General features: G+C 52.8%; 108 protein-coding genes, 1 pseudogene and 1 other annotated feature (1 of these 110 running past the window's edge). Of the genes and pseudogenes, 18 read left to right on the plus strand and 91 right to left on the minus strand.

Going from position 1 to position 115,343, the window contains the following annotated elements; all coding sequences use genetic code 11:
* Window positions 1–106: 106 nt before the first annotated feature.
* The 24 genes from cccA to KNP71_RS06620 form a co-directional block, all read right to left on the minus strand.
* Window positions 107–445, minus strand: coding sequence for a cytochrome c550 (cccA, locus tag KNP71_RS06505; RefSeq protein WP_021065699.1), 339 nt, complete (start codon window positions 443–445; stop codon window positions 107–109).
* A gap of 132 nt (window positions 446–577) precedes the next feature.
* Window positions 578–1,672, minus strand: a complete 1,095-nt coding sequence (gene rpoD / locus KNP71_RS06510; RefSeq protein ID WP_021065698.1) for an RNA polymerase sigma factor RpoD — start codon at window positions 1,670–1,672, stop codon at window positions 578–580.
* A gap of 35 nt (window positions 1,673–1,707) precedes the next feature.
* On the minus strand, window positions 1,708–3,528 hold the full coding sequence (gene dnaG / locus KNP71_RS06515) for a DNA primase (protein WP_235045158.1): 1,821 nt from the start codon (window positions 3,526–3,528) through the stop codon (window positions 1,708–1,710).
* Window positions 3,529–3,635: 107 nt separating this feature from the next.
* Window positions 3,636–4,484, minus strand: a complete 849-nt coding sequence (locus tag KNP71_RS06520; protein ID WP_051627707.1) for a pyruvate, water dikinase regulatory protein — start codon at window positions 4,482–4,484, stop codon at window positions 3,636–3,638.
* Window positions 4,471–5,100 (minus strand): transcriptional regulator CcpN, encoded by a 630-nt coding sequence (ccpN, locus tag KNP71_RS06525; RefSeq protein WP_021065695.1) that lies wholly within the window; start codon window positions 5,098–5,100, stop codon window positions 4,471–4,473. Before ccpN ends, KNP71_RS06520 begins: the two co-directional genes overlap by 14 nt.
* Before the next feature lie 21 nt (window positions 5,101–5,121).
* Window positions 5,122–7,176, minus strand: a complete 2,055-nt coding sequence (gene glyS / locus KNP71_RS06530) for a glycine--tRNA ligase subunit beta (RefSeq protein WP_021065694.1) — start codon at window positions 7,174–7,176, stop codon at window positions 5,122–5,124.
* Window positions 7,169–8,062 carry a glycine--tRNA ligase subunit alpha gene (glyQ, locus tag KNP71_RS06535; protein WP_370447070.1) on the minus strand — a complete coding sequence of 298 codons (894 nt, stop codon included), beginning with the start codon at window positions 8,060–8,062 and terminating at the stop codon, window positions 7,169–7,171. The genes glyS and glyQ overlap by 8 nt, the downstream gene beginning before the upstream one ends.
* 288 nt (window positions 8,063–8,350) lie before the next feature.
* Entirely contained in the window at window positions 8,351–9,100 is a 750-nt protein-coding gene (gene recO, locus KNP71_RS06540; RefSeq protein ID WP_214830376.1) for a DNA repair protein RecO, read from the minus strand.
* Window positions 9,101–9,103: 3 nt separating this feature from the next.
* Window positions 9,104–10,012, minus strand: a complete 909-nt coding sequence (era, locus tag KNP71_RS06545) for a GTPase Era (RefSeq protein WP_029595225.1) — start codon at window positions 10,010–10,012, stop codon at window positions 9,104–9,106.
* 35 nt (window positions 10,013–10,047) lie between these two features.
* On the minus strand, window positions 10,048–10,398 hold the full coding sequence (locus tag KNP71_RS06550; RefSeq protein WP_131471277.1) for a diacylglycerol kinase family protein: 351 nt from the start codon (window positions 10,396–10,398) through the stop codon (window positions 10,048–10,050).
* Complete coding sequence (gene ybeY / locus KNP71_RS06555; RefSeq protein ID WP_029595223.1) at window positions 10,395–10,871, minus strand: rRNA maturation RNase YbeY; 477 nt, start codon at window positions 10,869–10,871, stop codon at window positions 10,395–10,397. Before ybeY ends, KNP71_RS06550 begins: the two co-directional genes overlap by 4 nt.
* A complete protein-coding gene (locus KNP71_RS06560; protein ID WP_021065688.1) occupies window positions 10,849–12,930 on the minus strand; it encodes an HD family phosphohydrolase in 2,082 nt (693 codons plus the stop codon). The genes ybeY and KNP71_RS06560 overlap by 23 nt, the downstream gene beginning before the upstream one ends.
* An 18-nt stretch (window positions 12,931–12,948) precedes the next feature.
* Window positions 12,949–13,905, minus strand: a complete 957-nt coding sequence (locus tag KNP71_RS06565; protein WP_029595222.1) for a PhoH family protein — start codon at window positions 13,903–13,905, stop codon at window positions 12,949–12,951.
* Window positions 13,906–14,039: 134 nt separating this feature from the next.
* Window positions 14,040–14,474, minus strand: coding sequence for a hypothetical protein (locus tag KNP71_RS06570; protein WP_029595221.1), 435 nt, complete (start codon window positions 14,472–14,474; stop codon window positions 14,040–14,042).
* Between the two features lie 5 nt (window positions 14,475–14,479).
* Window positions 14,480–15,460 (minus strand): flotillin-like protein FloA, encoded by a 981-nt coding sequence (gene floA, locus KNP71_RS06575; RefSeq protein WP_021065685.1) that lies wholly within the window; start codon window positions 15,458–15,460, stop codon window positions 14,480–14,482.
* On the minus strand, window positions 15,457–15,969 hold the full coding sequence (locus tag KNP71_RS06580; RefSeq protein WP_021065684.1) for an NfeD family protein: 513 nt from the start codon (window positions 15,967–15,969) through the stop codon (window positions 15,457–15,459). The genes floA and KNP71_RS06580 overlap by 4 nt, the downstream gene beginning before the upstream one ends.
* A 136-nt stretch (window positions 15,970–16,105) precedes the next feature.
* A complete protein-coding gene (locus KNP71_RS06585) occupies window positions 16,106–16,555 on the minus strand; it encodes a GatB/YqeY domain-containing protein (RefSeq protein ID WP_021065683.1) in 450 nt (149 codons plus the stop codon).
* Window positions 16,556–16,588: 33 nt separating this feature from the next.
* On the minus strand, window positions 16,589–16,783 hold the full coding sequence (gene rpsU / locus KNP71_RS06590; RefSeq protein ID WP_029334745.1) for a 30S ribosomal protein S21: 195 nt from the start codon (window positions 16,781–16,783) through the stop codon (window positions 16,589–16,591).
* Window positions 16,784–16,860: 77 nt separating this feature from the next.
* The gene (gene deoC, locus KNP71_RS06595) at window positions 16,861–17,526 is read right to left on the minus strand and encodes a deoxyribose-phosphate aldolase (protein ID WP_021065682.1); all 666 of its coding nucleotides are present in this window, start codon (window positions 17,524–17,526) and stop codon (window positions 16,861–16,863) included.
* A gap of 91 nt (window positions 17,527–17,617) precedes the next feature.
* A complete protein-coding gene (gene rarD / locus KNP71_RS06600; RefSeq protein ID WP_021065681.1) occupies window positions 17,618–18,496 on the minus strand; it encodes an EamA family transporter RarD in 879 nt (292 codons plus the stop codon).
* Between the two features lie 132 nt (window positions 18,497–18,628).
* Complete coding sequence (locus tag KNP71_RS06605) at window positions 18,629–19,786, minus strand: bifunctional cystathionine gamma-lyase/homocysteine desulfhydrase (protein WP_131471278.1); 1,158 nt, start codon at window positions 19,784–19,786, stop codon at window positions 18,629–18,631.
* Window positions 19,752–20,690, minus strand: coding sequence for a PLP-dependent cysteine synthase family protein (locus tag KNP71_RS06610; protein ID WP_021065679.1), 939 nt, complete (start codon window positions 20,688–20,690; stop codon window positions 19,752–19,754). Before KNP71_RS06610 ends, KNP71_RS06605 begins: the two co-directional genes overlap by 35 nt.
* Window positions 20,691–21,158 carry an S-ribosylhomocysteine lyase gene (locus KNP71_RS06615; protein ID WP_021065678.1) on the minus strand — a complete coding sequence of 156 codons (468 nt, stop codon included), beginning with the start codon at window positions 21,156–21,158 and terminating at the stop codon, window positions 20,691–20,693.
* Window positions 21,155–21,799: a class I SAM-dependent methyltransferase gene (locus tag KNP71_RS06620; protein WP_131471279.1), complete on the minus strand. Its 645-nt coding sequence runs from the start codon at window positions 21,797–21,799 to the stop codon at window positions 21,155–21,157. Before KNP71_RS06620 ends, KNP71_RS06615 begins: the two co-directional genes overlap by 4 nt.
* Window positions 21,800–22,138: 339 nt before the next feature.
* Between KNP71_RS06620 and KNP71_RS06625 the strand changes: the two genes are divergently transcribed.
* Window positions 22,139–25,798 (plus strand): S8 family serine peptidase, encoded by a 3,660-nt coding sequence (locus KNP71_RS06625; protein ID WP_131471280.1) that lies wholly within the window; start codon window positions 22,139–22,141, stop codon window positions 25,796–25,798.
* Window positions 25,799–25,885: 87 nt separating this feature from the next.
* Here the strand turns inward: KNP71_RS06625 and KNP71_RS06630 are convergent, their stop codons facing one another.
* The 6 genes from KNP71_RS06630 to hrcA all read right to left on the minus strand — a co-directional run bounded on the left by KNP71_RS06630 (window position 25,886) and on the right by hrcA (window position 32,277).
* Window positions 25,886–26,632: a 16S rRNA (uracil(1498)-N(3))-methyltransferase gene (locus KNP71_RS06630; protein WP_131471281.1), complete on the minus strand. Its 747-nt coding sequence runs from the start codon at window positions 26,630–26,632 to the stop codon at window positions 25,886–25,888.
* Window positions 26,633–26,635: 3 nt separating this feature from the next.
* Complete coding sequence (gene prmA / locus KNP71_RS06635; protein ID WP_029595213.1) at window positions 26,636–27,574, minus strand: 50S ribosomal protein L11 methyltransferase; 939 nt, start codon at window positions 27,572–27,574, stop codon at window positions 26,636–26,638.
* A gap of 18 nt (window positions 27,575–27,592) precedes the next feature.
* Entirely contained in the window at window positions 27,593–28,702 is a 1,110-nt protein-coding gene (dnaJ, locus tag KNP71_RS06640; RefSeq protein WP_131471282.1) for a molecular chaperone DnaJ, read from the minus strand.
* Between the two features lie 109 nt (window positions 28,703–28,811).
* On the minus strand, window positions 28,812–30,635 hold the full coding sequence (gene dnaK, locus KNP71_RS06645; protein WP_029595211.1) for a molecular chaperone DnaK: 1,824 nt from the start codon (window positions 30,633–30,635) through the stop codon (window positions 28,812–28,814).
* A gap of 29 nt (window positions 30,636–30,664) precedes the next feature.
* Window positions 30,665–31,237 carry a nucleotide exchange factor GrpE gene (gene grpE, locus KNP71_RS06650; RefSeq protein WP_029595210.1) on the minus strand — a complete coding sequence of 191 codons (573 nt, stop codon included), beginning with the start codon at window positions 31,235–31,237 and terminating at the stop codon, window positions 30,665–30,667.
* A 17-nt stretch (window positions 31,238–31,254) separates the two neighbouring features.
* Window positions 31,255–32,277, minus strand: a complete 1,023-nt coding sequence (gene hrcA / locus KNP71_RS06655; protein ID WP_029595209.1) for a heat-inducible transcriptional repressor HrcA — start codon at window positions 32,275–32,277, stop codon at window positions 31,255–31,257.
* Window positions 32,278–32,468: 191 nt separating this feature from the next.
* On the opposite strand from hrcA, the gene KNP71_RS06660 reads away from it, so the two are divergent.
* On the plus strand, window positions 32,469–33,074 hold the full coding sequence (locus tag KNP71_RS06660; protein ID WP_131471283.1) for a DUF1054 domain-containing protein: 606 nt from the start codon (window positions 32,469–32,471) through the stop codon (window positions 33,072–33,074).
* A gap of 38 nt (window positions 33,075–33,112) precedes the next feature.
* On the opposite strand, the gene hemW is transcribed toward KNP71_RS06660, so the two are convergent.
* From hemW to lepA, 5 genes are all read right to left on the minus strand, one after another.
* Window positions 33,113–34,282 carry a radical SAM family heme chaperone HemW gene (gene hemW / locus KNP71_RS06665; RefSeq protein ID WP_131471284.1) on the minus strand — a complete coding sequence of 390 codons (1,170 nt, stop codon included), beginning with the start codon at window positions 34,280–34,282 and terminating at the stop codon, window positions 33,113–33,115.
* Between the two features lie 65 nt (window positions 34,283–34,347).
* Window positions 34,348–35,532 (minus strand): DUF1015 domain-containing protein, encoded by a 1,185-nt coding sequence (locus KNP71_RS06670; RefSeq protein ID WP_131471285.1) that lies wholly within the window; start codon window positions 35,530–35,532, stop codon window positions 34,348–34,350.
* A 12-nt stretch (window positions 35,533–35,544) separates the two neighbouring features.
* Window positions 35,545–36,708, minus strand: coding sequence for a 3-phosphoglycerate dehydrogenase family protein (locus KNP71_RS06675; RefSeq protein ID WP_131471286.1), 1,164 nt, complete (start codon window positions 36,706–36,708; stop codon window positions 35,545–35,547).
* Window positions 36,686–37,762 (minus strand): 3-phosphoserine/phosphohydroxythreonine transaminase, encoded by a 1,077-nt coding sequence (gene serC, locus KNP71_RS06680; RefSeq protein WP_131471287.1) that lies wholly within the window; start codon window positions 37,760–37,762, stop codon window positions 36,686–36,688. Before serC ends, KNP71_RS06675 begins: the two co-directional genes overlap by 23 nt.
* A gap of 101 nt (window positions 37,763–37,863) precedes the next feature.
* Window positions 37,864–39,687 (minus strand): translation elongation factor 4, encoded by a 1,824-nt coding sequence (gene lepA, locus KNP71_RS06685; RefSeq protein WP_021065662.1) that lies wholly within the window; start codon window positions 39,685–39,687, stop codon window positions 37,864–37,866.
* Window positions 39,688–39,907: 220 nt separating this feature from the next.
* Between lepA and rpsT the strand changes: the two genes are divergently transcribed.
* Window positions 39,908–40,168 carry a 30S ribosomal protein S20 gene (gene rpsT / locus KNP71_RS06690; RefSeq protein ID WP_021065661.1) on the plus strand — a complete coding sequence of 87 codons (261 nt, stop codon included), beginning with the start codon at window positions 39,908–39,910 and terminating at the stop codon, window positions 40,166–40,168.
* Between the two features lie 30 nt (window positions 40,169–40,198).
* Here the strand turns inward: rpsT and KNP71_RS06695 are convergent, their stop codons facing one another.
* A complete protein-coding gene (locus KNP71_RS06695; RefSeq protein WP_029595202.1) occupies window positions 40,199–40,633 on the minus strand; it encodes a GNAT family N-acetyltransferase in 435 nt (144 codons plus the stop codon).
* 9 nt (window positions 40,634–40,642) lie between these two features.
* Window positions 40,643–41,653 carry a DNA polymerase III subunit delta gene (holA, locus tag KNP71_RS06700; protein WP_235045161.1) on the minus strand — a complete coding sequence of 337 codons (1,011 nt, stop codon included), beginning with the start codon at window positions 41,651–41,653 and terminating at the stop codon, window positions 40,643–40,645.
* A gap of 90 nt (window positions 41,654–41,743) precedes the next feature.
* On the opposite strand from holA, the gene KNP71_RS06705 reads away from it, so the two are divergent.
* Window positions 41,744–41,908: a YqzM family protein gene (locus KNP71_RS06705; RefSeq protein ID WP_016508105.1), complete on the plus strand. Its 165-nt coding sequence runs from the start codon at window positions 41,744–41,746 to the stop codon at window positions 41,906–41,908.
* A gap of 59 nt (window positions 41,909–41,967) precedes the next feature.
* Here the strand turns inward: KNP71_RS06705 and KNP71_RS06710 are convergent, their stop codons facing one another.
* The 7 genes from KNP71_RS06710 to KNP71_RS06740 form a co-directional block, all read right to left on the minus strand.
* Window positions 41,968–44,100, minus strand: coding sequence for a ComEC/Rec2 family competence protein (locus tag KNP71_RS06710; protein WP_131471288.1), 2,133 nt, complete (start codon window positions 44,098–44,100; stop codon window positions 41,968–41,970).
* Between the two features lies 1 nt (window position 44,101).
* Window positions 44,102–44,671, minus strand: coding sequence for a helix-hairpin-helix domain-containing protein (locus tag KNP71_RS06715; RefSeq protein WP_021065657.1), 570 nt, complete (start codon window positions 44,669–44,671; stop codon window positions 44,102–44,104).
* A 155-nt stretch (window positions 44,672–44,826) separates the two neighbouring features.
* Window positions 44,827–46,470 carry a methyl-accepting chemotaxis protein gene (locus KNP71_RS06720; RefSeq protein WP_131471289.1) on the minus strand — a complete coding sequence of 548 codons (1,644 nt, stop codon included), beginning with the start codon at window positions 46,468–46,470 and terminating at the stop codon, window positions 44,827–44,829.
* The gene (locus KNP71_RS06725) at window positions 46,467–47,438 is read right to left on the minus strand and encodes a BMP family lipoprotein (protein WP_021065655.1); all 972 of its coding nucleotides are present in this window, start codon (window positions 47,436–47,438) and stop codon (window positions 46,467–46,469) included. Before KNP71_RS06725 ends, KNP71_RS06720 begins: the two co-directional genes overlap by 4 nt.
* Window positions 47,439–47,581: 143 nt before the next feature.
* Window positions 47,582–49,096 (minus strand): flotillin lipid rafts scaffold protein FloT, encoded by a 1,515-nt coding sequence (locus KNP71_RS06730; RefSeq protein WP_021065654.1) that lies wholly within the window; start codon window positions 49,094–49,096, stop codon window positions 47,582–47,584.
* A gap of 3 nt (window positions 49,097–49,099) precedes the next feature.
* Window positions 49,100–49,621, minus strand: a complete 522-nt coding sequence (locus tag KNP71_RS06735; protein WP_021065653.1) for an NfeD family membrane protein — start codon at window positions 49,619–49,621, stop codon at window positions 49,100–49,102.
* The gene (locus KNP71_RS06740; protein WP_021065652.1) at window positions 49,621–50,022 is read right to left on the minus strand and encodes a hypothetical protein; all 402 of its coding nucleotides are present in this window, start codon (window positions 50,020–50,022) and stop codon (window positions 49,621–49,623) included. Before KNP71_RS06740 ends, KNP71_RS06735 begins: the two co-directional genes overlap by 1 nt.
* A 123-nt stretch (window positions 50,023–50,145) precedes the next feature.
* Here KNP71_RS06740 and rnhC point away from each other — a divergent pair, with 123 nt between their 5' ends.
* The 3 genes from rnhC to KNP71_RS06755 all read left to right on the plus strand — a co-directional run bounded on the left by rnhC (window position 50,146) and on the right by KNP71_RS06755 (window position 53,292).
* Window positions 50,146–51,057 carry a ribonuclease HIII gene (gene rnhC / locus KNP71_RS06745; RefSeq protein ID WP_131471290.1) on the plus strand — a complete coding sequence of 304 codons (912 nt, stop codon included), beginning with the start codon at window positions 50,146–50,148 and terminating at the stop codon, window positions 51,055–51,057.
* Between the two features lie 72 nt (window positions 51,058–51,129).
* Window positions 51,130–51,942, plus strand: coding sequence for an alpha/beta fold hydrolase (locus KNP71_RS06750; protein ID WP_021065650.1), 813 nt, complete (start codon window positions 51,130–51,132; stop codon window positions 51,940–51,942).
* 327 nt (window positions 51,943–52,269) lie between these two features.
* Entirely contained in the window at window positions 52,270–53,292 is a 1,023-nt protein-coding gene (locus KNP71_RS06755) for a PTS sugar transporter subunit IIC (protein ID WP_214756562.1), read from the plus strand.
* Window positions 53,293–53,333: 41 nt separating this feature from the next.
* On the opposite strand, the gene pheT is transcribed toward KNP71_RS06755, so the two are convergent.
* The 9 genes from pheT to infC form a co-directional block, all read right to left on the minus strand.
* Window positions 53,334–55,709: a phenylalanine--tRNA ligase subunit beta gene (pheT, locus tag KNP71_RS06760; protein WP_131471291.1), complete on the minus strand. Its 2,376-nt coding sequence runs from the start codon at window positions 55,707–55,709 to the stop codon at window positions 53,334–53,336.
* Window positions 55,710–55,721: 12 nt separating this feature from the next.
* A complete protein-coding gene (gene pheS / locus KNP71_RS06765) occupies window positions 55,722–56,744 on the minus strand; it encodes a phenylalanine--tRNA ligase subunit alpha (RefSeq protein ID WP_131471292.1) in 1,023 nt (340 codons plus the stop codon).
* Window positions 56,745–57,045: 301 nt separating this feature from the next.
* A complete protein-coding gene (locus KNP71_RS06770) occupies window positions 57,046–57,792 on the minus strand; it encodes a TrmH family RNA methyltransferase (protein ID WP_021065646.1) in 747 nt (248 codons plus the stop codon).
* Window position 57,793: 1 nt separating this feature from the next.
* Window positions 57,794–58,873, minus strand: coding sequence for a M42 family metallopeptidase (locus KNP71_RS06775; RefSeq protein WP_021065645.1), 1,080 nt, complete (start codon window positions 58,871–58,873; stop codon window positions 57,794–57,796).
* Window positions 58,874–58,896: 23 nt separating this feature from the next.
* Window positions 58,897–59,379 carry a dUTP diphosphatase gene (locus KNP71_RS06780; RefSeq protein WP_029595195.1) on the minus strand — a complete coding sequence of 161 codons (483 nt, stop codon included), beginning with the start codon at window positions 59,377–59,379 and terminating at the stop codon, window positions 58,897–58,899.
* A gap of 23 nt (window positions 59,380–59,402) precedes the next feature.
* Window positions 59,403–59,657, minus strand: a complete 255-nt coding sequence (locus KNP71_RS06785; RefSeq protein ID WP_021065643.1) for a hypothetical protein — start codon at window positions 59,655–59,657, stop codon at window positions 59,403–59,405.
* 86 nt (window positions 59,658–59,743) lie between these two features.
* Entirely contained in the window at window positions 59,744–60,103 is a 360-nt protein-coding gene (gene rplT, locus KNP71_RS06790; protein WP_021065642.1) for a 50S ribosomal protein L20, read from the minus strand.
* A gap of 28 nt (window positions 60,104–60,131) precedes the next feature.
* Window positions 60,132–60,326 (minus strand): 50S ribosomal protein L35, encoded by a 195-nt coding sequence (rpmI, locus tag KNP71_RS06795; protein WP_021065641.1) that lies wholly within the window; start codon window positions 60,324–60,326, stop codon window positions 60,132–60,134.
* A gap of 30 nt (window positions 60,327–60,356) precedes the next feature.
* The gene (gene infC, locus KNP71_RS06800) at window positions 60,357–60,887 is read right to left on the minus strand and encodes a translation initiation factor IF-3 (RefSeq protein WP_021065640.1); all 531 of its coding nucleotides are present in this window, start codon (window positions 60,885–60,887) and stop codon (window positions 60,357–60,359) included.
* 338 nt (window positions 60,888–61,225) lie between these two features.
* Between infC and KNP71_RS06805 the strand changes: the two genes are divergently transcribed.
* On the plus strand, window positions 61,226–61,435 hold the full coding sequence (locus KNP71_RS06805; protein WP_029595194.1) for a hypothetical protein: 210 nt from the start codon (window positions 61,226–61,228) through the stop codon (window positions 61,433–61,435).
* 51 nt (window positions 61,436–61,486) lie between these two features.
* Here the strand turns inward: KNP71_RS06805 and KNP71_RS06810 are convergent, their stop codons facing one another.
* From KNP71_RS06810 to KNP71_RS06845, 8 genes are all read right to left on the minus strand, one after another.
* The gene (locus KNP71_RS06810) at window positions 61,487–62,350 is read right to left on the minus strand and encodes a DUF1002 domain-containing protein (protein WP_029595193.1); all 864 of its coding nucleotides are present in this window, start codon (window positions 62,348–62,350) and stop codon (window positions 61,487–61,489) included.
* Between the two features lie 113 nt (window positions 62,351–62,463).
* Window positions 62,464–64,401 carry a threonine--tRNA ligase gene (gene thrS / locus KNP71_RS06815; RefSeq protein WP_214830378.1) on the minus strand — a complete coding sequence of 646 codons (1,938 nt, stop codon included), beginning with the start codon at window positions 64,399–64,401 and terminating at the stop codon, window positions 62,464–62,466.
* A gap of 312 nt (window positions 64,402–64,713) precedes the next feature.
* Window positions 64,714–65,628, minus strand: a complete 915-nt coding sequence (dnaI, locus tag KNP71_RS06820; RefSeq protein ID WP_029595191.1) for a primosomal protein DnaI — start codon at window positions 65,626–65,628, stop codon at window positions 64,714–64,716.
* Window positions 65,629–65,633: 5 nt separating this feature from the next.
* Window positions 65,634–66,986 (minus strand): DnaD domain protein, encoded by a 1,353-nt coding sequence (locus KNP71_RS06825; protein ID WP_029595190.1) that lies wholly within the window; start codon window positions 66,984–66,986, stop codon window positions 65,634–65,636.
* A 42-nt stretch (window positions 66,987–67,028) separates the two neighbouring features.
* Entirely contained in the window at window positions 67,029–67,496 is a 468-nt protein-coding gene (nrdR, locus tag KNP71_RS06830; protein ID WP_021065634.1) for a transcriptional regulator NrdR, read from the minus strand.
* A gap of 12 nt (window positions 67,497–67,508) precedes the next feature.
* Window positions 67,509–67,880 carry a hypothetical protein gene (locus KNP71_RS06835; RefSeq protein ID WP_029595189.1) on the minus strand — a complete coding sequence of 124 codons (372 nt, stop codon included), beginning with the start codon at window positions 67,878–67,880 and terminating at the stop codon, window positions 67,509–67,511.
* A gap of 111 nt (window positions 67,881–67,991) precedes the next feature.
* On the minus strand, window positions 67,992–68,378 hold the full coding sequence (gene speD / locus KNP71_RS06840; protein WP_029595188.1) for an adenosylmethionine decarboxylase: 387 nt from the start codon (window positions 68,376–68,378) through the stop codon (window positions 67,992–67,994).
* A gap of 231 nt (window positions 68,379–68,609) precedes the next feature.
* Complete coding sequence (locus KNP71_RS06845) at window positions 68,610–69,641, minus strand: glyceraldehyde-3-phosphate dehydrogenase (RefSeq protein WP_029595187.1); 1,032 nt, start codon at window positions 69,639–69,641, stop codon at window positions 68,610–68,612.
* 155 nt (window positions 69,642–69,796) lie between these two features.
* Here KNP71_RS06845 and KNP71_RS06850 point away from each other — a divergent pair, with 155 nt between their 5' ends.
* The gene (locus tag KNP71_RS06850) at window positions 69,797–70,279 is read left to right on the plus strand and encodes a site-2 protease family protein (protein ID WP_029595186.1); all 483 of its coding nucleotides are present in this window, start codon (window positions 69,797–69,799) and stop codon (window positions 70,277–70,279) included.
* Window positions 70,280–70,296: 17 nt separating this feature from the next.
* Here the strand turns inward: KNP71_RS06850 and coaE are convergent, their stop codons facing one another.
* From coaE to dnaE, 15 genes are all read right to left on the minus strand, one after another.
* Window positions 70,297–70,902, minus strand: coding sequence for a dephospho-CoA kinase (gene coaE, locus KNP71_RS06855; protein WP_029595185.1), 606 nt, complete (start codon window positions 70,900–70,902; stop codon window positions 70,297–70,299).
* Between the two features lie 12 nt (window positions 70,903–70,914).
* Window positions 70,915–71,739: a DNA-formamidopyrimidine glycosylase gene (gene mutM / locus KNP71_RS06860; protein WP_029595184.1), complete on the minus strand. Its 825-nt coding sequence runs from the start codon at window positions 71,737–71,739 to the stop codon at window positions 70,915–70,917.
* A gap of 20 nt (window positions 71,740–71,759) precedes the next feature.
* Window positions 71,760–74,357, minus strand: a complete 2,598-nt coding sequence (polA, locus tag KNP71_RS06865) for a DNA polymerase I (RefSeq protein ID WP_131471295.1) — start codon at window positions 74,355–74,357, stop codon at window positions 71,760–71,762.
* 207 nt (window positions 74,358–74,564) lie between these two features.
* Window positions 74,565–76,292, minus strand: a complete 1,728-nt coding sequence (gene pnpS, locus KNP71_RS06870) for a two-component system histidine kinase PnpS (RefSeq protein ID WP_021065627.1) — start codon at window positions 76,290–76,292, stop codon at window positions 74,565–74,567.
* Complete coding sequence (locus KNP71_RS06875; RefSeq protein ID WP_021065626.1) at window positions 76,289–76,993, minus strand: response regulator transcription factor; 705 nt, start codon at window positions 76,991–76,993, stop codon at window positions 76,289–76,291. Before KNP71_RS06875 ends, pnpS begins: the two co-directional genes overlap by 4 nt.
* A gap of 185 nt (window positions 76,994–77,178) precedes the next feature.
* Window positions 77,179–78,114: a malate dehydrogenase gene (mdh, locus tag KNP71_RS06880; protein ID WP_021065625.1), complete on the minus strand. Its 936-nt coding sequence runs from the start codon at window positions 78,112–78,114 to the stop codon at window positions 77,179–77,181.
* A 30-nt stretch (window positions 78,115–78,144) separates the two neighbouring features.
* Window positions 78,145–79,413 carry an NADP-dependent isocitrate dehydrogenase gene (icd, locus tag KNP71_RS06885; RefSeq protein ID WP_029595182.1) on the minus strand — a complete coding sequence of 423 codons (1,269 nt, stop codon included), beginning with the start codon at window positions 79,411–79,413 and terminating at the stop codon, window positions 78,145–78,147.
* Window positions 79,414–79,531: 118 nt separating this feature from the next.
* Window positions 79,532–80,644, minus strand: coding sequence for a citrate synthase (gene citZ / locus KNP71_RS06890; RefSeq protein WP_021065623.1), 1,113 nt, complete (start codon window positions 80,642–80,644; stop codon window positions 79,532–79,534).
* 183 nt (window positions 80,645–80,827) lie between these two features.
* Window positions 80,828–81,292 carry a DUF441 domain-containing protein gene (locus tag KNP71_RS06895; protein WP_021065622.1) on the minus strand — a complete coding sequence of 155 codons (465 nt, stop codon included), beginning with the start codon at window positions 81,290–81,292 and terminating at the stop codon, window positions 80,828–80,830.
* 67 nt (window positions 81,293–81,359) lie between these two features.
* Window positions 81,360–83,102: a pyruvate kinase gene (gene pyk / locus KNP71_RS06900; protein ID WP_021065621.1), complete on the minus strand. Its 1,743-nt coding sequence runs from the start codon at window positions 83,100–83,102 to the stop codon at window positions 81,360–81,362.
* 95 nt (window positions 83,103–83,197) lie between these two features.
* Complete coding sequence (pfkA, locus tag KNP71_RS06905; protein ID WP_029595181.1) at window positions 83,198–84,166, minus strand: 6-phosphofructokinase; 969 nt, start codon at window positions 84,164–84,166, stop codon at window positions 83,198–83,200.
* A 160-nt stretch (window positions 84,167–84,326) separates the two neighbouring features.
* Window positions 84,327–85,262 (minus strand): acetyl-CoA carboxylase carboxyltransferase subunit alpha, encoded by a 936-nt coding sequence (locus KNP71_RS06910; RefSeq protein ID WP_021065619.1) that lies wholly within the window; start codon window positions 85,260–85,262, stop codon window positions 84,327–84,329.
* Window positions 85,255–86,109, minus strand: coding sequence for an acetyl-CoA carboxylase, carboxyltransferase subunit beta (gene accD, locus KNP71_RS06915; RefSeq protein ID WP_029595180.1), 855 nt, complete (start codon window positions 86,107–86,109; stop codon window positions 85,255–85,257). Before accD ends, KNP71_RS06910 begins: the two co-directional genes overlap by 8 nt.
* A gap of 14 nt (window positions 86,110–86,123) precedes the next feature.
* Complete coding sequence (locus KNP71_RS06920) at window positions 86,124–86,678, minus strand: FadR/GntR family transcriptional regulator (RefSeq protein WP_029595179.1); 555 nt, start codon at window positions 86,676–86,678, stop codon at window positions 86,124–86,126.
* A gap of 74 nt (window positions 86,679–86,752) precedes the next feature.
* Window positions 86,753–89,923 (minus strand): DNA polymerase III subunit alpha, encoded by a 3,171-nt coding sequence (dnaE, locus tag KNP71_RS06925; protein WP_353049139.1) that lies wholly within the window; start codon window positions 89,921–89,923, stop codon window positions 86,753–86,755.
* Between the two features lie 102 nt (window positions 89,924–90,025).
* Here dnaE and KNP71_RS06930 point away from each other — a divergent pair, with 102 nt between their 5' ends.
* Entirely contained in the window at window positions 90,026–90,217 is a 192-nt protein-coding gene (locus tag KNP71_RS06930) for a YtzJ family protein (protein ID WP_021065615.1), read from the plus strand.
* An 18-nt stretch (window positions 90,218–90,235) separates the two neighbouring features.
* Here KNP71_RS06930 and KNP71_RS06935 read toward each other — a convergent pair whose 3' ends face one another.
* Window positions 90,236–91,201, minus strand: a complete 966-nt coding sequence (locus tag KNP71_RS06935) for a DHH family phosphoesterase (protein WP_031199843.1) — start codon at window positions 91,199–91,201, stop codon at window positions 90,236–90,238.
* A gap of 77 nt (window positions 91,202–91,278) precedes the next feature.
* Here KNP71_RS06935 and KNP71_RS06940 point away from each other — a divergent pair, with 77 nt between their 5' ends.
* Entirely contained in the window at window positions 91,279–91,593 is a 315-nt protein-coding gene (locus tag KNP71_RS06940; protein ID WP_235045157.1) for a YtpI family protein, read from the plus strand.
* A 44-nt stretch (window positions 91,594–91,637) separates the two neighbouring features.
* On the opposite strand, the gene KNP71_RS06945 is transcribed toward KNP71_RS06940, so the two are convergent.
* Window positions 91,638–92,948, minus strand: a complete 1,311-nt coding sequence (locus tag KNP71_RS06945; RefSeq protein WP_021065612.1) for a DRTGG domain-containing protein — start codon at window positions 92,946–92,948, stop codon at window positions 91,638–91,640.
* A gap of 161 nt (window positions 92,949–93,109) precedes the next feature.
* Between KNP71_RS06945 and KNP71_RS06950 the strand changes: the two genes are divergently transcribed.
* On the plus strand, window positions 93,110–94,207 hold the full coding sequence (locus tag KNP71_RS06950) for a M24 family metallopeptidase (protein WP_029595176.1): 1,098 nt from the start codon (window positions 93,110–93,112) through the stop codon (window positions 94,205–94,207).
* A 43-nt stretch (window positions 94,208–94,250) separates the two neighbouring features.
* Here the strand turns inward: KNP71_RS06950 and KNP71_RS06955 are convergent, their stop codons facing one another.
* Window positions 94,251–94,973, minus strand: a complete 723-nt coding sequence (locus KNP71_RS06955) for a metallophosphoesterase family protein (protein ID WP_029595175.1) — start codon at window positions 94,971–94,973, stop codon at window positions 94,251–94,253.
* Between the two features lie 12 nt (window positions 94,974–94,985).
* Window positions 94,986–95,711: an SDR family oxidoreductase gene (locus tag KNP71_RS06960; RefSeq protein ID WP_021065609.1), complete on the minus strand. Its 726-nt coding sequence runs from the start codon at window positions 95,709–95,711 to the stop codon at window positions 94,986–94,988.
* Window positions 95,712–95,894: 183 nt separating this feature from the next.
* Here KNP71_RS06960 and KNP71_RS06965 point away from each other — a divergent pair, with 183 nt between their 5' ends.
* The gene (locus KNP71_RS06965; protein ID WP_021065608.1) at window positions 95,895–96,332 is read left to right on the plus strand and encodes a universal stress protein; all 438 of its coding nucleotides are present in this window, start codon (window positions 95,895–95,897) and stop codon (window positions 96,330–96,332) included.
* A gap of 48 nt (window positions 96,333–96,380) precedes the next feature.
* Here KNP71_RS06965 and KNP71_RS06970 read toward each other — a convergent pair.
* The 6 genes and pseudogenes from KNP71_RS06970 to tpx form a co-directional block, all read right to left on the minus strand.
* A pseudogene (locus tag KNP71_RS06970) lies at window positions 96,381–96,947 on the minus strand (serine hydrolase); the annotation flags it as partial.
* Between the two features lie 136 nt (window positions 96,948–97,083).
* Window positions 97,084–98,175: an RNA-guided endonuclease TnpB family protein gene (locus KNP71_RS06975; RefSeq protein ID WP_029595174.1), complete on the minus strand. Its 1,092-nt coding sequence runs from the start codon at window positions 98,173–98,175 to the stop codon at window positions 97,084–97,086.
* Window positions 98,176–98,430: 255 nt separating this feature from the next.
* Entirely contained in the window at window positions 98,431–99,024 is a 594-nt protein-coding gene (locus KNP71_RS06980) for a 3D domain-containing protein (RefSeq protein WP_021065606.1), read from the minus strand.
* A gap of 432 nt (window positions 99,025–99,456) precedes the next feature.
* Entirely contained in the window at window positions 99,457–100,668 is a 1,212-nt protein-coding gene (locus tag KNP71_RS06985) for an acetate kinase (protein WP_021065605.1), read from the minus strand.
* Window positions 100,669–100,794: 126 nt separating this feature from the next.
* Window positions 100,795–101,682 (minus strand): class I SAM-dependent methyltransferase, encoded by an 888-nt coding sequence (locus KNP71_RS06990; RefSeq protein ID WP_029595173.1) that lies wholly within the window; start codon window positions 101,680–101,682, stop codon window positions 100,795–100,797.
* 99 nt (window positions 101,683–101,781) lie between these two features.
* Window positions 101,782–102,270: a thiol peroxidase gene (gene tpx, locus KNP71_RS06995; RefSeq protein WP_131471299.1), complete on the minus strand. Its 489-nt coding sequence runs from the start codon at window positions 102,268–102,270 to the stop codon at window positions 101,782–101,784.
* Between the two features lie 155 nt (window positions 102,271–102,425).
* On the opposite strand from tpx, the gene KNP71_RS07000 reads away from it, so the two are divergent.
* Entirely contained in the window at window positions 102,426–103,244 is an 819-nt protein-coding gene (locus tag KNP71_RS07000) for an NAD kinase (protein WP_029595171.1), read from the plus strand.
* Between the two features lie 45 nt (window positions 103,245–103,289).
* On the opposite strand, the gene KNP71_RS07005 is transcribed toward KNP71_RS07000, so the two are convergent.
* Together KNP71_RS07005 and ezrA are read right to left on the minus strand one after the other, a co-directional pair.
* A complete protein-coding gene (locus KNP71_RS07005; protein ID WP_214830383.1) occupies window positions 103,290–104,861 on the minus strand; it encodes an amidohydrolase in 1,572 nt (523 codons plus the stop codon).
* Window positions 104,862–104,935: 74 nt separating this feature from the next.
* Window positions 104,936–106,666, minus strand: a complete 1,731-nt coding sequence (gene ezrA, locus KNP71_RS07010; RefSeq protein WP_214830384.1) for a septation ring formation regulator EzrA — start codon at window positions 106,664–106,666, stop codon at window positions 104,936–104,938.
* 236 nt (window positions 106,667–106,902) lie between these two features.
* Here ezrA and KNP71_RS07015 point away from each other — a divergent pair, with 236 nt between their 5' ends.
* The gene (locus KNP71_RS07015) at window positions 106,903–107,385 is read left to right on the plus strand and encodes a GAF domain-containing protein (RefSeq protein ID WP_021065599.1); all 483 of its coding nucleotides are present in this window, start codon (window positions 106,903–106,905) and stop codon (window positions 107,383–107,385) included.
* Between the two features lie 222 nt (window positions 107,386–107,607).
* A complete protein-coding gene (gene rpsD / locus KNP71_RS07020; RefSeq protein ID WP_029595169.1) occupies window positions 107,608–108,207 on the plus strand; it encodes a 30S ribosomal protein S4 in 600 nt (199 codons plus the stop codon).
* 43 nt (window positions 108,208–108,250) lie between these two features.
* On the opposite strand, the gene KNP71_RS07025 is transcribed toward rpsD, so the two are convergent.
* Both KNP71_RS07025 and tyrS read right to left on the minus strand, forming a co-directional pair.
* Window positions 108,251–108,877 carry a GTP pyrophosphokinase gene (locus KNP71_RS07025; RefSeq protein ID WP_029595168.1) on the minus strand — a complete coding sequence of 209 codons (627 nt, stop codon included), beginning with the start codon at window positions 108,875–108,877 and terminating at the stop codon, window positions 108,251–108,253.
* Window positions 108,878–108,984: 107 nt separating this feature from the next.
* The gene (tyrS, locus tag KNP71_RS07030) at window positions 108,985–110,232 is read right to left on the minus strand and encodes a tyrosine--tRNA ligase (protein WP_029595167.1); all 1,248 of its coding nucleotides are present in this window, start codon (window positions 110,230–110,232) and stop codon (window positions 108,985–108,987) included.
* A gap of 47 nt (window positions 110,233–110,279) precedes the next feature.
* Window positions 110,280–110,477: a binding site (T-box leader), on the minus strand.
* 167 nt (window positions 110,478–110,644) lie between these two features.
* On the opposite strand from tyrS, the gene KNP71_RS07035 reads away from it, so the two are divergent.
* The gene (locus tag KNP71_RS07035) at window positions 110,645–113,146 is read left to right on the plus strand and encodes a transglycosylase domain-containing protein (protein ID WP_029595166.1); all 2,502 of its coding nucleotides are present in this window, start codon (window positions 110,645–110,647) and stop codon (window positions 113,144–113,146) included.
* A 44-nt stretch (window positions 113,147–113,190) separates the two neighbouring features.
* Here KNP71_RS07035 and acsA read toward each other — a convergent pair whose 3' ends face one another.
* Window positions 113,191–114,897: an acetate--CoA ligase gene (gene acsA, locus KNP71_RS07040; protein WP_021065594.1), complete on the minus strand. Its 1,707-nt coding sequence runs from the start codon at window positions 114,895–114,897 to the stop codon at window positions 113,191–113,193.
* Between the two features lie 155 nt (window positions 114,898–115,052).
* Between acsA and KNP71_RS07045 the strand changes: the two genes are divergently transcribed.
* Window positions 115,053–115,343, plus strand: the start of a protein-coding gene (locus KNP71_RS07045) for a GNAT family N-acetyltransferase (protein ID WP_058764004.1). Its footprint extends 339 nt past the window's final position; the window shows 291 of its 630 coding nt (coding positions 1–291); its start codon is at window positions 115,053–115,055; its stop codon lies beyond the right edge, outside the window.

Below are 115,343 nucleotides of genomic sequence, written 5' to 3' on the forward strand. Positions count from 1 at the left end.
AATTCACTCCCAATATGATTTAGTCCAGTGTACACAAAAAACCTGAGCAATAGACTTTTTTAAGTGTCTACTACTCAGGGTACAGTTTAAGGAGTACGTTTCCCTCTTATTGTTCGAGCAACCAAGTCGCGAGCACATCCGCCTCTTCGGCAGTGGCGAGGCCAGCTGGCATCGCACCTTTACCGTTGACGATGATGTTCGTGATCTCTTCAGCCGATAAACGTTCGCCGACACCAGTCAAGGCAGGACCGACGCCTCCTTCGAGATTTCCACCGTGGCAACCTGTGCAGCCTTTAGCCGCATACAAGTCTTCTGGGTTCATCTCAGTGACAGACGGACCTTCAGCAGCTTGTTGTGCTTGGTTTACGCCAAAATACGATAATGAGACCATGGCAATGATTGCGACGATCGCAATCGCTGCAAACGGTAACAATGGATTACGCATTGCATTTCCCCCTCATGTTCATTCCAAATTTCTACCCATCACTATTTTACTCAAAAAATAATAAAGAAGGAAGGAAAATCACTCATTTTCCTTCCTTTCTTCTAAAACTTCACATTTTATTCAAAAACACAATTAATCGAGGAAGTCTTTCAAGCGTTTCGAACGGCTCGGGTGACGAAGTTTCCGAAGTGCCTTCGCCTCGATTTGACGAATCCGCTCACGGGTGACGCCGAACACTTTACCGACTTCTTCAAGCGTACGCGTGCGGCCGTCATCGAGTCCGAAGCGGAGACGGAGTACGTTCTCTTCACGGTCCGTGAGCGTGTCGAGCACGTCTTCGAGTTGTTCTTTGAGCAATTCATACGCGGCGGCATCTTGTGGAGCCATCGCATCTTGGTCTTCAATGAAATCACCGAGGTGTGAATCGTCTTCTTCACCAATCGGCGTCTCAAGTGACACCGGTTCTTGAGCGATTTTCAAGATTTCACGCACCTTCTCAGGTGTGAGCTCCATCTCTTTGGCAATTTCTTCAGGCGACGGTTCGCGTCCGAGGTCTTGCAACAATTGACGTTGAACACGAATCAATTTGTTAATGGTCTCGACCATGTGAACCGGAATCCGGATAGTCCGGGCTTGGTCCGCGATGGCACGTGTGATTGCTTGACGAATCCACCACGTCGCATATGTCGAGAACTTGAACCCTTTCATATAGTCGAACTTCTCGACGGCTTTAATGAGGCCCATGTTTCCTTCTTGAATCAAGTCGAGGAAGAGCATGCCGCGCCCGACATAACGTTTCGCAATCGAGACGACGAGACGGAGATTGGCTTCGGCAAGGCGTTTCTTCGCCTCTTCATCGCCTTGTTCAATCCGCTTCGCGAGTTCAGTCTCATCTTTCGCGCTAAGAAGATCGACGCGTCCGATTTCTTTCAAGTACATGCGGACCGGGTCATTGATTTTAATGCCCGGTGGGACAGATAGGTCGTTCAAATCGACCTCTTCGTCTTCTTTTTTCGATGGCGTCTCTTCGGCATCGGCCGCATCTTCTGTGACGCGGATATCTTTACCTTCTAAATCTTCGATGAAGTTATCGATAAAGTCTGAGTCCACCTCGAAATGGCTGAGGCGATCTTGAATCTCCTGCATCGATACGACGCCTTTTTTCTTCCCTAATTTCTCAAGTTCCTCTATGGCGTTAAATAAATCCTCTTTTTTCTTCTCTGCCATCTAGCAGTTCAACTCCTTCCAAACTTCCTCCACGTTCATCGTTCACGAAGCCGACGACTCCGGGTAATCAATTCTTGTAACTTGGATGCCTGGTCTACTATACTTTCGGCATCTTGTCCGATTTCCCTTTTCGCCCGCTCGATTTGACGCTGTTCCTCATAACTGTTTATGACCTTAATGTATTCATCTAAAACCTCTTCGGTCAGTTCATCCGGTGCGGCCATGAGTCGAATCTCGGCATAACGATTCGCATAGTCCGGACGTTGGTCACAATATCGTTCCATGAACGGAGGGGCGACCTGTTCGAACTCCTCGTGTGTCATGTCCTCGGAGACGATTTCATACAATGCCGTCGCCAACATCCGGTGCACCTCGTCCTGGTAGGACAGACCGAGGCGGTCCCGGACGAAACGAACCCGTTCCGGACCACTCAACATCGCCCGCAGCAATAACTTCTCCGCTTTGACGTAGCGTGGCTCGTTTGCTTTAGACGAACGCCGGCGGACCGGCTCCGGTTCGCGGACGGGCTGTGGGACGGCTTCTTTCGAAGACGTCTTCGGCATCCGCGACAATAACGTCTCGACCGGAATCTCAAATTCGTTGGCCAGCTTCTTCACGTACAGGTCACGGCGAATCGAGTTATCCGTTTTACTAATTTCCACAAGCATAGATTCAATAAACCGTATCCGTTCTCCTTCTCGATTCATGTTTTTCCCACGCCGGAGCGTGCGGTTCATGAAATCGAGGACGGACAACCGTTCCGATTCGACCAATTTACGCCACTGTTCCGCCCCGTTCGTCCGAATGTAGTCGTCCGGGTCGGTCTTCTCAGGTAACATCAACACTTGCACGTCGAGCGGATAGCCTTCGAGCAAGCGGACGACTTTCATCGTCGCTTCCTGTCCGGCCGTATCGCCGTCGTAACAGATGATGACTTCTTCGACCATGCGGGCCAAGGCGCGGGCATGTTGGGACGAGAACGCTGTCCCGAGCGAGGCGACGACTTCTTTCGTCCCGGCTTGCGCGACTTGTAAGACGTCGACGTTTCCTTCGACGAGCAAGACACGTTTTTGTTTGCGCATCGTGGCGCGGGCCTGTGAGAACCCGAATAAGAGTTCACTCTTATTAAATAACGGAGTATCCGCCGTATTGACGTACTTTGGCTGTCGCTCATCGATCGCCCGTCCGCTAAATCCGACGATGGTGCCGTCTCGATCCGCAATCGGAAAGACGACTCTGCCTTCGAACCGGTCGAAATATTCACCGGATCTAGACTTAGAAATCAATCCCGCTTCTACCATGACCTCGAGGTCGAAACCTCTTCGTTCTAATGAATCCACGGTGAATCGGCGATGGTCGGGCGCGTAACCGATCTTATACTGACCGATCGTCGACTCCTCTAAACCGCGCTGCTGCAAATACGTCAATCCGACTTCGCCCGCCTCGGTCTTCATCAACACCTCGTGATACAAGTCGGCCACGACCCGATGCGCATCGCGCATCTGTTTACGGAGGACTTGGTCTCGCGATAATTCCTCGTCGCCCGACACGCCACCTTCGATTGCGATATTCGCTCGCGTGGCGAGGCGTTCAATCGTCTCTGGAAACGATAGTCCTTCCGTCTCCATAACGAACGTGAACACGTTCCCGCCGGCGCCGCATCCGAAACAGTGATACATCCCTTTCTCCGGGGACACGGAGAACGATGGGCTGTTCTCCGAGTGGAACGGGCAAAGCCCGACGAGACGATGTCCTTGCTTCTTCAATTCAACGCGTTCACTAATTAAATCAACGATATCTGTGGCTTGTTTTACTTCCGCAATGACTTCATCCGGTATGCGCGGCAACTTGACCACTCCCTATCCAAACTCGCAACGAAACGGAACGTTCACCACGTTCCGTTTCAATGTCATGTCAGTACTCTATTATACCGTTATCACCAGTCGATTACTAATCCGAGTGCTCAATCCTCTTTTGATTGATCGAGCATCCGCAAAATGATGCCAGCCGTCTCTTCGACGGCCTTGTTCGTCACATCGATGACCTCGCAACCGATCCGCTCGTAAATCCCACGGGCGTATTCGAGCTCCCGGTTAATCCGTTCGAGTTGGGCGTAATCGGCCTCGGGTTTTAATCCGAGCGACTTCAACCGTTCCATCCGAATCGAAATCAATTTGTCAGGGGAGATAATCAAGCCGACACACTTGTCAGGCGGCAATTCAAACAGTTCTTCCGGCGGGCGTGACTCCGGCACGAGCGGCACGTTCGCGACCTTATAGCGCTTCAGGGCCAAATACTGCGAGAGCGGTGTCTTCGATGTCCGTGAGACGCCGACGAGGACGATGTCCGCCTTTTTCAACCCGCGCGGATCACGTCCGTCATCGTACTTGACCGCGAACTCCATCGCTTCGATTTTCCGAAAATAATCTTCGTCCAAACGATAGATGAGTCCTGGTTTTTCACGCGGACTCTCACCGAGTTGACCAGCGAGCACATCGAGCAAATCCCCGAGCAAATCGACCGTCTTCACACCGTACTCTTGTCCGAGACGGACGAGCAACGACCGGTGTTCTTCATTGACCAACGTGAAGGCGATGACCGCTCCTTGGGCACGCGCTTGTGTCACGACGTCGTGAATCGTCTGTTCATCTTCGACGAACGGGATGCGGAGCGTCTCAATCGCATTCTCATGGAATTGGATGCTCGCGGCCCGGACGACGAGTTCACACGTCTCGCCGACTGAATCGCTCACGACAAATACGAGTTGTTTTTGTGTCAGTGTCAAACCAGATTCCTCCTCAGAACGACTCATCGTTAGCGAGCGCGATTAATACTTTCGTCATGTTCGTCTTCGTCATGCGACCGAGCACAATCAGCTTGCCATCCTTCTCTTCAACGACCGGCATGGCATCGATTTGCTTCTCGATCAACTTCATTCCGGCCCGAATCAACGTCTCACCCTTCTCGCATACCGTGATGTTCGGCATCCGGGTCATGATGACGTTGACCGGCAACTGATCGAGATCTTGATTACCGATGGCAGCCCGGAGTAAGTCTTTACGCGATAGGACGCCGACGAGCTCATTGTCTTTCCCGACGACAAACAGCGAGCCGACGTCTTCCAAGAACAACGTCACGACAGCGTCATACACCGTCATCTCGTTACTGACGACTTTCGCCGACGACATGAAGTCTCCGACCGTCAACGAGTCAAGCTTTTCCCGAAGCAGGGATGAGTTTCGTTTGCCGACGAACGTGTAGCCGACACGCGGTCGGGCTTCTAGTATTCCAGTCATCGTCAAAATGGCAAGGTCCGGTCGGAGCGTGGCCCGGGTGAGCGATAGCTCTTGGGCGATCTGCTCCCCCGTGATCGGTCCGTTGACCCTTACGATTTCAACGATCTTCTGTTGGCGTTCATTCAGCTGCATAGCCAACCCCCTCAAGTTTGGTCAGAGTACGAGCGCGCTAAAATCGGCGACATTCTCGATTGTCGCAGCGAGTCGTTTCATCTCGCGCAGACGGTTCTCGCGAATCGCTTCGACATCGCTCATGACCATTGTATTTTCAAAATAAGTGCTAATCGGATGTTCTAGGGCGCGCAATGATGTGATTGCTTGATGATAGTCGCCCGCCTCGACCGCGCGTTCCGTCTCCGGTAACGTCGCTTCGATGGCAGCGTGGAGATCTTTCTCCTCCGTATTTTCAAACAATGACGGATCGACGTCCCCGGCCTCGCCTTTTTTAGCGATGTTGACGACGCGTGTCAATTGTTCGATGAGCAGTTTCGCCTCGCTCGCGAGCATGGCTTGAACCGCATCCGCTCTCGCATCGAGTCGGTCGATCGCAAGGCCAGTCGTCAAGACCGCGTCAATGACGTCATAACGGACTTGTCGCTCTTGCAGACGATACTTCAAGCGAAGCATGAAGAAGTCCTCGAGTTGCGCCTTGACTTGTTCTTTATCGGCATCGTAAAGTCCTGCCTGAAGTTGCGAATCGACAACTTGTGAAAGTAATTTGTCGAGTGGCAAAGCAATCTTCCAATCCGCCAAAATTTGAACGACCCCTTGGGCTTGACGACGGAGCGCAAACGGATCTTGTGAACCGCTCGGGATCATGCCGATTCCGAAGAAGGCAGCAATCGAATCCAGTTTATCGGCGAGTGCGAGTACGGCACCCGTCGATGTCGCCGGCGAGGCATCACCAGCAAAGCGCGGCATGTAGTGCTCACGGATCGCCGCGGCCACTTCCGCGTCCTCACCTTGTTGGAGCGCATACTTCTCACCCATCACTCCTTGAAGTTCTGTGAACTCATACACCATTTGGCTGACGAGGTCGAACTTATGGATGGCACCGGCACGCGCCACTTTGGCTGCATCCGCATTGAACAATGGCGCAAGCGTTCCTGCGAGCTGTTCGACGCGACGGACCTTATCTCCCGTCGTGCCCAACTTCTCATGGAAGACGATGCGGTCGAGACGGACGAGTTGTTCGTCAATCTTCGTCTTTTGGTCTTCCTCATAGAAGAAGACGGCATCTGCCAAGCGGGCCCGGATGACCTTCTCGTTCCCTTTGGCAACGTTTTGAAGGTGTTCAGCATTTCCGTTACGGACGGTCACGAAATAGTTTTTGAGCGTTTCACCGATATAAACCGGGAAATAGCGCTGATGTTCTTTCATCGTCGTAATCAAGACTTCTTCTGGAAGTTCGAGATAACGGGCATCGAATTCACCGAATAGCGCTGTCGGCCACTCGACGAGGTTCGTCACTTCTTCGAGCAACGAGGCATCGAGCGGGACGGTCCACCCCTGTTCTGAAGCCAACTCCTCGATTTGACGTTCGATGCGCCCTTTCCGGTCTTCGTACGAAGCGACAACGAACTCGCGTTCAAGCGTCTCAGCGTAGGCAGCCGGTTCCGTGATGACGACGTCACCCTTACTCAAGAAACGGTGACCACGCGTCACGTTCCCGGTCTTCACGCCTTCGATTTCGAAATCGATTTGTTCGGCACCGAACAAGGCGACGAGCCAACGAATCGGACGCATATAGCGTAGGCTGCTCGTGCCCCACTTCATGTTTTTCGGGAACGTCATGCCACGGACGACGTCTTCGAGTGCTGGGAGCAACGTGCTCGTCGGTTGACCTGATTCATGACGGTCGGCGAAGACGTACTCGACACCTTTCTCTTCGGCGAAGTACAAGTCGTCGACCGATAGGCCGCGGCCACGGGCAAAGCCGGCGGCTGCTTTCGACCAGTTTCCTTCAGCATCTTGAGCAATCTTTTTCGCTGGTCCGCGAAGCGTCTCCGTCAAATCTTGTTGGTTCTCTTCCACGTCTTTGACGAGAACGGCGAGGCGGCGCGGTGTCGAATAAACGGTGATGGCACCGAATTGGACACGGGCTTCCGTCAAGAAGGTAGTTACGCGTTCCGCCAATTGTTTTTCTGAACGGAGGACGTATTGGGCTGGTAATTCTTCAAGTCCGATTTCTAATAAAAGGTCACGCATCAAGGGCACCTGCTTTCTGTTGGTTCAAAAGTGGGAAACCGAGACGTTCCCGCTCTTCGATAAATTTGGCGGCACATGCACGGGACATGTTACGGACGCGTTGGATGAAACCGGTCCGTTCTGTCACCGAGATGGCGCCTTTCGCATCGAGAAGGTTGAACGTATGCGAACATTTAAGGATATAGTCGTAAGCCGGGAAGACGAGGTTTTCGTCCAAGGCACGCTTCGCTTCTTTTTCATACGTATCGAACAATGTGAACAACATATCGACGTCCGAGAGCTCGAACGTATATTTTGAATGTTCGAATTCCGGCTGATAGAAGATATCGCCATATTTGAATCCGTCTGTCCAGACGAGGTCAAACACGCTTTCGACTTCTTGGATATATGACGCAAGACGTTCAAGACCGTACGTGATCTCGACGGCGATCGGATCGCACTCGATGCCACCGACTTGTTGGAAATACGTGAACTGAGTGATTTCCATCCCGTTCAACCAGACTTCCCAACCGAGTCCGGCCGCACCGAACGTCGGGTTCTCCCAGTTGTCTTCGACGAAACGGATGTCGTGCTCGAGCGGATTGATCCCGATCAACTCTAAGCTCTCTAAGTAAAGCTCTTGGATGTTGCTTGGCGACGGCTTCATGATGACTTGGAATTGGTGATGCTGATACAAGCGGTTCGGGTTTTCTCCGTACCGTCCATCCGCCGGACGACGTGATGGCTCTGTGTAACAGACGTTCCACGGCTCGGGTCCGAGACTCCGTAGGAACGTCATCGGGTTCATCGTGCCGGCCCCTTTCTCAACGTCATACGCTTGCATTGTCAAACAGCCTTTCGACGCCCAGAAATTTTGTAACGTCAAAATAATTTCTTGCACGGTCATGTGCTTCATATGTGACACCTCCAAAAGTATTGAAACGACAAAAAACGCCCCTATGTGCCATGCACATAGGGACGGGATTACCCGCGGTTCCACCCTACTTGCCTCGAGATGAGGCCACTCTTTGGATTGTGGGCGCTCTGGAATTGCCATTCACTTCAACCTGGCGTTCGGCTTCCACCTTCCCGAACTCGCTGCACCCACGGTAAAAAAGCTACTTGTTTTCCTTCATTGCGCACGCTATTTCATTTGTCTAATCGTAGATTATGGTATCGAATCTTGTCGAAAAAGTCAATCATCGTTCAAGTACAATCGCTGCATTTGGTCGAGGACCCGTTTCGTCTTCAGCCGCAGACCGCTATAGGAGTCCATATACGCATCAAACAGCTGTCGGAGCAGAATCCGTGTCTCTTTCGTGAGCGGAACGTTACTGAATTCGGACAGTTCGTGCCGGCTCATCAAATAGAGCAACTTCGCCAGACGCTCGCTCATGCGAATCGATCCTTCTTCTTGGTGCCGGGCGCAGAGGAAGCCGCCGGCCGTCACCGAGAAGTACATCGGGTCGGTCACATCGTTGCACCGGATGCAGCCGGTCAAGACCGGTGCGACCCCGAGCAAGTGCAAAATGCGCAGTTCGAAGTGATGCGTGATCACTTCCGGATCCATCCCTGCATTGAGCGCCTGCAGGGCGTCGTTCAAGATGCGATAGAGCGGACGGTTCGGGACGCGGTCCTCTACCGTCCGGTCGACGAGTTCGAGCGAATACATGGCGTATGCCATCCGCTCGACGTCTTTTCGGATTTCCGGATAAGACGTGATCACATCCGACGATTTCAATTGGCCGAGGCCACGACTCGCCGGAAAGATATATACCGCTTCGACGAACGGCTGACTCGACGAATGCAGACGGCTGCCCGGCTTTTTCGCCCCTCGTGCCATGACGGCAACTTTTCCGAGCTCTTCGGTGAACAAGGTGACGACTTTGTTCGACTCTCCGTAATTGACGGTCCGAATGACGATTCCCGTGACCTTTTGCAACATGGCTTAATACTCGTCGTCGCGGAAACCGAGGTCGCGGAGTTGGCCCATCTTGTTACGCCAATCTTTTTGCACTTTCACCCATAGGTTCAAATACACTTTCGTCCCGAGGAGCGCCTCGATGTCGTGGCGCGCTTCTGTCCCGATTTCGCGGAGCATCGCACCTTTTTTGCCGATGACGATTCCTTTTTGAGAATCACGCTCGACCATGATCACGGCCTCGACATCAATCATTTCCGAGTTTTCCCGTTTCTTGATCGATTCGATGGCGACCGCGATTGAGTGCGGCACTTCATCACGCGTCTTATGGAGCACTTTCTCGCGAATCAATTCAGAGATGATGAACCGTTCCGGGTGGTCGGTCACTTGGTCGGCCGGATAATACATCGGTCCTTCCGGGAGCAACTTTTTGATTTCTTTAAGGAGCGGTTCGACGTTGTTGCCTTGAAGTGCCGAAATCGGGACGTACGCCGCGAAATCGAGTTGATTCGTATACTGCTCGATGACAGCCGGAATCTCGTCCGGATGAATCAAGTCGATTTTGTTCATGACGAGAATGATTGGCGTGTCGAGCCCTTTCAACTTCTCGATGATGAACTCATCGCCGGCGCCGCGCGGTTCCGTGACGTTGACCATGAAGAGGATCGCGTCGACTTCACGTAGTGCGTTCGTCGCGACTTTCATCATGAAATCGCCGAGACGGTGTTTCGGCTTATGAATCCCTGGCGTGTCGATAAAGATGATTTGCGAATCATCCGTCGTATACACACCTTGGACCTTATTGCGCGTCGTCTGCGGCTTGTCTGACATGATGGCAATCTTTTGTCCGATGACCCGATTCAAGAACGTCGATTTCCCGACGTTCGGACGACCGATGATGGACACAAAACCTGATTTAAAATCTTCTTGATACATAGTGCACCTGCTTTCTAAATTTCCAATACGTTCAATCATATAACGAATTTGTCGATTATATAAGGGCCAAAAATGAATAGGGCCGTGATGGCGGCCCCGATCGCTGCGACGAGGACCGACCCGGCCGCGACGTCTTTCGCTTGCTTCGCGAGGGGGTGGATGTCTTTCGTGACGAGGTCGACCGTGCGTTCGACCGCCGTGTTCATCAGCTCGAGCGCGATGACGAGCACGACCCAGCCGATCAGAATCAAGTTCTCGAGTTTCGTCGTCGGGAGCCACCAGGCAAACACGACGACGAGCAGGCTCGATACGAGATGAATCAGCATGTTGCGTTCGGTCCGCACTGCGTGCACGATGCCGTGCACGGCGAACCAGAACGGTTTCACACTTCGCCTCGTTTCAGCTCGAAGTGAGCGAGCACTTGTTCTTGGCGCGCCGTCATCTCCGCTTCTTCCTCGGGCGTCATATGGTCATACCCGAGCAAGTGGAGGAATCCGTGAATCGCCAAGAACCCGAGTTCCCGTTCGAACGAGTGGCCATAATCGGCCGCCTGTTCGCGACAACGTTCGACCGAGATGAGCAAGTCCCCTAAGAGACGGGGCTCGTCTTCATCGAGCATGAAGTCCATCTCGTCTTCTCCCATCTCATCGAAGGCGAAACTGATGACGTCGGTCGCCGTATCTTTCCCGCGCCATTCGCGGTTGATGGCTTGAATCTCATCGTTCGTCAAGAACGTGACCGATAGCTCACTCGGTTCTTCGACGTCTTCTTCCATCGCCGCATGGACCAATATGGATTCAACGAGCTCGATTTGAGCATCCGACAATAAGCCGTGCTCATCGTTCGAAATGATTTGCATGTAAGTCTCCTTCTTTCTTCAGTTCTGGATACTCGATTCGTTCATGGAACAGGCCGGTCAGCGTCTCACACGCGCTTTCCCCGACGCGCCATACTTCTTTCGTCGTCAACTCGCAGTCTTCGAATTGCCCGTCTTGTAGCTTATCACGAATAATCGCACTGACGAGCTGACGAATCCGTTCTGGTGTCGGTTGCTTCTGTGACCGGACCGCCGCCTCGATTGAATCGACGATCATGACGACCGCCGCCTCGCGTGTCTGCGGCTTCGGTCCCGGGTAGCGGAACCGTGATTCATTGACGTCACGCGTCTCTTTCGCTTTCACATAAAAGAACTTCAAGAGCGATGTGCCGTGATGTTGCTCGGCGATATCGATAATCTCTTTTGGCAACTTATAACGACTCAACAGATCGGCCCCGTCATATGGATGGGCCATGATGATGTCGGCTGATTCCTCCGGTGTGAGCCGGTCGTGCGGGTTGACGCCGTTCTGCTGATTCTCGATGAAATGGAGCGGACGCTCGGTCTTACCGAGGTCATGATAATAACTGGCGACCCGAGCGAGCAGTCCGTCGGCACCAATCGCCTCGCACGCCGATTCGGCCAAGTTGGCGACCATCATGCTGTGATGATACGTCCCAGGAGCCTCCATCAACAACTTGCGTAACAGCGGATGCGTCGGACTCATCAATTCGATGAGGCGACCCGACGATAGGACGCCGAACCACGGTTCAAGGAACGGCAAGAAGCCGAACGTGAGCACGATGGACAACAGCGCGCTCGTGATGGCGAAACCGGATAAGTAGGCGACCATCTCCCACGTCACTTGCGTGTTGCGCAAGAACAAGAGCGCGAGCACCATGATGATATTGATAATGCCGAGCAACACACCGGACAAGAATAGTCGTTTGCGCTGAATCTTCGGTTCGACGAGGAAGACGGCCAAGAAACTTCCGGTCGCGAAATAGACGACGGTCATGAAGCTCGTGTTTTGCCCGAAACTCGCCACAATCGACCCGGCAATCATCGTGATCAACGCCGAGGCGAGCGCGACCCGTTCATCGACGAGGATACGCAGCAACAGGACGACGAATGCCGTCGGTGCGAGCACGTACGCATATGTCGTGAACTCGATACCGATATAACCGACACCAAAGAAGATGCCGAGCTGTAACAATAATAATCCATAGACAGTAATCAAGATTTTAGGGCGGAGTAACAGTTGTTGAATTTTCGAACGGATTAACATGAACAGAAAACCGATCGTCAACAGTCCGCTCAGTAAGTAAGCCCCGAACAGCGGTGCGAACGAACGATTTGGATCGATAGCCCCTGTCAATTCGAGTTTGCGGTAGATTTCGCGCGTCACGACCTCGCCTTGGTTGACGAGCAACTGGCCTTCTTGAATGATGACCGGTTCGACCGCATCGACCGCCTGCTGTTCTTTCTCACGTGTCGCTTCAGAATCGAACACGTAGTTCGGTACGATCAATTGATCGCTCAGGCTGTTAGCGATCGCCCGGAACTCGAGTGAGAGCGGTGATTGGTCGACAAGTGTCTCAGCCCGATCTCTCGCTTCTGAGATGGACTGTGAGCTCGTGTCGATGCGGTTACCCATCACTTCTTGGAGCGCCGTCACGGTGACGTCTTCGACCGTACGACGGGTGTTCTCGCTCGCCTCGAGCAGAAGGTTCAGTTCATCATCACCGAGGAATCCGTTCACCTCGGTCGAATTCAAGCGATTTTTGATGTCTGATAGCTCGGTGTCATCTTCCGTCTCTTCGAACGCTGCGAACAGTTGCTCGACTTTGGCGATCTGTTGATCGGCAAACTCGCGCCGCAACGAGAACTGACTGCCGACGCTATTGATCGCATCTTGTCGTAACCGCTCCGTCGCCGTCCGGTCTTCAATCGTGACCGGCGAGCGAATGTCCTGTTCGGCAATCCCGAGCGGCTCGACACTAATGATGGATGGGCGCACCGTAAAGTATAGAATCGCGCCTAAAATGAGAAAAAAGAGGACGGAGATTGTCGCGACCGTCCAATGACGTGCTTGCTGCATCAGTGCCCCCCCTTTTGGTTATGTGAGTTCGTTACTATAGGCGTTAATGATTTTCTTGACGAGCGGATGGCGAACGACGTCGGACGACGTGAAATGTTCAAAATGAATCCCATCGACTCCTTCAAGCAGATGTAACGCTTCTTGCAGTCCTGACGCTTTGCCTTTCGGCAAATCGACTTGCGTCAAATCACCGGTGACGACCATTTTCGAGCCGAAACCGAGTCGCGTCAAAAACATCTTCATCTGTTCTTTCGTCGTATTCTGCGCCTCGTCTAAAATGACGAACGCATCTTCAAGCGTCCGGCCGCGCATGTAAGCGAGCGGCGCGACTTCGATCGTGCCGCGTTCGAGCAATCGGTTCGTCTGTTCGACGCCATAGACGTCAAACAAGGCGTCGTACAACGGCCGTAAGTACGGGTCGACCTTCTCTTTCAAGTCGCCTGGCAAGAAGCCCAAGTTTTCACCCGCTTCGACCGCCGGACGCGTCAAAATAATTCGTTTGACTTGGCCTTCTTTCAGCGCACGCGCTGCCAAAACGACGGCCAAATATGTCTTCCCGGTCCCCGCCGGTCCGATTCCGAACACGAGGTCACGTTTTTCGATGGCCCGGACATATCGGCTCTGTCCGACCGTCTTCGCCCGAATCGGTTTCCCTTTGTTCGTCGTGAAGACGACTCGCTCATAATGCTCGAGCAACTCGTCGCCCTTGCCGACCTTGATGTGTTGAATCACACTGATGGCATCGCTTTCGTTCAAGCGAGCCCCTTTTTTAACGAGTTGTTGCAACGTCTTGATAACGGCCTTCGTCAATTCGAGCGTATCGGCCGTATCGGCCTGAATGATTAATTCTTCTCCACGAGGAGTGAGTGCGACCGCGAGTTCTGCTTCGATGGCTTGAAATACCTCGTCCTTCGGTCCGAGGAGCGCCTGCGCTTCGTTCGCATGTTCCATGACGAACGGAATTTTATCAGTCATAATCAATGGTTGTTTCTCCTCCCCATCAGTAGATTGTTCCTTCTTTACTTTAGCACTATCAAGCCGTTCGTGAAAGAAAGACCGTCCATTCCTCCAACAAAAAGAAGCAGTGACACGGAGTCACTGCCTCAGGTTTAACGACGGCGTTTCGACACCGGCGGTTGCAAAATTTCACTCCACACGACCGCTTGCCGAACTTGCTTCATCGAGATGCGCGGTTGTGGCCGCGACTCGGTCGACTCGGTAATCGGTGGAATTTTGACCGTCTGTTCGAACTGGGCACTCACGTGCGGTAGCTCTTCACGTCGACGCGGTGCATGTCGGTCTGTCGTTTCGGCCGGTGCGGCGACACGGCGACGTAGTTTCTGAGGAGCCGGTTTGTCTTGCTTGTTGCGCGGCTCATCGAACGTCGCCTCGACTTCTTTCATCATGTCACCGACCGTATCGAGATAACGTTTCAAATCCGTACTCGGTGGTCGTTCTCCAGTAGATGATGGTTTCTCCATCCGCTTCATGACCGCCGAGGCAATCCCGAAAGCGGCTAAGAGTAGTACCCAGAGTCCATCCATGTCCGTTACTCTCTATCAGATTCGACAGGATGACCGATTGCTTTACGCATTTCTGTATCGGCTTGGACGTTCAAGTAGTTGACGTAATCCATGACCCCGAGTTTGCCATTTCGAAGTGCGTCGGCCATCGCGAGCGGAACTTCCGCCTCGGCCGCGACGACTTTGGCGCGCATCTCTTCGACCGATGATTTCATCTCTTGCTCACGGGCGATTGCCATCGCGCGGCGTTCTTCCGCTTTCGCTTGCGCGATTTTCTTATCAGCTTCGGCTTGGTCGGTCTGGAGGACCGCCCCGATGTTTTTACCGATATCGATGTCGGCGATATCGATTGATAGGATTTCAAATGCGGTCCCTGAATCGAGACCTTTCGTCAATACGGTACGTGAAATCATATCAGGGTTCTCCAAGACGTGCTTATGGTTGTGTTGTGAACCGATCGTCGAGACGACCCCTTCACCGACACGGGCGATAATCGTCTCTTCCCCGGCACCCCCGACAAGACGATCGATGTTGGCGCGGACTGTGATGCGGGCTTTCGCCTTCACTTCAATCCCATCCATGGCCACACCAGCGATGAACGGCGTTTCGATGACTTTCGGGTTAACGGACATTTGAACCGCCTCTAACACGTTACGGCCAGCAAGATCGATTGCTGCGGCACGTTCAAACGATAATTCGATATCGGCACGGTGGGCCGCAATCAAGGCGTTGACGACACGGTCGACGTTACCCCCGGCCAAGAAGTGACTCTCGAGCTGGTTCGTGTTCAAGCCGATGCCGGCTTTGACCGCTTTGATGAGCGGGTTGACGATTTTCGATGGGACGACGCGACGGAGTCGCATCCCGATTAGTGTGAAGATCGAGACGTGGACGCCAGCGGCGAACGAGCTGATCCACAGCCCGACCGGTACGAACGTGAAGAATACGGCGAGCGCAATCAATCCTCCACCCGAGATGAGTAACGTGGTCAATAGTTCTGGTGTCATTCTGTTACATCCTCCTTAGGCTCTATAAAGTTGCGGACGACAACGCGTCCTGAATCGACTTTATACACCTGAATTTTCGTTTGCGAATCGAGATAGCTACCTTCTGTCACGACATCAATCCGTTCTCCGTCAATCTCAGCGGTACCCGCCGGGCGAAGCGGCGTCAACGTGACCCCGACTTTCCCGAGCAACCGTTTGCGGTCATCGTGGGACAAATACCCTTTGTCTGTTGACGTCGAATCGGTCAAAATCAACCCTTTATACATGAGCGATCGATTGGACTGTAGGCGACGATATGCCCAAAATCCGAGTCCAGCGACGATGGCCGTGGCTAAACCAAGCGACAACCACAGTTGTCCGATTGTGGCACCCGCCATAATCAAACTGGCGACGACCGCCCCAATCCCTAGCACGCCGAACAATCCAAAACCGGCAACGAACACTTCAATTCCTAGAAGGACGATCCCGACAAAAAACACCGTCAGAATCACTCCGAGACCAAATGTCATCGTATTGCAACCCCCTTCCGAGTTCACAAGCTACCTCTTATCTCTAGTGTATACGAAACAAGTTCGCTTTTGGTTTCGGAATACGCAAAAAAAGACAGAAACTTTTGGTTTGACCCAAAAATCCCTGTCTCTCTCATTAATTCGTCAATTGTTGTTTGACAATGCGGTTCACAAGACCACCGTCTGCCTTGCCTTTAACTTGAGGCATGACGACGCCCATCACCTTACCCATATCCGACGGGCCTGTAGCATTCGTTTGAGCAATAGCTGCTTTCACGATCGCCGTGACTTCATCTTCAGAAAGTTGTTCAGGCATATAGGCCTCTAGTACGACAATCTCGTCAGCTACTTTAGAAGCAAGGTCTTCACGACCAGCGCTTTCGAATTCTCGGAGGGAGTCTCTGCGCTGTTTCATCTCTCGGTTGAGCACCGTGAGTTCCTCTTCCTCAGTTAGATCTTGTCGACCAAATTTGATGGCCTCATTTTGGAGCGACGCTTTGACCATCCGGATCGTCGTGAGACGATCTTTTTGTTTCGCGCGCATGGCTTGCTTCATGTCGTCCGTCAAGCGTTCTTGAAGACTCATGAGCTAACACCCTCTCTACAAATGAAACTGAAATTAGAATTTCTTACGCTTACGCGCAGCTTCTGATTTCAATTTACGTTTTACGCTTGGCTTTTCGTAGTGACGACGTTTGCGAACTTCGGCAAGAGTGCCATCTTTCGAAACACCGCGTTTGAAACGACGAAGAGCGTCTTCAAGCGATTCGTTTTTACGGACACGAGTTTCCACTAGTTTTCCCTCCCTCCGAATTACACGACTAAGGAAACGTGTTTCACACGTCATAACATATTATAGTGAAAGTAAGTCGTGCGGTCAACCACTAGTTATTAATAGTCGCTGTCTGAACGTCCGCCTGTAACGATGGCGATTCCAGCTGATGCGCCGATGCGCGTCGCGCCGGCATCAATCATAGCTTGTGCGCCTTCGAAATCACGTACGCCGCCTGAAGCTTTAACGCCGAGATCTGGTCCGACCGTCTCACGCATGAGGCGGATATCTTCTACTGTCGCACCGCCTGTCGAGAAGCCAGTCGACGTTTTCACGAAGTCTGCGCCTGCTTTGACTGAAAGCTCAGCCGCTTTTTTGATTTCTTCTTTCGTAAGGAGGCACGTCTCAAAGATGACTTTAACGAGCGTTCCGTTTGCCGCTTCGACGACAGCGCGGATATCGCGCTCAACGAGATCGAAATCGCCGTCTTTCATGGCACCGATGTTGATGACCATATCGATTTCGCCTGCGCCGTTTGCAATCGCGTCTTTAGTTTCGAACGCTTTCACTTCTGGCGTGTTAGCTCCGAGTGGGAAGCCGATGACCGTACATACTTTGACGTCGTCATCTGATTTGAGTTGTTCCGCCGCGTACTTCACCCATGTCGGGTTGACACAGACGCTTGCGAATTTGTATTCGAGCGCCTCGGCACAAAGTTTTGTGACTTGATCTTTCGTTGTTTCTGCCTTCAAGGCTGTGTGGTCGATATAACGTGCTAATTCCATCGTAAAATTCCTCCTCTGATGTATCGGTCTGACATATAGGTCTGACATCTAACATATTATCATGTTTTCTTGAAATGTAACAGCTTTCAATTCAGACGAGTTGACGGCGTTTCCGCGTCTGGATCCAACTGTTCCAACTAAAGAAGAAAATGGCAATCCATATACATGTGAACGCAAAAACGTGATAGCCCGTGAACGGTTCATTATAGAGAATGACCCCGATTGCGAGACTGAGCGTCGGTGCGATGAACTGAAGAAACCCGACGAGCGTGAACGGGATATGTTGCGCCCCGTACCCGAACAAAAGAAGGGGTAGCGCCGTCATCACGCCTGTCCCGACCAACGCAACCCAAATGACCGGTTCGGTCGTCATCGTCAATCCTCCCTGAGACGTTTGCCAACCCAAGAAAATGATAGCGACCGGAACGACCGCGAGCGTCTCGATGCCGAGGCTAACCGTCGAGGCAAGTGGACGGCGTTTCTTCACCATCCCGTAAAACCCGAACGTACTGGCCAAAATGAACGCGATCCACGGGAACGACCCATACCCGAACGTCAAGACGAGCACGCCGATTGCCGCCACGGTCACCGCCAGCCATTGTACTCGATTTAATGATTCCCGAAAAACAAGCACACCTAACACCATGCTCACGAGCGGATTGATGTAATAGCCGAGTGACGCTTCGATGATATAGCCGTGATTGACCGCCCATATGTAGACGAACCAGTTGGCACTGACGATAAATCCGTTCAACATAAAGGCGTTCCTTGTCGCCCGGTGCCGAAGCGCATAGTTGAACTCGGTCCACTGTTTCGTCCATTTCAAGACAAGTAAGATGAAGAGGAACGACCAGACGATGCGATGGGCCAAGATTTGACCGCTCGGTATTTCCTGCAAAAACTTCCAATAAATCGGTAGGACGCCCCACATGACGTAGGCCCCGACCGTTGGCATGACGCCTTTGTTCACTCTGTTCACCCGCTCTCGTAATCAATTATCGTCAGTGTAGTCGATGCGATTAGGACATTCAAGCGAATTCTTTCACCTTGCACACGACAAAAAGAGGCACGCTCGCGAGCGCACCTCGTATCGCTATGCAACTTAGTTCGGAATCGTCGCCACGGTCGCGAGCGCCTGCTCCAAATCTTCAATCAAATCTTGTACATCTTCAAGGCCGACCGAGATGCGGACGAGTCCGTCCGTAATCCCGAGTTCGAGACGGCGTTCCGCAGGAATTGACGCATGCGTCATCCGAGCTGGTACGCTAATCAAGCTCTCGACCGCGCCGAGACTTTCGGCGAGTGTGAAGTACTTCGTCTTCGCGACGACGAGTTCGGCCGCTTCGGCTGAACCGACGTCGAAGGCGATCATTCCACCGAAACCACGTGCCTGGGACAAGTGGACCCGCTTCGCTTCTTCGCTGCCGACACTCGGATGCAAGACACGGCTGACGGCTTCATGCTTCGTCAAGTAGTCGACGAGCGCGAGCGCGTTCGCTTCAATCGCTTCCATGCGGACCGCGAGCGTCTTGATGCCGCGAACAACGAGGAAGCTGTCTTGTGGTCCAAGTACCGCGCCGACTGAGTTTTGCAAGAACGCCAAACGCTCTCCAAGCTCTTCCGTGCGGGCGACGACGAGACCGGCGACGACGTCGCTATGGCCGCCTAAATATTTTGTGGCGCTATGAAGCACGTAGTCCGCCCCCAATTCGATCGGGTTTTGGAAGTACGGTGTCATGAACGTGTTGTCGACGACGAACAGGACGTCCGCCTTGTCGGCGATGGCGCGGATGAGGCGCATGTCCGTCACGTTCAACAACGGGTTTGTCGGTGTCTCGACGTAAATCATTTTCGTGTTCGGCTGGAGCGCTTCACGGACCGCTTGCGTATCGGCCGTATCGACAAAAGTTGCCTCCAAGCCAAGTGATTGAAATACTCGATTGAATACACGGTACGTTCCCCCATATACGTCAGAACCGACGATGACGTGGTCCCCTGATTTCATTAACATTAAAATCGTCGAGATGGCTGCCATCCCAGAACCGAACGCAAACCCGCTGGCACCGCCCTCGATATCGGCGATGAGCGTCTCAAGTGCCGTCCGTGTCGGGTTGGCCGTCCGCGAATATTCATACCCTTCGCGGAGATTGCCGATGCCGTCTTGCTTATACGTGCTCGTCTGATAAATCGGTGGTGTGACGGCTCCCGTCAACGGGTCCGTTGTTTTACCGCCGTGAATGAGTGCTGTTTTTGTACGCATATTCTGCCTCCTTGACTATTCCTTGACTTAAATAACGTTCAACGCTGTCCGGTAAAATCGTCACGATGACGCCTTCTGTCATCTGAGCCGCTTCTTGTACGCATGCCGCGATGGCCGCTCCGGATGAACTTCCAACGAGCAAACCTTCTTGTTTGGCGAGGTGGGCGACATAATAGAACGCCTCTTCGTCCGTAATCGTGTAAATCCCGTCGACGAGCTCGCGCGGCAAGAACGCCGGCCACGCCTCGACGCCGATGCCTTCTGTCTTGTGCGGCCCTGGTGCTCCACCGTTCAAAATCGACCCTTCCGGCTCGACGACGATCGTCTTCGTCCCGTTCGGCCGCAACTTGCTCGCGACACCTGTAAACGTCCCCCCTGAGCCGGCCCCGGCGATGAACACATCGATGTTCGGCAGGTCGGCCTGAAGCTCGAGCGCGAGCGTGTCGACGTATGCGTCCGGATTATCCGGATTCGAGAACTGTTCCGGCACATAGGCGTCATGTTCGATGGCGAGCTCTTTCGCCCGCGCGATGGCCCCTTTCATCCCGAGCTCCGTCGGCGTGTTGACAACGGTCGCCCCGAGAAGCGCCATGAGCGCTTGCTTCTCTTGACTGAACTTCTCCGGAGTGACGGTCATCAACTTGATGCCGTGACGTTGACAGGCGAGTGCGAGCCCGATCCCGGTGTTCCCGGCCGTCGGTTCGACGACCGTTCCCCCGCGTGCGAGTTGTCCACGTTCAAGCGCCCGTTCAATCAATTGCAGACCGAGCCGATCCTTGACACTACCGCCCGGGTTCATCATCTCGAGCTTGCCGTACACTTTGACACCCGGAGGAACCGGTAACGTCCGCAATTCGAGAAGAGGCGTCTCCCCGATCAATTCATAGACGCTTTGGACAATCATTTACGCTTCGTCCTTGAAGATGATGTGCCACTCGTCACGCTTAGCAAGCATGTCGGCCGCGAGCTTCTTCGCGCCCTCGAAATCGTGATGGTTCGCGCTGCCGCATTGAATCGGGTTTTGCGCTGGAAGTTCTGTCGCATTTGCTGCATCGCGGAGTGTCGCTTCGACGAGGTCGAGCATCGCTTCGTAATCCCCATCGTTCAACATCGTCCAATAGAAGCCTGTCTGGCAACCCATCGGCGAGACGTCGATGATTTGATTCGAGTGGCTGCGGCTGTTCTCGGCAATCAAGTGCTCGAGCGAATGGACGGCGCGCATCGGCATAAGCCCTTCGTTCGGTTGAATGAAGCGAATGTCATATTTATAAATCGTATCGGCCGTCCCTTTCTTCACTCCAGCTAAACGGACGTAAGGCGCTTGTACTTTTGTATGGTCTAAATTAAAGCTTTCGACTTTATAACTTTTCATGATTGAGTTCCTCCTGATTGTTTCGTGGCCACGACGAGCCAGACGAATTTATTTTTTTGCGTGAGCGTAACCGTATAGCCGTTTGCTTCGAGCATCGCTTGAATCGTCTGGGTATATGGATAAAACTCTCGATTCAAATCCTCGAGTAAATCGGTATAGCCGTTCGCTTCGGCCCAGTCCAAGATGTCCCGTTTCGCTGTTTGCGAGGCGAACATCGTATCGAGCAAGACGAAGCGCGGGGCGTCGAGGTGTTCGACGTAACTTCGAATCGCCGTCCGTTTCTCATCATCCGTCAAATGATGGAACGCATAGGATGACACGATTGTATCGACCTGTTGATCCGTCGGATAGTTGAGAAAGTCACCGTCGACGATATCGAGCTGTAACTTCTCGGCCGCGACGGCCCGCATTTCCGGAGACGGTTCGACCGAAATCAATTCGTGGCGCTCCAAGATTTTTGCACTCAAGTTCCCTGTCCCGCTTCCGAATTCCATGACCCGGCCTTCTAATTGGTCGACGACCTCGTTGAGCATCGTCTCGTACCCGGCGAACACTTCACGATACTGTTCGTCATGTCCGGTCACGGTCGCGTCATATTCTGACGCCCATTCCTTAAAAATGTCCATGAATTGTAATCCCATGTTGTCACCCCATCATCTTTATTCCGACTATATCGATAAGTTTTATATGATTTATCTACTACAGACTGTATCAACTTTAGATTAAAATCTCAAGCGAATTGCCCATATTGTTTGAGAGAGATGAATTATTTATTGTTAATCCGATGAAAGAGTCAGGAAATGAGAAAAGACCTATCCACATTTTAACGTGGATAGGTCCAAAGTAATTGTCAGAATCTTTTAATTTGTTCAAATTCATTACCCTATCGTTTAAAAAATAGGAAGAATTTTGGTTTGAAATCCGCTATCATTTTCCACAAATGGATTTATTTTTTCAAAAAACGATTGGAGGATACTAAATTGCCACAACCGAAATTTTATTTGAACGTCTCCCTCGCGACTTGCCTCGCGTTGACGCCCGGCCTACTCGGCCTCGGCGCAGAACCTGTCCTAGCCAAGCCATCTGTCAAACAAAGCGTGAGCTCGACCGACAAACATGAGAAATTGCGCGTCGTCGTCGAACTTGTCGGTGCCCCAGCAATCGAACAAGCAAAGAAAAAGGGTAAAAAGTTTAACGAGTTGACGAAAACGGAGAAAGACGGCGCTCAAAAGCTCGTCAAAGCCGAACAAAAGAAAGCGAAAGCTGCCATCTCGAAAAAAGGCGTCAAGGCCGTGACGCTCGAAGAGTTCACGACCGTCTTCAACGGTTTCAGTACGATGCTCACAGCGACCGACGTCAAAAAGGTCGAGGCGTTGCCTGAAGTCGCAAGCGTCCACGTCGTCAACGAGTACGAACGTCCAGAAGTCAAACCGGACATGGTCACGAGTAATGGCATGGTCCAATCACAGCAGACGTGGGGCGATTACGGGTTCACGGGCGAAGGGACGATCGTCGCTGTCATCGATACAGGCGTTGACGCCGACCACCGTGACTTCCGTCTTACGGATGATTCAAAAGCCGAGTTGTCTCAAACAGAAGTCGAGACGGCCGTCAGCACGTTCGGCATGCCTGGAGCTTACATAAACGAGAAAGTCCCATACGCTTATAACTATTATGATGAGAACGATGATATCCGTGACGATTCACCTGGCGCCTCGATGCACGGGATGCACGTCTCGGGTACTGTCGCCGCCAACGGGGATGAAGCGGCCGGTGGCTTGAAAGGTGTCGCTCCTGAGGCACAAGTGCTCGGGCTCAAAGTATTCAGTAACGACCCGAACTATGCTTCGACATACGGCGATATCTACATTAAAGCCATCGATGACGCCATCAAACTCGGTGCGGACGTCATCAACATGAGTCTCGGCTCAACGGCCGGATTCGTCGATGCCGACTCACCGGAACAACAAGCCGTCCAACGTGCCGTCGATAACGGTGTCTTCATGTCGATTTCGGCTGGAAACTCGGCTTACTTCGGCAACGGTTACGACCTTCCGTACGCCGATAATCCGGACACGGGCGTCGTCGGTGCCCCGAGTGTCAGCTCGGCGTCGACATCCGTCGCTTCGCTCGAGAACGATCAAATTCAATTGGACGCGTTCTCAGTCAAGTCGGGTGACGCCACTGACAAAATCGGTTGGAAAAAACAAGACGGTCCTGCCTTCACGCAAGGCAATTACGACCTCGTTTACGTCGGCGACGGCCAACCGAGCCAATACGTCGGAAAAGACGTTAAAGGAAAAATCGTCCTCGCGGTTCGCGACGGCAGTTACTTCTATTCAAACATTCAACAGACAGCCGAAGCGAACGGCGCAGCTGGCGTCATTGTCCGTGGAGCTGTCGGTCACGGCGATTATGTGAGCATGGCATTGGCCAACCCGAAAATCCCGATGGCCTCGCTTAGCATCAAAGACGGGAACACGTTGCAACAACGTCTCCTCGCTGGTGAACAGATGACAATCGGCTTTGCCGGCGATCGCCTCAGTGTCACGAACGGCGCGGCCGGTCAGCTCTCGAACTTCACGTCGTGGGGCATGACGCCAAACCTCGACTTCAAGCCAGAGATTTCAGCACCGGGCGGACAGATCTTCTCGACGTTGAACGATAACCAGTACGGCTTGATGAGCGGTACATCGATGGCTGCCCCACACGTGGCCGGCGGAGCTGCCCTCGTCCTCGAACGCGTCGACCGCGACTTCAATTTGACAGGAACAGCACGCGTCACGATGGCGAAGAACTTGCTCATCAACACATCGAAAGCTGTCACGGATATCGGACCGCTCAACAAACAGTTACAACAAAACCTCCCTTACACGCCGCGTCGTGGTGGAGCTGGTCTCATGCAATTGCATGCTGCCGTCTCGACACCGGCAATCGCGTACGAGAAGAAGACGAAAGAAGCGAAAGTCGCGCTTAAGGAATTGAACCGCAGCAAGGCGACGTTCACGCTTGTCGTCGAGAACTTGTCGGACAAGGCCGTGTCGTATAACGTGTCTTCGTCACTCCAGACCGACCTCGCTATCGAGCAGACGGCCGGACTCGTTCAGAACGCGATGGAAGCCCAAGCGCTCGAGAATGCAAAAGTGACCGTCAACGGTAAAAAAGTATCGAAAGTCAATGTGAAACCAAATCAAAAAGTTGAATTGAAAATCGCGCTCGATGTCTCGAAAGCAAAAGTGCTCAATCCGAAAACACTCGACGGTCTCGTGCCGGCGAAAGACGTCTTCGAGAACGGTTACTTCGTTGATGGATTCGTCCGCTTGACGGACGTCAACGGTCCTGAGGGCAACCCGTCACTCGTCGTACCGTTCGTCGGTTTCGAAGGAGACTGGGGCAAGGCGCCAATCTTCGATGCCTCCATCTATGAAGACGGCTCGTTCTACGAAGTATCAGGTATGGTCGATCAAACAGGGAACTATCTCGGTTCGAACCTTGACGAATCGGTCTCTGCCGACGCAATCGCCTTCTCACCAGACAAAGATGGCTCAAAAGACGTTGCCGTACCGGTGTTCTCGTTGCTCCGTAACGCCAAGGACGTCAAATATCGCATCGTCGACGAGGCCGGCAATGTCGTCCGGACGTTGTTCCAAGACGAAGAACTTCGCAAGAACTACTTTGACGGCGGTGCCAACACACCTTATTACTACTCGGCCGCTTACACATGGGATGGCCAGTTGAACGGCAAGCCAGCCCCGGCCGGCAAGTACTTCTATGAAATCGAAGGAAGCATCGATTACATGAAGAAACAAGCCCAAACGCTTCGCTTCCCAGTCAAAGTCGATTACACGGACCCGACGTTCACGACGAAATGGCAAGGGGAAAGCTTGGCAGTCCAAGCGAAAGATGAATTCTCAGGCATCCATTCGGTCGAATATTTCTTGAACGGGAAATCCGTCGCCAAACAAGCGGACGGTAAGGCTTACACGTTCGCAGGCGTCAGTGACACCGATCAAGTCAGCATTCGCGTCACAGACCACGCTGGCAACAGCACGACGAAGACGGTCGCTTACTCAACAGACGCGGATAAGCCGGGCGTGTTCGTGAACGCCCCGCTCGCTTTGACGCCATACGCGACATCGGACATCCCGGTATCTGGAACGATTCAAGATGCATCTGCGATCCAGTCGTTCCAAGTCGACGGTGTTGACGTACCGCTCACATGGGACGATGCGAAGAAAGAACACGTCTTCAACACGACGCGGACGTTTGCGGACGGTGTCCATAAGTTGCGGTTCGTCGCCGAGGATGCGGCTGGAAACGTGACCAACTTCCAACGTGCGATTTTTGTGGATACGACACCAGCCAGCATCGAACTTGGAAAACTACCGAAAAAAATCGGTAAAAAACAATCGACGGTCAACGTCTCTGTAACGGTGAAAGACAACTTCGACGAAGTGAAACTTCTCGTCAACGGCGACTTGAAATTCAGCCAAGCGCTGAAAGAACCGTATGAGATGCGTTCATTCGCGAAAACACAGACGGTCACGCTTCCTGTGACGTCAGGTGAGAACACGTTCACGTTCGAGGCGACCGACCTCGCCGGCAACGTGACGACGAAGACGATCACACTCGTCAAATAATAATTCGACAGGCTCGCGCCCAAATCGCGAGCCTGTTTTTTCTAGGTACAAAAACGGCTCCCGCATCCGCGAGAGCCGTTTGATGTGTTAATTCAATTCGAGCGCATATGAGACAGCGGCGAGCGCATAGAGCGGCGCCGTCTCCGAACGCAAGATGCGTGGTCCGAAAGCACAGGCCTGTGCCCCGCGTTCCGTCCACTCATTCACTTCACTTTCGTCAAAGCCGCCTTCCGGCCCGACGATGAGCAGGAGCTTCGCCCCAGGTCGAAGTGCTTTCAACACCGTCGCAAACGCTGCTTGCTCCCCTTGCTTCGCTTGTTCTTCATAGGCGATGACGACGGCATCGAACGAATCGATGCGGTCCGTCAGTTCCCGTGGTGTGATGTGTTGGCACATCGGAACGACGGCGCGGTACGACTGTTCGGCCGCTTCCTGCATGATTTTCTGGAGCCGTTCGACTTTTTTCGGTGCCTTTTTGGCGTCCCATTTGGCGACCGAGCGCTTCGATTCGAACACCCAGAAGTGATGCATGCCGAGCTCAGTCCCTTTTTGGGCGACGAGTTCGACTTTATCGCCTTTCGGAAGCGCATAGGCGAGCGTCACGTCGACGGGAAGTTCGGTCGTCGCTTGACGGCGTTCGAGCACCCGGGCCGTGCCCGTCTTCTTCTCGAGCGTCACGACCTCAGCCTCATATTCGAGGCCGGTACCGTCTAAAAGCACCATGCGATAACCGGGCGTCTCCCGGAGCACTGTCCCGATATGATGGACGACGTCGGCCGGTAAGGTGGCCGTGTCATTAACAAATGACTCACGCGGTAAAAAGTATCGTTGCATGGCTCATCCTTTCTTCGCGATGATGGCGACCCAGTCTTCCATGACCCGTGTCTCTTCAATCGCGAATCCGGACGCCTTGAGCGCCTCTGTCACCTCGGCCCGCTTCTGTCCTATAATACCCGACGTGATGAAGTAGCCGCCCGGTTTGACGCGCGCATATGCATCATCGATGAACAGCATGATGACGTCGGCCAAAATATTGGCGACGACGAGGTCATACTCCCCCGTCATCCCTTTCAACAAGTCACCCGTCTTCACGTCGATGACGTTGCCGACACCGTTCGTCTCGACGTTTTGACGCGCCGATTCGACGGCGACCGCATCCAAATCGAGTGCCTCGACTCGTTCGGCCCCAAGCTTCGCAGCAGCGATGGCGAGGACACCTGAACCCGTGCCGACATCAATCAATCGGTCACCCGGTCGGATATAGTTCTCGATCGCCTGAATGCAGAGCATCGTCGTCGGATGCGTCCCCGTCCCGAACGCCATACCCGGATCGAGTAAGATGACGTTCTCTTCCGGTTGTGGCTCATAATCTTCCCAAAGCGGAACGATCGTCAAATGTTGTGAGATTTTGACGGGCTTGTAGTACTGCTTCCACGAATGGGCCCAGTCCTCTTCGTCCATCTCGACGACCGTCACGTCACCGGTGCCGATATCGAGCACATGACGCAAGCCATCCACTTCTTTTTTGAACGCAGCGAGCGTGTCTTGAAAATCACCTGAGGCCGGTACGTATGCTTTCACATAAACACCGGACGTCGGATACGATTCACGGCCCGACACGTCCCAAATCTCGCCGAAATGGTCTTCGGCCATCATCTGGTCGTAATCTTCGACGTCCTCGATGACGACCCCTTGTGCCCCCACTTCATGTAGTAAATTCGATACGGCTTCGACTGCCTGCTGTGTCGTGTGGACACAAATTTCAGACCATTTCATTGTTTGAACACGCTCCTTTTACTGGCTAAAAAACTTCTTCATCTTTTGGAACAGGCCGTGTTGTTCTTCGACGCCTGCTTCTCCGCTAATCTCTTCGAATTCACGGAGCAATTCTTTTTGACGGTCGGTCATATTCGTCGGCGTCATGATGACGATATTGACGTACTGGTCGCCATTGCCGCCGCCGCGGACGCTCGGCATCCCTTTGCCGCGCAACCGGAATCGCGAACCGGTCTGCGTGCCGGCTGGAACTTTCAAACTCACTTTGCCGTGGACGGTCGGAACTTCGAGTTCCGCGCCGAGTGCGGCCTGGGCGAACGTGACCGGCATCTCCATCGTGATATGTTGGTCGACCCGTTCAAAGATTTCATGCGCCCGGACGCGAACGACAATATACAGGTCGCCGGCTGGGCCGCCGTTAAAGCCAGGACCGCCTTTGCCTGATAGACGGATTTGTTGGCCGTTGTCGATTCCAGCTGGAATCTTGACTTCGACTTGCTTCTGTTTCTTCACATGGCCAGAGCCGTGACACGTCTCACATTTTTCTTTAATCGTCTTCCCGCTTCCGTGACATTGGCTACACGTCCGTTGATTGACCATCCGGCCGAGAATCGTGTTCTGTTCGACCGTCTCGACACCGCTGCCGCCACAACGGCTGCACGTATCCGGTTTTGTTCCCGGTTTGGCGCCGCTGCCCATGCACGTGTCGCATTCGACTTCAATCTCAAGATCGATGATTTCCGTCTTGCCGGTCACACTCTCCATGAAATCGAGGTCGACGACGTATTGATAGTCTTCCCCGCGTCGTGGAGCGTTCGGGTCTTGACGACGTCCCCCACCGCCACCGAAGAACATGTCGAAGATGTCACCGAAGCCGCCTTGGAAGTCGCCACCGCCGCCGAATTGGCTGGCCCCTTCAAAACCGAAACGGTCGTATTGGGCCCGTTTCTGTTCGTCTGACAATACTTCGTATGCTTCACCGAGCTCTTTGAACTTGTCGGCCGCATCCGGCTCTTGGTTGATGTCAGGGTGATACTGGCGTGCCAGCTTGCGATAAGCACGTTTGATGTCTTGTGCCGAGGCCGATTTATCTAGGCCAAGCACTTCATAATAATCTCGTTTCGCCACGTTACTCTCTCCTCTACACTGTCTAAACTAAAATTCTACCGAATCTACCTTAACATGGAAAGAGCCAAAGCAGAAACCTGCTTTGGCGCTCTCCTCTCTATCGGTTGCCTTATTTGCGATCGTCGAGATCTTCAAACTCAGCGTCAACGACGTTGTCGTCTTTCGCTTCCGTCTGCGTCTCTGCACCTTCAGCACCTTGCTGTTCAGCCATGTTCGCATATACTTTTTGCGTCAACTCTTGCACGACGTTCGACAATTCGTCTTTCGCCGTACGGAGGGCTTCGAGGTCTGTGCCTTCGAGTGCCGTTTTCGCTTTTTCTTTCGCAGCTTCAGCGCGCTCTTTGTCCGTAGCGTCGACTTTGTCGCCGAGGTCTTTGATCGCCTTGTCCGTTGCGAAGACGAGTTGGTCTGTCTCGTTGCGGAGTTCAGCTTCTTCTTTACGTTGTTTGTCAGCTTCCGCGTTCGCTTCCGCTTCTTTTACCATACGCTCGATTTCAGCCTCGTCGATCCCTGAAGACGATTGAATCGTGATGGACTGTTCTTTGTTCGTACCGAGGTCTTTCGCCGATACGTGAACGATTCCGTTCGCATCGATGTCGAATTTGACTTCGATTTGTGGCACGCCACGTGGTGCCGGCGGAATGTCCGTCAACTGGAAGCGACCGAGTGTCTTGTTGTCTGGTGCCATCGGACGTTCCCCTTGGAGGACGTGGATGTCTACCGCTGGCTGGCTGTCAGCCGCCGTCGAGAAGACTTGTGATTTCGAAGTCGGGATCGTCGTGTTGCGATCGATCAACTTCGTCATCACGCCACCCATCGTCTCGATACCGAGCGAGAGCGGAGTCACGTCGAGAAGGACGACGTCTTTGACGTCACCGGCAAGGACGCCACCTTGGATTGCGGCACCGAGGGCGACGACTTCATCCGGGTTCACGCCTTTGAACGGCTCTTTCTTCGTGAAGTCGTGAATCGCTTTTTGAACCGCTGGGATACGTGTCGAACCACCGACGAGGATGATCTTGTCGAGGTCAGACGGTGTAAGACCTGAGTCTTTCAACGCGCGGCGTGTCGGCTCCATCGTGCGCTCGACGAGGTCGGCTGTCAACTCTTCGAATTTCGCACGTGTGAGTGTCGTTTCAAGGTGAAGCGGACCAGCTGCTCCGGCCGTGATGAACGGAAGGCTGATGTGCGCGCTCGTCACACCAGAAAGGTCTTTCTTCGCTTTCTCGGCTGCATCTTTCAAACGTTGAAGCGCCATCTTGTCTTGAGCGAGGTCGATGCCGTTCTCTTTTTTGAATTCTGCCACGAGATAGTCGATGACTTTTTGGTCAAAGTCGTCACCACCGAGACGGTTGTCCCCTGCTGTTGCGACAACTTCGAAGACGCCGTCGCCAAGTTCGAGAATCGAGACGTCGAACGTACCGCCACCGAGGTCATAAATCAAGATCGTGTGGTCTTCACCTTTATCGAGACCGTAAGCGAGTGCAGCTGCCGTCGGCTCGTTGATGATTCGTTTGACGTCGAGACCAGCGATTTTCCCTGCATCTTTCGTCGCTTGACGCTCCGCATCGTTGAAGTAGGCAGGAACAGTGATGACTGCTTCCGTCACCGTTTCACCGAGGTAGTCTTCTGCATCTTTTTTCAATTTCTGCAAAATGATTGCCGAGATTTCTTGCGGCGTGAATTTCTTGCCGTCAACTTCGACCGTATGCGACGTTCCCATGTGACGCTTAATCGATTGAATCGTGTTCGGGTTCGTGATCGCTTGACGTTTCGCTACTTCTCCGACTTGACGCTCTTCGCCTTTGAATGCGACGACAGATGGTGTCGTACGGTTCCCTTCTGCGTTCGAGATGACGACTGCTTCGCCACCTTCCATAACTGCCACACATGAGTTCGTTGTACCTAAGTCAATTCCGATAATTTTACCCATTGTCTATTCCTCCATCTAATTAAGTAATGTTATTCTGAGACTTTTACCATGCTCGGACGAATGACGCGTCCGTGCATCGTGTACCCTTTTTGAAGCTCCATCGTCACGATGCCCGATTCGAACTCATCGCTCGGCTCTTGCATGACCGCTTGATGATAGTTCGGGTCGAACGGTTGGCCAACCGCTTCAATCACTTCGACGTTCTCACCGTTCAAGACGTCGAGTAACTGGCGGTGAATCATGTCGACGCCCGCTTGAATCTGCTTGGCGTCGTCCGAAGTCGCCTCGACTTGGAGCGCGCGCTCGAAGTTATCGATGAGCGGAATCAACTTCTCGACGACCGTCTGTGACGCGAACTTCACGCGTTTCGCGTTCTCTTCGTTCGTCCGACGACGGAAGTTATCAAAGTCCGCACGGATGCGGAGCTCGCTCGCTTTGAGTGCATCGATTTCTTTTTGTAAATCCGTCCCTTCAGAAGTTTCTTCCACAAACTCAACATTTGAAACCTCTTCTGCTTCGACAGCCTCTGTCTGTTTCGGATCAAAATCTTTTTCTTCGAGCACTTCTTCTGGTTCAGGCCCGTTTTGTTTGTCAGTTGTCATAATGAGGCTCCTTTCCATCACTCTTCTAATTTCGTTCGCCTTAACGCCTCAATGATTTGTCCCATCATTTGGACACCGTGTCGATAGTCCATCCGGGTCGGTCCAATCATGGCGATTGTCCCGAACGTCTTCCCGTCGAGCGTATAGTCGGACGTGATGACGCTACAATTTTGAAGCGCGACGATGCCATTCTCGCTACCAATGCTCACATAAATCTCGCGGTTTGGCAACGATTCGAGCCAGTCGGTCAACCGTTCCTGTTCATCGATCCATTCGAGGAACGGACGCAACGTGTCGAGCGTCTGAAACTCAGGTTGGTTGAAGATGTTCTTCTTCCCCCCTAGATATAGCGAAGCAGGATGTTGGACTTCGACGGTCGATTGAATGAGTTGCATCATGAACTCAAATTGTTCCTGGTGCGCGAGTCGAAGTTTGGCCACTTCTTCCCCGATTCGGAACTTTAGCTGACCGAGTGGAGTCCCTTTGAGACGATCGTTCAAGAAACGAATCGTCTGTTCGACCAAGTCAGGCGCCATCGGAGAGTCGAATACGACCGTCCGATGTTCGACGTGGCCTTGATCGGTCACGATCAAGACGACGCCGCGCCGTTCGTCGAGCGGCATCAAGTCGATTCGGGCCAGGCGATTCATCTGGCTGTTCGGACCGAGTGCCACCGTCGTATAGTTGGTCAAATCAGAGAGCAGGTCAGCGGCTTGACGGATGAGCACTTCCGACTCTTGGGCCGAAGCGCGCAGTCGTTCACCGAGACGATACGTCTCGCGCTCGTCGATGATTTTCGTCTCGACGAGATGGTCGACATAATACCGATAGCCGATTTCGGACGGGATTCGTCCGGCCGACGTATGCGGCTTTTCAATCAAACCCATGTCTTCTAAATCGGCCATGTCGTTACGGATCGTCGCCGAACTGAATGATAAGTCATCCCGCTTCGATAACGTCCGCGACCCGACCGGTTGAGCCGTCTGAATATAATCATCGATGATCGCTCGTAAAATGAGCAATTGTCTCTCTGTCAGCACAACATCACTCCTCTCTGAAGGATTGGCCTCGCTTTATTAGCACTCATATTTACTGAGTGCTAATCACACTTCAAATATTATCATGTTCTCCTTATTTGTCAATTCATTTGGCTCATTTTTTCCAGTCCGTTCAAGCGTTCGGATATGCATGTTTCGTCAACATTCGGTATGATACGAAATGAGGTGATTAGATGTTTACAACACAACAATTCGACGTATTCACGCAAGACGGACTCGACGCCCGGATGGCCGGGATCCGCTCAGAGATTCAACCGCTGTTCCACCGGATTTATGACGAGGTCGGGCCTCAGCTCGAAGCCGACGTCGGCATCCCGCTCTATTTACATGTCGCCAAGCATGCCCGCCGGACGGTCAATCCGCCGAAGGACACGTGGATGGCGATCTGCCATGACAAACGCGGCTATAAGAAACATCCCCATTTCCAGGTCGGCTTATTCGACGACCGCGTCTTCGTCTGGCTCGCCTTCATCTATGAGATGCCGAACAAGGAAGCAATCGGCCGCCGGCTTATGGCACTCGACTTCAAATCGGATTTCCCTGACTTCCATATCGCCGGGGACCATATGAAGAAAGACGCGTTTTTAATCGAGGATATGTCAACCGAATCGATTGAGACGATGACGGAACGCTTCGCGACCGTGAAGAAAGCTGACTTCTTAATCGGCCGCCAACTTCCGGCCGATGCGTCGATCCTTCAAAACGAAGCCGCCTTCCTGGCGCTCGTCGAGGATACGTTCAGCCGGCTCATGCCGATTTATCGAGACCTAGTCTTATAAACAATCAAGGGCGGACCCAAGTCGGGTCCGCCCTATTTTTATGATAATGAAGGTTGATCGTGAGCGTCATTCACACGCGCTTCACCGATGAAGGCCGCGAACGCCTCATTGGCGAGCGGGAGTCCCGACTCGGTCAAGCGGACGTGTGTGTCCGTCGTCTCAATCAACCGCTTCGCCTCGAGCTCCGTCAAGACGTGCCCGAACACCGAACGCATCGATACACCGTACTTCGACTCGAACGTCGCAAACGACACGCCTTGGCGCATCCGGAGTCCGAGGAACAGTTCTTCTTCCATCTTCTCGAATATCTCGAGCGTCGTCGTATTGCGGACCGGTAACCCTTCCGCTTTGATATAGTGCGGAATCGGGGCGATGTTCGCCCGACGTTCCCCGTTCAAATAACTATGCGCGCCGGCGCCGAAGCCGTAATACTCTTCATTGCGCCAGTACACTTGGTTATGACGGCTCTCCCGCCCTTCGAGGCTATAGTTTGAAATCTCATATTGTTTCAATCCACGCCGTTCGAGCGTCTCCATCACTTTCAAATACATCGCGACTTCAATGTCCTCGCCCGGAAGGCGCAGCTTCCCTTTTCGCTCTTGAATCGCGAACACGGTGTGCGGCTCGAGAATCAACGAATAGGAAGACACGTGTTGAATCGGGAGCTCGAACGCCAAGTCGAGGTCGCGCTCAATCTGCTCGAGCGTCTGTTCCGGCAAACCGAACATCAAGTCAATCGAGATGTTATCGAATCGCTTCGCAGCTTCCGTCACGGTCGCAAACACGTCATCGGCCCGGTGCGTCCGTCCGATGCGCTCGAGTCCGCCGTCGTCGAACGTTTGGACGCCGAAACTGACGCGGTTGACCCCTCCTTGCTTCATCGTGTCGAGTTTCTCCGCACTGACGAAGTTCGGGTTCGCCTCGACCGAATACTCCAAATTCGGAGACGCGAGCGGGAGCAGATGACGCGCGACCATATCCATGAGTCGTTTCATCTGCGCCTCATTGAGCGCCGTCGGTGTCCCACCGCCGATAAAGATCGTCTCGATCGTATCGGTCGGATATTGTTCGAGCGAGAGGATGATTTCCCGTTCAAGTGCATCTAAATAGTCATCAACCGGTTGGTTCTTTAAGAACACCTTGTTGAAATCACAGTAATAACAAATATGTTCACAAAATGGAATGTGAAGATATACGGCTTTAGCCATGGCGGCCACCCCTTTCTTCTCTTCCATTTATAACGCTTTTCACGCCGGGACGCCACTCTGCACGTTCAATCGAACCGATGAATGAACAGACCGCTCTTCAGTTTCGGTTCGAACCACGTCGATTTTGGCGGCATTTGACCGTTCTCGTCGGCGACGCGCATCAGCTCTTCCATCGCCGTGGCATGACACGTCAATACGACGACGTCATCACGTTTAGCCAAGTCGGCGAGACGTTTCGGTGCGTCCTTGCCGCCGATGAAATCGATTCGGTGATCGGTGCGAACGTCCGTGACGTGAAAATACGGTTCGAGCACATCCCGTTGCAGCGTCGCGACGTCGAGCGACGTCGTCGTCTGCAATTTTTTGAGCATGAAATGCTCGCCCCGGTAAGACAAACCGAACGTGCCCCGCTCGTTCGGGACATACAAGGCAGGGACCGACTCGAGGTCATACGATAAATCCAGACTTTCGAGCAGCACCATCACTTCTTCTGTGTCCACTTGATTCAAAATCCGGTGATATGGCAAAATCGTCAGCTCATCGCTCGGGAACAAGACGCCGAGGAAGTGGTCCCGCTCTTGTTTCGATTCCCCTTCATGAATCGGGCTCCGTGCGACGACGGCTGCGGCTTTGGCCCGGTGATGCCCATCGGCGATATAGATGGCCGGAATGCTGGCCCCGAGCATGATGATGCGTGCTTGATGCTTGGATGGCACGGCATAGCCTTCATGGATGACACCTTCACTGTCCGTGAAGGCAAACAACGCCTCTCCTGTCGTCGCGTCGTCCAAGATGCGACGCAACCCTTCGTCCGGCGCGTGGCTCATCAAAATCGGACCAGTGTGCGCTTTCGTCGCCGATACGTGCTCGACGCGTTCGCGTTCTTTCGCGGCACGGGTGTGCTCATGAATCTTGATGCGACCGGCCTCATAATCGGTCACCGAGAATGTGGCGACGAGCCCTGTCTGGACACGCCCTTGATCGATGAGCCGGTAAACATAAAACCCGTGGGTCCGTTCGGTCAACTCGCTCTTATAAAGCCGTTCGAGCTCATGACGGGCTCGTTGTCCCCACGCCTCGAGCGGCATGTCCGCTGTGAACACTTCTGGTTTATCGACCGCAAGGAACGAGTCGGGACGCAGTTTGACGTCTTCACGTGCTTGTTCGACGCTGACGATATCGTACGGGTCGGCTGCGACGTTCTCGGGATGGGTTGGCATGTATGGGGCAAACGGTTTGAATACGACCATGATCATTCCTCCTTAAAATTCGCGGACGCGCATGACGCCCTCGATGTCGTACAGGGCGTGCACAGATAGCGTCTCGTGTTTATGGTTGTCGATGTCGATCAACGTATAGGCCACGTCGTTGCGGCTCCGGTTGACCATGTTGTCGATATTGATTCCGTTCTCGGCGAGCCGGCTCGCGATTTGACCGACCATGTTCGGGACGTTCAAATGGAGCACGGCCAAACGCCGCTTGCCGACGTAAGGGAGTTCCGTGTTCGGGAAATTGGCCGAGTTTCGGATACTACCGGTCTCGAGATACAGTTTGAGCGTATCGACGGCTTGGATTGCACAGTTCACCTCAGACTCGTGGGTCGAGGCGCCGAGATGCGGGAACGCGACGACTTGCGGATGTCCGAGCAGCACTTGTTTCGGGAAGTCAGTGATGTATGTCGCCACGTTGTCATCGAGCGCTTCTAACAAATCGGCGTCATTCACGAGTTCACCCCGGGCGAAATTCAAAACGGTAGCGCCCGGTTTCATCTGCTTGAACCATGTCGCATCAATCATGTGGCGCGTGTCATCCGTGAGCGGCATATGAATCGTCAGGATGTCGACGTCGGCGAGCAACTCGCTCAACTGCTTCGCCCGTTTTACTTGTTGTGAGATATTCCAGGCCCCGTCGACCGATAAGTGCGGGTCGTACCCGATGACGTCGATGCCGAGATGGAGCAAATCGTTCGCGAGCGACGCCCCGATTGCACCGAGACCGACGATGCCGACGCGCTTGCCTCGCAGTTCGGACCCGACGAAACGCCGTTTCTGTTGTTCCATCGCTTCTTCGAGCGATGTCTGATCGGCAAACGTGTGATCGTTGATCCAGTTCGCCCCTTCCAAAATCGGACGGACCGATAACAGCATGCTGGCGAGCACGAGTTCTTTGACCGCGTTCGCATTCGCGCCCGGCGTATGGAACACGACGACCCCTTGACGGGCGAGCCGGTCGAGCGGGATATTGTTCACGCCGGCACCGGCCCGGGCGATGGCGAGCAAGTAAGGCGGGATGTCCGCCTGATGGACGTCATGGCTCCGAATGACCCAGGCGTCCGCTTGTTCGGCGTCATTGACGGCATACTCGCTCGGCTCGAAACGCCGTAACCCGTCTTCTGCGATTTGATTATACGTTTTTATATGAAACATCTTGTCCCTCCTGTTCAAACTCATGCATCACATCGATGAGACGCTTCACGCCTTCGAGCGGCATCGCGTTGTATAGACTGGCTCGCAGGCCGCCGACCGAACGATGACCCCCGAGCTCGATTAACCCGCGTGCCTCGGCGAATCGTTGGAACGCCCGGTCCGTCTCGGCATCCCCTGTCGTGAACGGAATGTTCGTCAGCGACCGGTCCTTGCCCGAGACGACGGCATGAAACATTGGCGATGCATCCAAGGCGTCGTAAAATAGACCACTCTTCTCGACGTTGCGACGTTCCATCGCCTCGACCCCGCCTTCTCCCTCGACCCAGGCGAGCACGCGCTCGGCGACGTATAGACTGAACGTCGATGGAGTGTTGAGCAGCGTATCGACGTGCTTGCTGTACGCGAGGTATGACGGCAAGTCACGGTCGACAATCAAATCGCGACGGATGATGACGAGCGTCAATCCGGCCGGCCCGATATTTTTTTGGGCACCGGCATATAATAGCCCATAGCGCTTGACGTCAATCGTTTCCGCCAAGATGTTCGACGAGACGTCGGCGACGATCGGGACGTCCGTGTCCGGCAGTTTCGTATAGCGCGTCCCTTCAATCGTGTTGTTCAACGTCACATGAAGATAGTCGACGTCTGAAATCGTCTCTGGCCATGCGGGAAGGTCTCGATACTTGACCGCTGCCGAACTGCCGGCGACGACGACGTCACCGTAGTGTTTCGCATCAGCAATCGCTTTTTTCGACCAAATCCCGCTGTCGAGATAGGCGAAGCGCCCCGACTCGCGCAGGTTCATCGGCACCATCGAGAATTGTAGGGTGGCACCGCCTTGTAGAAACAGGACGGCATAGTCGTCAGGAATCTGCATCAATCGCCGCAGTCTCGCCTCGAGCTGCTCGACGATTGTGGCGAACGTGTCGGAACGGTGACTCATTTCGACGATGGACACCCCTTGTTTATAGGAAAGAAACTCGGCTTGCACTTCACGTAAGACCGGTTCCGGCAAGACGCCCGGCCCGGCTGAAAAATTATAGATCACCGCCACTCCTCCTCTATTTCTCTGTAAGTACGTACTATTCCGTGCCTGACGTGCCGAATCCTGCCAAATGACAAAAATCGCCCTTATCCGGAGATAAGGGCGAACGATTATTCTTCGTCCATCGACAAGACGGACATGAATGCTTCTTGTGGCACTTCGACGGAACCAACCATTTTCATGCGCTTTTTACCTTCTTTTTGCTTCTCGAGCAATTTACGTTTCCGCGAGATGTCACCACCGTAACATTTGGCGAGAACGTTCTTACGGAGTGCCTTGATTGTCGAGCGGGCCACAATCTTCGTTCCGACTGCTGCTTGAATCGGCACTTCGAACTGCATCCGCGGGATGAGTGCTTTCAGCTTCTCGACGATGACCTTCCCACGTTCGTAGGCGAAATCACGGTGCACGATGAAGCTCAAGGCATCGACGAGCTCGTTGTTGAGGAGGATATCCATCTTGACGAGTCGCGACGGACGATAGCCGATCAAGTCGTAATCGAGCGACGCATAGCCTTTCGTGCTCGACTTCAACTGGTCGAAGAAGTCGTAGACGATCTCACTGAGCGGGATGTCGTACGTGATTTTGACGCGGGTCGTGTCGATATACTGCATATCGATGAAGCTACCGCGTTTCTTCTGACAGAGCTCCATGATGGCACCGACATAATCGTTCGGTGTCATGATGGCCGCTTTGACGTATGGCTCTTCAATCAATTCAACTTTTTGCTGTTCTGGCATCTTCGACGGGTTGTCGACGTGGATGACGTCCCCTGCTGTCGTCGTGACGTGATAGATAACCGACGGTGCCGTCGTAATCAAATCAATGCCGAATTCACGCTCGATTCGCTCTTGAATGATTTCCATGTGGAGCATGCCGAGGAATCCGCTCCGGAATCCGAATCCGAGTGCCTGTGACGTCTCCGGCTCGAACTCGAGCGCCGCGTCCGACAACTGAAGCCGTTCAAGTGCTTCACGCAAATCGTTGTACTTCGCCGCGTCAATCGGATAGAGACCGCAGTATACCATCGGGTTCATCTTCCGGTAACCCGGGAGTTGTTCCGTCGAAGGGTTTTTGGCGAGTGTGATCGTATCACCGACACGAACGTCGCCGACCGTTTTAATCGACGCCGAGAGCGTCCCAACGTCGCCGACATTCAATTCTTTCACCGATAACGGTTTCGGTGTCGAGACGCCGAGGTCCGTGACTTCAAACGATTTGCCCGTCGACATCATTTGTACCTTGTCTCCGACTTTGACCGAACCGTTAACGATTCGAATCGAAGCGACGACGCCGCGATAAGCGTCATAATACGAGTCGAAAATCAACGCCTGAAGTGGCGCTGACGGATCTCCCGTCGGTGCTGGGACGAGTTCGACGATCTGTTCGAGAATCTCTTCAATCCCGATTCCCGCTTTGGCCGAAGCCGGTACGGCATCACTCGCATCCAAACCGATGACGTCCTCAATCTCTTGACGGACGCGTTCGACGTCCGCAGACGGCAAGTCGATCTTGTTGATGACCGGGATGATTTCAAGGTCGTTATCAAGCGCGAGATAAACGTTCGCGAGCGTCTGGGCCTCGATGCCTTGCGCCGCATCGACGACGAGGACAGCCCCTTCACATGCTGCGAGTGAACGTGACACTTCATACGTGAAGTCGACGTGTCCCGGTGTATCGATCAAGTGAAGGATGTACTCTTCTCCGTCTTTTGCGGTATAGTTCAATTTAACGGCGTTCAACTTGATTGTAATCCCACGTTCCCGTTCGAGATCCATCGCATCGAGCGTCTGTTCTTTCATTTCACGCGCCGTGAGCGCACCAGTTCTCTCGAGAATCCGGTCAGCGAGCGTCGACTTCCCATGATCGATGTGAGCGATGATGGAAAAGTTCCGAATCTTCTTCTGACGATTCTCTAATTCTTGTTTGTTCATATATGGGTTCACCTATCCTTCTCATGCATACCGTGTCATTATATCAAAATCCTAAGTTAATGTGTACGACCTACTTCAACAATACCACATATAGTTTTCAGAATAATCATCAAGTGGTTGCTTTTCGAATAAGCGTTTGCTACAATTGTGCTTGTTCTGTTGAATGATTACTTGAAGTAATAAGAACATACACTTTCTTGTTTCAGGGGGTGACAAAACAATGGCAAACATCAAATCAGCAATCAAACGTGCAAAAACTTCTGAAAAGCGTCGCGTCGCGAACTCGCAAGAGAAAGCAGCAATGCGTACAGCAGTGAAACGTGTTGACGCTCTCGTACTCGAAGGAAACAAAGAAGCTGCTCAAGAAGCTTTCGTCCTCGCTACGAAGAAAATCGACAAAGCTGCAGCAAAAGGTCTTATCCACCAAAACAAAGCTGGCCGTGACAAATCACGTCTTGCAGCTCGCATCGCAGCTCTCTAATTAGAGACTAAAACGAAACAGCCGCCTCCATTAGGAGCCGGCTGTTTTTTGGGTTCGCATGACGTAATGGGTCCCGATTTCAGGAATCTCGAACGGTTCGCCCACGACGACTAGCCCGTTCCGCTCATAAAAACGGACTGCCACTTCTCGGGCGTTGCACCACCACGACTCATTGACCGCTTCATGCAACGCCTGTAAAAACGACGAGCCAATCCCTTGACCAGTAGATGTCGGGTCAGTCGCCATCCCTCTGAGTTGGTACGGCACCGTCTGACCATCGAAGTCACGCCCCACTTCCATCACGGTCGCGATGGACACGACACGTCCATCTTCGACCCAGGCGAAGTGACGCGTCGTCTCCGCGTCATCCCCTTCAAAATAACACGTCTCCACCGGCAAACCGGGCCGCAACACTTCATGCCGAAGCGGAATCACCGCTTCTAACCCTACTTCCTGTAACCCCATGTCCTCACCTCACAGTAATGTCAATTGGCAGACGAGCGTATCAAACACGATCTGCTTGTCACCCCGTCCCGTCTTCATTGCCTCATCCGCGTCGGCAATCAATGTCAGTGCCCGTCCGAGCTGAGCCTCGGAGAAATTCCGGCTCGCTTGCGAGGCCAGTTTCACCGTATACGGATGCGCCCCGATTTTCGAGGCGATTTGCTTCTCGCCATACCCCTTCTCCGTCAGCTGTTTCGCGAGATACATATTCCGGTACTGTCGCGCGAGGAGTGCTAACAAACCGATCAGCTCTTGACCTTGCTTCTCTAAATCACGGACGAGCCGAAGCGCCGCATCCGCACGACGGGCCACTAAGAATTCGGACAGTTGGAACACGTTGTCTTCGAGTGTCCGCGGGACGAGATCGTTGACGATATCAATCGGAATCTCTGCCCCTTCACTCGCGTACAGTTGCAACTTCTCGAGCTCGCGGACGAGTTTGCCCCAATCATCCTGACAGAGGAACAACAGCCGTTCGACGGTCGCCCGCTCCATTTTTTGGCCGCGCCGGTTCAGCTCGTCGCCGACGTAGCGCATCAGCTCCGACTGGCTCGGTTTTTTCGCTTCGAGCACGATGGCCCGCTCTTTTAAGCGCTTGACGACTTTTTTCCGTTCGTCGAGCTTCTCCGCTTCGATAATAAAGACGAGTACGGAATAAGGCGCTGGTTGTAACGCGTATTCGGTCAATCGCTCGACGTTTTGCTTTTGCTTCTCTTTTGCCCCCGTCAAGAACTGCGCTTGTTTGACGATGACGGTCCGATACTCGCTAAAGAACGGTACCGTCTCCGCCTCATCGAGCGCCGTGTCGAGTGACGTCTCGTGCAAGTCGAGCTGCATGACATCAAAGTGGTCACCAGATGGGTTGGCCGCTTTGATGATGGCCCGCTCCCACGTCTCTAGCAAATATTTTTCTGTCCCAAACAGGACGTACACGTTCGACAACTTTCCGTTATGCAGCCACGGTTCATTCAAAACACACACCACTTTCACAATTTATTCTTATCTAAACATAGATTATCCTTCACTGATTCGCTATACTTAGGACGGAACCATTTCAAGGAGGGACTCACTATGCATATTAACTCTGTTCGCCCACAAAGCGAAAACCCGTTCGAGAACGACGTACAGTGCAAACGTAACGATGCCATCGATTCAGCAATCGGCTTCATCGTCCCGTTCGGCTTTTTCTTCACCATCTTCGCGATTGGTGTCCTCATCAAGTTCTTGAGCTTATAAGTCAGTCAGAAAGCGATTGCCCCGGGGGAGCAATCGCTTTTTTAGTTTATCATAGTTTTTCATGGCGGTACTGCCTTCGTCACAATCCCGCGACACCGATTTCGTTCACAGACGACCATCCCGTCCTCGTCCGTCCGTAATACCCGCTTTCCCTCGAGACGTTGTAGCGTGTCAAGATGCGGATGTCCGTAACGATTGTTCCTTCCGACACTGATGATGACCCATTCCGGATTGATTCGGTTCAACAGCGCCTCACTCGACGATGTGTTCGACCCATGATGCCCTAATTTGAACACATCGACGTCAACGGTCGGAATCATCTCTTCCCGCGTGTCCGGCAAATCCCCAGTCAATAAATACGTGAGCGCCCCGACCTGCATGAACAGCGACACCGAGTTCGCATTCTCGTCCTCGCCCGCCTTTCCCGGTGCGACGACCCACATCCATGGATACGGCCTATCCCCGCTCGACAGGAGCCTGACCGGGACTTGATAGGTCTCCAGCTCGGCCAGTAACTCGTCTCGTTTGCCTTGATCCGCTACTTCCGCCGAGAGCCACACCTCATCGACTTCGATGGACGAGAGCAAACCGGACAGTCCGCCGACGTGATCATGATCGGCATGGGTAAGCAATAAGAAGTCGAGGCGCGTCTCCCCTCGCTTCCATATGTACGGGGCGACGACGTCCGCTCCCGGGTCATAGGTGGACCGTTTCGATTCTTTCGGGTCTTGAAACACTCCGCCGACATCGATGACTCCCGTGACCTCGCCGTACTCGACGACGACGGCATCGCCTTGTCCGACGTCTAAAAACGTGACGCGCGGCTCTTCGCCCCATTCAAGGACGCCATGCATGAGCAAGAGCGCAATCACGGCAAGCCCCCAACCGCTCCATCGTTTCCACTCAAGGAGCATCAATCCGCCCCACAGGACGACAGCGAGGCCAAGAGCGTGCCAAAACGTAAACTCATGCAGCGGAAGCCAAGGCCGCCAATCGTGATGCAGGGCGAACGTCCCATTCAGGCCATCGAGGATCGGATGCAGGAGCTTTTCAGCGGTCGGCACGATATACGCGAACAGGGCGAGCGGAATGACGATCCAGGAAATTAAGAAAGCGCCGACGACGTTATACACGGGTGCCAACACCGATATAATCGGTTGAACGGGCCATAACAAGATGAGCCCGAACCATTGAGCATATACGGCCAGCCCGAACGGTCCTGTCCAAATCGGGCGAGTCACGAGCAAGAACAACGTCATCGCAACCGTCAACTGAAACCCTAAATTCCATAGCAAGTACGGTTGCAAGGCGAGCAAGAACGCCGCGCACCAACTGAGCAACCGAATCGGGTCGCGGACACGGTAACCAAACAGTGACAGCCCGAGCAACACGTCGGCGACGAGCACGGCCCGCGCCACTGGCGGCGAAAACCCGGTCAACCATCCGAACAACGTGACCACAACGAGAATCAACATTGTCTTCGTCTCTCGTCGCAACGGCAACGGCCGCGTCGTCCAACGCAATCCGAGCACGAGGAGCGCGATATGTGAACCGGAGATGACGAGCAGATGGAGCAGACCGGTCACCCGGTAAGAAAACGAGGTATCCTCATCGAGCAACCGACTCTCCCCGAACAATAACGCCTCCATATAAAGCGCCACATCCGGCCGATACGTCGTCTCGATTCTCGCGAGCTGTCGTTCCTTCCAACGGAGCATCCGTCCACTCATGCCGTCACTCGGACGACACGCCTCGATGGCGACGTCACTCCCTTTGAACGCAAGTCCGGCCCCATACGCCCAAGCCGCCTCGTCGAACCCACCTGTATTGCGCAACGGTGCGAACGGGGTCTGCGTGAACGTGACGAGGCACGTCTCTCCGGGACGACCGAGCGAGAGGTCACGGCCGGTCAATACACCCTCCTTTCCGTCGATTTGTCCATACAGCCGCGCCGATTGGCCATTGTCCCGCCGGCTCTCGATGGCGAACAGATAGGGTCCGTCCACCGGCAACGGTTCGGCGTCAGGACGTACGAACACGAACAGGACGAGCAGGACGGCACCAACGTGCGCATAGACGGATTGACCACGCCAAGTGAAGGCGATGGCGACAGACAACAGGAGGCAGAGGGCGACTGATCCGTGTATCCCGGCAATGAATAGGCTGATTGGCAACAATGGATACAGTGGCATGTCATGGAACCAAGAGATAACCTTCCATGCTTTCTAACGTCTTCTCCCCGAACCCTTTGACGTTGCCGATCTCTTCATATGACTTGAACGGCCCATGCTGTTTCAAATGATTGAGAATCGCCTCGGCTTTGGCCGGACCGATGCCCGGTACTGTCATCAATTCGTCCTTCGTCGCACTGTTAACATGGACCCCGTTCGTCCCCCCGCCCGCTTCTTCAGCGGCAGGCACAACGACCGTCTCCCCTTTTTTCGGGACGCTCACTTTCGTCCCATCGACGAGCAATTGGGCCAAATTCAATTGTTCGGGATCAGCCTCGGCCGTCAAGACGGCGAGAGACAACACATCCCCAACACGGGCCCCTTGCGGCATCGTATACATATCGGGCGCCTCGACAGCCCCGGTCACATAGACGACGATTTCGGTCGGGACGCTCGGCTCGATTTCCGGCTCGGGTGTCGCCACGAACTGTTCGACCATCGGCGTCTCCGGTTCTTTCGAGTAAAACATATAGCCCACCCCAATGAATAATCCGACGAGCAGCACGACGACATACCGTCTCCACTTTTCCATACGTCTCCTCCTCGCGTGAGTCTTCCCTCTAGTATGAGCAAATAGACATCGGTGCGCCCGTTCCGCCTTTGACGTTTCTGATGCGCTTATGACCCTGATAGGCGTGTGTCGCATCCGCTTCGAGACGACAAAAAAGAGACAAGCCGAAACTTGTCTCAGTGCTCTTCAAAATGTTGGACTTGGCTCGCGAGTGCGGCGGCCTGCCCTTCTAACTCCTGCATCAAGGCGAAAATTTGATCGAAGCTCGCTTGTTGCTCTTTCATCGAGGCCGCGACTTCTTCATTGCCCGCCGCGAGTTCCTCGGTCACGCCGCTCACTTCCTCGACCCGTTTCAAGACGTTCGTGACTTCCGTGCTCGATGCGACCATCTCGCGCTCGATCGTCCCGACGAACGAGGCGACGTGATCGGTCCGGTCATGGATTCGACTGAACGCCTGCTTCGTCAATCCGAACGCCTCGAGCTGTGCCGTCTGCTCACGACTCGACTCTTCGACCATATCCGTCAAGCGGGCGACCTCATCGCGAATCGTCTGGACGACTCCGAAAATCGAACGTGTCGCCACGTTACTTTCTTCAGCCAGCTTCTTGACTTCGCTGGCGACGACTGCAAACCCTCGTCCGGCCTCCCCAGCCCGTGCAGCCTCGATGGCGGCGTTCAAGGCGAGCAGGTTCGTTTGGGCGGCGACGTCTTCCACGAGTTTTGCCATTTTTTCAATCTCTTCGGTCTTCCGGGCGAAGTCATCCATCCGATTGACGAGTGATGCGTTGCGCGCGCTCGAGCGCTCTAGAATCTCTTCCTGGTCCGTCAGCGTCTCGATACCGGCCGCGACTTCACGAGTCATCTCGGTCGTCTGTTCAGTCGTCTGCTTCGTCTGGTTCAAACTCGTCTCGAACGAGGTCGCCATGATGCCGACCGATTCGAGCGTCTCTTGCAGTTCCGTTGCAATCGACTGTGCCCCGTTCGCCATCTCATCGACTGCATTCGTGATGTTCGACGTCGTGCTGACCACGGCCTCGTTCTCGGCGGCCGCTGTCTCCGTCATATCGTTCACTTTCATCGAAGTGACGCGAATGGACCCGATGACCGTCTGGAGCGACATCGTCATCTCTTGCATGGCCCGCTCTAACCGTCCGATTTCATCACGGCGCGTCGAATCCGGCAACGTGATTAACCGGCCGGCCGCGATTGCTTCCGCCGCCTCAACGTTTCGCTCGAGCGGATGGGTGATCGAGCGGGCGAAGAAGAAGTTATAGACACTGAGTGCGCCGATGACGAAGACCGTCAACAATACCGATACGAGCAGGAGACGTTTCGTCTCGCTCGCCGCCTCGGCCTGTAGCGCTTCATAGAACGTACCATTTTTCAAGAGGAGTGTGTTCACATCGTTCAATACTCCTTCGAGTTTGGCGGCTTGAATCCGGGCCGCAATTCCGCCGGCCTCGGCCGTCTCCACTTCAGCTTCAATCCGTTCATACTTCGTTGTCGCCCGTTCAAGGTGCGTCGCGAACTCTGGAATCAGATATGTCTGTTCGAGCATCGCAAACGTTTCTCCGTTCGTCGCCCGGATGCGCTCGAGTTGCGTCAGCGTCGATTGACTCATCTGCTCGCCGAGCGATGTCCAAAGTGACTGTTCTTGCAAGAGCGACGTCTCGAGCTGTGACAGCTCGATCATTTGCGTCCCATACTGTTCATTGTACGTCTGCAGACGATTGAGTGTCGTCAAAACGTAACTCATCATCAACACAATCAACAAGACCGTGAACACGGTCGAAAAGATAAACCGTTTCCGTAAACTCATTTCAGCGTCCCCTCCATCAACTGTTTCTGAAACGCCTCAAACTGTTTTGTCTCTTCGTCATCCCACTGGACACGACGAAGAGCGGCCAAACCGACACCGTTTTGATCGATTCCGAGTTCGACGTGGGTATTGAACGCCTCGTTCTCGAGTCGATTCGCGATTTCAACGATGGCCAAATCAACTTGTTTCAACATCGACGTGATGACCGCGTCCGGTGCAATCATCGATTGATCACTGTCGACCCCGATGGCCTTCACACCGTTCCGCTCAGCCGCCTCTAGAACTCCGACCCCTGTCAGTCCTGCAGCGGCGTATAACACGTCCGCTCCGGCTTCAATCTGTTTCTCTGCCAATTCGCGCCCGATTTCAGGTGATGCAAAATCGTTCGCATAGTCGACGAGCATCGTCACGTCATCGTTGACACTTTTCGCTCCGAGTTCGAAGCCAGTCCCAAACTTTTGAATCAGTTCGTTGTCGACGCCCCCGATAAATCCGATTTTGTTCGATTCCGTCTCGAGCCCCGCGACTGCACCGGCTAGCGCACTTCCTTCCGTCTCTTTGAACGTCACGGACATGACGTTCGGTAATGTCGATACGGCATCGATCAACGCGAACTGTTGCTCCGGATGTTCGGCCGCTACCGCTTCCAAGTCCTCTTGACAAGCGAACCCGAGCCCGATGATGACGTCATGTCCGTCGGCGACGAGCTGTTCGAACCCGGCCTTGTACGTTTCCGTCTCATCCAACTCGCGGTAATCGACGAACCATTCCCCCGTCTCACGGAGTTGTCCCATGCCGCGCATCGCCGCATCGCTGAATGACTGGTCCCCGAGACCAACATCAGACAACACAACGCCCATCGATTGACGGGTTTCAACGGTTGCTTCCGGTTGGTCAATCACAGACTGACAACCTGGTAACCAAGTCACACATGCGGCCAACAAGCCGATGATGAGTGATTTCTTCATAATCGCTACTTCCTCTCTCTAATGGTCTGACATCTCACTTATCGTCAGAAACCGATCGAGTTTGAAGCCTTTCGTTTCAAATTTAGGGGAATTTGAGTAAAACAAAAAAAGCCACAGACGATGACTTGTCTGTGGCTCCCTACTTATTCTTCCGTCGCGGCGAACGTTGACTCGCTCAACTCGCGATTCGCACTCGGCTGAACGTTGCCTTTTCCAGCAAAGTTGTCGAGTAAATCTTTCATATCGATTCCTGACGACGCTTTGAGCGTCTGTTGCAGCGATGCCATCAAGTCGGTGGCGTAACCCGTGACTTTGCCGGCTCCGCCGTCTTTGCCGCTGCCCGTATCGACGACCGTAATCTTGTCGATATTGCCAAGCGGTGCTGCGATTTGTTTCGCATAATCCGGAAGCATCTTGACGACCATGTCGAGGATGGCGGCTTGACCATACTGCTCGAACGCTTCGGCAATCTTTTGTTTCGCTTCGGCTTCGGCGAGACCCGTCAAGCGGATAATGTCAGCTTCGGCTTCCCCTTTGGCCCGTTCCGAATCGGCCTCGGCCACACCGGCGAGGCGGACCCGTTCGGCGTCGGCTTTCGCTTCCGCTTCGATGCGGTACTTCTCAGCGTCGGCTGCGGCGATTTGACGTGCCTTGTCGGCTTCGGCTGACTGCTCGATCGCATAGCGGTCGGCGTCGGCTTTCTTCTTCACTTCAGAATCGTACTGTTTCTCACGACGCATGATTTCTTTCTCTTCGAGCTCGATTTGCTTTTGACGTTCGATGATTTGGACCTGCATCTGTTGCTCGGTGACTTCTTGCTTCGCTTTCGCTTCTTCGAGCTCATACGCTTGGTCGGCGCGGGCCTTGGCGACGTCTTGTTCACGGCGATACGCCGCGATACGAAGCTGGTTCTCTTTCTCGGCTTCCGCGATTTCTGAAGCACGTTCAAGTTCCGCTTTCTTCGCGTCCTTCATCGCTTCTGCTTGTTTGATGCGCGTCTCTTTGTCCGCTTCGGCCGTGGCGATATCGGCATCTCGCTTCACTTGCGCGATTCGTGGCTTCCCGAGCGATTCAAGATAGCCGTTCTTGTCACGAACATCTTTGATGGTGAACGAGACGATAACGAGACCCATCTTGGCCAAGTCTTGTGAGGCGACGCGTTGCACTTCTTGCGAGAACTTATCACGGTTCTTATAAATCTCTTCAACTGTCATTGAACCGAGGATTGAACGGAGGTGACCTTCGAGCACTTCTTTCGCCTCGTTCTCGCGTTCGATTTTCGGTTTGCCGAGGAATTGTTCGGCCGCCGTGGCAATCTCACTGATTGAGCCGCCGATTTTGATGATGGCCGTCCCGTCCGCCATGACCGGTACACCTTGCTCGGTATACACTTCCGGCGTCGTCACCTCGAGCTTGCTCGAGAGAAGACTGAGTGGTTCTGCCTGCTGGAACACCGGCAAGACGAACGTTCCGCCCCCACGGATAATCTTCACGCGGTTGCCTGACGCGTCGCTATGGACGTTCTTTTTCCCTAAGTAGCTGCCGGTAACGATGAGCGCCTCATCTGGTCCGACCGTGCGATACTTCAACACGAAGACGAAAATTAAGGCGAGCAAAATCACTCCGACGATAATACTGGCTAAAATAGCTGTGTTCATACGTTAAAACTCCTTTCGGATTGTCGGTTCGTCATACTCCATGACGACCGCAATGTTTCGTTCGACTTCGATGATGACGACGCGTTGTGTCGTATCGATGGCTTTTCCGTCGACACTCTTGGCCGTTTTTAGTACGGATCCCGTTACCGATTCGACGAGCACTTCGCCAAACCCACCTTCTGGGACCGGGACCGTCAATCGACCAATCAGGCCGACGAGGGATTCATCGGTCATTCCGATCGATTCTTCCGCGTTCGATAGCGGCAAGAGGACAAATAAGTACAGGAGCGTCGTGAGCGCGAATGAACCGACGAGGGCGACGGCAAGCCCTATCATTGGCGACACGTGGGCAAGCGCATTTAAAATCAATCCGATTCCCGCACCGAGCGCTAAAAAGGATAAGATGACGGCGGGATTGAACCAACCATCAAATACATCGAACGCATCTGAAAAAATCATGTACACGAATGTACCGAGACCCGCGATGATGAGTACCCACCAATACAGCTGATCTAACGATTCCATTACCACTCCTCCTCGGCGCGACGCTGTCGTTCGTACGAAAGGACGCGGCGCAAATGTTCGACTTCGAGCGCGAGCGCCTGTTCAATCGTGTCCCACTCTGCCAACGGTCGGGTCGGTTGATTGACCGACTGTCGGACCCGTCCTAACGTCTGCTCGAGACGTAAGCGATCATAGCGGTCGACCGCCTCCATCCGTTCTTGTCGCAGAAGTGACAAATAGTGATCGACTTCCGCTTGTAACGCAATGATTTGCTCGGTCGCCGCTTCCGACGATTCCTGCATGAGCAAGCGACGCACCCTGACTTGATGGGCGATCAGTTTTGCAATCCGAGCTTCTAGCTCGAGAATATGTTTATAGAGAGATTCTGCCTCATCTTCATCCGTGTCATCGCGCCACCACATCTCCGACTCACCTCGCTTCTTTCTTTACTCACTTGTCTATACGTTTAGAGCGAAACTTTGGTTTCAAAATAACTAAAAAAAATGTAAGATTGATTTGCTAGCGTTAGAAAGGAAGTGCTCACATTGGGCAATCAAGTCATTAAATTATCAGCTACCGCCCAGGAGGAACTCATCGCGAGTTATCGGGCCCATTCAGTCAATCCTCCGCCACACGCACGATTCAGTGCTAAAACACCTCAGTGTGTGATTACGGTCTACAATTCGGGTAAAGTCATGTTCCAAGGACGTGATGCCGACACGGAAGCCGCCAAATGGGGAACGAGCATTAAAAAAGAACCTAGCGTTCCGAAAAATGTTCTGCCGGAAGGCTTTTCGGACTGGTCTGTCATCGGGAGCGACGAAGTCGGAAAAGGTGATTATTTCGGACCGCTCGTCGTCGTCGCCGCCTACGTGCCAAAAGAGAAAATCGCTCTCGTCAAAGAGCTCGGGGTCAAAGACTCCAAACTGCTGTCGGACACAGAAATCGTCCGAATCGCCAAAGACTTGCACGTCACCATCACCTATCAGAAGGCGACGTTGCACAATCCGGCGTATAATAAAATGCAACGGACGATGACGCAAGGCAAAATGACGGCCATCGCCCATAACGCCGCCTTGTCGGCCTTATTGCAGAAGCTCGATGCGACACCGGACGCCATTTTAATCGATCAGTTCGCTGAAAAGAACATCTACTATAACCACCTTCGTTCCGAAAAAGCAGTCGTCAAAGATGACGTCTATTTCTCGACGAAAGCGGAAGGATTGCATGTCGCCGTGGCCGCCGCCTCGATTCTCGCTCGCGCCTTGTTCTTAAAAGAAATGGACAAGTTAAGTGCGACACTCGGGGTCACGTTACCGAAAGGCGCCGGCGCCAAAGTCGACCAAGTCGCGGCCGATTTGATTCTTCGTTATGGTCAATCCCGTTTGAACGAGGTCGCGAAAGTTCACTTCGCCAACACGAAAAAAGCAATCCGGTTGAGCGAGTTGAAACGATAGTCCTACATTTGTAGATATGGTATATTATTTTTAGGGTTTAATGAACTTAAAAATTTTTGGAGGATAGCGTTCATGTTGCATTATAAAACGTACACATTAAGCGACGACCATCCTTGGGTCATCTTCATCCATGGCGCGGGTGGAAGTCTGTCGCATTGGTATCGTCAAATTCGGCCGTTCAAAAAGAAATATAACGTGCTCCTGCTCGACCTACGCGGACATGGCGGCTCTTACAACGCAGAACAGTCGTTGAATCAACCGCTGAACGCGTATACGCTCGATGTCGTTGTCGAAGACGTCGTCGAGGTCATGGACCACTTACAGATTGAAAAAGGCCACATGGTCGGCCTATCGCTCGGGACGATTGTCATTCAAGCGATGTTCGAGCACCATCCGGAACGAATCGCTTCAGTCGTGCTCGGCGGGGCCATCGTCAAGTTCAACGTCCGCTCGACGTTGTTGATTCGCCTCGGTAGTCTCGTACAGAGCTTCGTGCCGTACATGTGGCTATATCAGCTGTTCGCGTGGATTTTATTACCGAAGAAGCGTCATAAGAAATCACGCATGATGTTCGTCCGCGATGCGGCCAACCTGTGTCAACGTGAGTTCATCCGCTGGTTCAAGATGACCGAGAATATGAATCCGTTGCTTCGTCATTTCTCTTCGATCGAGACGAACGTACCGATTCTCTATATTATGGGTGACGAGGACTACATGTTCCTCGAAGCCGTCGAACGGACTGCGAAACATCAGCCGACGGCTCGTGTCCAAGTCGTCACTGACTCGGGCCATGTCGTCAATGTCGACCAACCCGATCATTTCAATTCAATCTCGATGGCATTCATCGATCAACAAGTTGGCTCACTTGCAGCCAGCACGTCTTAATACGAGACGATCCTTCATTGGGTCGTTTTTCTTTTTGAGCGGTTTTCAATTTTTTTCAAATTAATTTTCAGAAAATATTGATTATTGAAAAATATCGTGTTACTCTTAGACAAATCTTAACAAACGGAGGAGCTGGCAATGATGAAAACCCATGCGCAACACGGCCTACTGATTATTATTCGACTGAGGGACTGAAAATCGACTCGATGACCGAGACGAATTTTTGGGCCCTTGTTTCGATGGTTTCGGACGAGGCGCTCATGGTATGACCGACGCGCCTATCCCATCCGGATAGGTTTTTTTATTGGATTGACACACATAGAGGAGATGATGGAAGTGAAACAGTACGCAATGGACCGAATGATCAAAATATCAGCAGGAATGGCAAGCGCCGTCCTCGTCACGCTCGGGGTTGGACTCTTGATTGAAACGATTGGGAAGATGGCCGGCATCGAGACACTCGTCTTGATCGGGCAAGTCGCGAAATCATTGCTCGCCCCGGCACTCGGTGCCGGTGTCGCTTATCAGCTCGGCGGCAATACGCTCATTTTGTTCAGCTCGATGATTGCGGCAACCGTTGGTGGTGCGGCGCTCCAAGCGACCGAGAGCGGGCTCGTCCTCGTGCCCGGTCAACCGATCAGCGCCTTGATTGCAGCAGCAGCTGCGGTCTGGTTAGGCAAACGTGTCCTCGGGAAAACGAAATTTGATATGATGGTCGTCCCGGTCACCGCTGTCCTTGGAGGCGGCATCGTCGGAGTCGGCGCAGCAGCCGTCACGACACCGCTCATCAACTCAATCAGCGCCAGCATCACCGCTTCGGTCAATACGTCTCCAATCGCGACATCGCTCGTCATCGCGCTCGTATTTAGTGTCATGCTCATGTCACCTGCTTCGTCGGCCGCACTCGCCATCGCGCTTCAACTCGACCCGGTCGCCAGTGCCGCCGCGTTGATCGGATGTACGGCCCAGTTCGTCGGCTTCACGCTCATGGCATATCGTCAAACAGATCCAGGCGGTTTGGTCGCCTCGTTCTTCGTCACACCGAAAGTCCAGTTTCCGAACGTCGTCAAAAACCCTCGCGTCGTCATGCCGCCTTTCATCGCGGCGATGATCAGCGCGCCGATTGCGACGCTCGTCTTCTCACTCGAAGTCCCTTATGAAATCGCGGGACTCGGGCTCAACTCATTGATTGCGCCGCTCAACATCCTTGCCGCGCAAGGAATGGACGCGTTCCTCATCTTCGTTGGAACGGGAGTTGTCCTTCCGGCCATCATCACGCTCGTCTTGTATAAAGTGACATGCCTCGTCGGTTGGACAAAGTTCGGCGACTTGGCTCTTGAAGTCCAGTAAACTCAAAAAAGGTGTCCACACGTGGTGGACACCTTTTTAGGTTATGCGCGAACTTCCGCACCGTGTGCCGCTTGAACGGCAGTGAGAATCGCTTCATACGACGCCGTCACTTCTTCATCTTGAAGGGTGCGGGTCGGATCTTGATACTTGAGCGAGAAGGCGATTGATTTCTCATCGTCCCCTACGTTCTCCCCGATATAGACATCGAACAAGGCGAGGTCAATCAAGAGCGGTCCTGCCGCCTGTTTGATGGTCGCTTCGACTTGACCGGCCGGGATGTCCCGTTTCAACACGAGCGCCAAATCACGTGTGATGGATGGGAAACGTGGTACGTCTTCATAGATGAGCTCGGCTGACTGTTGCAACACGTCCAAGTCGAGTTCGAACACGTACACTTCTTTCAATCCATACACGTCTTTCGACACGCCTGGATGGACTTGTCCGACGTAACCGATGACACGTCCGTCGATGAGCACGTTTGCGGTACGACCTGGGTGCATATCGGCAATCACGGCCGCCTCATACGTCGCTTCGACACGTAGCGCAGACAAGAGCGTCTCAACGGCTCCTTTGGCGACGAAATAGTCGACCGGGACACGCGTACCTTGTGAACGGTGATCGTACCAAAGTCCCGTCAATACGCCGGCGACGCGCTCCGTTTCACGTGGCAACGTCTCGCCTTGTTCAACATAGACGCGTCCTGTCTCATACAATCGCACGTTCGCTTGTTGACGCGACGTATTGTAACGAGCCGCCTCCAACAGACCTGGGATGAGCGATGTCCGGAGTACCGAACGCTCTTCGCTCATCGGCATTGCCAAGTTCACTTGCGTCAAGTCGGCTCCACTGAAGCGTGAGGCGTTCCCGACGCTCGTGAGCGAGTACGTGATCGCTTGCGACAATCCTGCGCCTTGGAGGATGCGACGGACGCGACGGCGCAACACGTTTTCTTTCGGGAGGTACCCTTTCGAGTGTGACGCCGGAAGGCTCGACGGAAGACTGTCATAGCCATAGAGGCGTGCCACTTCTTCCGTGATGTCAGCCGGCAACTCCAAGTCAGGGCGACGCGACGGTACGTGGACCGTCAACGTCTCGTCCCCGGTCACATCGAGACCGAGACGTTCCAAGATGCGGACAATCGTCTCTTGCTCGAGGTCCATTCCGAGTCGATGGTTGATATAAGCGACCGAGACATCAATCGTCCGAGCCGCAGAGTCTTTGTCCCCAGCGATGACGATGTCGCTAATTGTGCCACCGCTCACTTCGACGATGAGTTCGGCCGCACGGTCAAGGGCCAATTGTAACCGTTCCGGGTCGACCCCTTTTTCAAAGCGGGCACTCGAATCCGAGCGTAAACCGAGCGTACGGCTCGTCTTACGGACCGATGCCGGTGCGAAGTAGGCCGACTCGAGGATGATACTCGACGTCGTCGCATCGACTTCGGTGTTCGCTCCACCCATGACGCCGGCGATGGCGACAGGCTGCTCGCCGTCCGTGATGACCATCATCGAGGCATCGAGCGTGCGCGTCACGTCATCGAGCGTGACGATTTCTTCCCCGTCATACGCTTGGCGAACAGCAATCGTCGTTCCGAGTTTCGCCGTATCGAACGCATGAAGCGGTTGACCGAGCTCGAGCATGACGTAGTTCGTCACATCGACGACGTTGTTGATTGGGCGGACGCCTTCTGCGATCAAAATATTTTTCAACCATTGTGGCGAGTCACCGATGACGACGCCGTCGACACGGCGTGTCGCATAGTACGGACAGTTGTCTGTCTCGAGACGAACGCTGACCGTGTTCGCGACATTTGTCGTCACGTCGGCAGTCGGTAATGTGTATGGGCGCTCAAGGATGGCCGCGACTTCATGAATGATCCCGTAAAGGCTTAAGCAATCTGAACGGTTCGGTGTCAATCCGAGCTCGATCACTTCATCGTCGAGGTCTAACAGACGGATGACGTCCGCACCGACTTCGACCGGTTCGCGGAACGTGTGAATGCCATCCTGCTCGTCTTCACGAATTTGTTTCTTCTCGAACCCGAGTTCCTCGAGCGAGCAAATCATCCCTTGCGACTCGACGCCGCGCAGCTTCGCTTTCTTAATTTTAAGGCCTGGGAGACGAGCTCCGACCGTCGCCACGATGACGTGTTGACCAGCGGCGACGTTCGGCGCGCCACAGACGATTTGAACCGGGCTATCCGCACCGATATCGACCGTCGTCACGTTCAATTTGTCTGCCTCAGGATGCTTCTCGCAAGCGAGGACATGCCCGACGACGAGTCCCGACAAGCCTTCCGACCGGCTGACGACGCTCTCGACTTCAATCCCGTTTTTCGTGATTAAGTCACCGAGCGTTTGTCCGCTCAAATCGGATACGTCAATATATTGATTCAACCATTTTTTTGATAATAACATGTGTGATCCCCCTTAGAATTGCTCGATGAAGCGTAAGTCGTTTGTATAGAAGTGACGAATATCGTCCACCCCATGTTTTAACATCGCCATCCGTTCGACACCGATTCCGAATGCAAATCCGGACATCTTCGTCGAATCATAGCCTGCCATCTCAAGCACGCGTGGATGCACCATTCCGCCTCCGAGAATCTCAATCCAGCCTGTCTTCTTACAGACGTTGCAGCCTTTGCCGCCGCACTTGAAACAAGAGATATCGACTTCGACCGACGGCTCTGTGAACGGGAAGAAGCTCGGACGGAGACGAATCTCACGCGTCTCACCGAACAACTGTTTGACGAACACTTCGAGCGTGCCTTTCAAATCGGCCATCGAGATATGCTCATCGACGACGAGTCCTTCGATTTGCATGAACTGATGCGAATGTGTCGCGTCATCCTCATCACGACGGTATACTTTACCCGGGCAGATGATGCGAATCGGCTTCCCTTCTGCTTGGAGCATCGTCCGTGCTTGAACAGGCGACGTATGTGTCCGGAGGAGCGTCTCGTCTGTGATATAGAACGAATCCTGCATATCACGGGCCGGGTGATCTTTCGGGAGGTTGAGCATCTCGAAATTGTATAAATCCGTCTCGACTTCCGGACCTTCGGCAATCGTATAGCCTAGACCGACGAACAAATCTTCCATCTCATCGACAATTTGTTGGAGCAAGTGGGTATGACCTGGCAGTGACGTCCGACCTGGGAGCGTGACATCAATCGTTTCCGCTGCCAGTTTCGCCTCGAGCTCGACTGCCTTCACTTCCTCGATCCGTGCCTCTAACGTGTCTTGGATTGTCGTCCGGACCGTGTTGACGAGTTCACCCACGACTGGTCGTTCTTCAGGTGAGAGTTTCCCCATCCCGCGGAGCACCTCGGTCATCGGTCCTTTTTTCCCTAAATATTTGATGCGGACATCGTTCAACTCTTTTTGTGACGACGACGCTTGAATCTCCTGCAACGCCTCTTGTTGTAATTGTTCCAACTGTTCTTTCATTCTTGTTTCCTCCTCTACAAAAAAAGTCCCTTCAGTCGATGACTGAAGGGACGAATAATCGCGGTACCACCCTACTTGGCCGAAATCGGCCCACTTGAGAGCATCGGTATCGGGATGCTACTTCGGTGTTGTCTCCAACACGACTCGAGAGTGAATTCAGCGCCGCCCAAGGCATCGGCTCGCAGTCTCGGCCCATGCTCCCTGTACTCGTTCGGTAGTTCGCGTACTATGCTCTTTCAACGTCTATTCATTATTTTGTTCGATGTAATTAACCTATCACGATTCGTCAGTGCTGACAAGGTTATTGTAGCGCAATCCGATACATGAGAATACCGGCCGCGACGGCCGCGTTCAACGATTCGGCATCGCCGAGAACCGGGATATGGACACGCGTGTCACACAAGTCGAGCACGTCTTGATGTACGCCTTGTGCCTCGTTGCCGATGACGAGCGCGACCTTCTCACTAAAATCGACTTGCTCGTACGATGTCGCTTTCGCGAGAGCCGTGCCGTAAATCTGGAAGCCTTCGCTCTTCAATTCAGGCAACGTCTCGAGCAAATCGACCGAGCTCACGTTGACGTGGAACAAGGAACCTTGTGTCGCGCGCACGACTTTGGCATTGAACGGGTCGACCGTCCCTTTGCCGAGAAGGACCGTATCAAAGCCGGCCGCGTCCGCCGTCCGAATCATCGTCCCGAGGTTACCTGGGTCTTGGATGCGATCGAGGACAAGCACATGTTTCATCTTTCGTTCGACCGGGGCCATCTTGACGACAGCGAACACACCTTGCGTTTTCTCTGTCTCTGACAATAAGTCAGCCACATGGTCGGATAGTTCGAGGACAGGCATCTCATCAAGGCGCCATGATCCTTTCGGGGTATACGACTCCCCCATAATCAGCTGGACGAGACGTCCGGCACGGATGGCCTCGTCGACCAAATGCTCGCCTTCGACCAAAAATTGTCCGGACTCTTGTCTGCCTTTTTTCGTCATCAAACGCTTTAAGCGCTTAATCGTCTCACTTTTCGTAGACGTGATTTTCGTCATATTATCCCTCTTTCAACCATTGAACCGTTTCGTGATCGAGTCGTTTCGTGAGCGCTACGACCAAATCGACGGCTGCTTCATAATCTGCTTTGTGAATGATTGAGACATTCGTATGCAAATAACGGACCGGTACCGTGAGCGCGACGGCCGGCATCCCGACACCTGCCAAATGGAAGCGGCCAGCGTCCGTTCCACCGCCCGGCGTCAAATCCAATTGGTACTTGATGTCGTTCTCTTTCGCCACTTCGACGATCAAATCGATGAGGCGCGGGTTCGTGATGGTCGTCGCATCGAAGAAGATGACTTGAACGCCTTCCCCGAGTTTCGACAATCCTTCTGCCGGTGTCATCCCTGGTGTATCTCCAGGAATACCCGTATCGACGGCGATGGCGACGTCCGGTTTGACCAAGTTGGCAGCCGTGACGGCACCGCGCAACCCGACTTCTTCTTGGACCGTCGCTCCAGTAAAGACAACACCCGGAACTTCGTCGTCTTTCAATCGTTTCGCCGCCTCGATGGCGATGGCACAACCGATTCGGTTATCCCACGCTTTGGCCATCAAGAAGTCTTCATTTTTCATGACCGTGAACTCACAGTGCGGGACGACCGTATCGCCCGGGCGAATGCCCCACTCCGCGACTTGATCTTTCGACGTCGCACCGATATCGAGGAACATGTCTTTAATCTCGACAGGTTTTTTGCGCGCCTCGAGCGGAAGCACGTGCGGCGGTTTCGCACCGATGACTCCAGGGATTTTTTCGCCTGAGCGTGTGACGACGTCCATGCGTTGCGCGAGCAATACTTGGTTCCACCAGCCACCGAGCGCTTGGAAACGTAAGAAGCCCCCTTCTTCGATTCGTGTCACCATGAAGCCGACTTCATCCATATGGCCGGCAATCATGACACGCGGTCCATCCGCGTTGCCCGTCACCCGTCCAAACAGACTGCCTAACCCGTCTTGTTCGAACGCTTCCACGTGAGGCTCCAAGTATTCGCGCATCAATGAGCGGACTTCTCCTTCATTTCCCGGGACACCGGTGGCATCCGTCAAGCGTTTCAGCATATGTAATGATTCGTTCATGGGACATCGCTCCTTCGTTTCGATTAGTAACCTTGATTTTGTCGCTCATGGTTCTTTTCATTTTTTGCCATATACGCCATCACCATCAACTCTTCGTTGATGCCGAGCGTATAGCCAAGTTCGAGATAAGCCGCCATCAGCGTCTCGTACATCGGTTCCGTCTTCGACAAACCAAAGTTCGTCACTTTGCGGAACACGTCTAAAAAAGCGTCAGTCGCATCAAGATACGAGCTACCTGCTGGGAACGAATCGCGTTCATACCCGAGGGCAAGACCGAGCGACAATAAGAAATGAATGCCGTCGACATACTCTTCTAAGATCACGTCTTGAGGCGACGGGCCCTTCGTTGACCAAAATTTAAAGCTACGGGTCTCATTGGCGAGTTCACCGAGTTCGACGAGCAAAGCGAGTAGCCGCTCATCAAATTGGTTCCCGGATAGTTGATGTTCTTCTTTGATCCGCTCATCTAATTCACGCTGCCGATCAAATAATGTTGTCCAGTTCACCGGTTGCTCCTCCTATTCTGCATTCAAAGCAGTACTAAAATCATTAAAGACCAGCCGACTGCCAAAATCAATACTTGTATTTGAACGCTTTTTGGGGCATGAACCGCCTTTTTCCGCGTCAAATGAAGCCCGAACAGAGCACCGATCGCACCGCCGGCATAAGCATATAAGACGTTAAAATCACCTTCGCCGAGCGTGTACCGTTTCGCCTGCAAATAGGTGTAGACGTTCAAGACGATGAGTGCCAACGCGACGATGGCCAAAACAGATGGATTCATAGTCCGCCCTCCTTATCTTAAGTTTAAGGAATTAATCAGAAAAAAGAAAGCGCCGAGATAAGGTCTCGGCGCTGTCGATTGAACGATTACGCGTTCAATTTTGATTTAGCTGTATCAGCAAGTGACGCGAATGCCTGTGCATCTGTCACAGCAAGCTCAGCAAGCATCTTACGGTTGATGTCGATTCCTGCAAGCTTGAGGCCGTGCATCATACGGCTGTATGAAAGACCGTTTGTGCGTGCTGCCGCATTGATACGTGTGATCCAAAGACGACGGAAATCACGTTTCTTTTGACGACGGTCACGGTAAGCGTACATGAGTGACTTCATGACTTGTTGTTTTGCTACTTTAAATAGAATGTGTTTCGAGCCAAAATAACCTTTGGCAAGCTTGATTTGCTTTTTACGACGTTGACGAGTCGTATAACCGCCTTTTACGCGTGGCATATGGTTTCCCTCCTAAATTCTTTCTGTATTACTTCGCGATCATGTTGCGAATGCGTTTGAAGTCTCCAGCTGAGACGATAGCACCTTTACGGAGCTTACGTTTCGCTTTAGTCGATTTGTTACCAAACAAGTGACTTGTGTAAGCGTGTGAACGCTTGAGTTTACCTGATGCAGTACGTTTGAAACGTTTAGAAGCACCACGGTGCGATTTCATTTTCGGCATGAGTATTTCCTCCCCACTATGACTCGATGATTAATCTTCTTTCTTCGGAGCCAGCACTAAGAACATGCTGCGTCCTTCCATCTTCGGCTTTTGCTCAACTGTTGCCAAGTCGGCACATTCCGCCGCCAATTTTTCCATGACGCGTCGGCCGATTTCCGAGTGTGTGATGGCGCGTCCGCGGAAACGGATTGACGCTTTCACTTTGTTACCATTTTCAAGGAATTTGCGAGCGTTACGCAATTTCGTTTGGAAATCGTTTTCCTCGATTGTCGGGCTGAGGCGCACTTCTTTCAATTGGATGACCTTTTGGTTTTTACGCGCTTCTTTCTCCTTTTTCTGGAGTTCGAAACGGTATTTTCCATAGTCCATGATTTTAGCGACCGGTGGGTTAGCTTTGTCGGCGACCAAGACGAGATCGAGTTCAGCCTCTTCTGCTAAACGTAATGCTTCATTACGCGATTGCACACCGAGTTGTGCACCGTCCGCTCCAATTAAGCGAACTTCACGGGCACGAATGTTTTCGTTGATAAAGAGCTCTTTGCTAATGGTTAGCACCTCCATCGTGCGGTTGCACGAGTTTTAGATTGATAAGACAACATGGCAATAAAAAAAGCGTCGGCAGTTTCCCGCCCACACATCATTTCGGAGACAGCAGAGACCAAGGCTCGACTGCTTCACGTACATGATGGACCTGACCGAATCTGTTCGGACGAGGTGAGAAGCGGGCGCTTCTGCTTTGTTGTATTTAATCACTATGTCATCTTAACACCAATAGGATTAAGATGTCAAGAATTCGCGCATGAATAATTGGTAGCTCACACTTTTATGATGATAACAGTCATTTCGCTGTTTCGCAATACCTTTTGCGAGGGAATAAAATAAAAAAGGAGGGATGGACCGTGTCTTGGAGAAAGCACGTGAAAGACGACCATGACTATCACGACCAAATCAAACACATCGTACAAGAGACGATGCGCCACCATGAGGTGAGTGATGCCAAGCTTGAAGCGGTGTTGACGGACTTATTAGAAGAAATGAACCGCATCACGTTGAAGATCGTCGACGACCATGAGTCCGCTCGCGACTATATCCATAAACGATGGTATTAAAAAAGGGCGCTCGCCCTTTTTTAATACCATCTGTCATGTGGTCAACATCAATCAATTCGTCAACGACTTGAAGAAATTGCTGAGCGCCTCGAACAAACGAGCGAAGAAGCCTTGGACTTCCTCGGTCTCGAGGAACGCCTGGACGTCTTGACCGGCCCCTTGTAGCCCGTTGCTAATCGCTCCCCAATCCAGATTCGCTTGTTGCATGTTCTCGAACAGCGTCGTCAATTGCGTCAACTGCGTATCGGACAATTGGACGTTGTTTTGATTCAACACTTGGATGACGATATCGCGAATCTCGATGTTCGTCTCCGGTGCCTTGTTCGCAATCTCAGCTTTAATCTCGTTCATGAGACCGGCTACGTCTTCTTGACCGACCGTCTTCCCGATTTCAGACGTGACGGCCAGTTCTTCCTGCGCCAAGTCTTTCCGCTCCTCGGACAATTGAATGCCTGTCTCGGCCGCCGTCTGATCGTACGCTTTCATAATGCCCGTGAGCGCCGACGTCCCGGTGACGCGAATCGGTGACGTGATATAAATGTCGGCATCGGTGACACCGGCGGTCACGAGTGCGTTCGCATACATATCTTCGGTGACCCATGTCACGTTTTCCGTTTTAATATCGAGACCTGTCCCGTCAGTCAGTTTGATGCGGGCTGATGAATACATGCCCCCGCCGCGCTGCGCTTGTGGGACGGCATCCCCTAAATATTTTTCTTCATCGGCCACGGTTGTGATAATCGGCTCAATCCCGGCCGGCGCCTCGACTCGTTCGAGCACCCAGTCTCGTTGGCTGGCCGATAATGATTCGCCGAGTGTGACGATTGTATCATCGACGATGGCTTCTGCGTTTACTTTTGGAATCATGCTTGTCGCGACGACTGAACCGATCGTGAGCGCCACTAATGGTTTCATATAATTCAAAATGAATCACTCCTTTCTTCTACCTTACGTCTCCATCCCTTGTTCCGCATCCGTCTTGAGACCGAAAAAAACGACCACCCTTCCGGTGAAGGATGGTCGACCGATTAACGTGAACGGTTCGCGATTTCGTCTGTGAGGGATGACAAGAAGGCATCGAGTGTGGCCGATACTTGTTCTTGCTGTCCGTAGCGACGGATGTTGACCGCACGCTCATCTCGTTCTTTATCACCGAGGACAAGTGTCATCGGGATTTTCTTCATCTGGGCTTCGCGGATCTTATAGCCGAGTTTTTCGTCACGGAGGTCCGTTTCGACACGGACGCCGCGCTTGACGAGCTCTGCCTTCACTTCTGCGACATATTCGTCGTGGACGTGCGAGACAGGGATCAATTTGACTTGGACCGGTGCGAGCCATGTCGGGAACGCCCCTTTATATTCTTCAATCAAGTAAGCGACGAAACGCTCCATCGTCGAGACGACACCACGGTGAAGGACAATCGGACGATGATCTTTGCCGTCTGGTCCTGTGTACGTCAAGTCGAACCGCTCAGGGAGCAAGAAGTCGAGTTGGACTGTCGACAATGTCTCTTCTTTGCCGAGCGCCGTGCGGACTTGGACGTCGAGTTTCGGTCCGTAGAACGCCGCTTCACCTTCCGCTTCGAAATAAGGGAGACCGAGCTCATCCATCGTCTCTTTCAATTGACGTTGGGCCGTTTCCCAAATCGCATCGTTGTCGAAGTACTTCTCTTTGTCGGCCGGGTCACGGTATGACAAGCGGAAACGATAATCTTTAATGCCAAAGTCGGCGTACACTTCTTGAATCAAGTGGACGATATCTTTGAACTCTTGCTTCATCTGCTCCGGTGTGACGAACGTATGCCCGTCGTTCAACACCATGTAACGGACGCGTTGGAGGCCTGTGAGCGCCCCTGACATCTCGTAACGGTGCATACCGCCGAGCTCAGCGATGCGAAGCGGGAGTTCGCGGTATGAGCGCGGCTCATGTTTATAGATCGTCATGTGGTGCGGACAGTTCATCGGACGAAGGACGAGTTCTTCGTTGTCCATCTCCATTTTCGGGAACATATCGTCTTGATAGTGATCCCAGTGACCCGATGTCTTATACAGGTCGACCGAACCGAGGACCGGTGTGTAGACGTGCTGATACCCGAGCTCGAGCTCTTTGTCGACGATATAACGTTCGACCGTACGACGGATCGAGGCACCTTTCGGGAGCCACATCGGCAAACCTTGGCCGACTTCTTGCGACACGAAGAAGAGATCGAGTTCTTTCCCGAGTTTGCGGTGATCGCGCTCTTTCGCTTCTTCCAATAGACGCAGGTGCTCCGCGAGTTGTTCTTTCGTCGCGAACGCCGTTCCGTAAATCCGCTGAAGCATTTTGTTGTCCGAGTCGCCGCGCCAGTAAGCACCGGCCACACTCATCAACTTGAACACTTTCAATTTCGATGTCGATGGGACGTGCGGTCCGCGGCACAAGTCGAAGAATTCGCCTTGATGGTAAATCGTGAGCGTCTCGCTCGCCGGGATATCTTCAATCAATTCGATTTTGAGTGGGTCCCCGAGCTGTTTGTAGCGCTCGAGCGCTTCGTCGCGCGAGACGACTTCGCGTGTGATGTCCAAGTTCTCGTCGACGATTCGTTTCATCATCTTCTCGATTTCTGGAAGGTCTTCCTCGTTGATGCGGCGATCCATCTCGATGTCGTAATAGAACCCGTTCTCGATTGTCGGTCCGATGCCGAGGTAGATGCTACCTTCTTCGCCGTACAACCGTTTGATGGCTTGGGCCATCAAGTGGGCTGACGAGTGGCGCATCAAATCGATACCGTCTTCTGAGTCGGGCATGACGAGCTCGATTTTACCGTCCTGTTCAATCGGACGACGGTAATCGATCATCTCACCATCGATTTTGGCGGCGATTACTTTTTTACGAAGTCCTGGACTGATTGAACCTGCTACTTCTTCTGCTGTGATGCCGGCCTCAAACTCTTTGACGGCCCCATCTGGAAATGTCAATTGAATCATGTGTCAACTTCCCCTCTCTACATTTAAAAGAAAATAAAAAAAGCCCATCCCTATGAAAGGGACGAGCTTTGATTCTCGTGGTACCACCCTCGTTCCCAAGCGATCCGCTTGGCTCGAACACACGATAACGAGTGTGAATCGCCGCACGATTGACCCGTACGGTGCTCTGAGGGAGTAAGGCGATCGGCGTGTTTAGGAAGCTCTCACCAGCCTTCCCTCGCTTTGAAACCCGTTACGACGTCTCATGTCCTCTTCAATGCATCGGTTATATGCTTATTAGTATAGTCAACTCGTTCCAGAAATACAATCCCTTTACCGCCGTCGATTCTCACCTTTTAACTCGATTTGCGTCGTCGTCGTCGAGATGCGTTGCATGAGCCGCTGCGCCTTCATTTTGTTCTGTGGCGAACCGTCGATCGAGAAATGGGTCTCGAGCTCTTCTCCGCTGAAGTTCGAGCTGTAAAGCGTCGGCAAGCGATGCATCATGCGATACTGCAAAATAATGCCGAACAGTTCATCCCGTACCCACGGACTGATCGCCTCGGCCCCGATGTCATCAATCAATAACACCGGCACGTGTTGGAATGACGTCAAAAACGAATCGAACGAGTCGGTCCGGATTTTCCGTTTCGCTTCCGAGACGAATCCCGGGGCGTGGACAAGGATCGTCTCGATGTCCGCCACTTTCAGCTCATTAGCGATCGCCGCGAGCAAGTACGTCTTCCCGACGCCGAAGCTGCCGTGAAGGTATAAACCGTTCACTTTTTGGCGGGTCTTCATGCCTGAGACGAACCGCATCGATTCACGGAGTGCGATTTTACGGGCATCATCGGACCAGTCGAACGATTCAAAGCTCGCCTCTCGCACTTCTTCCGGCAAGAATAGGCTCTTGAACTTCCGGTCCATCTCTTTTTGGCGCCGTGCTTGACGATGCTTCACCGTCTCTTCATAACGGATTGCGATTTGACCGAGGTCGACATAGAGCACTGGCTGATGGCCCGGGATGACGGCTTGCTCCTCGATGAGCTTCTTACCGTCCATCTGTTCCGCATATTCACTGAGCTTCGTAAAGCCGACCTCGACCGCCGTCTCGTCTAACTCCGGATGTGCCTTTAAAAAAGCGACGACTTCTGGATGTTCGAGGGTGCGCCGGCGAATCGATTCGTACGCTTCCCGCACTTCTTTCCGGTTCATCATTTGGGCGAGCGTTTGATTGATGCGTTCCATGTCCCTCATCCTTTCTCTTTCAATTCATTCAACAGCTTAACGAGTTCCGCGTCGTCTGGGACCGATGCCTCGAGCTCTTGTTTTCGTTTTTGATCGTACGTCCGTTGCTCTTTCGCCTCGTCTTCGAGCCATTTTGGCATCTCGGTCTTGTCTTTGCGTCTCGAGCCGACGGTCGTCCGCTGTTGCACATTCTCCCGTTTCTGCTGTTTCTTCTCGATGAGCGCATCTTGTGTCGCTTCTTGTTCCAACGCGTCTTTGGCGTTTAAATAGCCCGCCGTCTTCCAACTCGTCGCGATCCGCATGACATAGTTCTCACTGAGCCGCGTCTGCTTCTTCACTTCGATACAGTAATAGAACAATGCATTGATGACACTTGGCGCGAGCCCGAGCGTATCGACGAGATCGATAATGAGTTGCTCGTCACTCTTCGACAGTTGTGGCGTCTTCCGTAACGTCGACACGTATTGATGCGGATGCGCTTCTTCCATGACCGTCACGTCATGCAAATCACCAATTTCCGCCTTTTCGATTTCATCTGACTTTACTTTCCGATGCCGTGTCTGTTTCTTCTTCAACTGCAGCACCATCTGGCGGCAGCCGTCGCGCTTCTCTTGCTCGCTGAGCGGGAGATACGCCTCGTGGACGAAATACTCCTTCAACATCTCGGCCATCGTCTCTTCATCGATTTGGGAGACATAGGCGAGTTTCGTAATCGTCTCATCGAGCTTCTTCGTGAAGAAACCGACGGGGAAGTTCGTCAGTTTTTTGACGATTTCCATATCGAACGTATAGTTGATCTCGATTTTTGCGCGGTCGGGTTTCTCGTAGTTCTTTTGGGTGAACGCCATGTGATTCACACCTTTGACGTCGAACACTTCATTAAAGTCTTTCGTCACCTCGATAATCCCGGCCGGCAATGGATCAATCGTGAATCGTCCTTGCAACTGTTTGAAGCGGACTTCCCCGACTTTATAGAAGAGAAAACTCGACAACAGTCCGTCGTTCAAGAACGTATGGGGTGCGAGCGGGACACGCAGTTGATACACGTACTGGGTCAAGCGCTCGTCTTTCGTCTTATATGTCCGGACGAGACCAATCGCCTCGAGCCGGAACAGACAGTCCGTCAGCTCGTTAATCGAGTAGTCGAGCATCTCACAGAGCGCGCTGTGCGACATATAGTTCGATTTCATCTTTCCGGGTTTCAGCTCGCTCCAAAGCGTCTGATACATCGCGAGCGCCTTCACGCCGATGACCGGCTGATATAAGTGATACAACGACTGATACGACTCGCGATCGATGAGCCCGGTGCTCATAATCAACAGTTCGTCAGTCCCGTACAGGATTCGTTCTTTTTCCATGATAGGTCTCCCCTGAAAAAAGGCGACCAGCAGGCCGCCCCTCTAGTTGGTCGATTTTTCTTGCTTCATTAAATCTTCAAGTTCTTTAAAGAACACAGAGATATCTTTGAACTGGCGATAGACGGACGCGAAGCGGACGTAGGCCACTTCATCGACACGTGCCAATTCATTCATCACGAGCTCACCGACTTGTTCACTCGGAATCTCCGATTGGCCAAGGGCCCGTAGCTGCTGTTCGACTTTCGTGACCACACCTTCGAGTTGTTCCAGCGTGACCGGACGTTTCTCGCACGCCCGAATAATGCCGCGAAGCACTTTCTCCCGGCTGAACTCTTCCCGATTCCCGTCTTTTTTGACGATGATGAGCGGGGTCTGTTCGACCGTTTCAAACGTGGTGAAGCGATAGCCGCACTCCTCGCATTCGCGACGGCGACGAATCGAATAGAAATCTTGTACTGGTCGGGAGTCGAGCACTCTCGTTCCATTATGATCGCATTTAGGACAACGCATGCTCAGCCCTCCTTATCGTTCGACAGATTGATTCCCGATGGCGCGGAGCGGGAATTTCACTTGCAGCGCCTCATAATATGTGGTGACGATTTGACCAAGGTCCGGCCCGAGCATCTGATCCCGGTTCAACGTGAAGTCGACAGCCGTACGTCCGCCATCCACTTGAATGACTGTCGCCAGCGCGTCCCAGCCGTCGCCGTTAAACGCCACTTCGCCCCGGTCTGTATCGACACGGCGAACCGTTTGTCCTTGTGCCTCAATTCGTTCGCGGAGCCACGTGAGCACGGCGGTCGGCGATGCTGCCACGTAACGTGTGCGCAGCGCCTCATTTTTATGCGAATCGTCCGTCTGGACATGTGTTTGAAACTTATCCAATAATCCCATTATCCACCTCGACACCTTATTTATATAGGTTAAGCATATCAAAATTAAGCGGTTAACAAAACAATTAAAAGGGCTGACCGAAATTCGGCCAGCCTCAAAAGGTCAATCTGATTATTTGCTGATTGCAACTTGCGCTTCCGGAACACGAATCGGTCCCATTCCGCGATCAAGTTTCACGTCCTCACGAACTTTTGCTTCCAAGCCTTCCGCGATGTACTGCGAAGCTGTGGCCGGATCGATTCGGTCCCCACATGTGAACACATCGACTGATGCGTAGCCATGCTCTGGGAAACTGTGAATCGTTAAGTGTGATTCTGAGATGATAACAACTCCACTTACACCGTGTGGCGCAAATTTGTGGAAAGCGACTTCGCGGACTTCAGCGCCCGAACGAAGTGCTGCATCGACGAACAAGCGCTCGATGTAGTCGATATCGTTCAATTTGTCGGGATTGCACTCCCAAAGTTCTGTAATAATGTGACGTCCCATAGTATCCATATTAGTGGATCCCCCTTTACATCAATGGTCTCAAAGTAGTTGATGTTCACTCACTTTGTGCCTGAATCGCCCACAACCACGGGGGCAAGTTAGTCCTAAGAGGTCCTAACCCTTTAAGTTGCGTTTGTCAGACCAATTGAAGTTCACGAGTTAGAGTGTATCGTGTTTGGGACGTCGATACAAGACATTTGTTTCAATTCATTAAAAATATTTTTGTGTAAATATATTTTTTCAAACGCGGGTTTCTTGTTGACCGATTTGTAAGTAGCTCGCGACCATATCCAACAAGTCGACGACACGGCACGAATAGCCCCATTCGTTATCGTACCAGGCGAGGACTTTGACGTGATTGCCCCCGAGCACCATCGTCGAATCGGCATCGATAATCGATGAACGTTCATCCCCGTTGAAGTCGATGGAGACGAGCGGTTCGTTCGAGACACCGAGGATGCCCGTCATCTCTCCGTGAGCCGCGCGCTCGAACGCCTCGTTCACTTCATCGACCGTCACGTCACGGTGCAACTCGACGACGAGGTCGACGAGTGAGACGTTCGGTGTCGGTACGCGAAGTGCCATCCCGTTCAACTTCCCTTGCAATTCAGGCAAGACGAGTCCGATGGCTTTGGCAGCCCCAGTCGAAGTCGGTATAATGGAACTACCACAAGCGCGAGCGCGCCGTAGGTCTTTATGCGGATTGTCGATATTGTTTTGATCATTCGTATAGGCATGCACGGTCGTGACGAGCCCCGTCTCGATTCCGAACGTCGAGTCCAATACTTTAACGACCGGACCGAGACAGTTCGTCGTGCACGAGGCGTTCGAGATGACGTGATCGTGCTCCGGTAAATAATCACGATCGTTCACCCCCATGACAATCGTCCGCAGCTCCCCTTTTCCTGGTGCCGTCAAAATAACTTTCTTCGCACCTGCCGTCAAATGTTTTTTCGCCCCGACATCTGAATTAAATTTACCAGTCGCCTCGATGACGATTTCAACCCCGAGCTCATTCCACGGCAACCGCTCCGGATCACGCTCGGAGACGAGCATGATTCGCTTCCCATCAACTTCAAGCGCATCCCCATGCGCCCGGACCGTGAGTGTGAACGGTCCGTGGACCGTGTCGTGCTTAATCAAGTGGGCGAGCGTCTCCGCCGGATAACTCGCATTGATGGCGACCACGTCGTGACGCCCTTCGAGCATCAATTTTCGGAACACCATTCTCCCGATTCGACCAAATCCATTGATTGCAACTTTCGTCCCCATGTAAAGTCCCCCTTTTTTCTGCGTTACGACACCATTATAACGGAAAAATGGAAGCGTTTTCACTATGAATCGTCACATTTCTTTCACTTTTTTACAGTTTCAGATTTGAAAAAGAGGGAAATTTGGTGAAGAGCTTGGAAAGGAGCTAGGACAGCATGTTCGATTGGACCGATTTAGACAAATTTATCATCTCGTTTTTCATCATTTTGCCGATAGTGACGATTATCCATCAATTCGGCCATTTCTTCTTCGCGAAACTATTTGGGGGTTCGCTCGATATGGAGATTGGGACCGGTAAGAAATTATTCAAAGTCGGGCGCCTGCAATTCAACCGTGTCTACTTCTATGACGCGTGGTGTCAGTTCAGCGACTTGAAATATAGTAACCGCTTGACCCGGAGTCTCGTCTACGCGGGCGGATCCATCTTCAACCTATCGAGCATTTTGATCGTGAACGCCTTCATTTTGATGCGTGAGATTGAACCGACGCTCTATACGTATCAATTCGCGTACTTCTCGTTTTATTACGTGTTCTTCTCGCTCTATCCGATTTATTATTCGAACGGTCATCCAAGTGACGGCCGAGCCATCTTCGATACATGGAAGAAAGGCCGACCGGACTCAGACCCATTGAACTGAACAAAAAAAGAAGGCGCTCAGTCGCCTTCTTTTTTCATGTCTTCAAATTGTTCGACGAGGCGGGCCACTTGGGCCGACAAATCGCCTAAGGCACCGTTGTTGTTGATTAAAAAATCAGCCTGTTGCTTCTTCTCTTCAATCGGCATTTGGGCATGGATGCGCGCGAGCGCTTCAGCTTTCGTCAAGCCGTTCCGCTCCATGAGGCGCATCAGCTGAATCTCCTCCCGACAATAGACGACGACCGTATAATCGACGAGGTCCCGCATCGTCCCTTCGAACAAGAGCGGGATGTCGAAGATGACGACCTTCTCGCCCGCCGCCTCATAGCCACGCATCTCCTCGAGCATCTCCTCGCGGATGGCCGGATGCATGAGTTGATTCAGCAATTGACGTTTGGCATCATCATGGAAAATCTCACGTCCGAGCGCCTGACGGTTCAATGCGTCGCCCGAGAAGCATTGTGGGAACGCCTCACGAACGGCCGCGAACGCCTTGCCTCCCGGCTCGATGACGATCCGCGCCATTTTATCGGCATCGATAATCGGGATTCCTTGTTTTCGAAACAGACGGGATACGGTCGACTTCCCTGTCGCAATTCCACCTGTCAAACCAATCTTCAACATCGTGTCCACCTCTTACTGTTGGCAGTGCGGACAGTAGTGCGTGCCCCGTCCGCCCAATTTCATCTTTTCAATCGGTCGGCCGCATCGTTTACACGGCTCACCGGTCTGACCATATACGTAGAGCGTCTCTTGATACGTTCCGCTCGCCCCATCCGGATTCGTGTAGCTTCGGATTGTGCTCCCGCCGCGCTCAATCGCTTCAGTCAACACGGCCACAGCTTCTTGATGCACCAAGCGCACCTCGTCAAGCGAGAGCGAGGCCGCCGGGCGCGTCGGATGGACCCCGGCCCGGAACAACGTCTCATCGACGTAAATGTTGCCGAGACCGACGAAAATCGACTGGTCGAGGAGTGCCGTCTTGATGGCACGGACATTCATCCGCTTCAAGCGGGTGTGGAGCGTCTCCGCCGTCACTCCCGAATCGAACGGTTCAAGTGCGAGTAGCGACAGCGGCGGTGTCACATACAACTCGTCATTCGTCTTCAGTTCCATCGTGCCGAACTTTCTGACATCATTGTAATGAAGCGTCGTCCCGTCCGTGAACGTGAAGACGACGTGCGTATGTTTGACCGGATTGACCATTTCGTCATGTGGGAAGAATTTCCCTTCCATTCGGAGATGCGAAACGAGATATCCGTTCGTCAATTTGAACAAAATAAATTTCCCCCGTCGCTCGACGTCTTGTATCGTCTCGTCGAGCAACTGTTGTTTCCAAATCTCCGGTTCGTGTCCCCGAATGATTTTCGCGTCGAGCACTTCGACATTTGCAATCGTTTTTCCGGAGACGAACGGTCGCAATCGGCGACAGACCGTCTCCACTTCTGGTAATTCAGGCATATTGATTTCCTTTCTCGCTCTTATTTCGTGTCGAACCACGTCTCACCAAACGAACCGTCCGCGCGGAGCGGGACATCCAAGGTGATTGTGTGCTCCATCGCTTGCTTGACGATTTTTTCGAGCGCTTCCGTCTCTGCTTTCGGTCCTTCGAAGATGAGTTCATCGTGGACTTGAAGCAATAGTTTCGAGCGTAAGCCCGATTCGCGGAGCGCCACATCGACGTCAATCATCGCTTTCTTGATAATATCGGCTGCCGTCCCTTGAATCGGCGTATTGATGGCCGTCCGTTCGGCGAAACCGCGCAAGTTGAAGTTGCGGGAATGGATGTCCGGGATATTGCGGCGGCGTTTCAACATCGTCTCGACGTAGCCGTGTTCCCGGGCCCGTTCGATGGCGGCATCCATGAATCGTTTCACTCCTGGGAACTGCTCGAAGTACGTATCGATGAACGTCTGCGCTTCTTTTCGGCTAATGCCGAGGTTTTGCGACAGCCCGTAATCACTAATGCCATAGATGATTCCGAAGTTGACCGCTTTCGCTTGGCGTCGCATGAGCGACGTCACTTCTTCTTTGGCGACCCGGAACACGTTGGCTGCCGTCGACGTATGGATATCCTCGTCATGCAGGAACGCCTCGAGCATCTTTTCATCTTGCGACATGTGGGCCATGATGCGGAGTTCGATTTGTGAGTAGTCGACCGCATAGAGCACCCAATCGGATTCGCTCGCCGTGAACGCCTTACGAATCCGGCGCCCTTCTTCCAAGCGAATCGGGATGTTTTGCAAGTTCGGGTTGACCGACGATAATCGTCCCGTCTGCGTCAACGTCTGCGTGTAACGGGTATGGATTTTCCCGTCGTCCTTGATGACTTTCTGTAACCCCTCGACGTACGTCGACTGCAACTTCCCAAGTTCGCGGTAATGCATGATATGTTCGACGATCGGGTGGAGTGGTGCAAGCTTCTCAAGCACGTCCGCCGCCGTCGAGTACCCCGTCTTTGTCTTCTTGACCGGCGGCAACGCCAGCTTCTCGAACAAGATGACGCCGAGTTGCTTCGGTGAATTGATATTGAACGCTTCACCGGCGAGACTGTGAATTTCGGTCTCGAGCTGAAGCAGGCGTTCGCGAAGATCGTCTTCCATCACCTTCAACGTCGCCACATCGACATGAATCCCGGCCCACTCCATCTCAGCGAGCACCGAGGCGAGCGGTCGTTCCAAATCCTCATACAGCGATGTCTGCTCGTTTTTGACGAGTTCGTTACTGACGTTGACGAACAACGTCAAGATGGCCATCGCCTTCTCCCCGAGGTGCTGGTCGAGGACGTTTTGATCCGGCACGTGCAGTTTGGCACCTTTTCCGTATACGGCCTCGTCTTCCGGCAACGCATATTCGAAATGGGCGGCAATCGAGTCGAGCGTCGTCCCGCCCGACAAGTTGAGCAAATAGCCGGCGACGAGCAAGTCCTCGTAGCCTCGAAGCGACACGCCGTGGCGCTTCAGTTGAATGATTGTCTGTTTCGCATCGAGACAAATCGTGGCCCGGTCTTCATCCGCCAGCCACTCGCGGACAGTCGAGACGTCTAAGAGCGACACGTCGCCGACGGTCACTCCGGCTTTTGAAGCGATGGCTACGCCGATGACCGGTTCTTCGAAATAATCGTCGCGAAGTTGTTCGAGGAAGAGGACCGCCTCTGTCAAATCTTGCTCGTCAATCCCGATGTGGTTTACGTCACGCACTTCCACGGCTTCCTCGCTCGACGCGTCGAGACTCAGTTTCCCGAGAAGCGACTTGAACTGCAGGCTCATGAACAGCGGCTTCACTTTTCCAGCGTCATACGGATGGAACGTGAGCTCGTCCATGGTGACGTCAATCGGCACGTCGGTATAAATCGTCGCCAATTGTTTCGACATGAGCGCTTCCCGCTCGTTCGCCTCGACCTTCTCTTTTTGTTTCCCTTTCAGTTCATGCGTATGTTCATATAGGCCTTCCACAGAACCGTAAGCTGTGAGTAATTTGAGGGCCGTCTTTTCACCGACACCGGGGATACCCGGAATGTTGTCGGATTTATCGCCCATCAGACCTTTCAAATCAATCATTTGAAGCGGACTCAGTCCCTCATACCGCTCGTTGAACGCCGCTGCGTCCATCGTCTCGACATCAGTGATGCCGCGCTTCGTCAAATAGACGGTGACACGGTCGTCAATCAACTGCAGTAAATCCTTATCACCAGTGACGACCGTCACTTGGTCAAACTCAGTATTTTTTGAAAGCGTCCCGATGATGTCATCGGCCTCGTACTGGTCGAGTTCGAGCACTTTGATACCGAACGCCTCGCAAATCTCACGAACGATCGGGAATTGCTCTCGAAGCTCACCCGGTGTCTTTTGCCGTCCACCTTTATAGTCGGCATACGTGTCGTGGCGGAACGTCTTTTTCGACGCATCGAACGCGACCGCGAAATGTGTCGGCTGTTCGTCTTCCATCAGCTTCAATAACATCATCGTGAACCCGTACACGGCGTTCGTGTTCCGACCGCTCGCATCCGTCATCGGAGGCAACGCGAAAAAGGCACGATACGTGAGTGAGTTTCCGTCAAGGAGTAGTAGTTTATTCATTGGACAACCTCCATTCTATCTGGTTCCATCATATCATACGGGTACATGCGTTCGAAAAAAAAGACCCTTTTCTAGTTACTAGAAAAGGGTCGATCTTCCCGATCGAGTGGAGATGAGCACCAATCGGGACACGAGATGATGAAGAGGTCTCATCCATAGAGTAGCATCGCTTTGTAAAGCCGGTATGAATTCACCATGAATTCCTTGTTAAGCACTCGGGAATTTGATGGTGAACGTCGTTCCTTCGCCTTCGACGCTATCGACTTGAATCGTCGCGTGATGGAGATCGACGATATGCTTGACGATGGCAAGACCAAGACCCGTCCCGCCGGAGTTTCGGCTCCGCGCCTTATCGACCCGGTAGAACCGTTCAAAGATTCGGCCCACTTCTTTCGGCGCGATGCCGATGCCGTTGTCTTTGACGATCAAATAAGAGCCGTCCGGTCTCTTCTCGACCGCAATCTCGACCTGGCTACCTTCCGGCGAGTAGTTAATCGCATTGGCGACGAGATTCAAGATGACTTGTTTGATTCGGTTCATGTCCGCCTGCAAGACGACTTCCCCATCATGACGCGACTCCAAGTGAATCGATTTCTGTTCCGCTTTTTGACTGAGCACGAGACAGACTTCCTCGACGAGCTGATTGAGTTGGACCGGGGTGAACTCCAAATGGAAGTCTTCCCGTTCGAGCCGCGACAGTTCGAGCAAGTCCTCGACGAGCATCTGCATGCGCGTCGCTTCCTTTTGAATGATATCCAAGAATTGATCGCGTAGTTCCGGCACTTCTTTCGCCCCGTCGAGCAGCGTCTCGCTGAAACCACGAATCGACGTGAGCGGCGTCTTCAGTTCATGACTGACGTTCGCGACGAAATCCTTGCGCATCTTCTCAAGTCGCTTCAACTCGCTGATGTCGTTAAAGAGAAGCGTCGTCCCGCGCAACATGCCTGTATCACTGAAAATCGGTGCGGCCGATACCATATACGTCTTTTGGTTGAAACCGGACCGAATCGATAGTTGTCGGCGATGCGGCTCCTCTGTCAAATAGACGTCTTCAATCAGCGTCTCAACGTCCGGGCTCGGCAAAATTCCATGATAAAACTGACCGATCATCAACTCATCATATTGGAACATGTCGCGATACGAGCGGTTGACGAGCGTCACGATGCCACGTTCGTCGACCAAAAGTAACCCTGCCCCCATATACTCGATGAGCGACTCAAGCCTTGCCCGTTGAACCGATTCCCCGAGTGAGATTGTCTCCAAGTTGCGGGCGAGCACGTTAATCGACCCGGCCAGGCTGCCCGTCTCCTCATCGTTTCGCAACTCGTAGACGCGGGCCCGATAGTTCCCGTCCGCCAGTTCCCGCAAGACGATGGTCGCCTCGTCGATCGGTCGGATGAATTGGTTCGTCAGGTTGTGTAACACGAAAAGGATTAAGAAGAACGAGAAAATCAAGGCTAGCGCGATGGTCAGCCAAATCCGGTCATACACCCCTTCCAAATCGGAGACATAACGGATAAAACTCAAATATACCGTGTCACCGGATGACAGTTCGATCGGCTTCGTGAACTGAATCAAGTCCTCGCGTGTCTCGTTGCCGAACGTCCCGCCTTCCGGAATCGACGAGGCATCCATCCGGAAATCAAAGGAACCGACCCGAAACGGTGTCCCGGCGATGACTTCCATCCGACGATTGAGGAGCAAGATATCGAAACTGCTCTCATCATCGATTTGACCGACGTAGTCTTGGATGTCCGCAAGGTCGCCTCCGTCTAAATAGAGCGCGGCCAACTCAGCGTCTTCTTTCAAGCGGTCGCGTTCAGAATCTAAATAGAAGTCTTTGAACAATTGACCGAGCACGATCCCGAGGGTCAATAAGACGCCCGTCACGAGCAGGATGAGCGTCGTCAAAAACCGCGAGCGGTACGTCTTCATTCGGGCATCGGCTCTTCCATCTTATAACCGAGGCCGCGAATCGTCTTGATATAGGTCGGTTTTTTTGTCACCGGTTCAATCTTCTCCCGGAGGTGACTGATGTGAACGTCCACGATGCGCGTATCTCCGACGAAATCGTAATTCCATATCGCCGACAAGAGCTGGTCGCGCGTCAAAACGCGTCCTTTGTTCTTGGCTAAGTAGGCTAACAGTTCGAACTCTTTCGGTGTCAACTCGAGCCGTTCGCCGTTTTTGAACACTTCATAGTTCGACGCGATGATTTTCACGTCGCCAATCTCGATGACGTCCGTGTCTGTCGCCGGAGCTTCTTGTGGGGCCGAACGGCGCAGGATGGCTTTGACCCGGGCCACGACTTCTCGTGGGCTGAACGGCTTCGTCAAATAGTCATCGGCACCGAGTTCGAGGCCGAGTACTTTATCGAACTCATCGTCTTTCGCCGTCAACATGAGAATCGGTGTGTTCACTTTTTGTTGGCGGAGCCGTTTGCAAACTTCGAGACCGTCCATCTCAGGCAACATCAAATCGAGGACAATCAAGACGGCATCTTGTTTCTCGGCCAGTTCAAGTCCGGTCTTTCCATCGTGCGCCGTCTCGACTTCGAATCCGGCTTGTTCTAAATTAAACTTTAATAACGTCGCAATCGACACCTCGTCATCGACAACAATTACTTTATCAGCCACGCTTAGTTCCTCCTCTAATCTATCTGTTCAGTCATGTACACTACCTATTTTACAAATCAATGCCACCTACGACCAACCTCAAAGCAAATCTTTACAAAAACAAAACAAATCCACGTTCTGCTTTCAGTGTAGCATGCGCCACGCATACAAAAAACCTCGTCTGCCATGGCAGACGAGGTAAGCCCTCAGTTGAGGACGTTCAGGACGGAGCGGACCGAGTCGGCTGAACGCTGTAGCGCCGCCGTTTCGGCTTCCGTCAATTCAAGTTCGAGCACACGTTCGATTCCGTTCGCACCAAGAATCGTCGGAACACCGAGATACAAGTCGTGGAAACCGTATTCGCCGTCGAGATACGCGATGGCCGGTAAAATACGCCGTTGATCTTTGAGAATCGCTTCGACCATCTCGACGATGGCCGCGGCCGGCGCATAGTAGGCCGATCCGTTCCCGAGCAGTTGGACGATCTCACCGCCGCCTTTACGGGTCCGATTGACGATTGCTTCGATGCGGTCGGTCGGCAACAATTTCTCGAGCGGGATTCCTCCCGCATACGAGTAGCGGATGAGCGGGACCATGTCATCCCCGTGCCCGCCGAGCACGAATCCAGAAACGTCCTTCACGGATATATTCAACTCCGCAGCGACGAACGTCCGGAACCGGGCCGTATCAAGCACACCGGATTGACCAATGACCCGCTCTTTCGGGAAGCCCGACTCTTTGAAGGCGGCATACGTCATCGCGTCGACCGGGTTCGTCAAGACGATGATAATCGCGTCCGGCGAGTAACGGGCCACTTCTTTCGTGACCGCCCGCATCACTTTGGCGTTCGTCGAGACGAGGTCGTCCCGGCTCATGCCTGGCTTGCGCGCGATTCCCGCTGTGATGACGACGATATCCGAGTCCGCCGTTTCGGCATAGTCCGACGTCCCTGTAATCCACGAGTCAAACCCTTGAATCGGCGCCGTCTCTTGCATATCGAGCGCTTTTCCTTTCGTCGGGTTCTCGTTTTCTTTGATATCGAGCAAGACGACGTTACCGAGTTCTTTTTGAGCCAAATACAGTGCCGTCGTGGCCCCCGTGAATCCGCTACCGATAACCGAGATTTTATTGCGACGAATCATTGTGCTCTCCCCCTTGGTTTAGCTGATGTCTTACATGTTTTTAATTAATTCATCCGCAAACTCTGAACACTTCACTTCTGTCGCGCCGTCCATGAGACGAGCGAAATCGTATGTGACGACTTTCGAGGCGATCGTCTTCTCCATCGAGTTGATGATGAGGTCAGCCGCTTCGTTCCAGTTCATATGACGAAGCATCATTTCACCAGACAAGATGACCGATGACGGGTTGACCTTGTCGAGGCCGGCATACTTCGGTGCCGTACCGTGTGTCGCTTCGAAGATAGCATGGCCCGTCACGTAGTTGATGTTCGCTCCAGGGGCGATCCCGATTCCGCCGACTTGGGCAGCGAGCGCATCCGAGATGTAGTCACCGTTCAAGTTCATCGTGGCCACGACATCGAACTCACGCGGACGTGTCAAAATCTGTTGCAAGAAGATATCAGCGATTGAATCTTTTACGATGATTTTGCCTTCTGCTTCTGCTTTCGATTGCGCTTCATTCGCAGCCGCTTCGCCTGATTCTTCTTTGATACGGTCATACTGCGCCCATGTGAAGACTTTGTCGCCGTACTCTTCTTCTGCAAGCTCATAGCCCCAGTTTTTGAAGGCGCCTTCTGTGAACTTCATGATGTTTCCTTTATGAACGAGCGTGAGCGATTTACGGTTGTTCGCGATGGCGTACTCGAGCGCCGCACGAACAAGACGTTTTGTTCCTTCAGACGAGATTGGCTTGATTCCGATTCCAGACGTTTCTGGGAAACGGATTTTGTTGACGTTCATCTCTTCTTTCAAGAATGAGATCAACTTCTTCACTTCGTCGCTACCTGACGCGTATTCGATTCCTGCGTAGATATCTTCTGTGTTCTCACGGAAGATGACCATGTCTGTATCCTCTGGGCGTTTGACCGGTGAAGGGACGCCTGTGAAGTAACGGACCGGGCGCAAGCACGTGTACAAGTCAAGTTCTTGACGGAGTGCTACGTTGAGTGAACGGATTCCGCCGCCGACCGGTGTCGTCAATGGACCTTTGATGGCAATCAAATATTCACGGATTTGATCGAGTGTCTCGTTTGGAAGCCATTCGCCTTTTTGGTTGTAGGCCTTCTCCCCAGCGTACACTTCCATCCATTCGATTTTCTTCTCGCCGCCATATGCTTTTTCGACAGCCGCATCAAAGACGCGCACTGATGCGTTCCAAATATCAGGTCCTGTGCCGTCGCCGATGATAAATGGAATCGTCGGTACGTTTGGTACGTTTAATACACCGTTTTCAACTGTAATCTTTTCGTTTTGTGTCAACATAATGAATCCCCCTAAGTACATTTATGTAGGCCGACGCGAGCGCCGACCTACGTCAATTGTTAGTTTACCAAAGTTTATGTCTAAATTGTGACTCGAACTTCTCGTTCGGCGTCAATTAACGCTCGTTCACCGGGACGTATGACCGGTTCGTCTCGCCGATGTATTCAGCGCGAGGACGGATCAAACGGTTGTCCGCGTACTGCTCGAGGATGTGGGCAATCCAGCCCGACATGCGTGAGACAGCAAAGATCGGCGTGAACAACTCTTCGTCGAGGCCGAGCGCGTAATATGTTGACGCCGAATAGAAATCGACGTTCGGTTTCAAGCCTTTTTCCGTCTCGACGAGATGATCGATTTTCTCAGACATCTCGTACCATTCCGGTTCGCCGATTTGAGCAGTCAATTGGCGGCTCATCTCTTTCAAGTGTTTCGCGCGTGGGTCGCCGTCCTTATAGACACGGTGACCGAAGCCCATGATCTTCTCACGGCGTTCGAACTTGCCGCGGACGTAGTCTTCGACTTTGTCGACCGATCCGATTTCATGAAGCATCTTCATGACCGCCTCGTTCGCACCTCCGTGGAGCGGGCCTTTAAGGGCGCCCATCGCCGCCGTCACACCAGAATAAATATCCGACAATGTGGCAACGCAGACGCGTGCCGTGAACGTCGAAGCGTTCAATTCATGGTCGGCGTGAAGGATGAGTGCCTTGTCAATCGTCTTCTCGGCGACCTCGCTCGGCTCTTCTCCATTCAACATGTACAAGAAGTTGCCCGCATAAGACAAGCCCTGTTTTGGTGCAACCGGTTGTTCGCCTTTACGAAGACGAGCGAATGCCGTCACAATCGTGGCGATTTGCGCTTGGAGACGAATCGCTTTGCGCATGTTCGCTTCCGGACTCATATCTTCAGACTCTTCATCATAAAGCGCGAGCTGTGAAAGTGCAGTCCGAATCGTCGCCATCGCATTGGCCGATTTCGGTGCCCGTTCGAGCGTCGCGATGACGTCTTCTGGCAATTTGGCTTCTTTCACGAGCGCTGCTGAGAGCTCAGTTAATTCATCTTCTTTCGGAAGGCGGTCGTTCCATAATAGGAAAACAACCTCTTCGAATGTGGCGTGGTCTGCCAAATCGTCAATCGTGTATCCTCCGTAAGTCAATTGTCCGTCGATAATCGAACTGACTTTTGAGGCCGCTGCCACAATTCCTTCTAAACCTTTTGTCGTTGACATCAATAACTCCCCCTCAGTCTTTAAAAGTGATCGACCGCATATACAGTCTGTGTGTAGGGAATAAGGGCGAGGAGTCGAAGACTCTCCCCAATCCGTTTCGAGCTCGCTCCACCCTGTCCTTTATCTAGTATAAACAATTTACTGAAAAAAAGAAATGTAAGCGTATCCAGCCGTCAAAAAATGTCAGAACCATTTTTGTAACAGGCTAAATCCACCTAAAATCAAGGCGGCGATGCCGGCTCCGACGAGCGGTCCGACCGGCACGCCTTTCATGAAACCGACGGCCAGGATGGTCCCAGCGAGCAATGCCGTCGTGACGACGGGGTCGACCCGCATCAGTTGGACCCCTTGGCCGGCGGCAAGCGCGACGAAGATTCCAGAGGCGAACGCGATGATGCCGACTGGACCTTTAATACTATTCCACAATTCCCGGAATCCGATGTCGCCGGTCGCAATCGGCACGAGGACGGCAATTGTAATAATCGTTACCCCCCAATGGATGCCTTTTGAGGCGAGCGTCGGGAACAATTGGTCGCCGAATCCGACCGCTTTAATAATCAAGAGGACGCTGCTGGCGATGATGACCGACTGGTTATGGGAGATAACCCCAATCAATACGAGCAACAGCAAGAATAAATAGGCACTCATCACACACTCTCTTTCTGAATGGAAAAAGAACCGACCTCATGAAAAGGTCGGTTCGATTGGCATTCGATTACGCGTTGTAGATTTTACCAGTAAGTGGGTCGATTGAAATCATCTGTCCGTCGCGGAACGTTGATGTCGCTGATTCGACACCGACGATAACCGGCTTGCGGAGTGATGGTCCAACGATACCGGCATGGCTCGTCAATCCACCGTCTTCTGTGATGATTCCAGCCGCTTTTTCAATCGCTGGCATCATTTCTTTATCTGTGAATGGTGCGACGAGGATCATGCCCTCTTTCGCTTTCGCATTCGCTTCGTCTGCATTGTTCGCAACGACGACTTCACCGACGAGACCACGCTCACCGATCCCACGTCCGTTTGCGAGGGCGTGACCGACGATATGAACTTTCATCATGTTTGTCGTACCAGCAGTCGCAGCCGGGATACCAGCCGAGATGACGACGAGGTCACCGTCTGTAACGAATCCAGCGTGACGAGCTGCTTCTGAAGCTTGTACCAACATCTCATCCGTGTTGTTCGGCATCGTGTCAGCCACGATTGGGTACACGCCCCAAACGAGGTTCAATTGACGTGCCACACGCTCTGACTCTGTGACCGCGATGATGTTCGCCTCTGGACGATACTTCGCTGTACGAGCAGCCGTGTAACCTGATTGTGTCGGTGTCAAGATCGCTTTCGCGTTCAAGTTGATTGCCGTGTGGGCAACCGCTTGTGAGATCGCATCCGTTACCGTGTGCTCACTGCGCTTCTGACGATCTTTGAGCAAGTTTTTGTAGTCGAGCATTTGCTCAGTACGAACAGCGATTGCTGCTTGCATTTGAACTGACTCGATTGGGTAGTCCCCTGCTGCCGTCTCACCTGAAAGCATGACTGCGTCCGTACCATCGAGGATGGCGTTGGCAACGTCAGATGCTTCCGCACGTGTTGGACGCGGGTTGCGTTGCATTGAATCAAGCATTTGTGTAGCCGTGATGACCGGTTTCCCGAGGTCGTTACACTTCTTGATCAATTCTTTTTGAACTGGTGTGACTTCTTCTGTTGGGATCTCGATTCCGAGGTCACCACGAGCGACCATCAAACCGTCAGAAATCGCCAAGATTTCGTCGATGTTGTCGACACCTTCTTGGTTTTCGATTTTTGGATAGATTTTGATGTGTGACGCGTTGTTGCGCTCGAGAAGTTGACGAATCTCAACGACGTCAGACGCACGGCGTACGAACGATGCCGCGATGACATCGATGTCTTGAGAAATACCGAACTCGATGTCGGCGATGTCTTTGTCTGTAAGGGCAGGAAGGTTCACTTTGACGTTAGGCAAGTTGACACCTTTCTTCGTCTTGATGACGCCTTCGTTTTCGATGACGCAGCGAAGGTCACGGTTCGGGAGTTTCTCAACGACAAGGAGACCAATGAGTCCGTCGTCGAGCATGATGCGTGAACCGACTTCAACGTCTTCGTACAAGCCTTCGTACGTGACTGAGAAACGATCTTTCGTTCCGACGATTTCTTCTGTCGAGACGATGATGACTTCTTTGCCTTTTTCGAGGAGTGCTTTTCCTTCTTCAAACGTATGTGTACGAATTTCAGGACCTTTCGTGTCAAGAAGTACCGTCACGACTTTACCGGCAGCTTTTGATGCTTCGCGAATGTCACGGATACGTGCGCCGTGCTCTTCATAGTCACCGTGTGAGAAGTTGAGACGAGCGACGTTCATTCCGGCTTCAATCATTTCTGGAAGACGTTTCTCTGAAGCTGGTCCAATCGTACATACAATTTTCGTTCTACGCATAAATAAAAACCTCCTAGGGGATGTATTACATTTACACACAGAAAACGGGGGGTCAACCGACCTGATCCCGTCTCTGTGGAGTTCACTGCTACTCGTTAAATCGAAAGTTGGTTCGAAAGATCAATCAACTGCATATCAATCGAATGTTTGTTATGGTCGAGCGCTTCATCGATATCAAGATCCATCATCTTACCGCCGCGGATACCGACAACACGTCCGGCTTTGCCTTCGAGTAAAATCTCAACGGCATACGCACCCATGCGGCTCGCAAGCACACGGTCAGCAGCAGTCGGGGAACCGCCGCGTTGGATATGTCCAAGAATCGTTACACGCGTCTCTGAGTTTGTCTTCTCAGCGATCATTTTTCCGATTTCTTCGGCACTGCCTGCGCCTTCGGCGACAACGACGATCGAATGTTTCTTACCGCGCGCCACACCATGGTTGATGCGGTCGACGATGGCACTCAAATCTTCTGGACGTTCTGGGACGAGGATTGACTCGGCACCACCGGCAAGACCGGCATAAAGTGCGATGTCACCTGCATCACGACCCATTACTTCGATGACGTACGTCCGCTCATGCGACGACGCCGTGTCACGGATTTTATCAATCGCGTCAAGCGCCGTATTGAGCGCCGTATCGAACCCGATTGTTGCATCCGTTCCTGGGATATCGTTGTCAATCGTTCCTGGAAGCCCGATTGTCGGGAATCCAAGTTCCGTCAACTTCTGGGCGCCACGGTAAGAACCGTCGCCCCCGATGACTACAAGCGCGTCGATATTGAATTTCTTCAACTGCTCGACCGCTTTGGCACGGCCCTCTTCCGTTCTAAACTCAGGGCAACGGGCAGAACGTAAGAATGTTCCTCCACGCTGGATGATGTCACCGACAGAACCGAGGTTCAATTCAACGAGATCTCCTTCGATTAGACCTTGATAGCCGTTATACACACCGTACACTTCTAGACCTTCGAAAATCGCTTTTCGGGTCACGGCACGGACTGCAGCGTTCATTCCGGGGGCGTCTCCCCCACTTGTCAATACCGCAATACGTTTTAAATTCACGTCACTCACCTCTTATGTGTTTTAACGAAATCTGAAAATAAAATACCATGTCTGACCTTTGTTTTACAACACAAGTATGTGAAAAAAAAGCATGGGGTATGCTCAAAAGCAGTCAACTCGTGAGTGATTTAACGTGAACGCAAAGCGATTGTTAACGTTTTCACGAGCCAATTGTGCCAATTTCATGATATTTGGCAGCGCGCCCTTGCAACAACTCGTTTTGAGTCCGTCCTCGCAACTCAGTCATGTGTTGTGCTAATACAGGCTTTAAGAGTGATGACTGTAATGACACATCGATATGGGCACCACCAAACACCTCGGTGACGACTTCATCGACAATCCCTAAATTCAACAAATCTTGTGCCGTAATCTTCATCGTTTCCGCAGCGCGTTCCGCAAGCTTCGCGTCTTTCCAAAGCAGGGCAGCCGCGCCTTCTGGTGAAATGACCGAGTACGTGCTGTTTTCAAGCATGAGCAACCGGTCGCAAACACCAATCCCGAGCGCACCGCCCGATCCGCCTTCCCCGATGACAATCGAGATAATCGGAACTTTCAACGTCGCCATTTCAAACAAGTTGCGGGCAATCGCTTCGCTTTGTCCACGCTCTTCGGCCGCTTTCCCAGGGTAGGCGCCTTTTGTATCGATGAACGTGATGACCGGACGATTGAACTTCTCTGCTTGCTTCATGAAACGAAGCGCTTTGCGATAGCCTTCTGGATGTGGCATCCCGAAGTTGCGTTTCATGTTCTCTTTCGTGTTCCGCCCACGTTGATGACCGATAATCGTCACCGGGACGCCGTCGAGTGTGGCCAATCCCGCTACAATCGCAGCGTCATCATAGCCGTGACGGTCACCGTGCAACTCGATGAAATCCGGGAACAGGCGATCGATATAATCGAGCGTCGTCGGGCGTTTCGGATTTCGCGCCAGCTGCACGCGATCCCACGGTTTCATATTCCCATAAATGTCTTTTTCTAATCGATGAAGCTTCGCTTCAAGGTGACGGATTTCACGGGATAAATCGATTCCTTTCGTCTCCGCCGTCTCACGCAACTTCCCGAGCTGTTCATTTACTTCTTTGATTGGATCAAACATGATGGACCTCCCCGCCGTGTAACACGATCATCTTCTTCAAGAACGAACGCATCTGTTCACGATGAACGACGGCGTCCAATTGACCCGCTTCTAATAGAAACTCGGCAGTTTGGAAGTTGTCTGGCAATTTTTCACGAATCGTCTGTTCGATGATGCGACGACCGGCAAAGCCGATCAACGCTCCAGGTTCGGCGACGTTCACATCACCAAGCATCGCGAAACTCGCCGACACGCCACCTGTTGTCGGATGCGTCAAGTAGGCGACATACAGAAGACCCGCCTCGTCATGTTCTTTCAAGGCGATTGACGTATTGGCCATCTGCATCAAGCTGACCATGCCTTCTTGCATGCGGGCACCGCCCGAGGCCGTGAACAAGACGACCGGCAATCCGTCTTTCGTCGCGGTCCGGACCGCCGAGGCGATTGCTTCTCCGACGTAGGCGCCCATCGACCCCATACGGAAACGGGCATCCATGACGCAGACGACGACCGGGAGCCCATCGATTGTGGCACGACCGCAAACGATTGCTTCCTCAATCCCAGTTCGTTCCCTGTCTTTTTTCAATTTATCTTCATAATCTGGAAAATCAAGCGGGTTCTCTTTGACGAGCGGTCCCGCAAATTTTTCAAACGATTGACCATCGACCAACATGTGAATCCGCTCATCTGCACTGAGCGGGAAATGGTAGCCGCAATCACACACTTTATGATTCTCGTTTAACTGTTTCGTGTAATGCATATATTTACAAGATGGACATTTCGTCATCAAGCCTTGTGGTGCATCAATCTTTGGTTCTCGTTGACGCAATGGCATATATCGTTTAGGTTTCTTGAAAAAAGCAGTCATCGCTTCCCCCTCGTTCATTCCGGCATCCCCGCCCCACGCCACATCTCCAATAATCGTCTACGTTCGTCTTCCGTATATAGGTCGCCTGCGTCCGTGCCGTCATAAAACCGGTTCACTTCGCTCCAGATTCGAATGAACAGTTCATTCTTTAATCCGAAGATAAGGTTTTGCCTGAAGGCGCGGTCCGTCTCAACGCTCGACTCGAGCAACGCGATGCGTTCCGGGGTCGGTTCGACCTCCGTCAACGCCAAGCGCTCAAGCAAACGCAACATATCGACGATGTCCGACGCCTTCGTCTGTTTCGTGACGATGAACTCTGACAAGATTTCAATGTAACGGTGCCGATCCTGTTTGCACAAAAACGTGCCGCCGCCGTGTTTCGTCTCAACAATCCCAAGGAAGCTGAGAGCCCGTAATGCTTCACGGACTGAGGCACGGCTGATGGACAGCGTTTCAGCGAGTTCCCGTTCTGACGGGAGACGGTCGCCCGGCTCGAGTGCGGCCTGGACGATTAACGTTCTGATTTTAGAAATGTTTTCGTGAAATGAGGATGCGTGTTTTCCATGCATCTGACCGTTCAACTCCCTTTTGGATGGCATTATCTCTAAAGTGGTCAGACCAATTAAACAGATTATACCACTTTTTATGACTTGGTACTAGTTCCCGTGCCGGGCAATTTCGAGTCGACCCGTTTCAACACAACATCCGTATCGCCGAACCGCTGCCTCAATCCTTGTAACAATGCTTCTGTCGGATTGACGGCATATGTCGAGGCGAGTTGTTTCACTTCTTTCGAATCAGAGAATCGGCAAATGACGGGGACATCCCCTGGCGCTGTTCGCAATAGTTCTTCAAGGTCGGCGAACGACTCCAGACGCAATCGGACAAACAACGCTTGGCCGTGGAGAGGCCGGACGCGTTCGACGACGAGTTGGCGACGCCCGTCCCGTTCATTCGGATGCACCTCGAGCAAGAGGACGTTCCCGACGTAAAGTGAACGAGAGAATTGGGTGAACACGCGTGGAAAAATCACGACCTCGTCTTGCGAGACGCCGTCATCGACCATGACAACACCCATCTCTTCATTCTTTTTCGTCTTGAACGTACGAATCGCATCGACATAGACGACGATGAATCCCCGTTCGCCGTTCAACACTTCATCGATCGTCACCGTCTCAATCGAGAGCGGGGCGACCGTCGTCAACGGCGAGTGGACGATCCACGTCCCGAGTGCTTCCCGTTCTTCTTCGGACCAATTCGGCTCGATTGGTGCCGAGCGCTTCAAACCGAGTGCGGACAGCTCATCTGGGAGCAGATGCGTCTCTGTCTCCTCGCGAAGCCGTTCAACGGCCTCGAACGCACGGTGGCGATCGCCGTGATACATCCGGTCGAGAGCACCGGCTCCGAGCAGGCGCCGCAACTTCGGCTGGTCTTTCGAGCCCCACTCCATCAGTTCGAGCAGACGTTTTACGTCGGTGAATTCGGAATGGTGTTCAATCAACCGTTCGACGTCGCGTTTCGTCAAGCCTTGGACCGCCTTCAACCCGAGACGGACCCCTGGCCCTTCTAAAAAGGCCCCGGCTTGGCCATGAAGGACGTCCGGCGGATAGACGGGAATTTTCCCTTTTCGCAGCATGCGAACGAGTTGGTTCGTCTTGTCGTACGTAACGAGATAAAAAATCCGCTCGAAGTGCGCCTTCACGAAAGCCAAGCGATAACTGATTAAACTGTAGGCCACCGCGTGCGAACGGTTGAAACCGTAGCCCGCGAACTTCTCAATCCACGAGAATACTTGTCGCATCGAGTCGCTGTCGAACCGCTCCGACGAACGTTCCAAGAATCGACTCTTCTCAACGTCGATGGCCGCTACATCTTTCTTGGCGATGGCACGGCGAATCAAATCGGCCTCGGCATACGAGTAGCCGGCAAGTTCTCGCAGGAGGCGCATGACTTGCTCCTGATAGACGAGCACGCCGTTCGTCGTACGCATAATCTCACCGACGACCGGGTGGACCGGCTGATGCGGCATGCCATGCTTTCGCTTCGCATACGTATCGATAAACTGCATCGGACCTGGACGATAGAGCGACATCGTGACGACGATATCCTCGAACGTGGTCGGCTTCACTTGCCGGAGCGCTTGTTTCATCCCTTCCGATTCGAACTGGAAAATCCCGTCCGTGTCACCGCGAGCGAGCACCCGCAACGTCTTGGCGTCATTCAATGGAATTGTCTTCAGCGAGAACAGTTCATCCGTCTCGCGAATGAGCGTCTCCATCTGACGGAGTCTAGTCAAGTTGCGCAGGCCAAGCAAATCGATTTTCAACAGGCCGAGCGCTTCGAGATCCTTCATATTATATTGGGTCACTTGCTCCCCTGCTGTCGGCTGTAACGGGGTGACGTCATCAAGCGCGTCGCGACTGAGTACGAGTCCGGCCGCGTGGACCGAGGCTTGACGGGGCAATCCTTCGAGCTGGGCGGCGATGTGTAACAGTTGCGACCGCTTCTGACTGCCGGCGAACCATTTCATCTTCGTCGGATTGGCCAAAATCCCGGCCAACCCGTCGTCTTTCACTTGTTTGCTGGCCGCCTGCCCTTCTTCAAGCGTCAGCCCGAGCGCCCGCGCGACATCACGTAGCGCCGCTTTCGCGCCGAACGTCGCGAGCGTCCCGATTTGGGCGGCGTGGTTGGCCCCGTATTTATCGAGGACATAGCGGACGACCTCGTCGCGCCGCTCGTCTTCGAAGTCTAAATCGATATCCGGCATCGTGATTCGTTCCGGGTTCAAAAAGCGTTCAAATAACAGCTCGAACCGGACCGGGTCGACCTCGGTGATGTGAAGCGCGAAACTGACGAGTGATCCGGCCGCGGACCCACGCCCCGGACCGACTTCAATGCCTTGCTCCCTAGCGTAACGGACGATATCCTCGACGATGAGGAAATACGAGGCGAAACCGGTCCGCGCTATGACGTCGAGTTCATAGCGGGCTCGTTCGATATATTCCTCTTGGAACAAGTCGAGCGCCTTCAATCGTTCGGCGACGAGACGCTTCAGTCGGTCGATCGCATGTTCAATCTCTGGAATCGACGAGGTCGCCTCCGGCAAGCGTGTGACCGAGATGAGGGATTCGAACTCGTCCAACGCCTCAAGCTCGATCGGATCGAACCAATCGTTCATTTCGCTCGGCAGTCTTACGTACTTTCCTTTCCGATGCACATCTTCTTGTGAGATGAGCTCGCCTTCACCGATGGCGACGATGGCGCGATACGCCTCGAAATCCTCCGGTCTCATGTAACACGTGTCCGGGGCCGGTACGAGTCGTGTCCCCAGTTCGTCACGCATCTCGCGTAATTGCCGGAGCATCAGCGTCTGTTCCGTCGACTGCGGCGCCGGCAACCCGAGCCACAGTCTGTCTTCATTCACATAACCGAGCAAATGGTTATAGAGACGGCGACGGTGAACCGGGTCGTTCGCTTTCCAGTTCTCCGGTAAGATGAGCACCGCCAGTTCGGTCGCTTCGGTCAAGCCATCGGCCTGGACGATGCGATACAGTTCGGGCACTTGTTCATTGGTCAACGCATAGACGAGAACGGAGACGTCGAATCCATCCATTCGCAGCGTCGTCCGTAATCCAATAACGGGTTTAACCGCATAGCGTTCACATAATCGGACGAATTGCGGCAAGCCGTATAACGCATCGTCGGCCAAAGCGACTGCTCGACTCCCCCGTTCGGCCATCTGGGTGACATACTGTTCGAGCCGAATCGTACTTTGCATCAAGCTATAAGCCGATCGTACATTCAAGTGGATCACAAGAGTCCCCCTTTCTTTTTTCACAATTGTCAAACTCATTTTGGCACTTGTCTGATACAATAATTATAGACAAAACTTCTCCTAAAAGGGGGTATAAACCGTATGATTATTAATCGGGGTAAAATCGCACGTGACAAGCTAGAGAATTTACAGAACGGCCAGACCGTCTTCGCCGATAGTCCGGAGATTATCGAACGACTCCGTCGTTATATCACCGAGTATCAACTCGATGTCGTCGAGGATGTGACCGACCGTGGTACGTGGTTCATTCCACAAGAAGAGGATAAACGCTGAAGAGAGCTGACCAACGGGTCAGCTCTCTTCAGTTTCGAACGTGAACGGGGCCGCGACTTCATCGAGCGCCGTGATCACCTCGTCCATCTCTTCCCATTTATCGATCGTGGCACCGGCGGCCATCGGATGACCACCGCCGCGATAGCGTTTCGCCACTTCATTGATGACCGGTCCTTTCGAACGGATCCGGACACGAATCTCGTCCTTGTTCTCGACGAACATGACCCAACACTTCAGCCCTTCAAGGCCAGAGAAGCTGTTGACGAGCAGCGACGCCGCTTCCGGTGTCGCATGGAACGTGCGCAAGACGTCTGCATCGATTTTGACGTAGCCGACACCCGCGTCGGTCACATTGACGTTTTGTAAGACATAGCCTTGGAGTTGCAACGTCGCCAAATTCGTCTTATACATTTGACGATACAACCGGTTCGTATCGATACCATGGTTAATCAGTTCGGCCGCGACTTCGAACGTACGTGGCGTCGCGTTGCGGAACTGGAACCGTCCCGTGTCGCCGACGATTCCGGCGAACAACAAGAATGCGGACGCCTCGTCAAGTTCAAGCCCCCAAATCCCTGCAAGTTCAGCAATCATCTCTGAGGTGGAACTGACCGTCGTGTCGACGATTTGATGGGTCGCATACGCATCTTCGTCAGGGTGGTGATCAATCTTGACTACCGTTTTGCCGGTCAAGGCGTGCGGCCCATCGATTCGTTCATGGTTAGCCGTATCGAGCACGATGACGAGCGCCTCTTGATACATCTCCGGTTCGACATGCTCCATCTTACCTAAAAACTCTAAATCACGGACGATACCGCCGACGACATAGACCTGCTTTTCCGGATAGGCGACTTCAAGAATCCGCTTTAATCCGAGCTGACTCCCGAGCGCGTCAGGGTCGGGACGGACGTGTCGATGAATCATAATCGTGTCCGCCGCTTCAATCAATTTCAATATCGTTGCTGCCTCTGGCCAATGTGCCATTGCCATTCCTCGCTTTCTTGAACACTATTCTATGGTATGATGATAACAGATTACACGTCTGAAAGGGGTTTCTTCACTTGGGTCAATTAGTTATGATCGGACTCATTCTGTTTTCGTTAGGCGCTTACTTCGTTTCCAAACGACGCGCTTATTTGACGAAGACACCGTACCGGAAAGCACTGTTCAACACGCAAGCGCTCATCTGGCTGAGCATGTTTCTCGCACTCTTCGCCGTCAACCAAATGGTTGGCGGACTCGGACTCGGCTCGACGATCGGTTGGATCGTCAGCATCGCTATGCTCGTCTTGGGTGTCGGCAACGCCATCGTCGGGTTCATTCGCTATCGTAAAATCTATCCGCTCGCTAGCGAAGAGCCAATCAACCAATCATAAGAGAAATAGAAACGAGCTGATGATGGCATCAGCTCGTTTTTTTGTTAGCGGTCAATCAATTGCGCCGTGACAAGCGCCTTGGCGACGAGTTGGGTGCCTTGTGTCATCTCGACATCGACTTTCCCGAACTTCCGGCCAAGGTCGAACACGTTGGCCGAGACGCGAATTTGACTCTCGATTTGAATAGGTTTCATAAAGTAGACCGTAATATTTTCGACGACGAGGTCGCCTTTTTTCATATGGCGCAGACTGCGGGTCGCTCCTTCGACGAGCAACGTCGTCAACACCCCTGACGATGCCGTCCCCATGTGGCTCGTCATCTGTGGAGCGACCTCGACGGTGAACGCCGTCCCGTTCGAAGCCGGATCTTCTTTCAACTGGTTCGTGATCATATTGTCGAACGTCTCGCCGACTTGCGGTTGGCGGTTGGCGAGTTGGAGCGCCTTCAACACGTCTTGGCGGCTGATGATACCGAGCAGACGGCCATAGTTATCAACGACCGGCAACATCTCGATGCCTTCCCAAACCATTTGGTGCGCCGCATTGGTGACGCTCGTCTGAACGCCAACCGTGATCGGGCTCTTCGTCATCACTTTCTCGATCTCGGTATCATGCGGCCGGTCGAGCAAGTCTTTCGCCGTGATGACGCCGACGACTTTCATCTGCTCGTCGATGACGGGATAGCGGTTATGTTTCGTCCGTTCGTTCAGTTCGTGCCACCGTTTGACCGTATCGTCCACTTTCAAATAGAACGTGTCGTGCAGCGGGATGACGATATCCGAGACGAGTAGAATCTCTTTTTTAATCAAGCGGTCATAGATGGCCCGGTTGATCATCGTCGCGACGGTGAAACTGTCATACGACGTCGAGATGACCGGCATGTGATACTTATCGGCCATCCGTTTCACTTCATCGGTCGTGTCGAATCCCCCCGTGATCAACACGGCGCCACCGGACTGGAGCACAAGTTCATGCGCCTTTTCCCGGTTTCCGATGATGACGAGTGAGTCGACGTCGATATATCGCATCATCGCCTCAAGCTTCATCGCCCCGATGACGAACTTCGAGAGCGTTTTATGGAGCCCGTCTCGGCCACCGAGCACTTGCCCGTCGACGATATTGACGACTTCTGCGAACGTCAGCTTCTCAATGTTCTCTTTATGTTTACGCTTGATGCGAATGGTGCCGACCCGTTCAATCGTCGAGACGAAGCCTAAATTCTCCGCTTCCTTGATGGCCCGATACGCCGTTCCTTCTGATACTGCCAATTCCTTCGCGATTTGGCGGACCGAAATTTTAGATCCGACATCGAGCGACTCGATATGTGCTATGATCTGTTCATGTTTTGTTGTCATGTCACGAGTCCCTTTCCTCAATACATTTTCTGTCATCCTCAGTATACTGTATCAGTCTTCCTTCTTCAAACTGTACTACTGAAAATGTGACATTTCCTTTCCGTTTTGGAAAACGGTATAATGAAACAGAACGCCAATGAACGAGAAGGAAGGGAAACGAGTTGAATCAACGAACCAACCATATTGCACAATCTTTGGCCACTAAAGGGTTAGACGCTGCTTTTGTCACGTCGAAAGCATCAGTCTTTTATTTTTCGGGAGTATATGCCGAGGCACATGAGCGGCTCATCGCCATCCTCGTCTTGAAGAACGGCACGACCGCTCTCGTCTGTCCGGCACTTGAAAAAGGCATCGTCGAGGCGAGCGACTGGAATGGCGATATCGTCACGTACATGGACCACGAAAATCCATGGGACAAAGTCGTCAAACTGTTCCTCGACCAACAGATTATCCCCGAGCGCATCGGGATTGAAGGCGAGCATTTGACCTACAACCGCGTCGAACAGCTCCGCGCCGGCTTTGCCGGTCTCTCAATCATCGACTTGACCGAAGAGCTTCAGGCGCTTCGCATGATTAAGTCTCCGGACGAGGTCCGCCTGATGAAACGCGCCGCCGAACTCGCTGATATGGCGATTGAGGCAGGGATTCGCACCTTGCGTGAAGGCGTGACCGAGCTCGAGGTCATCGCCGAGATCGAATATGCGATGAAGAAACAAGGTGTCCGCGAGATGTCGTTCGACACGCTCGTCTTGTTCGGCGAGAACAGTGCCGATCCGCACGGCGTACCTGGTAACAATCGCTTGAAGAAAGGCGACTTCGCCTTGTTCGACCTCGGTGTCATTTGGCAAGGCTACGCCTCGGATATCACGCGCACCGTCGTCTACGGCGAAGCGAGCACGAAGCAACGTGAGATTTACGAGACCGTCCTTAAGGCCGAAGAAGCCGCCATCGAGATGGCGAACGTCGGGACGACGCTCGGATCCATCGACATCGCGGCTCGCCAAGTCATCACGTCGGCCGGCTACGGCGAATACTTCACGCATCGCGTCGGACACGGAATCGGCATCGAGGTGCACGAATTCCCGTCGATGGCGGCCAACAATGATATGACGGCCCAAGTCGGGATGACGTTCACCGTCGAACCAGGAATTTATCTCCCTGGCGTCGGCGGCGTCCGCATCGAAGACGATATCGTCATGACCGAGAGTGGTCCGATCTTGTTGACGAGTTATCCGAAGACGCTCCAAGAAATCAATTGAGTCACAACAAAGACCAGCCGTACGCGGCTGGTCTTTTTCACGGTCAATAAAAGAGTCGGAACATGACGTCACGTTGCGGCACATCATTCCGTTCCATCGCTTCCAGAAATGCCTGCTTGTCATAACGGACCGACTGCGGATGGATGGCGAAGCCTGTCTCATCCCACTCGAGGATGCCGTAACGGGCCAAATCGTCACGGGCGACACCGAGCGCACCGGGATTGAAATAATGTTTCGTGTCGTCATGGAACACATGCTCCGGATGATGATGCCCGAAACAGATGACGTCCGCTTCATAAGACCCATACAACGACTGCATGTTCGAAAGTGTCGCCTCGACGATGTCATGGAACGGCTCCTCGGTGATCGGCACGTCCCGCTTCTCGCTCGGGATATGATAATGAATCCCATATACCCGCGTACCCTCGACAACGCGTTCAATCGTACGCGGCAACTTGAAGAGCGCGTCCGCATAGTCAGGCCTAAGCGTGCGCGCCACCCACTCGTGATGCGGACGGGTATGGGCATAACTGTCAGGGTGACCCGTCCCGGCCATGAGCGACAAGACAGCCTCATCATGGTTGCCGGTGATCATGTGTACACCACGGTCGAGCAGACGTGCCATCACTTCGTTCGAGTCGGGCCCCATCGCGATCATATCGCCCAAACTCCAAATCTCGTCGACCTGCTGGCGATCGAGCTCGGCCAGCACCGCGTCGAGCGCTTGGACGTTTCCATGGATATCGGTCAACATGGCCAATTTCATGCGGTTTCCTCCTTATTTTCGGTATTGATGGACGACGTTGACACCTCCGGTCACATCGATGATGGCACCTGTGACCATATCGGAATCACGGGCGAGCAGGAATAGAATCATGCGGGCGATGTCTTCGCCCGTCCCGTGTCGTCCGACCGGGGTCTGGTCGTCCGGTTCGGCCGCTTCGATTCGCATTTCTTTTTGCGCGCCGACGATATTGCCCGGGTTAATCATATTGGCTGTGATGCCGTGTGCCGCTTCCTCGAGTGCGACCGATTTCGTCAAACTGACGAGCCCGGTTTTGGCGGCCGCGAAAGCCGACCGATGAACCCAGCCTGGTGCCGTCCCACTCTCCGGGAAGCCATATGTGATGATGCGGCCGAATCGTTTTGCCCGCATACTCGGGATAGCCCGGCGCATCAGCCAAAACGAGGCTGACAAATTGCCGCTGATGACCTCGTCCCACTCCTCGTCCGTCAAATCGACGAGACACTTCCGTTCGAAGATGTAAGGCCCGGCGTTCAAGATGAGCGCGTCCGGCTCTCCGAATTTGGCCACCGCCTCTTCATAGCCACTCAGGACAGCTTCGCGGTCCGTCAACGGGGCCTCGACCATATGTAACCGTTCATGTTGCCAATCGATCGGCTTCCGCTGCAATACACTGACGTGCCAACCTTCCTCCAATAATCGTTCCGTCACAATGCGGCCGATCCCTTTCGCACCGGCCGTGATGACTACATGTTTCATCGTCATCCCTCCTCTGTATCATCTTACCCGTTCCGCTTGCCCATTTCCAAACTTCAACCTGTTCCATCAGAAAGTTGTGAAAATTTCACACATTTCTGAAAGAACCGGGCGTGAATTGAAGCAGAAGTGGTATACTATACATGTAAGCCGCACGTACATTTCAAGCGAAAGGTTGGGATTTACATGGCAATTGTCTACAAACATATTCTATCTGCCGTCGACGGCTCGAAAGAGGCCGAACGTGCATTTGAAACAGCAATCGACGTCGCACTTCGAAACGATGGCAAACTGTATATCGGACACGTCATCGATACACGGACATTCGCCACGGTTGAAGCGTACGACCGGACGATTACCGAGCGTGCCGAGACGTATGCGAAAGAACTGCTCGAGGACTACGTCAATCGCGCGAAAGAACGAGGTGTCAAAGAAGTAGAGACGGTCATCGAGTACGGCTCTCCGAAAGTGACAATCGCTAAAAAAATCGCACCGAATCACGACATTGATCTCATCATCTGTGGAGCGACCGGGTTGAACGCCGTCGAACGCTTCTTCATCGGTAGCGTCTCTGAAAGCATCGTCCGCTACTCGAAGTGTGACGTGCTGATCGTCCGCCAATAACGTTTCAAGGGCCAACGCGCATGCGTTGGCCCTTTCGTGTGTAGTCGCTTATGGCATCAGGTTATCAATCGGTCGAACCGTCTCAGCCGCCAAATTACTGAACTCGCGAAGGTAATCGAGGTATCGATCGCCACCATAATTATAGAGTTTGTTATACATCCTGACGACGACGGTTCGATAAGCAGGAATAACCAATAGCAATGGCCCGGTGTTCCCAAGAATTTGATACGACCCAGCTGGTACAGCCTCCCCTAGTTCGCTCCACGCTTTCGGCTCGCCTTGGACATACCAAAACAGTCCGTTTGTCGGGAACGTTGAGTTGGGATATGCGGGACTTTGAATCGATGTCGCGAGACGAATCATTTCTTTCGGCACAATCTGAACTCCACGATGACGTCCGTTATTCAGATGAAGATTGCCCCATTCCGCGAATTCTCGCGCAGTCGTATGTAGGTTCGACCCCATTCCATCATCAAAAGGATACAACTTATACGACGCTTCCTCGTCAGGATCGTCAATGACTTTGACGAAACTCGGTGCCGCATCGGTCGCCCATTCCGTCCGCGAGAGTCCCATCGGCTGAAACACCCGCTCTCTTAATAAGTGAGTGAAGTCATATCCGTATAACCGTGTGAACTACTCACCACTTATTTGCTTCGCGAATTGAAGTGGGAGCTTCTTGGGAAGACCGTGCTTTGACCAGCCACGATTATGGGCCAAGCTCGTCGGGCAGTCCCTGCCCTGAGGTGTTTCAGTTGGCGAGGCGCAACAGGTTGAGGCTCGCGTTGACGTCGCGGTCGTGGTGCGCGCCGCACGCGGCACACGTCCACTCCCGAATTTGTAAGTCTTTCTTGCCGCCGTTCTCGCCACAGCTCGAACAGACTTGGGTCGAGGCGAACCACGGGTCGGCCTTGATCAGCGTCCGGCCGTAGAATTTACATTTATATTCGAGTTGTCGGACGAACTCGCCCCACCCGGCGTCCCCGATTGATTTCGCCAGGCGGCGGTTTTGCATCATCTCCCTCGGCTTCAGCGTCTCGACCACGACGACTTGGTTCTCGTCGACGATGCGTCGCGACAGCTTGTGGAGGAAGTCGTGCCGGCGGTTCCGTACCTTTTCATGCTTTTTAGCCAAAAGGAGCCGGGCCTTCTCGCGGTTCCGGCTGCCGGGCTTCTTGCGGGCGAGGGCGCGCTGCGCTTGTTTGAGCCGATCTTCGGCCTGTCGCAGGTTGCGCGGGTTCGCGATCTTCTCCGTGACGAAATCGTCGTTCGTCATGGTGGCGAAGTGTTCCAGCCCGAGGTCGATCCCTATGTTGTGCTCGGCCGGGCCCCACGGCTCGTCATCCTGCTCGACGAGGAGCGACACGAAGAACGTGCCCGTCCTCGTCATCGACACGGTCGCCGAGCGGATCTCCCCGTCGAAGCCGCGATGCTGTGTGAACCGGATGAACCCGACCTTCGGCAGACGGACTTTTCCCGTCTCGATGCGGATCGTGCCGTGCTGGTTGTTCGTCGTGTAGGACGCGCGCGATTTCCGTCTCGACTTGAACACCGGGAAGCCGGCCGTCCCGGCGAAGAACTTCGCGAACGCCGCGTCGAGGTGCAGCTTCGCGTTCGCGAGCGCGAGGCTGTCCGCCTCGCACAGGAACGGGAACAGCGGCTTGTAAGAGGCCGGTGTCGGCGGTTTCCGCCTCGGTCCGCCTGCCGCCTTCGCCTCCTCGTGGATGGTGATGCGGTCCTCGAGCAGCTTGTTGTAGATGAAGCGGGCGCAGCCGATCGTCTTGATCAGGAACTCGGCCTGCGTCGCCGTCGGGTGGAGCCGATATCGGTAGCCCTTCAGCATGTCCGTCCCTCCTTTGCCCGGTACCAGGATGATGCTTGTCCCATTCCGATACCCGCGGAGGGGGCGAGGAAATCTGACGGAATCACGAACTTTTGTTCGTCGTCCTGTCACAGCGGTGGCCAAGGGCGTCAGGGACGGGCGATTCATCTCCTACCTACGCTGGGCCGTGCCCCGAGACGCTTAGAGGAGGGAGAATTCTCGCCTAATTTAGTTAAAAAAGGGCCACCGCAAATGCGATGGCCCCTCGTTCACGTATTATAACACTTTGACAGTAACCGTCTTACGACCGAAGTTGAGGGCCGCACTTTGTGAGTACATCAAGATGTCGATTTTGTTACCTTTGATGGCGCCGCCTGTGTCAGCCGCTGTGTATGTGCCCATCAACTTCCCGCCGACGTACACTTGTACTTTCTTACCGAGCGGAATGACGCGCGGGTCGACAGCGACGACGTTACGTTTTTGTGCCCGTACGTTCCAGCCTAATGCCGTAACGCCTGAACATCCTTTGCAGTACGGTGTGTAAGCCGATGCGTTCATCGTATATGTTTTCACACTAGCCTTCGCGACCGTTTTCTTCACGGTGCGTAAGTACTTTGTAGCGATCCAACCTGACTTGCCTTTGTAGTTGACGCGAATCCAAGCTCCTTTTGAGCCAGTGCGTTGAAGTTGTTGTCCTTTATTGATTTTCCCAATCACTTTACCGCTGAGCGTCCCTGCCGAGCGGACGTTCAATCCGTTGACTTGGCTTTGTACGTAAACTTTTGAAGACGCCTCAACTTGTTGTTGGGGTAAGAGCATAGCGAGTGTCATGACCGTCAGTAGTAAGACCGTTCCAATTTTTTTGAGCATGTGGTTTGTCCTCTCCTAGTCGGTTTGTTCGTTGTAAGTTCGTGTTGTCGAATCTGTGGTGCTGTTCCAGTTGAAACATGTCGTGTCGATTACGGAATGTTTCGTCCAGATAACTATATGACGAATCGTATGACCGTGCGTTTACAACTAAAATTCATTTGAGTGTCAGCTAAGTTACGATTACATTACAAAACCGCCATCTTTTAAGGGAAGATGACGGCTTTGATAAAAATCTTTAGGTTTCGTCATATTAATTCCCAATTAAAGGGATTAATATATCTGCTTTGTTACGGAAACCATGTTTTCTTACGTCAAATGTTACAAACGAGCACTTTCGATTCGGCCCATCGTCACAAAACCATCTCATGCCGTATGCCAAAAGCACTAAAAAAAGCCCGTCCCGTATGAATACGGAACGGACGTTGTAACAGCTTAAACGTGTGATTCGACGAGGTTGGCGATGCGAACAGTATCGCGTGCGATGACCAATTCTTCGTTCGTCGGGATGATGATGACTTTGACCGGTGAGTGCGGGTAGTTGATGAACAACTCTTTGCCGCGTGCTCCGTTGTTGAGTGATGGATCCCAGTAGACGCCCATGAACTCAAGGCCACGAAGGATGCGCTCACGGATGACGTCAGAGTTTTCTCCGACACCAGCTGTGAAGATGATTGCATCGACACCGTTCATCTCTGCCGCATATTGACCGATATAGCCGTGGATGCGGTTCGAGAAGATTTTGAGCGAGACTTCGGCACGGTGGTTGCCTTCAGCCGCTGCTTGCTCGATGTCACGCAAGTCACTCGAGATACCCGAGAGACCGTAGACACCTGACTCTTTGTTCATGACGTTCAATACGTCTTCAGCCGACTTGCCAGTCTTCTGCATCAAGAACGGGATGAGGGCCGGGTCAAGTGATCCCGAGCGCGTTCCCATCGTGATTCCTTCGAGTGGCGTGAAGCCCATCGTCGTGTCAATCGAACGACCGCCGGCAACCGCTGCGATTGATGCACCGCTACCGAGGTGGCATGAGATTAAACGAAGGTCTTCAAGCGGACGACCGAGAAGCTCTGCCGCACGTTGCGTGACGTACTTGTGGCTCGTTCCGTGGAAACCGTACTTCCGGACGCCGTGCTCCGTGTAGTACTCGTACGGAAGGCTGTACAAGAAGTTCTCTTCCGGCATCGACTGGTGGAACGCCGTGTCGAAGACCGCGACTTGCGGTACGTTCGGTAAAATCGTTTGGAACGCACGAATCCCCGTCAAGTTTGGCGGGATGTGGAGCGGTCCGAGTTCGACGAACGATTCGATGTTCTTCATGACTTCATCGTCGATAACGACCGAATCCGCGTACAACTCTTTTCCGTGAAGGACACGGTGACCGACGCCTGCGATTTCGTCGAACGACTGAATGATATCAAGGTCAATCAATTTTTCGAGCGAGAGCTCGACCGCTTCTTTATGTGAATGAAGCGGTGTGACGATATGGAACTTTTGTCCTTCGCCATATTTAATCGTAAAGATCGCATCTTCTTTTCCGACACGCTCGACGAGCCCGACGGCGAGCATCTTCTCAGATGGCATTTCGAGAAGTTGGAACTTTAATGACGAACTACCTGCGTTGACTGCCATAATTTTTGTCATGTCATACACCTCTTACCTTTCGATTTAAACACGAGTCTTTATCTGTTCTCTTAAAAACCGATAACTGTATCATAATGAAGATACTTGATATGGCATATGTTTTTCAAGTCTTTTGCCCAATAAAAATTATGTTGTTTTAAACCAATCGTCAATCTGTTTCACAATATTGGCAACAGCACGCACATCCGTGAACGATGGCAACTCGACGAGGAGTGCTTGTTTCGGGCGTTTGACGCCTTCCCCAAGCTTTTGTAACATCAATAGGCTTTTCGCATATCGCTCGTCTTTGAACATCGTCGTCGGTAATTGAAGAACACCTTTGACGACAGCCTCACGGTCCATCCACTGTTTTAATTTCCCTTCGTCATCCTGTTCAAACAAATTGTTCGGGATGACAAAAATCCCGTGACCGCCTGGTTTCAAGTGACGCATCGCCTGCTCGATCAACAAGAAGTGCGAGTAAGAATGGCCTTCATCCCGTTTCAAGGCGTAGCCAGACGCCATGTCATCGTTCGGATAATAGCCGATCGGCAAATCGACGAGTGCCAAGTCGCTCGGCTCGACGAACAGCGGTGCGAGTGCGTCTTGATGGAAGTACGATACCGGCTTCCCGAGCAGGTTGCTGATTGCGTAAGACAGACGCAGCATCGTCTCATCGACTTCGACCGCCTGTGCGGTGGCATCTTTCAATTGTGTCAACACGGCGTGGACGAGTGTCCCCGTCCCGCTACCGAGCTCGAGCACGTTCGCCCCGTCCTTGACGAGTTTCGTCGCCAAGTACCCGATGAACAGGCTGACGGCGTCCGGCGTCGGTTGATGGTTCGGCGGGAGGGTCGTCGTCTCCTCGAGCACGAGCAGACTGACGGCTTTGCGGACATCATCCGTCTTCTCTTGTTCGACATCGACCCGTTCAAATACTTCAATCAACGCCTCGAGCGGTAACAAATCAAGGTCGGTCGTCAGCTTCTTCGCCTCTTTCTTCCAATCCCGATACAATTGTTCAAATCGTTCCATCTTCGATCATCCTTTCCATACAAAACCGGCCCTCTGATGGAGAGCCGGTCGGTTCACTTCTATTAGTGTAAGCGATTCGTGGTCATTTCGCCAAGTGAATCAGTTCGCTTTATCAAACGCCTCGAGCGCCGCATCGAAATCGACCTCGTCTGTCATCTCATCCATGTACTGGACGTATTGGACCGTACCTTCTGAGTCGATGACGAACACCGAGCGTGCGAGGAGACGGAGCTCTTCCATCAACACGCCGTAAGATTTCGCGAACGATTGGTCGCGGTGGTCCGATAACATGATGACGTTATCGAGTCCCGAGGCCGCACACCAGCGACGTTGTGCGAACGGCAAGTCGTTCGACACAGTCAAGACTGTCCCTCCAAGCGTTGCCGCTTTCTCGTTGAACGCACGCGTTTGTGCATCACAGACGCCTGTATCAATCGACGGGACGACACTAATCAATTTTTTCCCTGGGTATGACGCGAGCGTCACCTCTTCAAGTGCCGTCGTGAGCGCTGTAAAGTCCGGTGCAGCATCTCCGACTTTGACCGGATTCCCTTGCAGTGTAACGGTATTGCCTTTAAATGTTGGCATCGTTTCATCCCCTTTGGTTTGATTTATACTTCTTCATCATATCGATGGTGCCGTCTCGATGACAAACTTCCTGCCTCAGACGGCCTGATTGTGATTTTCCCTATATCGAGCGTCTAAAACGCTGTATAATGAAAGAGACTCAATTGACAAAGGGGATGACATGGATGAGAAACAACGTTTATTTGTACCATCGTAACGTCAACGACTTTACTAAAGAGGTAAAGAAACTAATCGAGATCGGTGAGAAGCATGGCTTCAACGTCGTGAATCGTCCGGAAGACGCCAACATCATCGTCGCCATCGGGGGAGATGGCGCGTTCTTACAGGCCGTCCGTTATACAGGATTCCGTCAAGATGCTATCTACGTCGGGTTTGGCCGCGGCTTGAACGAGTTTTATTGCGACTTCGATATACATAAACTCGACGAAGTCGATCGCTTGTTCTCGGACAACAGCGCCCGTATCGAAGCCGGTCTCGAAGTGCGGAAATACCCGCTCTTGTCGGCATCCATCAATGAATCGACTCCGATGCTTTGTTTGAACGAAGCCTCAATCAAGTCGAGTATCATCAAATCGCTCGCCATCGAAGTGTACATCGACGACCTCCATTTCGAGACGTTCCGCGGTGACGGCATGGTCGTCTCGACACCGACCGGCTCGACAGCGTACAACAAATCACTCGACGGCGCCATCGTCGACCCGCTCATCCCATGTATGCAAGTGAGCGAGATCGCCTCAGTGAACAATAATCGTTACCGCACGCTCGGCTCGTCGTTCATCGTGCACGACTCACGCAAACTCTCGCTCCGCATCGTTGAGGACGGGAACGACTATCCGATTATCGGCATGGACAACGAGGCGCTCAGCTTGAAGTATACAGACCGCATCGATATCGAACTGTCTGACCAGGTCATCAAGACGGTCAAACTGAAAAACAACTCGTTCTGGCACAAAGTCCAACGCTCATTCTTCTAAACGACAAAAGGCTAGCCGTCCTCGTGGATGGCTAGCCTTTTGTTATTACGTGTTGACGACGTCGGCCTCGTATACCGGAGCCCCGTCGACGACCGTCATGACGAGTCGGTTGTCGAGGATGTCGCGTCCACGCAAGTCGAAGAAGTCCTCTTCCCACACTGTGAACGTCGCGTTATAGCTCTGAATCAACAAGCCGTCGCGTCCGTGTGTGCCTGTGGCGACACGTGGTGCATACGTGAAGCTACGGAGCGCCTCATACATCGATAGGCGTTCCGGCGGGTTGAGCGCCCCTGACTCCTCAAATGACTGACGGGTGACCGCCGCATACAAACCTTTCCGTACATCGACGGTAGAAATCGGGGCGTCACTGCCTCCAAGGACGAGCGCTCCCGTATCGAGCATCGATTTGAAGCGGTAGGCGTCATCGACGCGGTCGTTGCCGAGCCGGTCGAACAACAAGTTCATGTCGTCCGACAAGAAAATCGGTTGGGCATCAATCAACACCGGCAACGCTTGAATCCGTTTCAAGAGCGCGTCGTTCAAGAGTGAGGCGTGAATGATTCGGTCTCTCGTCCCGCGCTTGGCCGGATATTTCTCAAGCAGCGTGATGAACTGTTCGGCGGCGGCGTCCCCAATCACGTGGGCCGCCACGTTCATCCCGTAGGACCGCGCCTTTTTGACAAGCGCCTCGAGATGATCCGGACGATGGACCTCGATTCCCCGCTGTGCCGGATCATCCGTGTACGGTTCCGACAAGAGTGCCGTCCGTCCCCCGAACGATCCGTCGACGAACAATTTCATCGCCCCGAAATCAAAACGCGGGCGCTTGGCGAGCGCATCGTGACGAATCAACGTATCGACGACTTGTTCATGGACGAGCAGATGCGCGTGGAACGGGAGGTCCGCCAACACGTCTTCATACGCTTGAATCGTCTCGAGCGGGTCACCGTGATAGAACAAGTCTTCCGTATGGGCATTGACGATGCCGTGGGCGAACAGAGAGTCGATGGCCCGGTGGAGCGAGGCGACATTTTTCTCGCGATTCCCGCCCCGCTCTTTGTGGAGCAGGTCGAGCGCCGCATCGTACAGCACCCCGTTCAACTTGCCGTCCGCATCGCGTCCGAGCTTCCCGCCTTCGATGACGGTATGATGAATCAAGCCGAGCCGTTCCAACCCTTTCGAGTTGACGACGGCAACGTGGCGACAGACCCGTTTCAAGACGACGGGGCGGTCCGGAATAACGGCATCAATCATCTCACGCGTCGGCATCTCGCCAAGCAGACGGTCATTGAACCCTTCCGCGACGATCCAATCGTCGTTTCCACCCTTTTGCTTCATCGATTCGAGCAGAGCTTGCAAGTCCGTCGTCTCGGTCGCATCGATCCGGTCGAGCGCTTCCCCGTACCCGATCAAGTGGATGTGTGAGTCGGTGAACGCCGGATAGACGCTCTTCCCTTCAAGATTCACAATTTGCTTGATTCTTCCGGCGTATGTACGACGAAGGTGGCCTTCTTCCCCCATCTTCAAGATCCGGCCGTGCTCCACGTACATGGCACGAGCTTGTTCATGCTCTTTGTTCATCGTATAAATCTTTCCGTTAACCCATAGCGTTCCCATCACAAAATTCCTCCTCGATTCAAAAAAGATTGACGTACACGTTAATTCCCGTTTACGTCAATCTTCATGCATCATTATTTTCGTAATAGCTCTTGCTGTTCCAATCCTTTTTCGACGCGTTGGCGAATCTCACGGGCCGCACCTTCATCGAAACGTCCGAGGACACGCTCGCCAATCTCGACGGCCGTCCCATACTCACCATGTAAAAACTTGTTCTCGGCGAGCGTCAAGGCGATATGCACCTCGTTGTCGCGACGGCGATAGCGGTTCGCATACTGCAGAAGCTGTTCGGCGTACGTGACTTGGCGCAAGAGCGCTTTGACCCGGTCCCGGAAGTTGTCCATCGTCTCTTCGACGTCGTGGCTGAGGCCGACGATATACGTCATATTAAACGGTGCTTTCTCGAACTGTTCATCCAACGATTGCACGCCTTTTTGCAACTGGCGCATATCGCTCGTCAAATCAGTCGGAACGACCGGCATGGCGCTCTTCGCGAGCAAACGGCGATGGGCAGACAGTTCGCGCTTCCATGACTCGAGTTTGTTGCGGACTTCGAGTTCTTCTTTGCGAAGGGAGTTCGTGTTCTCGATGAACCGTTCATGCATCGCACTGAACTGATCGAGCGAACGTTTCGCTTCTTGTACTTTTGATTTAATCATGCTGAACGGAATCATCTGGGCGACGAGCGCCTGTTCGATGTCGAGTACGTTCGCTGTGAGCGTCGCACGCTCCCTTTCGAGCTGTTCAAACTCTTCGCCGACACGGGCATTAATCTCGTAATTGCTGACGAGGCGGGTCATCTCTTGATGGAGACGAGCCATGACTTCACTCGTCTGGCGGTCACGTTCTTTCACGGTCGCGAATTCTTTTTTCACGTATTGGCGTGCATCGACTTCGGTCCGGAACGCTTCGAACAGCTGATCGATGTCCGAGCTGAGCTGTTGCATGTCCATCTCGAAATGATCGAAGTCGAGTTGTTCAATCCGGTCCATGAGCGCGGCCCGGCGATCTTCCGCTTGCTCGATCTCTTCCATTAAACCGAGCGGCTCAAGCGCGTAGCCGTCCATTTGCATCTCTTTATGACCCGAACGCAACTGGTTGAGCTGTTGTTTCAAATCGATTTGCACCGTGCGCACGAACTGCGGGATGACGCCGACGAGTTCACGAATCTTCGTCACTTTCTCAGACAAGACTTGGCCGGCGATATACGCCTCCGACACTTGTCCTTCCTGCTTCAACGTGATCATCTCGGTCCGCTTCGCTTCCGCTGCCGCGATTTCAGACTCGACGAGCTCGTATGTCGGGCCAAACGCACTGTTTTGGGCGACGAGCGTCTTCCGGAATTGATACAACTCTTTCTCGTCTTTTTTGACGATATCGAGAAGCGACGAATGGTGTTGATTGAACTCATCCATCTCATCGAGCATGGCGTGTACCATCGACTCGAGCTCTTCAATCAACTGTTCCGTCGCGTTCAAATCGGATTTCACTTTAAGGAAGCGATATTTGTCCAAATCTTCTTCGGCATGATAGAGCGCCTCATCGATTTGTCCCGTATGTACGCTGACGAGTTCGTCCCACGACTGATGCCACCGTTCGAACTTCTCTTTCGTCTCGCCTTCCATCGGCCATTGTTTGAACTTCTGCAGTTCAGCCGGCACACTGGCGCTGAGCACACTTTGTTTGCGCATGTCTAAATCATCAATTTTCTGGTAAAAATCCCTTCGCACGAGCATGCTTCCCAGCATGGCCCCTAATACGATGACAATGATTCCAATTAAAATTCCGTAGATTCCGTAATCCATCTCTGTCACAACCTCCAAGCCGCTTTCGTGGACTTATGTATCTAAATGAATAAATGAAGTATTTTATGAGTATAGATAATACTAATCATATTATAGAACCAATGATTTGCATAGGTTTTCCAACGGTTTAGGGAGAGAATGTTATTTTCCACGCGAATCTTTTGAGAAGACAAACCGAAAAAATGCGTGTACCATAATGCTAATTCATCATGCATTCATTCATAGGAGGGAATCAAATGTTTCAAACAACGACTTACACCGGCGATTTGGCCGCCGGGTACGACATGCTCAATAAACAGCTGGCAGCACTTCTAGAAGGCGAGACGAACCGTGTCGCCAACCTATCGAACGCGAGCGCATTGCTCAACCAGTTCCTCGACCGCATCAACTGGGTCGGCTTCTATTTAACAGAGGGAGAAGACGCCCTCATCCTCGGGCCGTTCCAAGGCCTTCCGGCTTGTGTCCATATCGCGTTCGGTAAAGGAGTTTGCGGCACGGCGGCCTCGACGCAAGAGACGCAACTCATCGCAGACGTCCATCAATTCCCGGGCCATATCGCTTGTGACGCGGCTTCTAACTCAGAAATCGTCGTCCCGCTCGTTCGCGACGGCAAGACGATCGGTGTCCTCGATATCGACAGCCCCGAGTTCGACCGCTTCTCAGATGTCGATCGCCAAGGGCTCGAGCAATTTTGCCAGACATTACTTCGCTTCATCTGATTGACAAGCGAATCGTTTCGTCGTATACTGATTTTTGTGCATGAAATGACGATAGCAGTCATTGACAGACGTATCCACCTTTCGGGCCTCGACTGAGTCGGAGGAGCATCTCGTAGCTTCGCTATCAAGTGAAGGTGCTTGAACCTAGAAAGGGGCGTCACCCGTCTTTGACACCGTTGTTCTTTTGTGCAAAATACATGAACAACAAGGAGGAGTCCAAACATGGCTCGTTACACAGGTCCAGCTTGGAAACTCTCGCGTCGCTTAGGCATCTCGCTTAGCGAAACGGGTAAAGAATTAGCAAAACGTCCTTACGCACCAGGTCAACACGGAAATGGTCGTCGTAAAATCTCTGAATACGGTCTTCAGCTTCAAGCGAAGCAAGCACTCCGTCACATGTACGGAATCAACGAGAAGCAATTCCGTCGCATCTTCAACGATGCTGGGAAAATGCAAGGTATCCACGGTGAGAACTTCATGTTCTTGCTCGAGTCACGCCTTGACAACCTCGTTTACCGTATGGGTCTCGCTCGCACACGTCGCGGAGCGCGCCAACTCGTCAACCACGGTCACATCCAAGTTGACGGTTCACGTGTAGACATCGCGTCTTACCGTGTAAAACCAGGTCAAGTCATTTCAGTTCGCGAGAAGTCTAAAAACTTCAAAGCGATCGCTGAAGCTCTCGAAGTAGCACCAGCTACAAAAGACTACGTCACATTCGATGCTGAGAAGCTCGAAGGTACATTCGTACGTCTTCCTGAGCGCGCTGAATTGAACGACCAAATCAAAGAGCAACTCATCGTTGAGTACTACTCACGTTAATGCTTTTATCCCCTTCCCTGCCTCGGCAGGAAAGGGGATTTTTTTATTTCTTTAAAATCTGTTCACGAATCCGGCCCATCTGGGTATCGAGCGCATCCGCCATCTTCGCCGCTTCAATCAACTCGAGTTTCGACGTCTCCGGGACGACGTGCTGGTATTTATAATGAAGTTTATGCTCCGTCGCCGCCCAAAAATCCATGGCGAGCGTGCGAATTTGAATCTCGGCTGGCACCCAGATGACGCGTTCCGCCAAATACACTTTCGTTCGGACGATGAGATGCAAGCTCCGATAGCCGCTCGGTTTCGGATGTTGGATGTAATCCTTAATCTCATCAATTTCTAAATCGTCCCGTTTTTTCAAATGATCGAGGATGGCGTAGATGTCATCACGAAAACTCGTGACGATTCGCACTCCGGCGACGTCAGATATATTGTCCCACAGCGCTTCCACTTCGAGGGGAAGCCCTTTTTGATTCATCTTCCGAATGATGGACGGCAACGTCTTCATCCTCGTCTTCACGTGTTCAATCGGCGAATAGCCGAGCCGCGTCTGCCAATCGAGGTCGATGATGCCGAGATCGCTCTCGAGTTCAGTGATCGCCATCTCGTAGTACCGGAATCGCTCCCGCCATTGATGGAACTGCTCGCCAAAAAATTCTTCAATGTCCATAACAAAGCCTCCTTGTCGTCTATACTTGCTATCGTAGCAGACCGAATCGATGTTGAGTCAGAAAAAAACGTCCATGTTCGCAACATTGGCGGACATGGACGCATGCATCAGACGTGACGGATCACGAAGTATTTTTTCTTACCGCGACGGATGATGGTGAACTCACCGAGCGTATCGGCGCGTGTCACCGTCTTATCCAGCGACTGCTCCCGCTCCCCGTTCAAGTAAATCGCCCCGTTTTGAACGTCTTCACGGGCTTGACGTTTCGATGGTGCAATCTTCGCTTCGACGAGAAGGTCGACAAGGTTGCGCTCGCCTTCGAGCTCGAACTGTGGCATGCCCTTGAATGCGGCATCCATGTCTTCTGGTTTGAGCGTTTTTAAGTCGCCACTAAAGAAGGCAGTCGTGATGCGTTGCGCTTGATCAAGACCCGCTTCTCCGTGGACGAGTTTTGTCATCTCTTCAGCGAGACGACGTTGGGCGACACGCTTCTCCGGTGCAGCGACCACTTCTGCTTCGAGCGCCAAGATGTCTTCGTGCGACATGAACGTGAAGTATTTGATGAACTTGATGACGTCAGCGTCGTCGACGTTAATCCAGAACTGGTAAAACTCGTACGGCGTCGTCTTATCGGCGTCGAGCCAGACTGCACCACCGGCCGTCTTCCCGAATTTTTGACCGTCCGACTTCGTCACGAGCGGCACCGTCAACCCGAACGCCTTCTCTGAGTGACCGAAGCGGCGGATGAGTTCGAGTCCAGCCGTGATGTTGCCCCACTGGTCGCTGCCCCCGACTTGAAGGCGGCAGTTCTCGTTTTCGTACAACTTCAAGAAGTCGAACGATTGCAACAACATGTATGAGAATTCCGTGTACGAGATTCCGTTCTCCAAACGTGAGTCGACCGAGTCTTTGGCGAGCATGTAGCTGATCGGGAAGTGTTTCCCGATATCACGTAAGAAATCGATAATCGATAACTCTTCCGTCCATTCGTAGTTGTTGCGGATAGAGATTGGATTCTCACCTTCGAGCGGGAGGAAACGGCTCAATTGGTCTTTGATTCGATCCGAGAACTGTTTGACCGTGTCGAGCGTGTTGAGCGAACGCTCGTCCGAACGACCTGATGGGTCACCGATCATCCCAGTCGCGCCACCGACGAGGGCGATGACGTGGTGTCCCGCCTCTTGGAAACGTTTGAGTGTTAAAATCGGGAGCAAGTGCCCGATATGAAGCGAGTCCGCCGTCGGGTCGAACCCGGTGTAAAGCGTCGTCGGTTTGTTCAACTGTTCTTTCAATCCTGCTTCGTCCGTCATTTGGTTGACGAGACCTCGAAATTCTAAATCCTTCAATAATTCCATCTGTTCCACTCCTTCGATTGACATAAAAAAACGTCCCTTCTCATATGAGAAGGGACGGAGATTCCGCGGTACCACCCTAATTGCCACAGCTGTGGCCACTTGTAGCGAGAGATAACGGTCTCGACCCGGCCGAACGGCACGCTCCAAAAGTGTAATTCATCGATTGACATTGGCTAGTTCACAGCACCCACTAGCTTTCTGGACAAGCGGTCAGTCGACTACTTCGCTTTCTTCATAGCATCTTTGTTTATGGACTATGCTTTACATTTTATAAGTTCTATTTCCAAATTGTCAACTGGAAGATGGAAACTTGCAGCCGACAGTTGATTGGGAGGAAGGTCGGCAATGACTTGTGCTATAATCGTATATATTACTGTCCAAAATAGTTTTACACCATATTAAGGAGGCTGTCATGCTGCAAAAGATTCGAGACACATGGAACCAACCAAAGTCCTTGAAAGCCCGCCGTTATGCCAATGTATTTTACGATGTATCCTGGAACGTTCTGCTCCTAACGATTATATCGGTCGTTCTCATTGGATTTTTAGGCGCCGGGATCGGAGCGGGTTATTTCGCTTCACTCGTCAAGGATATGCCGGCACCCGCTTATAAGACGATGACGTCACAAATCAACACGTACTCATCGACTTCTGACATTTATTTTGGAAGCGGTGAACGAATCGGAAACTATACGACGGATGAAGTACGGATTCCCGTCGCCGTCGACAAAGTTTCTCCGTTCGTCGTCGACGCGTTACTCGCCACAGAGGACGTCGAGTTTTACGAACACGATGGTGTCGTCCCGAAAGCGACGCTCCGTGCCATCTTACAAGAAGCGACCGGTTCGGAAGATCGGACCGGTGGCTCTACGCTCACACAACAGCTCATCAAGAACCAAATGCTGACGAACGAAGTGTCGTTCGAACGAAAAGCGAAAGAGATTTTACTCGCCCTTCGCCTCGAGAAAGCAATGAACAAAGATGAGATCTTGAACGCGTACTTGAACGTCGTCTCATTCGGACGAAACTCGATGGGACGCAACATCTCAGGGATTGAAGCAGCCGCTCGCGGTGTCTTCAACACATCGGCTGAGAAGTTGACGTTACCACAAGCCGCTTTCCTCGCCGGGATTCCGAAAAACCCGTTCCTTTATACACCGTATTACCAAGGCGGTGTCATTAAAGAGGACGTGGCACCGGCCATCAACCGGATGAAGACGGTACTCAACCGGATGTACGTCGCCGGGAAGATCACGAAAAAAGACTACGACGCTGCATACAACTACGACATCACAAAAGACTTCATGAAGACGCAATCGAAGCCGCGTGACCGCTATCCGTATGTTGTGCAAGAAGCTGAACTACAAGCCCGACAAATCGTCACGAACTACTTGCTTGAACAAGACGGCATCGTCTTGTCAGATTTAAAAACGGAAGAACAAAATACCATCCGGTCAACATATGCCAAACGTGCACACAATATGTTGCGTCAGGGTGGATTCAAGATTCATATGACGCTTGACAAAAAAGTTCATGAGGCGATGCAACAACCGGCTAAAAATGCCAATAACTTTGATAAAGATCAATACATCAAAGAAGAAGATCGGACATTGCCTGAACAGACGGCATCAATCATGATTGAAAACAAAACAGGGCGCATCCTTGGTTTTGTCGGTGGTCGTTATATTAACGGCAAGACAGATGAAGTAAACCGCGCCATGCGCATGGAGCGTCAAATCGGATCGACGGCCAAGCCAATTTTGGTGTATGCCAACGCGATTGAAGCTCGAATGATCACACCTGAGACGGTCATTTTAGACGAAGAGTATTTCTACAAATTTACCGGTCCGGGACAGCCTAAAAAAGAAGTTTTAAATGAGAGCAGAACGCATAACGGTCCGGTGACGGCCCGCGAGGCATTGAAGCGTTCCCTCAACGTCCCTGCCGTTAAGATTTACGAAGAACGGAACCAGAAAACTGCTGATACGCAAAAACTCGTCGATATGGGCATCGAAGTATCGGAAGCGAACCGAAATGCATCATCGATGGCTCTAGGCGTCGGAGAAGTCAGCCCGGTCAACTTGGCCGCATCTTACGCGATGCTCGCAAACTACGGCGAACATGTCGAGCCATACTTCATCGAACGCATCGAATATAACGGTGAGACCATCTTCGAGAAAAAAGCGAAAAAGACACGCATCTATACTGACCGTACGTCTTATCTCGTCATCGACATGTTGCGTGATGTCTATACGTCAGGAACAGCGACGTATGCCAAATCGCTCTTAAATGTCCCTGGCGATTGGATGGGTAAATCTGGTACGACGAACGAACGACGCGATTCGTACTTGGTCGGTTCGAACCCGAACGTCACGCTCGCCGTGTGGTCTGGTTTTGACTCACAATTAGCTGAGATGCAAAACAGCTATGAAGTCGGTCAGTATTATCAACGGACACAACGTATCTGGTCACAGACTGCCAACCGCGTATTCGCCGATAATCCTGAAATCTTCAACGCGGGTGCACGCTTTACCCAGCCTTCTAGTGTTTCTGCCGCTGACTTCAAGGACTCTGGTTCATTCTCTGAGAAGAAAAAAGTCGAAGAGAAGAAGAAGGAAGAGGAAGCGAAGAAGAAAGCCGAAGAAGAGGCGAAGAAGAAACAAGAAGCCGAAGAGAAGAAACAAGAGGCTGAAGAGCAGAAACAGGAAGCTGAAGAAGAGAAACAAGAAGCTGACGCTGCTGCGAAGGAAAAGGCAGCGGCTGACGCAAAAGCGAAAGCAGAAGCCGACGCAAAGAAAAAAGCGGAAGCTGATAAGAAGAAAGCTGAAGAAGAAGCAAAGAAGAAAGCCGAAGCTGAGAAAAAGGCTGAGGAAGACAAGAAGAAAGAAGACGCCGAAGCTGCAGACGGCGCCTAATCCGACAAGAAAGGTCGACACATCGCGTGTCGACCTTTTGTCGTTCAATCTTCCATTGTCGATAAGTCACCCGTCTCGAGGTTCAACTCCCATGCTTTCAAGACGCGACGCATGATTTTCCCGCTTCGCGTTTTCGGCAATTTGTCTTTGAACTCGATCTCACGCGGAGCCGCGTGAGCCGCGAGTCCTTCTTTGACGAACTTTTGAATCTCCGCCTTCAACTCGTCCGACGGCTCATAGCCTTTACGGAGCGCGATGAACGCCTTGATGATCTCCCCGCGGACCGGGTCCGGTTTCCCGATGACCCCTGCCTCGGCGACAGCTGGGTGCTCGACGAGACGACTCTCGACTTCGAACGGACCGACCCGCTCCCCTGCCGTCATGATGACGTCATCGACGCGGCCTTGGAACCAGAAGTAACCGTCCTCGTCCATATACGCCGAGTCACCCGAGACGTACCAGTCTCCCCAGAAGTAACTCTCATACTTGGCGTCATTCTTCCAAATTTTCCGCATCATCGACGGCCATGGCGTCTTGAGTGCCAAGTTGCCCATCCGGTGCGGCGGGAGTGGTTGACCGCGGTCGTCTAAGATGGCCGCTTCACAACCCGGGATGGCTTTGCCCATCGACCCCGGTTTGATATCCATCGTCGGATAGTTACAAATCATCATCGCGCCGGTCTCTGTCATCCACCACGTGTCATGAATCCGTAATCCGAACGATTCGTTCCCCCAACGAATGACTTCCGGATTGAGCGGTTCTCCGACCGACAGGATATGGCGGAGTGACGACAAATCATATTTTTCAAACGCCTCTTCTCCGGCACCCATGAGCATCCGGAACGCTGTCGGCGCGCTGTACCAGACCGTGACACCGAACCGTTCGATGACCGAATACCAGAACTCAGGATTGAATCGTCCCCCGACGATTACGTTCGTCGCCCCGTTCAAGAACGGTGCGAAAATCCCATAGCTCGTACCCGTCACCCAACCTGGATCGGCTGTGCACCAGTAAATGTCGTCCGGTTGCAAGTCGAGCACCCATTTGCCGGTCATCAAATGCTGCACCATGGCGTTATGGACATGCAAGACACCTTTCGGTTTCCCGGTCGACCCTGACGTATAATGCAAAATCATGCCGTCTTCGCGGTCGACCCACGTGATGTCGAGATCGGTCGAGGCATCACCCGCCAATTTGCGGTAGTCGATGATTTTCCCTGCCTCTTTTACCTCGTCACCGACGATTAAAATCGTCTCCAAGTGCGGGAGTTGATCGACCGGGATACGCGGTAGGAGCGCCTCGGTCGTGACGATGACTTTCGCTTCCGAGTCGAGCAGACGGTCGTGGACGGCTTGCTCCATGAACGCCTCAAACAACGGACCGACGATCGCCCCGAGCTTGAGTGTACCGAGCAAAATAAAATAAAGTTCTGGACTCCGTGGCATGAAGATGAAGACGCGGTCGCCTTTCTCCACTCCAACCGATTTCAGAACGTTTCCGGCCCGATTGCTTTCTCGTTTCATGTCCTCATACGTGTAGCGCTCTTCTCGTTCCCCATCGAAATAGAGCAACGCCAGCTTCGTGGCGAGTTCACCTTCTGCGTGACGGTCGATTGCTTCGTATGCCATGTTGACGTTCCCCGTCAAATTCCAAGAAAATAATGCTTCTGCTTGTGTCCACTCGAACGACTGACAAGCATCTTCATACGACGCCAATTGATGTTCCCCTGATAACGCTTTCAATTTTTCCATCGCTAAAGATTCGCCTCCCCTGTAATGAATGGTATAACCACTTTCAGTATAGTGTTAATATTATGACAAATCAATGAATTTCCAAAATCTCCAAAAGAGTGTGAAACAAGCTAAATGAAAGCGCTATAATAGAAGGTGGAAAAGGTGGTGACTCCATGGAAAAACAATATCATTCAAAGGTGTGGGAAACCTCACTCGGAGCCGTAATCATCGATGGACCGATCGAGAGCGACGTGTTGGCCACGTATCGGCTCGATGAGGGATTGACCGCATTTCGTGAACCTGAGGACCAACACAAGGCGCTCGTCGAAATCGCTGACTTGAAAGAAGGCCGCATCATCGTGGCCCGCGTCGATGACCTCGTCATCGGTTATGTCACGTATTTATATCCGGACCCATATGAACGTTGGAGTGAAGGGAACGACCCCTATATCCTCGAGCTCGGC

The sequence above is a fragment of the Exiguobacterium sp. s56 genome, from assembly GCF_018618255.1.
Lineage (GTDB): Bacteria > Bacillota > Bacilli > Exiguobacteriales > Exiguobacteriaceae > Exiguobacterium > Exiguobacterium chiriqhucha.

Coding starts and splice junctions, on each gene's coding strand:
- KNP71_RS06725 (WP_021065655.1), bottom strand. CDS start 47,438: ATGAAGAAATCACTCATCATCGGCTTGTTGGCCGCATGTGTGACTTGG.
- KNP71_RS06755 (WP_214756562.1), top strand. CDS start 52,270: ATGATGGAAGTGAAACAGTACGCAATGGACCGAATGATCAAAATATCA.
- KNP71_RS06775 (WP_021065645.1), bottom strand. CDS start 58,873: ATGAACGAATCATTACATATGCTGAAACGCTTGACGGATGCCACCGGT.
- KNP71_RS06955 (WP_029595175.1), bottom strand. CDS start 94,973: ATGAAATTGGCCATGTTGACCGATATCCATGGAAACGTCCAAGCGCTC.
- KNP71_RS06985 (WP_021065605.1), bottom strand. CDS start 100,668: ATGACAAAAATTATGGCAGTCAACGCAGGTAGTTCGTCATTAAAGTTC.
- KNP71_RS06730 (WP_021065654.1), bottom strand. CDS start 49,096: ATGAACACAGCTATTTTAGCCAGTATTATCGTCGGAGTGATTTTGCTC.
- KNP71_RS06715 (WP_021065657.1), bottom strand. CDS start 44,671: ATGGAAAAGTGGAGACGGTATGTCGTCGTGCTGCTCGTCGGATTATTC.
- KNP71_RS06785 (WP_021065643.1), bottom strand. CDS start 59,657: ATGAATCCATCTGTTTTGGCCATCGTCGCGTTGGCACTCATCGTCTTG.
- KNP71_RS06615 (WP_021065678.1), bottom strand. CDS start 21,158: ATGAAAAGTTATAAAGTCGAAAGCTTTAATTTAGACCATACAAAAGTA.
- citZ (WP_021065623.1), bottom strand. CDS start 80,644: ATGTCAACGACAAAAGGTTTAGAAGGAATTGTGGCAGCGGCCTCAAAA.
- KNP71_RS06935 (WP_031199843.1), bottom strand. CDS start 91,201: ATGGCACATTGGCCAGAGGCAGCAACGATATTGAAATTGATTGAAGCG.
- KNP71_RS06560 (WP_021065688.1), bottom strand. CDS start 12,930: ATGCAGCAAGCACGTCATTGGACGGTCGCGACAATCTCCGTCCTCTTT.
- KNP71_RS06845 (WP_029595187.1), bottom strand. CDS start 69,641: ATGGGGACGAAAGTTGCAATCAATGGATTTGGTCGAATCGGGAGAATG.
- nrdR (WP_021065634.1), bottom strand. CDS start 67,496: ATGCGTTGTCCTAAATGCGATCATAATGGAACGAGAGTGCTCGACTCC.
- KNP71_RS06520 (WP_051627707.1), bottom strand. CDS start 4,484: ATGAGTCGTTCTGAGGAGGAATCTGGTTTGACACTGACACAAAAACAA.
- acsA (WP_021065594.1), bottom strand. CDS start 114,897: ATGGAAAAATTGAAAGCGTTATCAGGGGAACATCAATTGGCGTCGTAT.
- KNP71_RS06990 (WP_029595173.1), bottom strand. CDS start 101,682: ATGGAACGATTTGAACAATTGTATCGGGATTGGAAGAAAGAGGCGAAG.
- KNP71_RS06750 (WP_021065650.1), top strand. CDS start 51,130: ATGTTGCATTATAAAACGTACACATTAAGCGACGACCATCCTTGGGTC.
- KNP71_RS06565 (WP_029595222.1), bottom strand. CDS start 13,905: ATGACTGATAAAATTCCGTTCGTCATGGAACATGCGAACGAAGCGCAG.
- KNP71_RS06585 (WP_021065683.1), bottom strand. CDS start 16,555: ATGAGTCTTCAAGAACGCTTGACGGACGACATGAAGCAAGCCATGCGC.
- KNP71_RS06930 (WP_021065615.1), top strand. CDS start 90,026: ATGATTATTAATCGGGGTAAAATCGCACGTGACAAGCTAGAGAATTTA.
- KNP71_RS06980 (WP_021065606.1), bottom strand. CDS start 99,024: ATGCTCAAAAAAATTGGAACGGTCTTACTACTGACGGTCATGACACTC.
- KNP71_RS06920 (WP_029595179.1), bottom strand. CDS start 86,678: ATGCATGGAAAACACGCATCCTCATTTCACGAAAACATTTCTAAAATC.
- KNP71_RS06710 (WP_131471288.1), bottom strand. CDS start 44,100: ATGCCACTGTATCCATTGTTGCCAATCAGCCTATTCATTGCCGGGATA.
- KNP71_RS06705 (WP_016508105.1), top strand. CDS start 41,744: ATGCATATTAACTCTGTTCGCCCACAAAGCGAAAACCCGTTCGAGAAC.
- pyk (WP_021065621.1), bottom strand. CDS start 83,102: ATGCGTAGAACGAAAATTGTATGTACGATTGGACCAGCTTCAGAGAAA.
- thrS (WP_214830378.1), bottom strand. CDS start 64,401: ATGATTCAATTGACATTTCCAGATGGGGCCGTCAAAGAGTTTGAGGCC.
- glyS (WP_021065694.1), bottom strand. CDS start 7,176: ATGCGTGACCTTTTATTAGAAATCGGACTTGAAGAATTACCAGCCCAA.
- KNP71_RS06675 (WP_131471286.1), bottom strand. CDS start 36,708: ATGTTTCATATAAAAACGTATAATCAAATCGCAGAAGACGGGTTACGG.
- KNP71_RS06975 (WP_029595174.1), bottom strand. CDS start 98,175: ATGCTGAAGGGCTACCGATATCGGCTCCACCCGACGGCGACGCAGGCC.
- polA (WP_131471295.1), bottom strand. CDS start 74,357: ATGAATAAACTACTACTCCTTGACGGAAACTCACTCACGTATCGTGCC.
- lepA (WP_021065662.1), bottom strand. CDS start 39,687: ATGAACAAACAAGAATTAGAGAATCGTCAGAAGAAGATTCGGAACTTT.
- speD (WP_029595188.1), bottom strand. CDS start 68,378: ATGGATACTATGGGACGTCACATTATTACAGAACTTTGGGAGTGCAAT.
- grpE (WP_029595210.1), bottom strand. CDS start 31,237: ATGACAACTGACAAACAAAACGGGCCTGAACCAGAAGAAGTGCTCGAA.
- KNP71_RS06620 (WP_131471279.1), bottom strand. CDS start 21,799: ATGGGATTACAATTCATGGACATTTTTAAGGAATGGGCGTCAGAATAT.
- KNP71_RS06630 (WP_131471281.1), bottom strand. CDS start 26,632: ATGCAACGATACTTTTTACCGCGTGAGTCATTTGTTAATGACACGGCC.
- KNP71_RS06610 (WP_021065679.1), bottom strand. CDS start 20,690: ATGATTGTCCAAAGCGTCTATGAATTGATCGGGGAGACGCCTCTTCTC.
- KNP71_RS07000 (WP_029595171.1), top strand. CDS start 102,426: ATGACATGGATGAGAAACAACGTTTATTTGTACCATCGTAACGTCAAC.
- KNP71_RS06825 (WP_029595190.1), bottom strand. CDS start 66,986: ATGGAAAAAGAACGAATCCTGTACGGGACTGACGAACTGTTGATTATG.
- KNP71_RS06835 (WP_029595189.1), bottom strand. CDS start 67,880: ATGGGATTATTGGATAAGTTTCAAACACATGTCCAGACGGACGATTCG.
- prmA (WP_029595213.1), bottom strand. CDS start 27,574: ATGAAATGGTCTGAAATTTGTGTCCACACGACACAGCAGGCAGTCGAA.
- rpoD (WP_021065698.1), bottom strand. CDS start 1,672: ATGGCAGAGAAGAAAAAAGAGGATTTATTTAACGCCATAGAGGAACTT.
- KNP71_RS06960 (WP_021065609.1), bottom strand. CDS start 95,711: ATGAAACATGTAGTCATCACGGCCGGTGCGAAAGGGATCGGCCGCATT.
- pnpS (WP_021065627.1), bottom strand. CDS start 76,292: ATGAAGACGTACCGCTCGCGGTTTTTGACGACGCTCATCCTGCTCGTG.
- glyQ (WP_370447070.1), bottom strand. CDS start 8,062: ATGACCGTGCAAGAAATTATTTTGACGTTACAAAATTTCTGGGCGTCG.
- KNP71_RS07005 (WP_214830383.1), bottom strand. CDS start 104,861: ATGGGAACGCTATGGGTTAACGGAAAGATTTATACGATGAACAAAGAG.
- KNP71_RS07015 (WP_021065599.1), top strand. CDS start 106,903: ATGTTTCAAACAACGACTTACACCGGCGATTTGGCCGCCGGGTACGAC.
- dnaK (WP_029595211.1), bottom strand. CDS start 30,635: ATGGGTAAAATTATCGGAATTGACTTAGGTACAACGAACTCATGTGTG.
- KNP71_RS06965 (WP_021065608.1), top strand. CDS start 95,895: ATGGCAATTGTCTACAAACATATTCTATCTGCCGTCGACGGCTCGAAA.
- KNP71_RS06670 (WP_131471285.1), bottom strand. CDS start 35,532: ATGGTCGTATTCAAACCGTTTGCCCCATACATGCCAACCCATCCCGAG.
- cccA (WP_021065699.1), bottom strand. CDS start 445: ATGCGTAATCCATTGTTACCGTTTGCAGCGATTGCGATCGTCGCAATC.
- KNP71_RS06910 (WP_021065619.1), bottom strand. CDS start 85,262: ATGTTTGATCCAATCAAAGAAGTAAATGAACAGCTCGGGAAGTTGCGT.
- KNP71_RS06605 (WP_131471278.1), bottom strand. CDS start 19,786: ATGCGTACAAAAACAGCACTCATTCACGGCGGTAAAACAACGGACCCG.
- KNP71_RS06740 (WP_021065652.1), bottom strand. CDS start 50,022: ATGTGGTGGCGCGATGACACGGATGAAGATGAGGCAGAATCTCTCTAT.
- KNP71_RS06895 (WP_021065622.1), bottom strand. CDS start 81,292: ATGAGTGCCTATTTATTCTTGCTGTTGCTCGTATTGATTGGGGTTATC.
- KNP71_RS06695 (WP_029595202.1), bottom strand. CDS start 40,633: ATGGGGTTACAGGAAGTAGGGTTAGAAGCGGTGATTCCGCTTCGGCAT.
- KNP71_RS06850 (WP_029595186.1), top strand. CDS start 69,797: ATGTTCGATTGGACCGATTTAGACAAATTTATCATCTCGTTTTTCATC.
- deoC (WP_021065682.1), bottom strand. CDS start 17,526: ATGGAATTAGCACGTTATATCGACCACACAGCCTTGAAGGCAGAAACA.
- KNP71_RS06570 (WP_029595221.1), bottom strand. CDS start 14,474: ATGGATGGACTCTGGGTACTACTCTTAGCCGCTTTCGGGATTGCCTCG.
- rpsT (WP_021065661.1), top strand. CDS start 39,908: ATGGCAAACATCAAATCAGCAATCAAACGTGCAAAAACTTCTGAAAAG.
- pheT (WP_131471291.1), bottom strand. CDS start 55,709: ATGTTATTATCAAAAAAATGGTTGAATCAATATATTGACGTATCCGAT.
- accD (WP_029595180.1), bottom strand. CDS start 86,109: ATGACTGCTTTTTTCAAGAAACCTAAACGATATATGCCATTGCGTCAA.
- ezrA (WP_214830384.1), bottom strand. CDS start 106,666: ATGGATTACGGAATCTACGGAATTTTAATTGGAATCATTGTCATCGTA.
- rpsD (WP_029595169.1), top strand. CDS start 107,608: ATGGCTCGTTACACAGGTCCAGCTTGGAAACTCTCGCGTCGCTTAGGC.
- infC (WP_021065640.1), bottom strand. CDS start 60,887: ATGGAGGTGCTAACCATTAGCAAAGAGCTCTTTATCAACGAAAACATT.
- mutM (WP_029595184.1), bottom strand. CDS start 71,739: ATGCCTGAATTACCAGAAGTGGAGACGGTCTGTCGCCGATTGCGACCG.
- pheS (WP_131471292.1), bottom strand. CDS start 56,744: ATGAAAGAACAGTTGGAACAATTACAACAAGAGGCGTTGCAGGAGATT.
- KNP71_RS06580 (WP_021065684.1), bottom strand. CDS start 15,969: ATGACATTTGGTCTCGGAGTGATTCTGACGGTGTTTTTTGTCGGGATC.
- KNP71_RS06770 (WP_021065646.1), bottom strand. CDS start 57,792: ATGACGAAAATCACGTCTACGAAAAGTGAGACGATTAAGCGCTTAAAG.
- rpmI (WP_021065641.1), bottom strand. CDS start 60,326: ATGCCGAAAATGAAATCGCACCGTGGTGCTTCTAAACGTTTCAAACGT.
- tyrS (WP_029595167.1), bottom strand. CDS start 110,232: ATGGAATTATTGAAGGATTTAGAATTTCGAGGTCTCGTCAACCAAATG.
- KNP71_RS07035 (WP_029595166.1), top strand. CDS start 110,645: ATGCTGCAAAAGATTCGAGACACATGGAACCAACCAAAGTCCTTGAAA.
- coaE (WP_029595185.1), bottom strand. CDS start 70,902: ATGTTGAAGATTGGTTTGACAGGTGGAATTGCGACAGGGAAGTCGACC.
- ybeY (WP_029595223.1), bottom strand. CDS start 10,871: ATGCAAATCATTTCGAACGATGAGCACGGCTTATTGTCGGATGCTCAA.
- recO (WP_214830376.1), bottom strand. CDS start 9,100: ATGTTGCAAAAGGTCACGGGAATCGTCATTCGGACCGTCAATTACGGA.
- tpx (WP_131471299.1), bottom strand. CDS start 102,270: ATGCCAACATTTAAAGGCAATACCGTTACACTGCAAGGGAATCCGGTC.
- KNP71_RS06660 (WP_131471283.1), top strand. CDS start 32,469: ATGTTTACAACACAACAATTCGACGTATTCACGCAAGACGGACTCGAC.
- mdh (WP_021065625.1), bottom strand. CDS start 78,114: ATGATTCGTCGCAATAAAATCTCGGTTATCGGTAGCGGATTCACGGGG.
- hemW (WP_131471284.1), bottom strand. CDS start 34,282: ATGGCTAAAGCCGTATATCTTCACATTCCATTTTGTGAACATATTTGT.
- KNP71_RS07025 (WP_029595168.1), bottom strand. CDS start 108,877: ATGGACATTGAAGAATTTTTTGGCGAGCAGTTCCATCAATGGCGGGAG.
- KNP71_RS06810 (WP_029595193.1), bottom strand. CDS start 62,350: ATGAAACCATTAGTGGCGCTCACGATCGGTTCAGTCGTCGCGACAAGC.
- rplT (WP_021065642.1), bottom strand. CDS start 60,103: ATGCCACGCGTAAAAGGCGGTTATACGACTCGTCAACGTCGTAAAAAG.
- floA (WP_021065685.1), bottom strand. CDS start 15,460: ATGACACCAGAACTATTGACCACGTTACTCATCTCGGGTGGAGGATTG.
- KNP71_RS06735 (WP_021065653.1), bottom strand. CDS start 49,621: ATGGAATCGTTAGATCAGCTGTATTGGTGGGTACTCATCATCGCGGGT.
- KNP71_RS06720 (WP_131471289.1), bottom strand. CDS start 46,470: ATGAGTTTACGGAAACGGTTTATCTTTTCGACCGTGTTCACGGTCTTG.
- KNP71_RS06945 (WP_021065612.1), bottom strand. CDS start 92,948: ATGACAACAAAACATGAACAGATCATAGCACATATCGAGTCGCTCGAT.
- ccpN (WP_021065695.1), bottom strand. CDS start 5,100: ATGCAGCTGAATGAACGCCAACAGAAGATCGTTGAAATCGTAAGGGTC.
- era (WP_029595225.1), bottom strand. CDS start 10,012: ATGTATCAAGAAGATTTTAAATCAGGTTTTGTGTCCATCATCGGTCGT.
- dnaI (WP_029595191.1), bottom strand. CDS start 65,628: ATGGAACGCATCAATCAAACGCTCGCCCAAATGATGAACCGGAAAGAA.